This is a genomic window from Pseudomonas sp. 20-5 (genome assembly GCF_056782835.1).
Genome location: NZ_CM165584.1, coordinates 4,832,937 through 4,945,319, shown reverse-complemented (window position 1 = coordinate 4,945,319; position 112,383 = coordinate 4,832,937). Strand labels below are relative to the sequence as shown.

Genomic DNA, 112,383 nt, shown 5'->3' with positions numbered 1-112,383 from the left:
CGTGATTCTTTCCCTCTGGGTCGATGGCAATTTCAAGGCCTGGAAGCGTAGGCGCATGGAGGCACGGCGGGTAGCGAACGGGGAACAGACCGGCTACCAGAACCGCTTCGTATTACCAGCCGAAACGGTCGAGCGCGAGTTCCGCGACGCCGGCTTCGTCGTCCAGAAGCATCTCGATTTCATCCCGCTGTATCACATGTGGCGGGTCTATATCTTGCGAAAGGAATAACGATGGCTCCCGATCTGGCATCCCTGCAACGTATCTCCGGCGACTCCGCCATCGACCAGTGGTTGCAGGTACCCGGCAGCTGGGTCGAGGAGCCCAACGAGCGCCGTGGCGGGGCCAGCGGCGTGCAGCGGGTGTACACCGGCGATGGACGGCTGCTCTATCGCAAGCAGCAGACCGGCCACGTCTACCGCGACTGGCAGCGCCCTTTCGGCTATCCCACCGCCATGCGCGAGCGCGATGCGCTACGGGCCTTCGAGTCGCTCGGTATACGCGTGCCGCGCCTGGTCTATTCCGGCTGCCGCAAGGTCGACGGGCAATGGCAGGCGTTGCTGGTGACCGAAGCCCTGGAGGGTTTCTCCAGCCTCGACGAGTGCTATGCGCGCGGTGACCAGGACCGCTGGGGCGAAGCGAAGCACCAAAGAATTCTGCAACAAATCGGCGCTACCATTGCCCGGATGAATCTCGCCCACTGGCAGCACGGTTGTCTCTATCCGAAGCACATCTTCGTCCGCGTCGAGGGTGAGGCCATCGAAGTAGCGCTGATCGACCTGGAGAAGAGCCGCCGCCGCCTTACGGTGAACAAGGCGTCCCAGCACGACCTGAAGCAGTTGAAGCGCCGTTCGTCGTGGACTGGCGCGCAGTGGCAAGCCTTCATCTATGGTTACCAGACGGCGTTTGGCAGCGCCATCAAAGGGTTGCAGACATGAAATTAGAAATCACTCGAGGTTTGTTGCTGGTCGGCGCTCTCGCCGTGGCTACAGCCGCGGCTGCCGCCTGGCACGAACCCGCGCCGAACGTGGTGCAGATGAGCGGCGGTCATGAGTACTGCCCGACGCCTTCGGCGCTCAAGGCCGAGCGGCCGACGCGCCAGGAGGTCCAGCCGAACAAGGACATCCTGCTGCTGATGTTCGGTCTTTCCCAGGGGGGAGCCAGCCTGTCGCGCTGAGTCTCCTTGTCGAAAAAGCCCCGCCTTGGCGGGGCTTTTTCATGGGCGATGAGATCGTCGGAGGCATGGGCCGAATAAGGACCAGGCCTCATGCGCCACCTTGCCGCAGCGCGCCAGGCTTGCCCTAGGCGACCTGGAACACGTGCTTGAGGTAGTGGATGAAGTCAGGGTCCCGGCATTGCGCCTTGCCGGGCGTATCGGAGATCTTCGCCACCGGATGGCCGTTGCAGGCGCTCATCTTCACCACGATGTTCATCGGCTCGACGCCCGGCAGGTCGCAGGTGAAATGCGTGCCTATGCCGAAGCTGACGTTGATCCGGCCCTGCAGCGCGCGATAGATCTTCAGGGCCCGCGGCAGGTCGAGGCCGTCGGAGAACACCAGGGTCTTGGTCAGCGGGTCGATGCCCAGCTTGAGGTAGTGGGCGATGGTCTTTTCCGCCCACAGCAATGGGTCGCCCGAGTCGTGGCGGAGGCCGTCGAAGAGCTTGGCGAAATAGAGGTCGAAGTCGCGCAGGAAGGCATCGGTGGTGATGCAGTCGGTCAGCGCGATGCCGAGCAGCCCACGGTATTCGCGGACCCAGCAGTCCAACGCGGCACTCTGGCTGTCGATCAGGCGCGGACCGAGCTGCTGGTGGGCCATCAGCCATTCGTGGGCCATGGTGCCGAGGGGCTTGAGGTCGAGCTTGCGTGCCAGGTGGACGTTGCTGGTGCCGACGAAGCAGCCCGGAAAGTCCTCCTTCAGACCGCTCACCACCGCCTCGTGGACCCGATAGGAGAAGCGGCGGCGGGTACCGAAGTCGGCCATCTTGAAGCCGGCCAGTTCCTCGGCGCTGGCCTCCCGGCGCAGCCAATCGAACTTTTCCTGCAGGCGTTCGCGCGCCTGCTCGACGGTGGCGGCCGGGTAGCGGGCGCGGTTGCGCACCTCGCTGATCATCGCCAGCAGCGGCACTTCGAAGAGGATCACGTGCAGCCAGGGACCTTTCAGGCGCAGGAAGAATTCGTCGTTCTCGATGCCGGTCTGCACGTAGCGCGGGTTGAAGCGGAACAACCCGAGGAAGCGGATGAAGTCCGGCGCCAGGAAGGGAATCCGTTCGAGGAAGGCCAGTTGCTCGTCGCTGATCGCCAGGCCCGCCAGGTATTCCAGCTGTTCGCGGATGGCCGGCAGGTACAGGCGCAGGTCTTCCTGGTTGCGGCAGCGGAACTCCCACTCCACCTCGGCGTTGGGATAGTTGTGCAGCACCGCCTGCATCATGGTCAGCTTGTAGAAGTCGGTATCCAGCAGGTTCTGCACGATACGTTCGGAAAAAGCGCTCTCGGCCATGCTCGTCTCACCACTGCGTTTCAGCGGGCAGTCTACTGGAGGCGGCTGCCGGCGGACATAGGATCGCGCCCGGAGGGCTGTGGGATGGGGCGACAGCGCCGGCGGACAGCGCTGTTGTCGCTGTCCGCCGTTTCCGATCAGTGTGCGTTTGCCGCTTGCGTCACGCCTGGCGGGGCATCCGGCCTGGCCACCAGGGTGTAGATGCACGGCAGGACGAACAGGGTGAAGAGGGTGCCCACCGACATGCCGGTCGCGATCACGATGCCGATGTCGAAGCGACTGACCGCCCCGGCGCCGGTGGCGAGGATCAGCGGGATCACCCCGAGCACCATCGCCGCGGTGGTCATCAGTACTGGCCGCAGGCGGATCGCGGCGGCCTGCTCGATGGCCTCGCGACGCCCCAGCCCCTGTTCGTGGCGCAACTGGTTGGCGAACTCGACGATCAGGATGCCGTGTTTGCTGATCAGGCCGATCAGTGTCACCAGGCCGACCTGGGTATAGATGTTCAGGCTCGACACGCCGAGGAACAGCGGTATCAGCGCACCGCAGATCGACAGCGGCACGGTGACCATGATCACCAGCGGATCGCGGAAGCTTTCGAACTGTGCGGCGAGGACCAGGAAGATGATCGCCAGGGCCAGTCCGAAGGTGACCAGCAATGCGCTGCCTTCCTGCACGTATTGCCGGGAAGCGCCGGCGTAGTCGACGGCGAAGCCACGCGGGGCTTCCTCGCGGGCGATCTGCTGAACCGTCTCGATGGCCTCGCCCATGCTGACGATGGGGAAGCCGGAGATGATCGCCGAGTTGAGCTGCTGGAACTGGTTCAGTTGCCGTGGCCGTGCCCGTTCGTGGGTCTCGATCAGGGTCGAGAGGGCGACCAGTTGGCCGTTGCGGCTCTTCACGTAGTAGCTGCCGAGCCAGCCGGGATTGTCGCGATAGGGGCGTTCGACCTGGGCGATGACCTTGTAGCTGCGCCCGTCGATGGTGAAGCGGTTGATCTCGCCCTCGCCGAGCAGGCTGGCCAGCGCCACCCCCAGGTCCTGCATGGAGACGCCCATCTGCGCGGCCTTCTCGCGGTCGATGTCGACCACCAGCTCGGGTTTGTCGAACGCCAGGTCGAGATCGAGGAAGGCGAACTTGCCGGACTCGCTGGCGCGCTGCTTCACCCGTTGCGCCACTTGCAGCAGCGACTCGTAGTCGTTGGCGGTGTTGAGCACGAACTGGAATGGCAGACCCTCGCCGGTGCCCGGTAGCGACGGCAGGTTGAAGGCGAAGATTTGCACGCCGGGAATCTCGTTGAGCTTCGCCTGCACCGCATGGAGCAATTCCATCTGGCTCTTTTCGCGTTCGTCCCAGGGCTTGAGCAGCATGCCGCCGATGCCGGCCTGGACGCCGTTGTAGCCGTTGATCTGGAACGCCGAGTAATACTCCGGGAAGCTGCGGAAGATACCTTCGAACTCGGCGGTGTAGCGATTCAGGTAGTCGAGGTTGGCGGTCTGCGGCGAGTTGGTCATGAGGAACACGATGCCCTGGTCCTCTTCCGGCGCCAGCTCCTTCTTGGTGAACATCAGCAGTACCGGGATCAGCGCCAGTACCAGCACGGCGAACACCAGGACCACCGGACGGGTGTCCAGGGTGCCGTGGAGGGCGCGCTGGTAGCGTTGCTTCAGGCCCTCGAAGATCAGGTCGAGGCGATGCGCCAGGCCCGAGGGATTCTCCTCGTGGCGCAACAGGCGCGAGCACATCATCGGCGACAGGGTCAGGGCGACGATCCCGGAAATGATCACCGCGCCGGCCAGGGTGAAGGCGAACTCCTTGAACAGGGCGCCGGTGAGGCCGGTGAGGAAGCCGATCGGCGCGTAGACCGCGGCGAGGGTGATGGTCATGCTGACCACCGGTACGGCGATCTCCCGCGCGCCCTCCAGGGCAGCCTCGAAGGGCGGCTTGCCCTCCTCGATGTGGCGGTGGATGTTTTCCACCACCACGATCGCGTCGTCCACCACCAGGCCGATGGCCAGGACCATCGCCAGCAGGGTCAGCAGGTTGATCGAGTAGCCCATGGCCTGCATGAAGAACAATACGCCGATCATCGACAGCGGAATGGTCACCACCGGGATCAGTACCGAACGGAACGCGCCGAGGAACAGGAACACCACCACGATGACGATCAGCACCGCCTCGCCGAGGGTCTTCACCACTTCATCGATGGAGGCCTGAATGAAGCGCGTGGCGTCGTAGGCGATGGACACCTTGAGGTTGGGCGGCAATTGCTCTTCCAGTTCGGGCATCTTCGCCCGCACTTCCTTGATCACGTCCAGCGGGTTGGCGCTGGGCGTGCCCTTGATGCCGATGTAGACCGAGGGAATCCCATTGAACGAACTGATCGCGTCGTAGCTGGCGGCGCCCAGTTCGACCCGTGCGACATCACCCATCAGCACCCGGCGGTCGCCGTCGGTCTTCACCGGGATGGCGGCGAAGGCCTGGGGCGACTTGAGGTCGGTGGAAGCATTGACGCTGGTGACCACCAACTGGCCCTTCACCTCGCCGGCGGCGGCGAGGAAGTTGTACTGCTGCACCGCCTGGTTGATCTCGCCGGCGGTGACGCCGAACGCGGCCATCTTCACCGGGTCCAGCCACAGGCGCATGGCGAACACCTGGTTGCCGAGGATCTCCGCCTCGGCGATACCGGGCAGGGTCGCCAGCTTGGGCTGGATCACCCGCGACAGGTAGTCGGTGATCTGCGGGTTGTTCATCTGCTCGCTGTAGAAGCTGATGTACATCAGCGCCGAGGCGTCCGCGGCCTCCTTCTGCAGCACCGGGTCCTCGGCGTCCGGCGGCAGCTGGCTCTTCACTTCGTTGGACTTGGCCAGCAGCTCGGTGACCAGGCGATCGGTATTGGCGCCGATCCGCGCGTAGATGGAGATGGTCGAATAGTTCTGCCGGCTCACCGAGGTCATGTAGTCGATGCCTTCGGCGCTGGCCAGGCTCTGCTGCAGCGGCTGGGTGATGTAGCCCTGGATGGTTTCCGCGTTGGCGCCGGCGTAGAGCGTGGTCACCGTGATCAGCGCGTTCTCCATTTGCGGATACTCGCGGATCACCAGCTTGCTGAAGGCCTGCATGCCGAGCAGGACGATCAGCAGGCTGACCACGCTCGCCAGGACCGGACGACGGATGAACGGATCGGTAAAAGCCATGTTTCAGTCCCTTGGCAAGCCTTCCGCCACGGAGTGGGAAGGCGCGCGACTCAGTGCTCTTGCTGGAGGTCCCGCTCGGCGACGATGGCCACCGCGGCGCCGTTGTCGAGCTTCAGTTGCCCGGAAGTCACTACCTGCTCGCCGCCCTCCAGGCCTTCGAGCACCACCGCCAGGCCTTCGCGGCGTTCGCCGATCCTGACGAAGCGGCGCTCGACGACCCGTTGCGGCTGGCCCTTGTCATCCTTCGACACCTGGCCCTGCTCGTCCTTCTTCTGCCCGACGACGTAGATCGAGTCGCCGTAGAGGGTGAAGGTGATCGCCGTCTCCGGCACCACGACGCGTTGTTCCTCGCCAGGCAACATCACCTCGAGGTTGGCGAACATGCCCGGCAGCAGCTTGCCGTCCGGGTTCTCCAGGGCAGCGCGGACCTGCAGGTTGCGGGTCTCGTTGTCGACCTTGGGGTTGATGGCGGCGATCTCGGCGTCGAACACCTGGCCGGGGTAGGCGGCGACCCGGACCTTCACCAGCTGGCCGCGGCTGAGCAGGGGGAAGTCCTGCTCGGGCAGGTGGAAATCCAGGAGCAGGGTGGAAAGGTCCTGCAAGGTGGCGATCGGCGTCCCGGGCGAGACGTAGTCGCCGACGTCCACCTGGCGGATGCCGATGGTCCCGGCGAAGGGCGCGAGCACGCGCTTCTTCGCCAGCGCCGCCTTCAGCTCGGCGACGGTGGCGCTGGTCTTGGCCCACTGCGCGGCGAGACGATCGAATTCGCTTTTCGAGATGGCCTTGCTGCCGATCAGTTCGCGGCCGCGCTGGTACTCGGCCCTGGCCAGGCCGAGATCGGCCTCGGCAGTGCGCAGGGTGGCTTCCTCGACGTCGCTTTCCAACTGGATCAGCGGTTGGTCCAGCTTCACCTGGTCGCCGGAAAGGAACAGTACGTCGCGTACCGTGCCGGAGACTTCGGCGGTGAGGGTCACGCCCTGGAATGCCTTGAGGCTGCCGATGGCTGGCAGGCGGCTCTGCCAGGGACGCTTTTCGGCCAGGCTGGCGGTCACGCTGATCGGCGGTTTCGGTGCGCTGAAAAGGGCGATCTGCTGACGGATGGAGTAGACCTTGTAGCCGGCGAGAATCGCCACCACTGCGATCACCGCGGCGAGCATGATCAACATGCGGCGGAGCAACATAATCCTGGTCCCTGGTATGCCGAGAGCGCCCCGTTTCGGGGCGAATCCGACACATTACGTGCAGCTTTCAGGGCTTGTCAAAGCACAGGATTGGCGAAAGATTTCAAGCGTGTTGCAGGTCGCTTCCGACTTTCGCGGACCGGTATGGCGAGAGGTTGATGCCGCGCTCTCAGGCCAGGTGCAGGTGGTTGTCCCAGAGGCCGGAAGGCAGCTCCAGCGGTTGCGCGGCGATGCGCTCGCCCTGGCAGTCGTAGAAGCGGCAACGGCCCTGTCCGGACGTGACGACGAAGCCGTTCTTCACCGCGCCCACGCCGGCGCAGTCCGGCAACGGCGCGTCGAGGCGTACGGCACCGCTGTCCAGGTCCCAGATGAAGAAACGGTTGCCGCGCGGGGCGGTCAGGGCCACCAGGCGCAGGTCGTCGTGGATCGCCACGCTGGCGGTGTACTGGGCCATCGCCAGGCGCTGCTCCTCGGCCACCGGGAAGGCTTCGAAGGGACGGCCGGGGCGCTTGATCGCCAGCAGGTCGGCATGTTCGTGGGCATCGCCCATGAACTGCTGGCCGGCGACGATGGTGCCGTCGCGACCGATCGCCAGGTGGCGGACGCTGTTCATCTGCTGCGCCAGGGTTTCCTTGGACAGCAGGTTGCCGTCGCGGCGCATCAGCACCAGGCTGGGCTCCATGGCGTCGAGGTTCATCTCGACCCGGCTTTCCGCCTCGGTGCGAATGCCGCCATTGGCCACTACCAGGGTCTCGCCGTCGGGCATCCAGGAAACCTGGTGCGGCCCGAGGCCGTGGGTGGATATCTCGCCGCTGTGCTGCAGTCGCTCGCCGTCGAAACGGTAGACGCCGAGCACGCCGCGACCGGGATCGGTAGTGTCGTTCTCGGTGGCGTAGAGCCACTCGCCGCTCTGGTGGAACACGCCGTGGCCGTAGAAGTGGCGGTCTTTCTGCGAGACCAGGGTCTGCAGCAGGCAACCGTCGTTCAGGTCGATCAGGTAGCTTTCGGTGCCTGGCCGGCGGGCGACGAACAGCGCCAGCGGCAGGCTCGGGTGCTGGACGATGTCGTGGCAGCGCTGGGCCACGCGGGTGGCGAACTGGCACTTGCCGTCCAGGCGGTAGCCCACCGCGTAATGCTGGCCATCGGCGTCGTCGCGCGCCGACAGCACCAGCGGTTGGCTACCCTGGCGGCTGAAGCTCCAGCCGCCGAAGGACAAGGCGCCGAGCAGCAGGCTGCCCAGGCCGATCACATGACGTCGCAGCATGGTGCCGACCTCAGTCGCCATCGTTGGCGTTGAAGCCCAGTTGCACGCCGAGGGCGCGGGCCAGGTCGCCTTCGTGCAGGCGGTGGACCACGTTCAGGCTGTCATAGAGGGCGTTGAGCTGGTTGCGCCCGTCTTCGCTGGCGAGCAGTTCGGAGAGCGGTTTCTGTTCCAGCGCCGCCAGCTTCGCGTGGCTTTCGGCGTAGGCGGCGTCGATCTTGCCGGCCAGGGCCTTCTGTTCGGCCGGCAGCAGGGTCTTCAGGCCCTTGCCGTCGATACCTTCCCAGAGCGCCTGGGCGCCGCTCAGGCTGGCGTCCAGGCTGGCCAGCGAGGCGTTGCTGCGCCAGGCCTCGGCCTGGTAGGGCTGGGGAATGCCCTTGCTCTGCCGGCCCAGCGGAGTACCGAGTTTCTTCTTCAGCATGTCCAGGGCGGTGACCTGGACCCGCAGCAGCTCGGCGATCGCCTCGTGGGCGTCGGCGTAGCGGTCGTTGGGGAACTTGCTCATCTGGGTGAGCATGCCGCCGTCGTTCTTCCAGCGCGCCAGGATGTCCTGGGCCAGTTGCTGCTGGTGGGTGCCGATGGCTTCCAGCAACGGGCAATAGCGGGCCTTGGTGGCGGCGTCGGCGAGGTCGATCTTGCTGTCGAAGAGGATGTATTCGTAGGCGGAGAGCCCCTGCACCACCACGCTGGCCTTGGCCAGGGCCGCGGCGTCGACCTGCGGGTTGTTCTTCAGCAACTGTTCGACCTGGCGCCCGACCAGGTCCTTCTTGTCCGGCCAGAACTGCACCTGCCAGGCGCGGTTGCCCTCGGCCAGCGGGCCGATCAGCAGCGGTTGCAGCTCGGCCCAGGCCTTCTGCGCGGCGTGGAACGCGTCGCGGGCCTTGGCCAGGTCTTCCTTGCCCTGGCAGTAGGCCAGGGCGCTGCTGGCCAGGGCCTGGTCGGCCTCCACCCAGCGGCTGTAGGTCGGCAGGATCACCTGTTGCGCCAGGGCGGCACTGGTGACGGCCTGCGGGTCTTGCGGCGAACAGGCGCCGAGGGCGATGGCGAGGCTGGTCAAGAGCAGTCGTGGGCGGAACATGTGGGCTCCTCAGAGTGAATTCAGGAAGGCCAGCAGGGCGCTGCGCTGGTCGGCGTCGAAGCCGAGCACGTGCCGCTTGGCCGCTTCGGCTTCGCCGCCGTGCCAGAGGATCGCCTCCAGCAGATTGCGGGCGCGCCCGTCGTGGAGGAACTGGGTGTGACCGTTGACCGTTTCGGTCAGGCCGATGCCCCATAGCGGCGGGGTTCGCCAGTCCCGCCCGCTGGCGAGAAATTCCGGGCGATTGTCCGCCAAGCCGTCGCCCATGTCATGCAGCAACAGGTCGGAATAGGGACGAATCCGTTGGTTGGCCAGCTCCGGCTCGCTGGCGTCGGAACCGGTAGTGAAGGCGGGAACGTGGCAGGCCACGCAGTTGGCCTGGGCGAACAGGCGCTTGCCGGCCAGCACCTGCGGGTCGTCCACCTTGCGCCGCGCCGGGACCGCCAGGTTGCGGCTGTAGAACAGCACCTGGGCGAAGATGTTGTCGCTGACTTCCGGCTCGCCGCCGTCGGGCGCCCGGCGGCACTCGACCTGGGCGGCGCTGCAGTCGTCGTGGGGCAGCAGGCTGCTGGTCAGGCCCATGTCGTTGGCGAAGGCGTGCGCGTTCTGCTGCGGGATATCCGGCTGGCCGGCCTTCCAGCCGAAGCGGCCGAGCGCGGTGCGCTGCCGCGCGGCATCCCAGACCTGGTTGGCGCGCCCGCGGATACCGTCGCCGTTGCGGTCGTCCGGATCGGCATTGGCCAGGATCGCCTCATCGGGAATCGCCTCGAGCAGGCCGAGCCCGATCATCGGCGGGGCGACGCGGGCGGAAAACATCGTCTGCGGATGCATCGGCCCATAGCCGAGCTGGCTGATCCGCAGGATCGGCTTGCGCAGTTCGACCTCGGTGCCGTCCTCGAACCTCACCTTCAGCGGCTCGTAGTCCATCCGCACCTTGCCTTCCGGGGCGACGCCGGGAATGCCGACGTCCTGCAACTGGCCGCCGTAGGTCGGCTCGGGAATCACCCCCTGGTGCAACAGGGTCTTGCCGTCCGCAGGGCCGGCCGGGATCGACAGGCGTACCAGCATCGACACCGCGCTGACCGCGTCCGCTCCCGGCGGGTGGCCGCGGCCGTCCTTCACATGGCAGTTCTGGCAGGCGTTGGTATTGAACAGCGGTCCCAGACCGTCGCGCGCGGTGGTGGAGGAAGGGGCGATGACCCAGGGGTTGCGGAAGAAACTGTTGCCCACGCTGAAGTCCAGGCGCCGGCTCGGGGCGAGGTTGGCGGAGGGCAGGGAGAAGGCGTTGCGGTCGCTTTGCAGCACCGTGGTCGCGCCCCCGGACAGGTGTTCACCGGGCTCGGCGCGCAGCGGTTCGTCGTCGGCGCCGCATCCGCCCAGAAGGAGCGCCGTCAGGAGACAGGCGAGCGGCATGGAAGGTGACGGCAACGACATCGGCGAACATCCCGGACTGCGTAGAAACAGCCCGCAAGCTTACCAGTTGGAGCTAATCAAAATAAGAGGGATTTGCGTTTGTAAAGGCCCGCGAAGTCCGCTTTCGAGGCCCTGAAACGCAGCGTGCGGCCATGGGCCGCACGCTGTTGGCGCAGGAAGGAATCAGAACTCGTGGTCGGCGTTGTCCGGCTTCAGGTCCTGGATACCCAGCTTGCCCGCGGCCTGCTCGATGGCGCCGGTCTGCTTGACCAGGGCGGCGATGGCGTCGCGGATCTTCTGCTGGCCGTCCTTGTTGTCCGGAGCGATCATCTGGTCGAAGTGCACGCCATCCTTCTCGGCGCTGTCGACGATGGCCTGCAGCTTGGCCTCGGTGTCGGCCAGGTCGGCCTTCAGGGTGTCGTTGGCGGCGGCGTCGGCCTTGGCGACCAGGTCGGCCAGGCTCGGGCCCTTGACCACGCTGCCGTCGATGCGCTTGTACTCGCCGAGGTAGATGTTGCGGATGCTCTTGCCGTTGAAGAACAGGGTGTGGTGGGTGTCGTCGCTGAAGCAGTCGTGCTCGTCTTCGGTGGAGTTGGCCTCCAGCGCGACCTTCATGCGCTCGCCGGCCAGTTCGCCGAGGGACAGGCTGCCCATGCCGAAGAACATCTTGCGCAGGCCGGTATCCACCGGTTCGGCCTCCAGCTTGGCGCGGTAGTTGTCGGCGACGCCGGCTTTCCACTGTCCGGCCATGTATTCGAGGTCGCTGACCAGCAGGTCGGTGACGGCCTTCAGGTAGGCGGCGCGACGGTCGCAATGGCCGCCGGTGCAGTCCTTGCCTTGGGCATAGTCGGTGGCCGGACGATTGCCGGCGCCGGGACCGGTGCCGTTCAGGTCCTGGCCCCAGAGGAGGAACTCGATGGCGTGGTAGCCGGTGGCGACGTTGGCTTCGGAACCGCCCAGCTCGTTCAGGCTGGCCAGTTTCTCGCCGGTGATTTCCTTGACGTCGATCTTGTCTTCGCCGACCTGGATCTCGGTGTTGGCGACGATGTTGGCGGTGGCGCCGGGGTTGCCCAGGGCGTGCTGGTAGTCCTTGGCGACATAGTCGATCAGGCCTTCGTCCAGCGGCCAGGCGTTAACCTGTCCTTCCCAGTCGTCGATGATCGCGTTGCCGAAGCGGAAGGCTTCGCTCTGGGAGTAGGGGGTACGAGCGGCGAACCAGGCTTCCTTGGCGGCTTTCAGGGTCTCCGCGTCAGGCTTGGCGAGGAACGCGTCGATGGCTTTCTGCAGGTCCTTGGCGGTGCTCAGGGCATCGGCGAAGGTGGCTTCGGCGAGGTCCGCGTAGTTCTTGATCACCGCCTTGGCGGCGGCCTCGTCGACCTTGGCGGCCGGGGCGGCGGCGGGCGCGGCGGGCTGCGTGCTGGCCGCCGGTGTTGCGGGCGCTTCGGCTTTCTTGTCGTCGCCGCAGCCGGCGAGGGAGATGGCGAGGGCCAGCAGACTGGCGGTGGCCAGGGGCATACGAGTCATGGCGGATTCCTTTGCTTTATTGGTGGCGTGCCGAAGCGGCGTGCGCTTGTCGGAAACACCCGCGAGGGCGTTAAAAAACCGCCACATAATGCGAAAGATTTGCATTTTTGAAAAGGGCGCAGCGTGATCGCCGTCGTGCCTGGACATGTCGGGCGCAGCTAGAATGCCAGTATCTTCGTCCGGAGCTCCGTCCATGAGTCTGACCGCTATCGCTTTCTGGGTTGTCCTGCTGCTGCTCGCCGGCTACGCGGTGGTGCTCTACAACGGCCTGGTACGGCTGAAGCACGCCGTGGGCAAGGCCTGGGCCAACATCGACGTGCTCCTCAAGCAGCGCCATGACGAGTTGCCGAAGCTGGTCGAGGCCTGCAAGCAATACATGCAGCACGAGCGCGCCACCCTGGAGCGGGTCATCGCCGCCCGCAACGCCGTCGCCAGCGCCCGCGAGCGCGCCGACGTGAATGCCCTGGGCAAGGCCGAGAGCGGCCTGCGCGCCGGCCTGGGGCAGCTCTTCGCGCTGGCCGAGAACTACCCGCAGCTCAAGGCCAACGAAAGTTTCCAGTTCCTTTCCCAGCGCATCAGCGGCCTGGAGAACGGGATCGCCGATCGCCGCGAGCTGTACAACGAGGCGGTGAACCTGAACAACGTGCGCATCGAGCAATTTCCCGACCTGCTGATCGCTCGTGTCGCTGGCTTCAAGGCCGCCGAGCTGTTGCAGTTCAGCGAGGCGGAGAAGGCCGACGTCGATCTCAAGGCCCTGTTCGGCTGAGATGGACTTCGACCTGCGCTGGCTGTTCATCGCCGCCAGCCTGGGGCTCTGCGCCTGGGCCGGCTGGCAGTTCGTGCACCGCCTTGCCCGGGCGCGCCTGCTCGGCGACGTACCGACCTCGCGGATCCGTTCGGCGGCGCAGGGTTTCGTCGAACTCTACGGGGTGCTCGAGGAGGGCCCGGAAGGCCCGCTGCAGGCTCCCTTGACCGGCAAGCCGTGCCTGTGGTGGCGCTACCGCATCGAAGTCGAGGAAAAGCGCAGTGGCCGCGAGAAGGCCTGGCGCACCGTCGACAAAGGTGCCAGCGAGTCGCCATTCGGCTTGCGCGATGCCACCGATGCCTGCCTGGTCGACCCACGCGGCGCCGAGGTGCGACCCTTGACCCTGCAGCGCTGGGAGGCTTTTCGCGAAGCACCGATCGATACCCTGCGACTGCTGGAGAGCTTCGGCACCCTGGTCGGCGGAGAGCGGCTCTACCGCTACACCGAGGAGCGCCTGCATGCCGGCGAGCCGCTCTATGCGCTGGGCGAATTCCGCAGCAGCGGTGGCGGTCGCCAGGGACTCGATGCCGAACGGGCGCAGGGTGCGGTGATCCGTGAATGGAAGGGCGATTTCCACGGCCTGCTGGCGCGCTTCGACAGCGACGGCAACGGCGAGCTGGACGAGCGCGAATGGAACCGGGTGCGCCTGGCGGCACGGCTGGAGGCCGAGGATCGGCATCGGGCAAGCAGCGCCGCGCCGACCCGCCACCGGCTCGGCAAGCCGGGGGAGGCGCATCCCTTCATTCTCTCCAGCCAGGGCGAGGACGATCTCGCCGTGCAACTGCGCCGCCAGGCGGCGGGGGCCGCGTTGCTCTGCCTGGGCAGCGCGCTATTGGCGGGCTGGCTGTTCAGCCGCCTGTTCTGATCAGGGCCGTTCGCTGCTGGTGGCCTGGCTCAGGCGTCGCGCCTGCTTGAGGTACTGGGTCAGTTCCCTGGCCGGCAGCGGCTTGCTGTACAGGTAGCCCTGACCTTCGTTGCAACCTTCGGCGATGATGTACGCCTCCTGCTCGGCGGTTTCCACGCCCTCGGCGATCACCTGCATGCCCAGGCTCTTGCCGAGCTGGATGATGGCGCGAACGATGGTCGCGTCGTCCTCGTCCTGCAGCAGGTCCTGGACGAAACTCTTGTCGATCTTGATCTTGTCCAGCGGCAGGCTCTTCAGGTAGCTCAGCGAGGAATAGCCGGTGCCGAAATCGTCGATGGCGATCAGCGCGCCGGCGCGGCGCAGGCTGAGGAGGTGCTGGGCGGCAGTGGAGATGTCCTCCATCAGGCCGGTCTCGGTGACTTCCAGCTCCAGGCTGCGCGCCGGCAGGCGGTAGACCTGCAGCAGGTTGCTGACCACCCGTGGCAGGGCGTTGTGGTGGAGCTGCACGGTGGAAAGATTGACCGCCATGCGCAGGTCGTCGAAGCCCTGGTCGTGCCATTCGCGCAACTGCCGGCAGGCCTGGTCGAGCACCCACTCGCCGATGCTGAAGATGCTGCCGTTCTGTTCCGCCAGCGGGATGAACAGGTCCGGCGGGACGAAGCCGTGCAACGGATGTTGCCAGCGCAGCAGCGCCTCGACGCCGACCACGCGGTGGTCGCGGTAGTCCACCTGCGGCTGGTAGACGAGGTGCAGCTCGTGGCGCTGCAGGGCGTCGCGCAGGTCCTTTTCCAGTTCCCGGCGGCGACGCATCTCGCTGTCCACGCTGGCGATGTAGAACTGGTAGCGGTTGCGCGAGCGGGTCTTGGCCAGGGTCATGGTCTGCTCGGCCTTCTGCAGCAGTTTCTCCGTGGTCTCGCCGTCCTCGGGGAACAGGGTGATACCGATGGTGGCGCGCAGGCGCACCTCGTGCTGGTCGATCTCGAACGGCGCTTCCAGGCCGTCGAGGATGCTCTGCGCCAGTTCGGCCGCCTCGTAGGGTTGCTCGATGTCGGCCTGGACCAGGGCGAACTGGTCGCCGCCCAGGCGCGCCAGCGAACCGAGCCGCGCGCTGTGCCCGCGCAGGCGGTCGGCGAGGGCGATCAGCAACTGGTCGCCGAGCTGGTAGGTGTACTGCTCGTTGATCCCCTTGAAATCGTCGAGGCCCAGGCACAGCACTGCCACCCGGCGCTGCTGGCGGCCGGCGCCGTCGAGGATCTGGTCGAGTTGCTGCTGCAGCAACTGGCGGTTCGGCAGGCCGGTGAGGAAGTCGTACTGGGAAATGCGCAGCAGGTTGTCCTCGGCCTCGCGGCGCAGGTGGCTGTTGCTTTCGATCGAGGCGAGCAACTGGTTGGCGGTGGTCACCCAGAGCCCCAGCTCGTTGCGTTCGTGCCCCTTGAGCAGCGGCAACTGGTGCTGGCTGGGGCGGTCGGGATTGATGCTGACCAGGTGTTCGATGATCTTCGACAGCGGCTTGGTCAGCATCCAGTGGTAGACCAGGAACAGCACCAGGCCCATGGCCAGGGCGCGGAGAATGCCGGAGATGAAGATGATTTCCGAAGTGGTGACGAAGTTCTCGCCGTAGGGCGCGGTGTCCAGGGTGATCTTCAGGTCGCCGTAGTATTCGCTATAGGGCGGGCGGCCGATCAGTCGAATGCTGAAGGTGCGTTCCTGGCCGAGGATCGGGTCGGTCAGCCAGCGCGTCGGCAGGTCCAGCAGCGGCCTGGATTTCTCCGCCAGCATCGGCTCGCCGGGATGGCCGATGCTCGCCTGGCGCACCGCCTCGTGCTGGAACAGGCCTTCGAGGACCTGCATCGCCATTTCCCGGTCGAGGCTGTAGACCGCCTGGGTGGAAGGGTCGCGGACCATCGCGAGGATGCGTTGGGCGTCGCTGCTCACCGCCTGCTTGGCCTTGTAGGCGTCGAAGACGATCTGCGCGCAACTGAGCACTACGCCAACGGCTAGCGCCGCCAGTAGCACGACACGCAGCAGCTTGAGCGAGAGGCTGTGTCGGGAGTCCAGTTTCAAGGGGCCTTCCTTGTTCGTCGCCAGGGCGAAAGACAAGCCGGTAGGAAGAGCTTGTTTACCTCAAGAGGCTATCACGAGCGAAGGTCTACCAGTTCCTGAGGGTAGACGATGGCTCCTGGACCGCAGATTAAAACGAAAAAGCCCGGCGAATGCCGGGCTTTTTCGTGGTTCTGATCAGACTCAGGCAGCGAAATTCTTCGCTACGAAGTCCCAGTTGACCAGGTTCCAGAACGCCTCGACGTACTTCGGACGCAGGTTGCGGTAGTCGATGTAGTAGGCGTGTTCCCAGACGTCGCAGGTCAGCAGCGGGGTGTCGCCGCTGGTCAGCGGGTTGCCGGCACCGATGGTGCTGGCCAGGGCCAGGGAGCCGTCGGCCTTCTTCACCAGCCAGCCCCAGCCGGAACCGAAGGTGCCGACGGAAGTCTTGGTGAACTCTTCCTTGAACTTGTCGAAGGAGCCGAAGGCGGCGTTGATGGCGTCGGCCAGGGCGCCGGTGGGCTGGCCACCGCCGTTCGGGCTCAGGCAGTTCCAGTAGAAGGTGTGGTTCCACACCTGGGCGGCGTTGTTGAAGATGCCGCCGGAGGAGCTCTTGACGATCTCTTCGAGGCTCTTGCCTTCGAACTCGGTACCCGGGATCAGGTTGTTCAGGTTCACCACGTAGGTGTTGTGGTGCTTGTCGTGGTGGTATTCCAGGGTTTCTGCGGAAATGTGCGGCTCAAGGGCGTTCTTTTCGTAAGGCAGCGGCGGCAATTCGAAAGCCATGGTGTCTCTCCTATTCTTCCTCAGGTCAGGACTGGCGCGGCTAGCGCGCGACCGGTTCACGGGGCCGGTCCGATGCCTGTCCGGGAGCCCGTCCTGGATCCCCGGGGGGACGTTCGGCGGAGCGCTCCGGAAAGGGCGCCGGGTGCGACTCGGAGCCTAGGCTCCCAGTGCCGCGAACTCCGGATCATAGCACCCGTGTCGGGGCATATCCACGCAGCAACTGTAGGGGCAAAGGCCGGCGGCGGCGCGCTGCGACGGGCTTCTGCAAGCTCGCCGGCGAACACCGCCACATTCTCTCTGGACTGCCTGGCGGCGCGAGGGTTCGCTCGGGAAGACAGAAACCGCGTTATCCCCGGAACAGCAGTTGCGCGGCCATGCCCAGCATCATGGCCGCCACCATCAGGTCGAGCAGGCGCCAGGTGGCCGGGCGCGCCAGCCAGGGGGCCAGCCATGCCGCGCCGAGGGCGAGGGCGAAGAACCACATCAGCGAGGCGCTGGCCGCGCCGAGGGCATAGGCGCCCGGCGCGGCCTGCTGGGCGCCGAGCGAACCGATAAGAAGTACGGTATCGAGATAGACGTGGGGGTTGAGCAGGGTGACCGCCAGTGCCGCCAGAAGCACCGCCTTGCGCGAGCGTGGCCCGGTTTCCGCGGCGTTGCCGAGGGCGTCCGGGCGCAACGCGCGAAGCAGCGCCTTGAGCCCGTACCAGGTCAGGAAGGCGATCCCGCCCCAGCGGGCGATGGCCAGCAGCGTCGGGTTTTCCAGCAGCAGCTTGGCCAGGCCGAACACGCCGAGGCTGACCAGCACCGCGTCGCAGAACACGCAGAGCGCGGCTACCGAGAGGTGATGCTCGCGGCGCAGGCTCTGCGCGAGGACGAAGGCATTCTGCGCGCCGATGGCGATGATCAGGCCGGCAGCCACCAGGATGCCGTTGAGATAGCTCTGCCACATGTCAGTGTGCCTCCGCCGCCAGCCGCTGGAGCACGGCGAGGGCGCGCCGGCCCTCGTCGCGGGCGACGAACAGGTGGTCGTGGAAATAGCCGGCCATCACGTTGCAACTGATCCCGGCTTCGGCCAGCGCCGTGGCGAAGGCGGCGGTCAGGCCCACCGCCGCCAACGAGGAGTGCACCGTCAGGGTGATCCAGGCCGCCACGTATTCGTAGGGCAGGCCCAGGCGTTCGGCCTGCCGGCGTTCGAGCACCAGGGTCAGGCCCTCGCGCTCGCGGAAGCTGGCGAGCGGCTCGGCGCCGTTCGGCAGCGCGCCAGCGGCGCAGGTACAGAACACATAGTCGCCGGGATTGAGTTCGGGAGTGAGCGTGCGCAGCAGGGTGCGCAGCGAGGTTTCGCCAGCCATGGTCGGTCCGCGTCGGGTGGATCGGAAAAGTGCTGGCGAGTGTGGCCGCGGGCGGTTTATAAGGAAAACGAATCCTGCTGATCTCTCATTAGGAAAACTGATTTTGTTCGACTACAAGTTGCTCGCCGCGCTGGCCGCAGTGGTGGAGCAGGGCGGTTTCGAGCGCGCCGCACAGGCGCTGGGGCTGTCGCAGTCGGCGGTATCGCAGCGGATCAAGCTGCTCGAGGCGCGGGTCGGCCAGCCGGTCCTGGTGCGCGAGACGCCGCCGCATCCCACCGATCTCGGGCGCCGCCTGCTCAACCATGTGCAGCAGGTGCGGCTGCTGGAGGGCGACCTGCAGCGCTGGGTGCCGAACCTGGATGAAGGCGGTGCCCCGGAGCGCCTGCGCATCGCTCTCAACGCCGATAGCCTGGCGACCTGGTGGGCCGCCGCGGTGGGCGATTTCTGCGCCGAGCGGCGGGTGCTGCTGGACCTTGTGGTGGAGGACCAGGAGGTCGGGCTCAAGCGCATGCGCGCGGGCGAAGTGGCGGGCTGCGTGTGCGGTAGCGCGCGGCCGGTGGCCGGCGCGCGTTCGCTGCTGCTCGGAGCCATGCGTTATCGCGGCCTGGCCAGCCCGGATTTCATTGCCCGGCACTTTCCCCGCGGGGTCGAGGCGGCCGCCCTGGCCGGCGTGCCGGCGATCGTGTTCGGCCCGGACGACCTGCTGCAACACCGCTTTCTCAAGGACCTCGGCGTCGAGGGCGGTTTCATCCACCACCTCTGCCCGTCCTCGGAAGGTTTCGTCCGCCTCACCGCCGGCGGTCTCGGCTGGGGCCTGGTGCCGGAGCGCCAGGTGCAAGGCGAGCTGGCGCGCGGCGAACTGGTCGAGCTGCTGCCCGGCCAGGTCATCGACGTACCGTTGTACTGGCACTACTGGCGCAACGGCGGCGAACTGCTCGCGTCGCTCACCGAGCACCTGCTCGCCCGCGCCGGCGACGGCTTGGTGCGGGTGTCAGGCTGATCAGCCGATGACGGTGATTCGTCCGGAGCCGGGCAACGATTCGACGCAGCGCGCGCCGAGCAACCGCGATGGCGTGAAGTAGCCGCCGGGACCCTGGTAGTCCAGCAGGTGGCGCACTGCCAGGAGCACGCCGTGCAGGGTCAGGTCGTACACGTTGGCCGTCTCCAGGCGCGCCGTGCGGCGTTCGCCGCGGGCGTTGCGCGCCTCGCCCCAGACCCAGGTGCGCAGGCGCTCGCGGGCCGCCTGGTCGGGGCCGGCGATGCGTTTGTCGACCTGCCCCTTGAGCCAGTCCTGGACCCGTTGCCGACCGAGCAGCGGACGCAGCGGGTCGATCAGGCGCATGCCCAGGGCCAGCAGCGGCGGCGCCGGCAGGTAGACCTCGATGTCCGGGATGCCGGTGCTGTAGTAGGCGGTGGCCACGTCGCCCCAGGGAATCGTCACGGCGTGCCGCAGGCCGCGGCCGAAATCGATGTCGCGGCGCTTGTAGCCCAGCGGCACGTCGCGCAGGCGGCCATTCTCGCGGATCTTGCCGCCGAACTTGAGGCCTTCGACGCTGGTCTTCGCGGTTCCCGTCGAAAGCCCGCTGCCGGTGTCGAAGCCCAGCGCCAGCCGTTGCGCGTCCGGCAGCGCCTCCTTCAGGCAGGCAGCCAGGCAATCGGTGGGGATCACATCGAAGCCGACGCCCGGGCAGACCACGATGCCGGCCTCGCGGGCCTCGGCGTCGCCGGCGTGGGCCTGCTCGAACACCGCGATCTCTCCAGTGATATCCACGTAGTGGGTGCCGGCGGCGCGGCAGGCGGCGATCATCGGCGTGCTGGTGGCAGAGAACGGACCGGCGCAATGGGCCACCACCTTCACCTGGTCCAGGGCTTCGCGGCAGGCCTGCGGATCCCCCAGGTCGAAGACCCGGCACTCCAGCCCGAGCTGGCTGCCGAGCGCGTGCAGGGCGGCCGGGTTGCGTCCGCCGAGGAGCGGCGTCAGGCCCTCGCGCTGCGCCTGTTCAGCGACCAGCCGGCCGGTGTAGCCGTTGGCGCCGTAGATCATCCAGTGACTGGCCATGGTGCGTCTCCCAGCGTGCAGGTGGCTTTCAGGTTAGACCTTGTAGCGCGCAGCGCCGCTTCTGTCGCCCAACGCAAGTCGTGCCGGCGGCCCGCAAGGTCGTTGTTCTGGCATGCTGTGCCAGTGGTGGCGCGGCTCCGGGTTGCTAGAGTCGCGGCACAAGAAGAACAACGGGAGAAACGCAATGCGGATTCTGGTAACGGGGGCGACGGGCTTCATCGGCGGGCGTTTCGCTCGCTTCGCCCTGGAGCAGGGCCTGTCGGTACGGGTCAGCGGTCGTCGTGCGGACGCGGTGGAACATCTGGTGGCGCGGGGCGCCGAGTTCGTTCCCGGCGACCTCGCCGACCCGGCGCTGGTCCTGCGCCTCTGCGAGGATGTCGAGGCGGTGGTGCATTGTGCCGGCGCGGTCGGAGTCTGGGGACCGCGCGAACGCTTCCTGGCGGCCAACGTCGGGCTTGCCGAGAGCGTCGTCGAGGCCTGCATGCGGCAAAAGGTGCGGCGCCTGGTGCATCTGTCGTCGCCGTCGATCTATTTCGACGGGCGCGACCACCTGGACCTGAACGAAGAGTACGTACCCCGGCGTTTTTCCGACCATTACGGGGCGACCAAGTACCAGGCCGAGCAACTGGTGCTCAGCGCCCGCGACCTGGGCCTGGAAGTGTTGGCGCTGCGTCCGCGCTTCGTGGTCGGCGCCGGCGACACCAGCATCTTCCCGCGAATGATCCAGGCCCACCGCAAGGGACGCCTGCGGATCCTCGGCAACGGCCTGAACCGGGTCGACTTCACCAGCGTGCACAATCTCAACGACGCGCTGTTCAGTTGCCTGCTGGCCGGCGAGCCGGCGCTGGGCAAGGTCTACAACATCAGCAACGGGCAGCCGGTACCGTTCTGGGATGCGGTCAACTACGTGATGCGCCAGCTCGACCTGCCGCCGGTCGGCGGTCACCTGCCGTATGCCGTCGGCTATGGCCTGGCGGCGCTCAACGAAGGCGTCTGCCGGATCCTGCCGGGGCGCCCGGAGCCGGTGCTGTTCCGCCTGGGCATGGCGGTGATGGCGAAGAACTTCACCCTGGACATCAACCGCGCCCGCGAATACCTCGACTACGACCCGCGGGTCAGCCTGTGGACCGCGCTTGACGAGTTCTGCGCCTGGTGGCGCGCCCAGGGACTCTGATTAGCCGCGCAACGGGCCGGCGTATTGTCGGCTCGGCGCCTGCGCGGGCAACAGGGAAGGTTCCGCCGGCGGCAGCGCGACCCCGCTGAGCCTGCCGAGGCGCTGTCCCAGCTCCCGCGTCGTCGCATCGCCGGAGCGGGCGCAGGCCGCCTGCATCGCGGCGATCGCATCGCGTTGCTGGAAGTGGATATCCAGCGCCTGTTCCTCGCGTAGGCGTCGGCGCACGGCGCGCATGCAATCCAGCAAGGATTTGTTCAACTCCATGCATCCTCCGGCTCTCGAATCTGCCCGGCAATGCCCAGGCAAGCGACGTGCCATGCGGGCCGCGGACCAGCGCCGGCGTGCGGGGCGGGGAACCGCTGGCGGCCTGCGGCGGTCTGTGCCGGACAACGTTCGCTCCGTCTTGGGGCGCACGGCTTCGCGGTGGAGCGCCCCGGTCCGGCAATTTGCTTCGAGCAGACGCTGAAGGGGCGGGGCCGAACCGATATAATGCGCCATTCGGCCCTTTCTCCAGGCCTCCGGCAGGATGCCGTTCCCCTTCACAGGTTTTCACCATGCGTAACGATGCTTTCGACGAACTCGACGATGTGCCCAGCCTGACCACCGATGCTGCCGACCGTGATGAATTCGGCCACCACCCGCGGCACGTCTACGAACCGGAGCAGCGCCGGGTCGTCGACACCAAGGAGCGCCGTCCGGCCTCTACCGGCCCGCTCTGGGCTCTGCTCGGGGCGATGCTGATCGCCCTCGCCGGGGTGGGTTGGTGGAGCCACCAGCAAATCAGCCTGATGGAACAGCAGTTGGTGGCGACCCAGGAAAGCTTCGTAAGGATCAGCGAGGAAGCCGCCGGGCGCCTCGACGACATTCGCGGCAAGGTGGTCGCCAGCGAGTCCAGCGTCACCAGCGAACGCGAGGCTCTGCGCCTGCAGGTCAAGCAACTGCAGGAGAAACTCGGCAGCCAGGAACGCCAGCAGGCCGATGTGAGCAACCAGTTCGGCGGCCAGGGCAAACGCCTCGACCAACTGGCCAGCGATCTCAAGGCCCAGCAGGAAAGCGCGGCGCAACTGGTCGCGCAACTGGACGGCAAGCTGCAGACACTGGCCGCCGAACAGGAGAAGCTGAAAGCCCTGCAGGTCGAACTGGGCAAGACCAACGAGCAACTCAAGGCCCTCGGCGGCGATGTCGCGGCGCTGAAGAAGCAGGGCAACCCGAGCCAGACGATCAAGGGTATCCAGGATGACCTGCTGGTATTGCGCAGCCAGCTCGACAACCGCCCGGCCCAGGGCGGCAATACCGCCGAGTTCGACGCCTTCCGCACCCAGGTGATGCGCAACATCAACACCCTCCAGGCCCAGGTGCAGAACCTGCAGCAGCAGCTCAATACCCGCTGACCCCTTGCGCCGCCAGCCGCCCGTCGCACCGGGCGCTGGCGGCGACAGTTCGCCGCGCCCGGCGAAAATCCCCGCTTCCATTGCTCTGGATCAGCGAATCCGCTGCTCCTCCACTCCGATACTGCGTCCTTAAGCGAGCCTTAAGTGAGAGTCGTTTAGATTCTCGGTCACCGGCCAGGGAGGCCATTGGTCCCTTCCTCTGCCTGGAATCCGCCATGAGCGCATTGCAACCGTCCCGTTCCTACCGCATCACCGGTTATTCCCCCGCCATCAGCAACGGCTATCGCCAACGCCTGTTCTCCATGGGGCTTCTGCCCGGCGCGGCGCTGCGCGTGGTGCGCATCGCCCCGCTGGGCGACCCGATCCAGGTCGAGACCCGCCAGACCAGCCTGGCGCTGCGGCGCAAGGACCTCGCCCTGCTGACCCTCGTCCCGCTCGACTGACCCCGCCCGGAATCCCCATGACCGCATTGACCCTCGGCCTGATCGGCAATCCCAACTCCGGCAAGACCACCCTGTTCAACCAGCTCACCGGCTCGCGCCAGCGGGTCGGCAACTGGGCCGGCGTCACCGTGGAGCGCAAGGAGGGTGCGTTCCATACCGTCCGTCACGCGGTACGCCTGGTCGACCTGCCCGGCACCTATTCGTTGACCAGCGTTTCCGCCCAGGCCTCGCTGGACGAGCAGATCGCCTGCCGCTACATCGCCAGCGGCGAAGTGGACGTGCTGGTCAACGTGGTGGATGCGGCGAACCTGGAGCGCAACCTGTACCTCACGGTGCAGCTGCGGGAGATGGGCATCCCCTGCATCGTCGCGCTGAACATGCTCGACATCGCCCGTAGCCAGCGCATCCGCATCGATATCGACGGTCTGGCGCGGCGTCTCGGTTGCCCGGTGGTGCCGCTGGTATCCACCCGCGCCGATGGCATCGACGAACTGAAGGCGGCCATCGACTCCCTACAGCTCCCGCAGGCGGCGCTGGCGGTGGATTACCCGCCGGCCATCCAGGCGCAGGTCGGCTACCTCCTGGAAACGCGCGCTCCGGCGGCCTCGGCCATCGAGCCGCGCTGGCTGGCGTTACAGGCGCTGGAAGGCGACATCTTCAACGGCCCGGCGCTGGGCTTGCCGCCCGCCACCCTGGAACAGGCGCGCCAGGGCTGCGGTGAGGAGCCCGAGCTGGCGATCGTCGATGCGCGCTACCGGCTGATCGGCGAGATCTGCGCGGCGGTCTGCGACCACCAGCAGGCTCAGCCGCACCGGCTGACCCAATGGCTCGACCGGGTCGTCCTGAATCGCTGGCTGGGTCTGCCGATCTTCCTGCTGGTGATGTACCTGATGTTCTTCTTCGCCATCAACATCGGCGGGGCGCTACAGCCGATCTTCGACAAGGGCTCGTCGGCGATCTTCATCGACGGCATCCAGTGGCTGGGTATCCGCTTCGGCCTGCCCGATTGGCTCACGGTGTTCCTCGCCCAGGGCATCGGTGGCGGGGTCAACACGGTGTTGCCGCTGGTGCCGCAGATCGGCTTGATGTACCTGTTCCTCTCGCTGCTCGAGGATTCCGGCTACATGGCCCGCGCGGCCTTCGTCATGGACCGCCTGATGCAGGCGCTGGGCCTGCCGGGCAAGTCGTTCGTGCCGCTGATCGTCGGTTTCGGCTGCAACGTACCGTCGATCATGGGCGCGCGGACCCTGGACGCGCAGCGCGAGCGGCTGATTACCATCATGATGGCGCCGTTCATGTCCTGCGGCGCGCGCCTGGCGATCTTCGCCGTATTCGCTGGGGCCTTCTTCGGCCAGGGCGGCGCGCTGGTGATCTTCTCCCTTTACCTGCTCGGCATCGTCGTGGCGATCCTCACCGGGCTGTTGCTCAAGCACACTTTGATGCGCGGCGAGGCCTCGCCGTTCGTCATGGAACTGCCGCTGTACCATGTGCCACACCTTAAGAGCCTGCTGCTGCAGACCTGGTCGCGCCTGCGCGGCTTCGTGGTGCGGGCCGGCAAGGTGATCATCCTGGTCAGCCTGGTGATCGGCGGCCTGAACAGCATCACCCTCGACGGCAAGCCGGTGCAGGGCGACATCGGCCATTCCGCCCTGGCCAGCGTCAGCCAGCGTCTCACTCCGCTGCTGGCGCCGCTCGGGGTGCAGCCGGACAACTGGCAGGCCACCGTCGGCCTGGTCACCGGGGCGATGGCCAAGGAAGTGGTGGTCGGCACCCTGAACACCCTCTACACCGCCGAGCAGATCCAGGGCGAGGCCTTCGACTACGAAGGCTACGACCTGCCCGGGCAACTGCGCGACGCCCTGGTCGAGACCTGGGACGGCCTGGTCGATACCTTCAGCCTCAGCGTGCTGGCCAACCCGGTGGAGGCGAGCATGGCCGACGGCGACATGGAGACCGGCTCGATGGGCACCATGGCGAGCAAGTTCGGCAGCCCCATCGCGGCCTACAGCTATCTGGTCTTCGTCCTGCTCTACGTGCCCTGCGTGACCGCCATGGGCGCGATCGCCCGGGAAAGCAGCAAGGGCTGGATGGCTTTCTCGGTGCTCTGGGGGCTGAACGTCGCCTACTCGCTGGCGACCCTCTGCTACCAGGTCGCCACCTTCGCCGCGCACCCCGAGCGTAGCGTCCTGACCATCGCCGTGGTGCTGCTCTTCAACCTGATCCTGATGACCTGCCTGCGTCTGTTCGGCCGTGAGCAGGTACTGCAACTGCCAGGCCGAATGGCCGATGCCCCGAGCGGGCAGGGAGGATGTCACTGATGGCGACACTCATGCAGATCCGCGCCGCCCTGGAAGACGGCCAGGCGCGTGGGCTGAAACAGCTCAGCCGCCAGGTGGACGCGCCGCCGGCGCTGGTGGAGGCGATCCTGGAGCGGCTGATCGCGCTCGGCAAGGTCGAGCGGGTGGCTGCGCAAAGCTCGGGCGGTTGCGGCGGCGGTTGCAAGGGCTGCGCCCAGCGCGATCCGTGCGCGGAGCCGGAGCCGTATTTCCGCCTGCGCTAGACGGGCAAAGCACAGAGCCCGCCACGGCAAGCGTGGCGGGCTCTTCCTGGCTGGCGCGATCAGGCCAGGGTCGGATAGTCCAGGTAGCCTTCGGTACCGCCGGTATAGAAGGTTTCCGGGCGCGGCGGGTTCAGTTCGGCGCCCTGGCGCAGGCGTTCGACCAGGTCCGGGTTGGCGATGAAGGGGACGCCGAAGGCCACCGCATCGGCGTCGCCCTTGGCCAGGATGGCGTTGGCGCTGTCGAGGGTGAACTTTTCGTTGGCGATGTAGGGTCCGCCGAAGGCTTTCTTCAGGGCTACGCCGATGCTGTCGTCGGCCTGCGCTTCGCGGGCGCAGATGAAGGCGATGCCGCGCTTGCCCAGCTCACGGGCGACATGGCTGAAGGTTTCCAGGCGGTTGGAATCGCCCATGTCGTGGGAGTCGGCACGCGGCGCCAGGTGTACGCCGACGCGCTGGGCGCCCCATACGGAGATCGCCGCGTCGGTGACTTCCAGCAGCAGGCGCGCGCGGTTCTCGATGGAGCCGCCGTAGCGGTCGGTGCGCTTGTTGGTGCTGTCCTGGAGGAACTGGTCGAGCAGGTAGCCGTTGGCGCCGTGGATCTCCACGCCGTCGAAGCCGGCGGCCTTGGCCCGCTCGGCGCCCTGGCGGTAGGCCTCGACGATGTCGGCGATCTCCTCGGTGTCCAGCGCGCGCGGGGTGACGTAGGGACGCTTCGGGCGCACCAGGCTGACGTGCCCCTCGGCGGCGATGGCGCTCGGCGCCACCGGCAGCTCGCCATTCAGGTAGAGCGGATCGGAAATCCGCCCGACGTGCCAGAGTTGCAGGAAGATGCGCCCGCCGGCGGCGTGCACCGCCTTGGTCACGTTGCTCCAGCCACGGACCTGGTCATCGGACCAGATGCCGGGGGTGTCGGGATAGCCTACGCCCATCGGCGTGACCGCGGTGGCCTCGCTGAGGATCAGGCCGGCATCGGCGCGCTGGGCGTAGTACTCGGCCATCAGGGCGTTGGGCACGCGGCCTTCATCGGCGCGGCAGCGGGTCAGCGGCGCCATGACGATACGGTTGGGCAGCTCGAGGTCGCCGAGCACGATGGGATCGAACAGAGTAGCCATGGAACATCCTCCACTAGGGAATAGACGGACAGGGGATCAATCGAGGACCGGCTGCGCCTGGGCGCGGCCGTTTCCGGAAAAGGCGATCAGGGTGGCCAGCAGCGCCAGCGCGGCCAGCGCGGCGGCGGCCAGCGGCACGCGGGTCAGGCCCAGGCCGTGGTCGATGACGCTGCCGCCGACCCAGGCGCCGAGCGCGTTGCCGACGTTGAAGGCGCCGATGTTCAGGGTCGCCACCAGGTTCGGCGCGGCATGCCCGACGCGGACCACGTTGACCTGCAGCGCGGGCACCGCGGCGAAGGCGGCGGCGGCCCAGAAGAACAGGGTGATCTCCGCCGGCAGCAGGGCCTGGCTGGTCCAGCTGAACAGCGCCGAGACCAGCGCCATGGCGGCGAACACCGCGGCCATGGTGGTGCCCAGGCGCCAGTCGGCGAGGCGGCCGCCGATCACGTTGCCGACGGTCAGGCCGACGCCGATCAGCAGCAGGGTCCAGGTCACGCCGCGCGGGCTGACCCCGGTGACTTCGCCGAGCAGCGGCGCGACGTAGGTGAACAGGGCGAACATCGAGGCGGCGAACAGCACGGTGGTGCCCAGGGCCAGCCACAGCGACGGGTTCTTCAGCGCGGACATTTCCTGGCGCAGGTCGACCTTCTCTTCCTCGCGGTCGTTTGGCAGCACCCTGGCCAGGCCGACGAAGGCGACCACGCCGATCAGGGTCACCACCCAGAAGGTCGCGCGCCAGCCGGCTTCCTGGCCGAGCGCGGTACCCAGCGGCACGCCGAGCACGTTGGCCAGGGTCAGGCCGGTGAACATCAGGGCCACGGCGGAAGCGCGGCGGTTCGGCGCCACCAGGCTGGCGGCGACCACCGAGCCGATGCCGAAGAAGGCGCCATGGCAGAGCGCGGTGACGATCCGCGCCAGCATCAGCAGGCCGTAGTTGGCGGCCACCGCGCAGAGCAGGTTGCCGACGATGAAGATGCCCATCAGCGCGAGCAGGGCTTTCTTGCGCTCCAGGCGGGCGGTGGCCATGGCCATCAGCGGGGCGCCGAAGGCCACGGCGAAGGCGTAGCCGCTGATCAGCCAGCCGGCGCTGGGAATGGATACCCGCAGGTCGCCGGCGACCTGCGGCAGCAGGCCCATGATGACGAATTCGGTGGTACCGATGGCAAAGGCGGATAAAGCGAGGACGAGAAGAGACGCCGGCATCGGTCGAGCTCCTGGACTGCGAGGTGGTGGGGTGGAAGCGAGTGCTGCTTACAGCTCGTCGCCGAGTTGGTCGAGGAAGGCCTGGATGGTCTCCTCGTTGCGCTTGAAGAAATTCCACTGGCCGACCCGGCGGCTGGTCACCAGACCGGCGCGTTGCAGGGTGGCGAGGTGTACCGACACGGTGGACTGGGAGAGACCGGTACGCTGGTCGAACTTGCCGGCGCAGACGCCGATCTCGAACGGGTGGTCCTGCTCGACGAAGTACTTCTCCGGTTCCTTCAGCCAGCGCAGCATGTCGCGTCGCACCGGGTGGGAGAGAGCCTTGATGATTTCGTCGATGTCCAGTGGCATGGCGGTGGTCCGTTGGCCGTCCATATCGGGTTGGGACGAACTATATATCGGTGTGGGACGATATGGGGATCGATTGCGACGATAGTCGCTATCGACAGGGCTGATGACGATGATCGAAACGACCGTTCCGTCCCTGGGGTAAGCTAGCCCGCATGAACTACCTCGCGCATCTCCACCTCGGCGGCCCGCAACCGGCCCAACTGCTCGGCAGCCTGTACGGCGACTTCGTCAAGGGCCGCCTGCAGGGACAATGGCCGGACGAGATCGAGCGGGCCATCCAGTTGCACCGGCGCATCGACGCCTTCACCGACAGCCACCCACTGGTGCATGCGGCCAAGCGGCGCTTCCCGCTGGAGCGCCGGCGTTTCGCCGGCGTCCTGCTGGACGTGTTCTTCGACCACTGCCTGGCGCGCGACTGGAACGACTACGCCGACGAACCGCTGCCGCAGTTCGTCGAGCGGGTCTACGGCACCCTGCGCACCGCCTCGCCGCTGCCGGAGCGCCTGGCGCGCATCGCGCCGCGGATGGCGGCCCAGGACTGGTTGGGCAGCTACCGCGAGTTCGCGGTCTTGCGCGAAGTGCTGGGCGGTATGTCGCGGAGGCTGTCGCGACCGCACCTGCTGGACGGCTCCTGGGAAGAACTGGCCCAGCGCTACGATGACCTGAGCGCGGATTTCCGCGCCTTCTACCCGCAACTCCAGGCTTTCGCCCTGAGCCAGCGCTGAGCCTGGCGCAGCGGCCATTGGCCCGGCCGGCGGAATCACCTATCAATTGTTTCAGTCCGAAGCATCCGCTTGATGCACATCAACCGGCAGCGGTCGCGTCGATCGTTCAATGGGGCCGACGTTCAACGCTCTGCCAATGGAGGTGGAAGATGAAACGAATCCTGGTGGCGACCGACCTGTCCTCGCGTTCCGAGCTGGCGGTCATGCGCGCCGCGGCGCTGGCCAAGGCGAGGAATGCCGAACTGACCGTGCTGAACGTGCTCGACGACGACCAGCCGCCGGTGCTGATCGCGCCGCAACGGCTGGCCATCGCCAACCTGCTGGAAGTGAACGGACAGGCCCTGAAGGAGCGCCTCGGCGTCGAGTCCAAGGCGATCGTGCGGGTCGGCGATCCGGTGGTGGTGATCAACGCGGTGGCCGAGGAGATCGGCGCCGACCTGCTGGTGATGGGCGCGCACCGGCACACGCCGCTGCGCGATCTGTTCATCGGCACCACCCTGGAGCGGGTGGTACGCAATGCGAAGATCCCGGTGCTGCGCGCGGCCGGTGCGCCGGAAGAGGAGTACCGCCGGGTGCTGCTGGCGCTGGACTTCTCGCCGACCTCGACGCGCGCGGTGCAGATGGCCGGCCAGCTCGGCTTCCTCGACGCCGCCAGCCTCACCGCGCTGCATGCCTTCGAGCCGTTCGCCAAAGGCATGATGCGTTATTCGGGGATCAAGGAAGACCGCGTCGAGCATTACGTCGACCAGGAGGAACTCAAGGCCAACGTCGAGCTGCGCGACTACGTCGCCGGCCTGGGGCTGGGCCGCGAGGACATCCAGTTGCGCGTCGGCGAAGGCTTGCCGATCAACGTGATCATGACCGAGGTACGCCGCCAGGCGCCGCAGTTGACGGTGCTCGGCACCCAGGGCCTGACCGGCTTCCGCCGCGCGCTGATCGGCAGCGTGGCCGAGGCGGCCCTCGGCGACCTGCCGTGCGACGTGCTGGCGGTGCCGCCCAAGCGCGACTAGGCGGCGCGCCGGGTTTGCGTAGGGGCGGCAGTGCCGAACAGCGCCAGGCGCACCGCCTGCTGGGCCTGGCGGGCCAGTTCGGCGCGGTCCAGGCCCTGGCTGGGGATCGGTTCCAGCAGCTGGATATGCACGCTGCCGCGCTCGCCGCGCAGCAGGCGGCCGAGGTGGCTGAGCAGGTCGTCGTCGCCGATGAACGGCGCCAGCGCATCGGGCACGCCGTCGCGGCGGTAGCTGATGGCCACCGGCTGCACCGCCACGCCGGCTTCCAGGGCGCTGGCCATCAGGCGACCGTGGAAGGTGCGCAGGCTTTCGCCGTTGGTGGTGGTGCCTTCCGGGAAGATCAGCAGGTTGCGTCCGCGGTGCAGCTGTTCGGCCAAGCGCTGGTTGATCAGCCGGCTGTCGCCCGAGCCGCGGCGGATGAACAGGGTGCCGGCCTTTTCCGCCAGCCAGCCGGCCAGCGGCCAGGCACGCACCTCGGCCTTGGACAGGAAGGTCAGCGGCGCCAGGGCGCCGAGCAGCGGGATATCGGTCCAGGACACATGGTTGGCTACCCACAGCATGGGTTGCCGGGGCGCTTCGCCGCTGACCCTGACCTCGAAGGGCAGGGCCGCGCAGAGGCGCGCCAGCCACCAGCGGGTCAGGCGCTGGCGCAACGGCGTGACGTCGGCGCCGGGCAGCCGCTCGCGCAGGCTGACCCAAGCGGCCAGGCCCAGTCCGAGCGCGACCAGCCCGAGCAGGCGGGCGCTGCGCAGCAGCAGGCGCAGCCGCGCCATCAGACCGCTGCCTTGAAGTGGCGGGCGTAGCGCGGGCAGAGTTCGTCTCGCTTGAGCAGGATGAACACGTCGGCGACCTGGAAATCCGGGTCCCAGCAGGGCTCGCCGCAGATCTTGGCGCCCAGGCGCATGTAGGCCTTGAGCAGCGGCGGCAGCTCGGCGGTGAGGTTTTCCGGGACGTCCAGCGGCGGCAGCGGGTTCTTCGGCTCGGCCTGCAGGTAGTCGGTGCACAGGTAGCGTTCGCGCAGCCGCTGCATCACCGCCTTGGCCTGCATACCGCCGTCGCGCATGGGAATGCTGGCGCAGCCCATCAGGTAGCGGTAGCCGCCCTCGTTGAGGACCTCGGCGAGTTCGCCCCAGAGTACCGCGATGGTGGCGCCGTTGCGGTATTCGGGAGCGACGCAGGTGCGGCCGATCTCCAGGACCGGGCCGTGCAGGGCGTCGAGGCCGGAGAGGTGGAACTCCTCTTCGCTGTAGAAGCGCCCGAGGCGTTCGGCGGCGCGATGGTCGAGCAGCCGGGTGGTGGCCACCAGGGCGCCGCTGTCGAGGTCGCGGACGCCGATGTGCGCGCAGTGACGGTCGTAGTCGTCGCGGTCGAGGCCGTCTTCGGCGCCTTCGAGCTTGGCGTCGAACTCGGCGCTGAATACGCGGTAGCGCAGGGCCTGGGCCTCGCGCAGGGCGCGGGCGCCGTTCAGGCGCTCGGCCTTCAGGCGGCGTCCGGCGACGGGTTCGCGGGTAATGGCGGTCTGGGTCATGCCTGGGCCTCCTTGGGCCGGCGCCGCGGGTTGCGGCCGCTCGGCTTTGTTGTGCAAGCTCAGGCTAGGAAGGCGCGGTGTCACCCCTGTGACAGGGGCGTGATGCTTGTATGACATTGTCGCCGGATGTAACGCGCCGTTGTTCAACGCTGGCACCCTCGGCAGGATGCCGGTTCCGACACATTCCACACTGGAGTCCGCCATGTCCTGGCAACGCTTGCTCGGCCCGCTCGACCGCCTGCCCACCGAAGGCTCCCTGGAAGACTGGCACGCCGCCGCCCTGGCGCGCGCCGACGGTCTTGGCACCCTGGAGCGGGCGGTGCTCGGCGGACGATTGGCCGCGAGTCCGGGCCTGGCCTTCCTCGCCGGCTACCAGGCGGCCCTGCGCGCGCTCTGGCCGGCGGCGCCGGAAGGTCTCGGCGCGCTGTGCGTGACCGAGAAGCGCAGCGTGCGCCCGGCGGACCTGCAGACCCGCCTGGAGGGGCTGGTCCTGCATGGACAAAAGGATTTCGTCACCGCTGGCGACAGCGCCTCCTGGTGGCTGGTGGCCGCCCGCGACGAGGCGCCGGGGCAGCCGCCGCGACTGTCGATGACGGTGGTCCTGGCCGGCGCCCCGGGGGCGCGCCTGGAGGCGTTGCCGGCGCTGCCGCTGATGCCGGATGTGCCGCATTCCCGCCTGTTGCTCGACGGTGCCCATTGCGAGCGCCTGCCCGGCGATGGTTGGGACGACTACGTCAGGCCGTTCCGCCTGCTGGAGGATGTCCATGTGCTGGCGGCGCTGGTCGGCTGGCTCTATGGGGTCGGCCATGAATGCGGCTGGCCCTCGCCGCTGCTGCTGCGCCTGGCCGGCATCCTCGGCGGCTGCGCCGAGGTCGCGCGGCATCCGGTCGCCTGCGTCGGCACCCAGGCGGTACTGGCTGGGCTGTTCGAACAGTTCTCGGCGCTGGAGGGGCAATTGGATGCCGCCTTCGCCGCCAACGCCTCGACCTGGGAGGCATTGTGGCAACGCGATCGCGGCTTGCTGGCGATTGCCAACGGGGCCCGCAAAGTTCGCCTGGAGAAGGCCTTGACCCGCCTCGGGCTTGACCCAGGTCAGTGAGGCGCCGCGCCGCAGGCGCTTACCCTGCGCAGCATCCGGCGAGGAATGCTCCTCGGCGCCTGCACAGAGTAGATTTCACCGACCATGCGACGCGAACCGATCGTGCTGTTCGACAACGGCAGCCACCAGTGCCTGTGTTTCGATGACCTCGTCAGCGGCGAAGGGGTCCAGTCCAACCAGTTCCTGATCGTCGACAACGGCCAGTACCTGCTGCTCGATCCCGGCGGCGACCTGACCTACACGCCGCTCTCGCTGGAGTTGTCGAAACGCTTTCCGCTGCAGGAGCTGGACTACATCTTCGCTTCGCACCAGGACCCGGACATCATCGCCGCCCTCGACAAGTGGCTGCTGCACACCCGCGCCCGGGTGATCTGCTCCAAGCTGTGGGCGCGCTTCCTGCCGCACCTGACGGCCAACTACCTGGCGGTCAGCCATGGCATCAACACCTACGACCGGGTCATGCCGTTGCCCGACCGCGGCCAGGCGATCGCTCTCGGCGACTGCTCGTTGAAGGCGATCCCCGCGCATTTCCTGCATTCGGTGGGCAACTTCCAGCTCTACGACCCGGTGAGCAAGATCCTTTTCTCGGGCGATATGGGCGCCTCGCTGGTGGACGACGCGGCGCCGGTCAGCGATTTCGCCGCGCATATCCAGTACATGGACGGATTCCATCGCCGCTACATGGCGGCGAACAAGATCTGCCGCCTGTGGGCGCGGATGGTCCGGGACATGGATGTGGAGATGATCGTGCCGCAACACGGGCGGCCCTTCGTCGGCAAGGAAATGATCAGCGCCTTCCTCTACTGGATCGAGAACCTCGAGTGCGGCATCGACCTGCTCGGCCCGGACGACTACCGCATGCCAGGCTGAGTCCGCGCTTCCTGGCGTCATCGAGGCCATGCTAGGGTTGCCCCTCGACCGTCGAGAGGGCCCGCCGATGCCCGCTTTGCCGTTGTCCCGCCGCGCCCTCGCCGCGCTGGCCCTGGTATTCGCCCTCCCTGCCCTGGCCGAAGACTGGCCCGACACCGACTGGCCCCGTGCCCAACAGCCCGCGGGGCCGGCGCTGGAGGCATTCGAGCGCTATGCCTTCGGTCGTCGCGACGATGTTCGTCGTAAAGGCATCCGCACCGACGCGGTAGTGGTGATCCGCGACGGTCGTCTGGTCTATGAGCGCTACGCCGGCCCGAGCCGTGCAGAGACCCCGCACCTTACCTGGTCGGTGAGCAAGAGCCTGCTCGCCACGCTGCTTGGCGTCGCCGAGGGCGAAGGGCGCTTCCAGCTCGACGACCCGGTGGCGCGCTACTACCCGCCGTTCGCCCGTCATCCCGAGGTGACGTTGCGCCACCTGCTGAACTGGTCTTCCGGGCTGGACTGGCAGGAGGACTACGAGTTCGCGCCATTGAAATCCTCCGTGGTGGCGATGCTCTACACCCGTGGGCGTGACGACATGGCCGGCTTCGTCGCCGAAACCCCGCAGGCCCGGCCGCCGGGCCGGCGTTTCCGCTACTCCAGCGGCGACAGCAACGTGCTGGCGGCGGCCCTCCACGGCATGCTCGGCGCGGACTATGCCGAGTACCCCTGGCGCGCGCTGTTCGAGCCGCTGGGCATCCGTTCGGCGGTATGGGAGCGAGACGCCGCCGGCACGTTCGTCGGCTCGTCGTACGTCTACATGAGCGCCCGCGACCTGGCGCGCGTCGGCCTGCTGATGCAGCGCCACGGGCGCTGGCGCGAGCGGCAACTGCTGCCGCTGGCATGGGTCGAGTTCAACCTGACGCCCTTCGCCCGCTACCGGCCGAGCGCGGAAGAGGAGGGCGAGGCGGTGCCGGGCGGCCAGTGGTGGTTGAACCGTGCGGTGAAAGGCGCGCCGGCGCCCTGGCCGGACGTCGCCGAGACCGCCTTCGCCGCGCTCGGCCACTGGGGCCAGGCGCTCTACGTGCTGCCCGAGGAGAAGCTGGTGATCGTGCGCTACGCCGACGACCGCGACGGGCGTTTCCGCCACAACGAATTCCTGCGCCTGGCACAGGCGGCGTTCGCCGGGGAGGCGCGGCCATGATCCGTCGCCATCCCTTGCTCTTCCTGTTCGTCCTGGGGCTGCTCGCTGCCCTCGCGTGGGCCTGGCAGAACCGCATCCACCTGGCGGCCTTTCCCGCCATCATCGGCGCCTACACGGCCAAGGAGTACTGCTCCTGCCGCTACGTGATGGGGAACTCCGCGGACTATTGCCGGGCCTATACCCAACAGTACGTGCCGATCAGCGGCTTCTTCGACGACGAAGCCCGCCGCCGGGTGACCGCCCGCGGCCTCGGCAGTACGCAGACGGCCGCCTGGCTGGGCCCGCGCGAGGGATGCCGGCTCATGCCCGAGGCGGACAGGCTGCCGGACTGACCGGCGGCGCATGTCGGGGCGCGGGGCGAGGGACGGCGCCGGCCCGAAGCCGGAGGTGGAATGCCTGTTGTATTGTGTGTCCTGTTATTGCTCCTCAGCCCTCTGCTGTCGGCGGCGGAATGGCAACTGGAGCCGGATTACTCGCGGATCAGCTTCGTTTCCGTGAAACGCGCGAAGATGGCCGAGGTGCAGCGCTTCGATCGTCTCAGCGGCCAGATCGACAAGCAGGGCGTCGCGCGCATCGTGGTGCCGCTGGGCACCCTGGACAGCGGCCTGGCCCTGCGCGACGAGCGAATGAAGGACAACTTCTTTGAAACCTCGCGCTTCCCCGAGGCCACCGTGGAGAGCCGCCTGGACATGGCCGGCTTCGACGACCTGCGGGTCGGCCAGTCGCGGGTCGAGAAGCTCGACTTCACCCTCGACCTGCACGGCCAGCAGCGCCGCCTGAAGGCCGACGTGCTGGTCACCCGCCAGGGCGAAGGGCTGGTCCAGGTGGCGACCCTGGAGCCGGTGCTGCTGAAGCTGCTCGACTTCGACCTGGAAGAGAAGCTCAAGCCCTTGAAGGAGATGGCCAATATTCCCTCGATCACTCCCGAGGTACCGGTGTTCGCCGTGCTGAACTTCCGCGAAGTGCCGCCGGAACAGTTCTGACGTACCGGCGGAGGGCGGCGCGGGCCTTGGGTTCCACCCAGTGGAACCGCCTTCCGTTGTCCTTCGCCGCGTGCCGCGCTTAGCTGTGACCACGCCCGGCCGGCCTTGCGTCCGGGCCTCCCGCCAACAAGACCGGAGCGCAATCCGGCCAGAGGAGAGACGGCATGGCTCGACATCGACACATCGTGGCCTGGCTCGAGGAGGTCGCCGACGACCTGCGTAGCCTGCGCCAGGACATCCACGCCCATCCCGAACTGGGCTTCGAGGAGCGACGCACCGCCGCGCTGGTCGCCGAATGCCTGCGCGGCTGGGGCTACGAAGTGCACGAAGGGATCGGCCGCACCGGCGTGGTCGGCGTCCTCCGCCAGGGCGACGGTACGCGGCGGCTCGGCCTGCGGGCGGACATGGATGCGCTGCCGATCGTCGAGGCCACGGGGCTCGGCTACAGCAGCTGCCACGGCGGGCGCATGCACGCCTGCGGCCACGACGGACACACCGCGATGCTGCTCGGCGCGGCACGCTACCTGGCGGCGACGCGGCGTTTCGACGGCACCCTGGTACTGATCTTCCAGCCCGCCGAGGAAGGCCAGGGCGGCGCCGAGGCGATGCTCGCCGACGGGCTGCTGGAGCGCTTTCCCTGCGATGCGCTGTTCGGCATGCACAACATGCCGGGACTGGAGGCCGGGCACCTGGGCTTCCGCGCGGGACCGATGATGGCTTCCCAGGACCTGCTGAGCGTCACCCTGGAGGGCGTCGGTGGACACGGTTCGATGCCGCACCTGAGCGTCGATCCGTTGCTCGCCGCGTCGAGCGCGGTGATGGCCCTGCAGAGCGTGGTGGCGCGCAACGTCGATCCGCAGAAGGCCGCGGTGGTCACGGTCGGCGCATTGCAGGCCGGCGAGGCGGCCAACGTCATACCCCAGCGCGCCGTGCTGCGCCTGAGCCTGCGGGCGCTCGACGGCCAGGTGCGCGAGCAGGTGCTGCAGCGGGTTCGCCAGATCATCGAGTTGCAGGCCGCCAGCTATGGGTGCCAGGCCAGCATCGAGCACTACCCGGCCTATCCGGTGCTGGTCAACAGCGTCGAGGAAACCGAGTTCGCCCGCCAGGTCGGGGTCGAGCTGGCCGGCGCGGAGCAGGTCGACGGCGACACGCCGAAGCTGATGGGCAGCGAGGACTTCGCCTGGATGCTACAGCGCTGCCCCGGCAGCTACCTGTTCATCGGCAACGGCAGAGGACGGCCGATGGTGCACAACCCGGCCTATGACTTCAACGACGACATCCTGGTCCGGGGCGCGGCCTATTGGGGCGCGCTCGCCGAGACCTGGCTGGCCGCCCCCGCGGCGTCCGGCCTTCGACTGACTGCCGCCAATAACGGCGCGGCCTGAGCCGCGCCGGCATTCCCCCGGTTACCAGGAGATTCCCATGCACGCTTGCCCGAGCGGTACCTCGCGTACCCGCCAGGTGGCGGCTGCCGTGATCGGCAACGCCCTGGAGTGGTACGACTTCATCGTCTACGGCTTCCTTTCCAGCCTGATCGCCAGGCTGTTCTTCCCTTCCGGCGACGAGTACACCTCGCTGTTGATGGCCCTGGCCACCTTCGGTGTCGGTTTCTTCATGCGTCCGGTCGGTGGGGTCCTGCTCGGCCTGTATGCCGACCGCAGGGGACGCAAGGCGGCGATGCAACTGATCATCCTGCTGATGACGCTGTCCATCGCGATGATCGCCTTCGCCCCGACCTACGCGGCGATCGGCGTCGGCGCACCGTTGCTGATCGTGATCGCGCGAATGCTGCAGGGTTTCGCCACCGGCGGCGAGTACGCCAGCGCCACGGCTTTCCTGGTGGAAAGCGCGCCGCCGCACCGGCGCGGTCTCTACGGTTCCTGGCAATTGTTCGGCCAGTGCCTGGCGGTGTTCGCCGGTGCGGGGATGGGCGCGCTGGTCACCCATTGCCTGGACGCCGAGGCCCTGGAGAGCTGGGGCTGGCGGGTGCCGTTCCTGTTCGGTCTGCTGATCGGTCCGGTGGGATTGTGGATCCGCCGCTACATGGGCGAGACCGAGGCCTTCCTCGAAGCCATCCGGGAGCCCGGCGAGCGCCAGGGGCTGCTCGGCGTGCTGCGCGAATACCGGCGCAGCGTGCTGGTGAGCATGGGCCTGACGGTGATCGGCACGGTGTCCTTCTACGTGGTGCTGGTGAATATGCCGACCTTCGCCCACAAGCAGTTGGGCCTGCCGCTGGACGAGGTGTTCATGGTGCAGATGGCTGCGGTGGCGCTGATGACCCTGGTGATCCCGTTGGCTGGGGGACTCTCCGACCGGGTCGGGCGGCGCCCGGTGCTGCTGGTCGCGACCCTGGCCTTCATGCTCATGGTCTATCCGCTGTTCGCCTGGGTCGCCGCGGCGCCGAGCCTGGGGCGCCTGCTGCTGATGCAACTGTTGCTGTGCACGGCGATCGGCGGCTTCTTCGGCCCGGCGCCGACCGCGGTGGCCGAGCAGTTTCCGGTGCGGGTGCGTTCCACCGGCCTGGCGGTGGCGTATAACCTGGCGGTGATGCTGTTCGGCGGTTTCGCTCCGTTCATCGTCACCTGGCTCACCGAGGTCGGCGGCTCGCCAGTGGCGCCGGCGTTCTACGTGCTCGGCGCGGCCTTCCTCGGGCTGCTCGCCACCCTCTATCTGCGGGAGGGCGCGACGCCCGCCCCGCGCCCCCGTGAACCGGCCCTGGGCAAGCCGGCAAGGAGTCTGTGAATGAGCGCCACCCGCCATCGAAGCGACGGCCACGAGGAAATCGTCGCGCTTGACGCGCTGCCGCTGTCCGCGGCGATCCGCCGACGCGAACTGTCCTGCCGCGAGGTCATGCAGGCCTACCTGGCGCAGATCGAACGGTTCAACCCGCGGGTCAACGCCATCGTCTCGCTGCAGGCGGAAAGCCGCCTGCTCGCCCAGGCCGACGAGCGCGACCGGCAACTGGCGCGCGGCGAATGGTTGGGCTGGATGCACGGCATGCCGCAGGCGATCAAGGACCTCGCCGCCACTTCCGGCATTCCTACCACCCTGGGTTCGCCGCTGTTCGCCGGGCAGGTGCCGGAGCACGACGCAATCGTCGTCGAGCGGGTGAAGAGCAGCGGTGCGATCGTCATCGGCAAGACCAACGTACCGGAGTTCGGGCTCGGCTCGCAGACCTACAACCCGCTGTTCGGCACCACCCGCAATGCCTACGATCCGGCGCGGATCGCCGGCGGCAGCAGCGGTGGGGCGGCGGTGGCGCTGGCGCTGCGCATGCTGCCGGTGGCCGACGGCAGCGACATGATGGGTTCGCTGCGCAACCCCGCCGCCTACAACAACGTCTACGGCTTCCGCCCGTCCCAGGGACGGGTGCCGCACGGCCCGCAAGCGGAACTGTTCGTCCAGCAACTGGCCACCGAAGGCCCGATGGGGCGCAGCGTGGCCGACCTGGCCCGGCTGCTGGCCACCCAGGCCGGCTACGATCCGCGCTGTCCGCTGTCGTTGCGCGACGATCCGCGCAGGTTCGCCGACGACCTCGGGCGCGACTTCCGCGGAGCCCGGCTCGGCTGGCTCGGCGACTACGCCGGCTACCTGCCGATGGAGGAGGGCGTGCTGGAGCTTTGCGAAGCCGCGCTGGGCGATTTCGCCGAGCTGGGCTGCGACGTCGAGGCGTGCCTGCCGGACTATCCCCTGGAGCGCCTGTGGCGCACCTGGCTGGTCCATCGCCAGTGGCTGGTGCAGGGCTCGCTTGGCGAGCTTTACGCCGATCCCGCACGGCGCGTCCGGCTCAAGCCGGAGGCGCAGTGGGAAGTGGAGTCCGGGCTCGGCCTCGGCGCCACCGAGGTCTATCGCGCCTCGCTGGATCGCAGCGACTGGTATCGGGCGCTGGCGCGTCTGTTCGAACGTTACGATTTCCTCTTGCTGCCCAGCGCCCAGGTGTTTCCTTTCGATGCAGAAACGGCGTGGCCGCGGCAGGTCGCCGGGCGGCCGATGGACACCTATCACCGCTGGATGGAGGTGGTGATCGGCCCGACCCTGGCCGGTTTGCCGGCGATCAGCGTACCGATCGGCTTCGGCGCGGCGGGCCTGCCGATGGGATTGCAGATCATCGGCCCGGCGCAGGCCGACCTGGCGGTGCTGCAACTGGCCCATGCCCACGAGGGCCTGACCCGTTGGGTCAGCCGCCGTCCGCCGGCGATGCTCGAGGCTCCAGGGGGCATCGACTAGGCCGCGGAGCAATGCTGGCGTATTCGCAGATTCTTCCTACATGACCTGGGCCTGCATCTTGCTTTGCCATAACGGTCTGTCGACGGTGGAGGTGTCGTCATGCCGGAAAGAGAAGAGGCGGGAACCGTGCGTTCGGTGGAGCGGGCGCTGGCGATCCTCGATCTGCTGGGCCAGCACCAGGCGCTGGGGCTCGAGGAACTGCATTACCTGACCGAACTGCCCAAGGCCACGGTGTCGCGGCTGCTGCATACCCTGCTGGAGCAGGGCTGGCTGTACCGCGGCTTGACCGACCGGCGCTACCGGCTGCGTTCCACCCGCCTCTACGGTGACGCCGCCGAGCGCTTCCGCTGCCAGGTGGTGGAGCGTTCCGCGCCGCTGCTGGTGGAGTTGAGCGAGCGAACCGGGCTGGTCGCCGATTTGTCGATTCTCGACGGCGACCGCCTGCTGGTGGCGGAAAGCTCGGTGCCCGGCGTCCTGCGCAAGCGCTACCCGGCCAACCGGCTGGTGGTCGGCCAGCACGCCAGCCTGTTCCATTCGGCCATGGGCAAGGCCTGCCTGGGCGAACTGGCAGACAGCGAGGTGCGCCGCCTGGCGCGCCAGCACCAGGTAGACGAGGACCTCTGGTTGCGCACCCGCGAGCAGGCCCACGGCCAGGGCTACGGCGAGCGTACCGAGGGACACTGGGAGTATCCGGTGCGCCTGCCGTTCCTGATCCGCGCGGTGGCCTTGCCGGTACGCGCCCAGGGTCGCCTGCTCGGCAGCGTGGCGCTGCACTGGCCGCGCGACCAGGATTGCGTCGAACGGGTGCGCCGCCGGCACCTGGGAACCCTGGCCGATACCGTCAGTCAGTTGCAGCACGCGCTCGACTGACGCGGGAGTTTGCCTGCTCCCAGGCGGCCGGTTTAAGGTGGCGCCGGACGCAAAGGGAGCCCGCATGCACAAGTTGATCTGCCTCGGCCTGGCCCTCCTGGCCTTGCCGGTCCAGGCCGCCTGGTACCTGGACTACGAGTCGTCGCGACTCAGTTTCATCTCCACCAAGAACGCTACCCTTTCGGAAGTCGGCCGCTTCCTGGTCATGCATGGCAAGGTCGACGACAAGGGGCAGGCGCGCCTGCGCGTCGAGCTGGACTCGGTGAGCACCGACATCCCGCTGCGCGACGAACGCATCCGCGAGCATCTGTTCGAGACCAAGCGCTTCGCCGAGGCGGAGATCACCGCCCAGCTCGACCTGGCGCCGATCGTCGAGCTGGCCGACGGCGTGCAACTGGAAATGCGCCAGCCGGTGACCGTCAGCCTGCACGGCAAGCGCAAGAGCTACGCCAGCGACCTGTTGGTGACCCGCCTGGACGAGCATCGCTTCCAGGTGGTGACCCTGTCGCCGCTGGTGCTGGACGCCGCCGACTTCGACCTCGCCCCCGGCATCGAGACCCTGCGCAAGCTGGCCGGCGCCGGCAGCATCGGGCTCTCGGTGCCGGTCGGCGCCGTGCTGATCTTCACTTCGCGGTGAGCGGCCCGGTCTTTCCCTGGCGCAGCGACAACCGCTTCGCCCTGCTCAATGACGGCGTGCGGTTCTTCCCGCGCATGCTGCTGGCCATCGAGGCGGCGCAGCGGAGCATCGAGCTGGAGCTGTACCTGGTGGAAGACGGGCATTGCGCCGAACTGTTTCTCGTCGCCCTGCTGGATGCCCGCCGCCGGGGCGTCGCCGTGCGCTGCCTGTTCGACGGCTTCGGCTGCCTCGGCCTGGGCAGCGCCTGGATCCAGCGCCTGCGCGAGGCCGGCGGCGAACTGCGGCTGTACAACCCGCTGCGCTGGAAGCTGACTGGCGGCAATCTCTACCGCGACCATCGCAAGCTGCTGCTGGTGGACGGGCGCCTCGGTTATGTCGGCGGCGCCGGGATCACCGACGAATTCTGGGAACCGGTCAGCGACGTCAGCGCCTGGCGCGAGGTGATGGTCGAGATGGACGGCCCGGTGGTGGCGGACTGGGCGGCGCTGTTCGAGCGGCAATGGCTGGCCTGTCTCGAAGAGAAAGCCTGGAAGCCCCGCGAGGGCATGACCCTTACCCGCCTTCCGCCGCAGCCGGGGGCGGCCCGTGGGTTGGGCCGGGTGGCCTACGCCGACGCCCGCCAGCACCGCGACATCCTGCAATCGCTGGTCCGCGCGCTGAACGGCTCGCGCCGACGGATCTGGCTGGCGACGCCGTACTTCCTGCCGACCTGGAAGGTTCGCCGGGCCCTGCGCAAGGCCGCCCAGCGCGGCGTGGAGGTGCGCCTGCTGCTGGCCGGGCGGCTCACCGACCACGCCCCGGTGCGCTATGCCGGGCAGCGCTACTACCCGCGCCTGCTGCGCGCCGGCGTGCGCATCCACGAATACCAGCCGCGCTTCCTGCACCTGAAGATGGTCATGGTCGACGATTGGGTGAGCGTCGGCTCCTGCAACTTCGATCATTGGAATCTACGCTTCAACCTCGACGCCAATCTCGAGGCCCTCGACCCGGACTTCACCAATGAGGCGGCGGCGAGCCTGCTGGCGGACTTCGCCGACAGCCGCGAGGTGACCCTGGCGATGTGGCGCGCGCGACCCCTGTGGATGCGCCTGCACCAGCGCCTGTGGGGTTGGCTGGACCGGGTAGTGGTGAATTTCCTCGACCGCCGGCGCTAGGGAGCGGCCGTTCGTAGCCGCTGGCCGGCCCGGTGAAACTTGCCGGGGAGCTTGCGGGTCTACCCCGGACCGCCCATTACAATGACAAAGGAGAGATGCGTGGCAACGCCCGACTCCAAGGAACGTTTCATCGGACTGGAATGGTTGCGCTTCCTGCTCGGCCTGTACGTGGTGGTGTACCACACCCTGCATACCTATCCGAAAGAGCAGAAGTTTCCCGGTCTCGACGAACTGACCAGCCTGGGGTTCTTCGCCACCAGTACCTTCTTCGTGCTTTCCGGCTTCCTCCTGGCCCATGTCTACGCACGCAGCGGCCGGTTGCGCGAAAGCGCCCGCAGCTTCTGGACCAAGCGACTGTCCAATCTCTATCCGCTGCACCTGTTCTCCCTGCTGCTGTCGATCCTGGTGTTGCTGGCCCTCAGCCACCTGGGAATCGGTCCCGAGCTGGACAAGGCCACCCCGCGCTTCGTCATCTACGACACCAACGAAGTGCTCGGCCGCACCCACCCGGAACTCTTCCTGCACTGGATGAGCAACACCGAACTGTTCGTCAACAGCATCCTGCAGATCCTCCTGCTGCAGGCCTGGAATCCCTATTACCTGACCTTCAACGCGCCGTTGTGGTCGCTGTCGACGCTGATGTTCTTCTACCTGGCGTTTCCCTTCGTCGCCCCGCGGCTGATGCGCAGCCGGCACAAGTGGAAGGTGCTGGCGCTGGTCTGGCTGGTCTACCTGATCCCGCCGGCGCTGGTAGTGGCCAGCGAGAGCTACGGGATCCCCTGGACCGGCCTGCTGCACCGCAATCCGTTGCTGCGCCTGCCGGAATTCCTTGGCGGCATCCTGGCCTACGGGTTGTTCCGCGGCTACCGCGACCGTGGCATGGTGCCGGGACGCGGCCTGCTGGCCGCGCTGGTGGCGCTGGTGGTGGCGGCCTTCCTGGTGGCCGACTACCTGTTCACCCAGGGCGCCAAACATTGGTACTTCCTGCTGCACAACGGCCTGCTGCTACCGGCCCAGTTGCTGCTGGTGTGCCTTTGCGCGCTGCCCGCCGACCCGAAGAGCGCTTTCGTCCGCCACTGGTCGCCGCGCCTGGGGGCCGCCTCGCTGTCGCTGTTCGCCCTGCATGTGCCGATGTTCACCCTGTTCTCCCGTAGCGAGCGCCTTATCGCCGTGCCGGGGCGTTGTCTCGACGACTGGCGCGCCTGCACCGAGGCGGCGGCCGCGCTGCCATCGTCGCTGCTCTGCTACCCGCTGTTCCTGGTCCTGCTGGTGGCGTTCTGCGTGCTGTTCCAGGAGCGCGGCGTGGTGCCGGTGCGCAAGTGGCTGGTGCGCCGGCTGATGCCGGCGCCGGCGCTGGCCAAGGTGCCGCGCCCGGCCTGAGGCCGTTCTCCCGGAGAACCGGACTTTCGACGGGTGGCAGGCCCGGCCCGGCTGGTTATGCTGCGCGGATAACCATAAGAAGAGGGATGGAGCATGCTGCGCAGCCTGTCGCTGGCCCTGTCGATCGTCGCGAGCCTGGTCGGCTGCAGCACGCCCGGCGCGTTCTTCGGTGCGGTGGACGGACCGGCCTTCGTCGCCCATCCGAGCGCCGATGCCAGCCACGCCACCGTCTACCTCTACCGTCCGCGGAGCCAGTGGGCGGACGAGGAACTCGAGGCGCCGGGGATCTTCCTCAACAACGAACTGATCGGCAGCCTGCCGAGCAACGGCTACCTGGCGTTCGAGTTCGAGACCGGCAGCTACAAGCTGGAAATGCGCCGGCCGCTGGCGGGCAGCTTCTGGACCCTGTTCGCCGACGGTCCGATGGATTTCACCCGCATCGCCAGCTTCATGCTCGAGGCCAGGGCCGGCTCGGTCTACTACCTGCGCTACGACGAACTCAACCCGCCACCGAAGAGCGAGCACCCGGCGGGTGAGGGCGATGGCCCGCTGCAATTGGTGGCGGCCGATCTCGGCGCTGCGGAAATCGGCGCTACCCACCAGGTCCAGGAGCCCATGCAGTTCGCCGCCAGCGGCTACCGGAAACGCGTGCAGCGCTCGTTCTGGGAAGGCGTCGGGCGGGCCCTGGACAAGATCGGCATCTGAACCCGGCACGCGTGTAGTAACCGTCTATTACCCGCGTCCCCCTGCGGATTGGCTACCTTAGGTGCATCCCCGGTATGACCGGGCCCTGCCCGAAGGAGTGCGCGTGATGGCTGCGAAGAAGATCCTGATGCTGGTCGGCGACTATGCTGAAGACTACGAAACCATGGTCCCGTTCCAGGCCCTGCAGATGGTGGGCCACCAGGTGCATGCGGTGTGTCCGGACAAGCGGGCCGGGCAAAGCGTGCGCACCGCCATCCACGATTTCGAAGGCGACCAGACCTACAGCGAGAAGCCGGGCCACAACTTCACCCTCAATGCCGACTTTGCCCAGGCCCGCGCCGAGGATTACGATGCCCTGCTGATCCCCGGCGGCCGCGCGCCCGAATACCTGCGCCTGAACGAGCAGGTGCTGGCTCTGGTGCGTGACTTCGATGCCGCGCGCAAGCCGATCGCCGCGGTCTGCCATGGCGCTCAGCTGCTGGCCGCCGCCGGCGTTCTGCAAGGGCGGGCGTGCAGCGCCTATCCGGCCTGCGCCCCGGAGGTGCGGCTGGCCGGCGGCGAGTACGTCGACCTTCCGCCGGACCAGGCCCACGTCGACGGCCACCTGGTCACCGCGCCGGCCTGGCCGGCGCATCCGGCGTGGCTGGCGCGCTTCCTCGAGGCGCTCGGCACCCGCATCAGCCACTGAGACCCAGGAGACCCCCGCGCATGTGCGAACTCTATGTGAAAGCCGATCCGATCCTCTATGAATCGCGCTCGCGTTCCTTGCGCATCCGCGGGGTGGTGACCACCCTGCGCCTGGAGAACCAGTTCTGGGACATCCTCCGGGAAATCGCCGAAGGCGAGGGCCTGAGCACCAACCAGTTGATCACCAATCTCTACGAGGAAGTGATGGACTATCGCGGCGAGGTGCTCAACTTCGCCTCCTTCCTGCGTGTCAGTTGCACCCGCTACCTGGCGCAGCGGCGCGAGAAAGTCGCCGAGCTGAGCCTGGTCGGCCAGCGCGCCCAGGCCTGAGGCGAGGGAAGACGCGACCGGGGTGAAACGTTTAGGCTGGTCGCACTTCCTCCCCCGATCCGGCGTCGCCTCGTGAAATACTCCCTGCCCACCACGGCCACCGCGCCGTTCTGTCCCTCGGCGGTCAGCCACAGCGTGGCGGTGCCGGCCGACGCCTCGCCGCTGCGCAAGCTGGCGCTGTTCATCGGCCCCGGCCTGCTGGTCTCGGTCGGCTACATGGACCCCGGCAACTGGGCCACCGCCATCGAGGCGGGCTCGCGCTTCGGCTACGCGCTGCTGTTCGTAGTGGTGCTGGCGAGCTTTTCCGGGATGCTCCTGCAAAGCCTCTGTTCGCGCCTGGGCATCGCCACCGGCCGCGACCTCGCGCAGCTCTCCCGGGAGCGCTACCGCCCTGGCGTGGCGCGTGGCCAATGGTTGCTGGCGGAACTGTCGATCGTCGCTACCGACCTTGCCGAGGTGCTCGGCGCGGCGCTGGCCTTCCACCTGCTGCTGGGCGTCTCGATTACCACCGGGGTGGTCCTCACCGCCTTCGATACCCTGATCGTGCTGGCCCTGCAGGGCGCCAACTTCCGCCGCCTGGAGGCCATAGTGCTGGGGCTGATCGCGACCATCGGCGCGTGTTTCTTCGTCGAACTGGTGCTGATCGGCCCCTACTGGCCGGATGTCGCCGCCGGCTTGCGGCCGTCCTGGGACACCCTGAGCAGCCAGGAGCCGCTGTACCTGGCGATCGGCATCCTCGGCGCGACGGTGATGCCGCACAACCTCTACCTGCATTCGTCCGTGGTGCAGACCCGGGTCAGCGGCGACGACGCGGCGAGCAAACGCTCGGCGATCCGCTTTTCCCGGCTCGACACCATCGGCTCGCTGTCCCTGGCGCTGCTGGTCAATGCGGCGATCCTGATCCTCGCCGCCGCGGCTTTCCACGGCAGCGGCCATACCGAGGTGGTGGAGATCCAGGACGCCTACCACCTGCTCGACCCGTTGGTGGGCGGCGCCCTGGCCAGCTTCCTGTTCGGCTTCGCCCTGCTGGCGGCGGGGCAAAGCTCGACCTTCACCGGCACCATTGCCGGGCAGGTGGTGATGGAGGGTTTCCTCCGGGCGAAGATTCCCTGCTGGCAGCGGCGCCTGATCACCCGCGGCCTGGCCCTGGTGCCGGCCTTGATCGGCGTGCTCTGGCTGGGCGAAGCCGCGGTAGGCAAGCTGCTGGTGCTCAGCCAGGTGGTGCTCAGCCTGCAATTGCCGTTCGCCCTGTGGCCGCTGATTCGCTTCAGCAGCGACCGGGGCCTCATGGGGGAGTTCGTCAACCCGCGCTGGGTCAGCGCGCTGGCCTGGTCGTTGTTCGGCCTGATCTCGGCGGCGAACCTGACCTTGCTGTATTTCTGGTTCGGCTGAACCAAGGCGCCTGCGGCGCTGCCAGCCCAGGCTCCGGCCAGTGGCCGTACGAAAAAGCCCGGCGCGGGGCCGGGCTTTTTCAGGGACGGAGCAGGCTTACTTGACCTCGACCGCCAGGCTTTCGGCGATCTTCTTCTGCCAGACCGCTGGGCCGGTGATGTGCACCGACTCGCCGTTGGTGTCAACCGCGACGGTGACCGGCATGTCCTTTACCTCGAACTCGTAGATCGCTTCCATGCCCAGTTCGGCGAAGGCCAGCACCTTGGACTTCTTGATCGCCTGGGCGACCAGATAGGCGGCGCCGCCGACGGCCATCAGGTATACCGCCTTGTTGTCCTTGATCGCCTCGATGGCGATGGGACCGCGCTCGGACTTGCCGATCATGCCCAGCAGGCCGGTCTGTTCGAGGATCTGGCGGGTGAACTTGTCCATCCGGGTGGCGGTGGTGGGACCGGCCGGGCCGACCACCTCGTCGCCGACCGGATCGACCGGGCCGACGTAATAGATGAAGCGGCCTTTCAGGTCCACCGGCAGCGTTTCGCCCTTGTTCAGCATGTCGACCATGCGCTTGTGCGCGGCGTCGCGGCCGGTGAGCATCTTGCCGTTGAGCAGCAGGGTCTCGCCCGGTTTCCAGCTTTGCACCTCTTCCGGGGTGATCTTGTCCAGGTCGACGCGGCGCGCGGACGGGCCGGCTTCCCAGACGATCTCCGGGTAGGCGTCGAGCGACGGCGCTTCCAGTTCGGCGGGGCCGGAGCCGTCGAGCACGAAGTGGGCGTGGCGGGTCGCGGCGCAGTTGGGGATCATGCACACCGGCAGCGAGGCGGCGTGGGTCGGGTAGTCCATGATCTTGACGTCGAGCACGGTGGTCAGGCCGCCCAGGCCCTGGGCACCGATGCCCAGCTGGTTGACCTTCTCGAACAGCTCCAGGCGCAGTTCCTCGATGCGGTTCTGAGGGCCGCGGGCCTTCAGTTCGTGGATGTCGATCGGGTCCATGAGGACCTCCTTCGCCATCACCGCTGCTTTCTCCGCGGTACCGCCGATGCCGATGCCGAGCATGCCCGGCGGGCACCAGCCGGCGCCCATGGTCGGTACGGTCTTCAGCACCCAGTCGACGATCGAGTCGGACGGGTTGAGCATGGCCATCTTCGACTTGTTCTCCGAGCCGCCGCCCTTGGCCGCGACATCGACCTCGACCTTGTCGCCGGGAACGATGGAGTAGTGGATCACCGCCGGCGTGTTGTCCTTGGTGTTCTTCCGCGCGCCGGCCGGGTCGGCCAGGATCGAGGCGCGCAGGACGTTCTCCGGCAGGTTGTAGGCGCGGCGCACGCCTTCGTTGATCATATCGTCGACGCTCATGGTAGCGCCGTCCCAGCGCACGTCCATGCCGACCCGGACGAACACGGTGACGATCCCGGTGTCCTGGCAGATCGGGCGGTGGCCGGTGGCGCACATGCGCGAGTTGATCAGGATCTGCGCCATGGAGTCGCGGGCAGCCGGCGATTCTTCGCGCAGGTAGGCCTCATGCATGGCCTGGATGAAATCGACCGGGTGGTAGTAGGAGATGAACTGCAGGGCATCGGCGACGCTCTGGATCAGGTCGTCTTGCTTGATCACGGCCATGGAGCACGGTCCTCTTCAGGCGGGTAATTCGGATGCGGGGCAGGGTCACGGAGCCGGCCGCAGCCGAGGAGCGCGCCGGTCAGGCACCGGCGCAAAAAAGGCGCGACAGTATAGCCGTTCCGGCGAGACGGGCGCACGCGCCGACGATCAGACCTTGGTCGGCCAGCCGGCTGGTCGGCCGATAAATCCGCGGTCCGCTAGCTGGCAGTTCGTTCGACTAGGCAACCCGCAGGGGGCAGGGTACATTGCGGCCAGGTGCCATTACGGGACGGAGCCCATGCGCACAGACAAGCCTCCTCTGAAACAGCGTGCGCTGCAAAAGCTCTTGCTCCGCCGGTTCGGCATGGCCGCAGGCACCTACCTGCTCGGCCTGGTCCTGCTCTGGCTGGCGCTACTCAGCGGCTTCTACCGCGCAGCGCCGACCACCGCGGCGGCCAGCACCACCCTGGTGGTGGCTTGCCAACTGGCCTTCCTCTGGCTGTTCGCCAGCGGACGCAACCTGCGTTACGCCGATCCCAGCCTGACCGAGCCGCAGGTGCTGGTGGCGATCGCCTGGCTGACCTATTTCCTCTACCACGTCGACAGCCTGCGCGGCACCTTCATGGTGTTCTACGTGCTGGCCCTGCTGTTCGGCGTGTTCCAACTGCCGCCGCGGGTCTTCGCCCGCTGTGCGGCGCTGGCGTTCATCGCTTTTTCCGGCATCTACCTGGTAGAGGCCTTGCAGCAGCGTCTCGAGCTACCGGGCCGGGCTGCATTGCAGGTGCTCGTGATGTTCATCGTAATGGTCTGGCTGAGCCTGTTCGCCAGCTACATACAGGCGATGCGGCAACGCATGCGCCAGCGCCGCTATGCCTTGCAGGCGCACCAGGACACGCTGCGCGGCATGATGCGCCAACTGGAAGACCTGGTGGCCACCGACGAACTCACCGGTCTGTTCAACCGCCGGCATTTCATGCGCATGGCCAGCCGGGCGCTGGAAGACCTGCTGCCGAACCGGCAGCACGGCCTGGCGCTGATCGACCTCGATCACTTCAAGCGGATCAACGACCGCCACGGCCACGCCGCCGGCGATCGGGTCCTGCAGACCTTCGCCGCGGTGGCGCGTTCCTGTCTGCGCGATGGCGACGTCCTGGCCCGTTACGGCGGCGAGGAGTTCGTCCTGCTGCTGCCCCATGCCGACGCGGAACAGCTGGAAAGCTGTTGCGAGCGCCTGCGCCTGGCGTTCCAACAGGCGGAACCGGTCGGGGTCACGGTGGATACCCTGAGCCTTTCGGTGGGCATGACCCTGCTGTATGCCGACGACGATCTCGACGAGGCCTTGCAGCGGGCCGACCAGGCGCTCTACCGTGCCAAGCGCGGCGGACGAAACCGCTGCGACGCCACCTGGGAGGTCACCAGTGCCTGACATACGGGTCGGCGAGCGACGCCTTGCCGTCGCCGCCGGCAGCAACCTGCTGGATGCGCTGCTCGCCGGTGGCATCGCCGTGCCCCATAGCTGCCGCGCCGGCAGTTGCCACGCCTGCCTGGTGCATTGCCTGCAGGGCGAGGTGGAAGACACCCTCCCGGAGGCGCTCGATCCGGTACGGCGCGAAGCGGGCTGGCGGCTGGCCTGTCAGTGCCGGGTGCTCGGCGACCTCGTGTTGCAGCCTTTCGATCCTGAGCGCGACGGGCTGCCGGCCAGGGTCGTCGCCTGCCACTGGCTGGGCGATGTGCTGCGCCTGCGCCTGGAGCCGGAGCGGCCCTTGCGCTATCGCGCCGGGCAGCACCTGCTGCTGTGGAGCGACGATGGCGTGGCGCGTCCCTATTCGCTGGCCAGCCTGCCTCACGAGGACCCATGGCTGGAGTTCCACATCGACTGTAGCGCTCCCGGCGCGTTCTGCGACCGCGCCCGGCGCCTGGCGCCTGGCGCGCTCCTGCGTCTGGGCGAGTTGCGCGGCGGGGCGTTGCGCTACGAGCCGGACTGGCAGGAGCGACCGCTGTTGCTGATGGCCGCCGGTACCGGGCTGGCGCCGCTCTGGGGGATACTTCGCGAGGCCTTGCGCGCGGAACACCAGGCGCCGATCCAGTTGCTGCACCTGGCGCGCGACCACTACCTGGCGAGCGAGTTGGCGGAGTTGGCCGGGCGTCATCCGCAAGTGCGCGTCAACCTGGTGTCGGCGGCGCAGTTGCCCTCTGCCTTGGCCGATCTCCGCCTTGTTCCGCGGCGCAGCATGGCCTTACTCTGCGGCCAACCCGCCAGCGTCGAACGCTTCGCCCGGCATCTCTACCTGGCCGGCGTACCGCGTAGCCAGACCCTGGCGGACCTGTTCCTGCCCCACGCCTGACGCGGCGCGGTGGCGGTGCCTTGCAGCCATTGCCGCGGCCCTGCGCCGCATCCCTGGAGTGACGATGAGCGAGCTGATTCGGGTCGAACGCGAAGCGGGGCTGCTGACCCTGCGCCTGGACCGCCAGGACAAGAAGAACGCGCTGACCCGCGCGATGTACAGCCGGATGGCCGAGGCGCTGCTGGAGGCGCAGGCCGATACGGCTGTGCGGGTAGTGCTGATCACTGGCGGCGATGCCTGCTTCACCAGCGGCAACGACATCCTCGACTTCCTCGAGCAACCGCCATCCCTGCGCGACAGCCCGGTCGGCCGCTTCATGAGCGCTCTGCTGGAATTCCCCAAGCCGGTGATCGCCGCGGTGAACGGACCGGCGGTGGGTATCGGCACCACCCTGCTGCTGCATTGCGACCTGGTCTTCGTCGGTCGCAATGCGCGATTGAAGATGCCGTTCGTCAACCTCGGCCTGACACCGGAGTTCGGCTCAAGCCTGATCCTGCCGCGCATGCTCGGTCATGCCAGGGCTGCGGAATTGCTGATGCTCGGCCAGGACTTCAGCGGCGAGCAGGCGGCGGCCTGGGGCCTGGCCAATGCGGCGCTGGAGGATGGCGCCACGGTGCTGGAGCACGCCCGCGATGCGGCCCGGCGCTTCCTGCACCTGGCGCCCTCGGCGGTAGTGGAGAGCAAGCGCCTGATGAAAGCGCCGTTTATCGAGGAGCTTCGCCGGGTGATCGCCGAGGAAGGCGATATCTTCAGTACCCGACTGCGCTCGCCCGAGGCGATCGAGGCGCTCAGCGCCTTCATGCACCGGCGCCAGCCGGATTTCTCCAGGTTCGCCTGAGCACACCGCTGTTGGGCCAGCGGAGCGACGATCCGTAGGGCGGATAACGCCCCAGGCGTTATTCGCCGCGATGCGGCTGAAACGGCGGATAACCGCGTAGCGGTTATTCGCCCTACCCCACGTTGGGCCAGCGGGGCTCCGGTCCGTAGGGCGGATAACGCCATAGGCGTTATTCGCCGTGAGGCGTCTGAAATGGCGGATAACCGCGTGGCGGTTATTCGCCCTACACCACGTTGAGTTAGCGGAGCGCCGGTCCGTAGGGCGGATAACGCCGCGGGCGTTATCCGCCGCGACGTGCGCTTATACCAGCAGGTCGCCGACGTGCAGCACCTTCATGGTGTTGGTGCCGCCCTGGGCGGTGTAGCTGTCGCCCTTGGTCAGGATAACCCAGTCGCCCTTGGTCACCACGCCGCGCTTGAGCAACTCGTCGACCGCGGCCTGGCTGACCTTCTCCGCCGGCAGCGCCGCCGGGTCGAAGGGGATGGTTTCCACGCCGCGGAACATCGCCACGCGAGCCTGAGTCTCGCGGTGCGGGGAGTAGGCGTAAATCGGTACCGACGAGCGGATGCGCGACATGATCAGCGGGGTGAAGCCGCTTTCGGTCAGGCAGATGATCGCCTTGATCCCCGGGAAGTGGTTGGCCGTGTACATCGACGCCAGGGCGATGCTCTCGTCGCAGCGGTCGAAAGTCTGGCCGAGGCGGTGGCTGGATTTCTGGCTGGTCGGGTGCTTCTCGGCGCCCTGGCAGACGCGGGCCATGGCTTTCACCGCTTCCACCGGGTACTCGCCGGCGGCGCTTTCCGCCGAGAGCATCACCGCGTCGGTGTAGTCGAGCACGGCGTTGGCCACGTCGGAGACTTCCGCGCGGGTCGGCATCGGGCTGTGGATCATCGACTCCATCATCTGGGTCGCGGTGATCACCACTTTATTGTTGCGGCGGGCGTGCAGGATGATCTTCTTCTGGATGCCGACCAGCTCGGCATCGCCGATTTCCACGCCGAGGTCGCCACGGGCCACCATTACCGCGTCGCTGGCACGAATCAGGCCGTCGAGTGCGTCGTCGTCGGCGACCGCCTCGGCGCGCTCGATCTTGGCTACCAGCCAGGCCTTGCCTCCGGCCTCGGTGAGCAGGCGGCGGGCGTATTCCATGTCCTTGGCGTCGCGCGGGAAGGAAACGGCCACGTAGTCCAGGTCCATGTCCGCGGCCAGCTTGATGTCGGCCTTGTCCTTGTCGGTCAGCGCCGGCGCGGTGAGACCGCCGCCGCGGCGGTTGATGCCCTTGTGGTCGGACAGCGGGCCGCCGATCAGCACCCGGCAGCGCAGTTCGTCGGCGGCGACTTCCTCGACCACCATCACCACCCGGCCGTCGTCCAGCAGCAGTTCATCGCCGACCCCGCAGTCCTTCACCAGGTCCGGGTAGTCGATGCCGACCACTTCCTGGGTACCGGCGTCGCGGGCGTGGCTGGTGGAGAAGCGGAACTTGTCGCCGACCTGCAATTCGATGCGCTTGTTGGCGAACTTGGCGATGCGGATCTTCGGTCCTTGCAGGTCGCCGAGCAGGGCGACGAAGCGGCCGTGCTTGGCCGCCAGTTCGCGCACCAGCCTGGCGCGGGCGCGGTGTTCATCGGGGGTGCCGTGGGAGAAGTTGAGGCGGGCGACGTCGATCCCGGCCAGGATCAGTTGCTCCAGCACTTCCGGGGAATTGCTGGCTGGGCCGAGGGTGGCGACGATTTTGGTGCGGCGAACGGACATGCAAAGGACTCCTTGGATAACGCTGGCGTGCAGGCTACCACCGGCGAGGCTCGGCGGCGACTGCGGAGTCATACTATCTGCATCAGATGTCATTTGTCGGTTTGAGCACCAGCAGGTCGCATTCCACCTCCTCCAGGACGCGTTCGGCGGTCTGCCCGATCAGCGCGTTGTCCAGGTGCCCCCGGGCGACCGCGCCCATCAGCAGCAGGTCGATGTCGTTGGCCCGGACGAAGTCGGGGATCGCCTGCTCGGCATAGCCGGCCAGCAGGTGGCGGCGCTCCGCGGCGATCTCCGGGTAGGCTGCCAGCAGGTCGTCGAAGGCCTGGCGGTGACGTTCCTCATGTTGCAGCACGAAACGCTCGTAGCCGGCGAGCATTTCCGCGTCGAACAGCAGGCTGCGCGGCATCGCCGCGTGGGTATGCAGGTAGTCGGCGCGCAGCCCCAGGCTGGCTTCGAGCTGGCGGGCGGCGGCGATCAGCCGGTGATCGAGGGCGGCCGGCTTGTCGCTGGCATGCAGCGGGTCGAGCGCCGCGCACAGGCGCTGGCCGCGCCAGGCGTCGTGATGGACCAGCCAGAGCGGCTGCGGGCAGTGGCGGATCAATTGCCAGTCGCTGTTGCCCAGTAGCAGGCGGCGCAGCAGGTTGTGCTTGCGGGTGCTCTTGAGGACCAGGTCGGGCCGGGTTTCGCCGACCCGTTGTAGGACCATCCGGTCCAGCGGCTTGCCCCACTGGGCCTCGACCTGAGTGCGGATGCCGGCCTGCTGCAGCGGCATGGAAAGCTGCTCCAGCCAGGTGACCCGTTCGTCCAGGTAAAGGTCGCGGGCACGCTGCAGCGAGTGACTGTCGAAGAACAGCCCGCCGTCCAGCGCCGGGTTGAAGTCGCACAGCAGCAACTCGACGCTGGCACCGCTGCGTTCGGCGATCCACTGGGCACGGGTAAGGGCCGGCTGTTCGTCGCTGCTCGGGTCGACGACCACCAGCAGGTTATGCAGGTTCATGGCAACGCTCCTGGCATTGGGCGGGAATGCCATTGCAGACCAGGCGCCGCGACGGGCGCTTGATCTGGGTCAGTCCGGCGGGGATCAGCGAGGTTGCACGTTGAGCGCCTGGTCGAGGTGCCGGCCGGCCTTGTTCGACAATTCGCCTTCAGGATAGTCGAGCAACTGGCGGCGCAGGTATTCGATGGCCTTGTCGCGGTTCGGGTGCGGGTTGTCCGGCGCCAGGTACATCAGGCCGAGCTGGTAGAGGGCCTTTTCCTTTATACCGGCAGGAATCGCCGGATCGTTGACCGCCAGCAGGTAGAGCTCGGCGGCTTCGTCGACGCGATCCTTGAGCACCGCGCGGCGCGACAGCAGGGTCATGTCCGGGTCGAGGCTGGTCTTGTAGAGGTCGAGGTTCTGCTGTGGCTTCCAGGTGGCGAGCAATTCGCGGGCGCTCTTCTGCACCGGCTCCCTGGCTCGCTGGCGCATCGCCAGCAGGCGCGCCTGGGCATGCTCGGCGGCGTGGGTGCCGGGGAACTCGCGGACCACGCGCTGGAAGTAGTCGGTGGCCTTGGCGTCGTCGCGCTGGTCGTTGTAGCGGCTCATGTAGATCAGGCCGATCTGGTACAGCGAGATACCGCGCACCTCGGCGCTGTAGCGGCTATTGTCGTAGCCGGTGAGGTAGAGCTTCTCCGCCTCGGCGCTCCTGTTGTCGCGGATCGCCATGGCGCTGTAGGTCAGCAGGTCGCCTTCCTCCTCGATGGCGGCGGTCATGCGGTTGCTCTTCATCTGCTTGTATTCGGCGACTTCGCCAGTGGTCACCTGGGCGACGAACAGCGGCGTGGTCGGCGAACAGGCGGCCAGCAGCGACAACAATGGGAGCAGGACGAGACGGCGGGCGAAGCGCATGGCATCTCCTTGGCGCCAGGGCGAGAGCCACCCCAGTCTAGTCAGGCCCTTCAGTCACGCCAATACGCGCCGATACAGTTCCCAACGGAGGATATGCCTATGCGAAGCTTGATCGTTGCCTGCCTGGCGCTGAGTGCCACCGGTTGTAACAGCTGGTCGCTGAACAGCGACCTGAACGGGGCCTACCGCGCCTACGACAAAGGCGATTGCGCACAGGTGATGCTCGACCTGTCGCGGGCCGAACGGCGGATTCGCGCGCGGCCCTACCTGCAGCCGGAAATCTCGCTGCTGCGCGGCCAGTGCCTGGAACGCCAGAGCCTGTTCGTTGACGCGGCGCAGACCTACCACTTCATCATCGCCCGTTACCCCACCAGCGAATATGCCTACCGTGCCAAGGCGCGGCTGGAGACGTTGCGCCAGTTGGGCCGGCTGAGCGAGACGCCGGCCTCGGCCAGCGCCGTGCCGACCCGCCTGTAGGCGGCCGGGAGGGATTGGACGGGCGTTCAGGCTGACCGTCGGTCGCATGGGACACCGGTCTATCCGGTAAGCTTCGCCCTGGATTTCACGGAGGAGGTTCGCATGCGTGCCCTGTGGTTCTGTGTCGCCCTGATGCCCGTGCTGGCGCAGGCGGACATCTATCGCTGGACCGATGCCCAGGGCAAGGTACACTTCTCCGCCACGCCACCGGCCGGCGCGCAACGCGTCGAAGTCAGGCCGCAGGTGGTGGAACGTGACGCCGCGACCCGCCAGCGCGAGCAGCGCACCCAGGAGTATTTCGATGCTCGTCGCGAGGAACGCACCGCCGCCGCCGAACGTGCCGGCCAGCGCCAGGCTGCGCTGGCCGAGGAATGCGGGCGCTTGCGGCAACAGTTGTCCCAGCTCGAACGCGGCGGCCGCTTCTATCGGCAGGACGCCGGCGGCGGGCCGGTTTATCTGAGCGATGCCGAGCTGGACGCCATTCGTCGCGAACTGGCCTCGCGGGAGTCCGAACGCTGCCGCTGAGCTTGTTCCCCGAGCGCCGGCATCGTCATACTGGACTGCAAATCATAGCGAAATGCCATTATGGGTCTTCAACGACATATCCAGCGCCATCAGTTGCCCAGCTACCTGAAGGTGTTCAATCGCATCACCGATAAGCCGATGGGCTACATCGGCAACGTCTCCGAGGACGGCCTGCTGCTGATCAGCCAATTGCCGATGCTGGTCGGCGCGCGTTTCGAACTGCGCCTGAAGGTTCCGGGACTGGGCGGTCGCCCGCAATGCATCGATTTTTCCGCCGACTGCCGGTGGACCTGCGAGGACGTCACGCCCGGTCATTTCGATTCCGGCTTCCACCTGCTGGCGCCGCCCGCCGAATTCCTCGAACTGGTGGAGGCGCTGCGCCGTTACTTCAGCTTCCCCCGCCAGCCGCAGTCGGTCTGATCCGTCAAAGCACGCCGGCGCGCTTCCAGCCCAGGTAGCGGCTGATCAGCTCCGGCCCGAGTTCGCTGGGACGAGCATCGAGCACTGGCACGCCGTGGGCCGCGAGCTTCTCGTGGAGGCCGTTGCGCGCATTCAGGTAGTCGATGGTGCCGGTGTAGGCGAGCGCCTGCTCGTAGCGGGCGACCGGCTCGTGGCGCAGGGTGTCGAGCACTTCCTCGCGCAGGCTGGCGACCAGCACCCGGTGCTGGCGGCCCAGGCGTTTCACCGCGCCGAGCAGTTCTTCGTCGTCCTCGTCGCGCAGGTTGGTTACCAGGATCACCAGGGCCCGCCGCCGCTGGCGGGACAGCACCGCCTGCACGGCTTCCGGGAAATCGGCGGGACGCTGGCTGGTCTGCAGGTCGTAGACGGTGTTGAGCAGCGCGCCGAGCTGGGCGCTGCCCTTGCCCGGCGGGAGATGCCGGCGGTCGTCGCCGGCGAAGGTCATGGCGCCCACCGCGTCGCCCTGGCGCAGGGCCACGTAGGCCAGCAGCAGGCTGGCGTTGAGGGCATGGTCGAAGTGCGACAGGTCGCCGTCCTGGCTGCGCATGCGGCGGCCGCAGTCGAGCAGGAAGAGGATCTGCTGGTCGCGTTCGTCCTGGTATTCGCGGGCGATCGGCGTGCGTTTGCGAGCGGTGGCCTTCCAGTCGATCTGGCGCAGGGTGTCGCCGTCGCGGAATTCGCGCAACTGGTGGAACTCCAGGCCGAGGCCGCGGCGCTGGCCGCCGCGTACGCCGATCTGGTTGAGCCAGTGGTCGACCGCCATCAGTTCGGCGCCGTAGAGGTGGGCGAAGTCCGGGTAGACGCGGGTCTCGCCGCGTGCTTCCAGGTAGCGGCGCTGCCGCCACAGGCGCAGCGGGCTGGGCAGTTCCAGCTCGCAGCGGGGAAACACGAAGTGACCGCGGTTGAGCGGCCGCACCCGGTAGCCGACCTCGGTGCTTTCGCCCGGGCGCAGTTCGACCTCCTGCGGCAGGTACTCGAAATCCATGCCGGCCGGCAGGTGATCGAACAGGGTCAGGCGAACCGGACGCCGATAGGTGTGCTGCAGATGCAGACGCACTTCGCTCCAGCGCCCCAGCGGCAGGTTGCCGCTGAGCTGGCGGCTCAGCTTCGGCACCGCCTGGCGGCGCGCCCACAGGGCGTCCAGCAGGCCGAGCAGGAGCAGCGCGGCGAGCGCCGCCCACCAGAATGTATGCAGTTGCGCAGGCAATCGCTGGCCGAGCGCCGACAGGCTGCCCAGGCCGATGGCCAGCAGCAGGAGCGCGGCGAACAGCGCCAGCAGGGCGCGCGATGGCTTCATACGCGGGGGGCCGGTACCTGGTCGAGCAACTGTTGCAGGACCTGGTCCACCGACAGCCCCTCGATGTCCAGCTCCGGAGACAGCCGGACCCGATGGCGCAGGACCGCCAGGGCACAGCCCTTGATGTCGTCCGGCACCACGAACTCGCCGCCGCGCAGCAGCGCCCGCGCCCGGCCGCAACGGACCAGGGCGATCGACGCGCGAGGTCCGGCGCCGAGGGCCAGGCCCGGCCAGTTGCGGGTGGTGCGGGCCAGGCGCACGGCATAGTCGAGGACCTGGTCGTCGATCGGCAGGTCGCTGGCGATCCGCTGCAGGGCGAGAACGTCCTTGTCCTTCAGCAGCGGCCGCAGGTTGGCCACGTCGAGCATGTCGCTGCGCGCGGAGCGGGTCACCTGGCGCACCAGGGTCTGTTCCTCGGCTTCGGCCGGGTAATCGATGCGCAGCTTGAGCATGAAGCGGTCGAGTTCGGCTTCCGGCAGCGGATAGGTGCCTTCCTGCTCGATCGGGTTCTGCGTCGCCAGCACCATGAACGGCTGCGGCACCGGCAGGGCGCGTCCTTCCAGGGTGACCTGGCGCTCCTGCATCACTTCCAGGAGGGCGGCCTGGGTCTTGGCCGGCGCGCGGTTGATCTCGTCCGCCAGCAGCAGGTGGGTGAACACCGGCCCCTTGCGCAGCTTGAACTGCTCGCTGGCGAGGTCGTATACGGCGTGGCCGGTGACGTCGCTGGGCATCAGGTCGGGGGTGAACTGGATGCGCGCGAAGCCGCCGTCGAAGCAGCGCGCCAGGGCGCGTACCAGCAGGGTCTTGCCGAGCCCCGGCACGCCTTCCACCAGCACGTGACCGCCGGCGAGCAACGCGGTGAGCACGTCGTCGATCACTGCGCCCTGGCCGATCAGGGCTTTCTGCAGTTCGGTGCGCAGGGCCTGGGCCAGCTGGCTGGCGCGCTGGCGCTGGAGCGCCGGGTTGGGCGCGGTGCTCGGTTGTTCGGGCGTCTGTTCGCTCATAGGGCATTCCTGAGGCTTTGCAGGTGGGCGACCTGGCGGGTGAAGTCGGCAGCGGAAAGGCGCTGCGCCGGATATGGGCGCATGGCCTGGCTGATGGCGCTGGGTGGCAGGCGGGTCATGCGCCCGAGGATCTGCCATTGCTCGGCGACGCCGAGCTGTTCGAAACCGGGGTGGCGACGCCGCGCCCTGCGCAGGATGTCGCGTTGCAGACCGTGCAGCAAGGCGACGTGGCCGCGCTGGCGGAGGAGGAAGTCGGCGCCGGCGCGCAGGTGTTCCTCCAGTTGCCGGCGCGAACGGCTGGCCACCGGCTGCAAGGGACCCTGGCGCAGCCCTGTGCGCCACAGGCCGGCGAGCAACAGCAGCAGCGCTGCCGCCAGGGCCTCGGGGAAGTGGCGGGCGAGCAGGGTGGCGAGGCTGTCGCGTTCGGCGCGGTAGAGCAGGGTCACCTGGTTGTCCTGGGTCAGGTACCAGAGCAGCCAGGCGTTGTCGTACTGCTCGATGTTGCGGTTCTGCCAGATCCAGGCGTCGGTGAGCACCGTGACCAGGCCCTTGCCGTGCTGCATCTGCAACAGGTGGGTGGCGTCGCCGCTGTTGGCCCAGGCGTAGGCGTGGTTCTGCGGATCGTAGAGGTGGTAGTCGGGATCGAAGCCGATGTAGGCCGGCGAGCGCTCGTTTTCCAGGTACAGGCGGGTCAGTGCGGAATAGTCCGGCACGCTGTCGGCGGGCTCTTCTTCCTCGCCGGCGGTGTCCTCCGGCGGCGCTTCGGTCGCGTGGTCGTCGACGCTACCTTCGTCGGCGTCGGCGGTTTCCTCGCTGGCCCGGTCCTGGCTGTCGTCGAAGTCCTCGGTCAGGTACTGGCGGATATCCAGGCTGTCGAGCAGCAGGTCGCCGCTCTTCTTCTCGTCCTCGTCCCACAGGCGTTCGGCGATCAGCACCAGGTGCCCGCCCTGCTCGCTCCATTGCAGCAGGCGGCGAGCCTGGCCGGGAGTCATGCCGGAGCGGCTGCCGAGCAGGAGCAGGGTATGCCCGGAGGGCGGCAGCTCCTTGAGGTCCTCAAGGCCGTCGGCGCGGCTCACCGTGACCCCCTGCTTGCGCAGGAACAGTTCGGCGGCCAGGTAGGGATTGCGCCGGGCCTCCGGCGATGGGCCGAGGTCAATCGTCTCCGTATAGGGTTGCAGGCGGCTGGCCAGGAAGATCGCCAGCAGCCCGGCCAGCAGCAGGAGCACGGCCAGCAGCAGGAAGCGCGCGCGCCGGCTCATCATGGCTTGGCTCCCGCGGCGAAAAGGCTGCGCCAGCCGTCGCAGAGGCGCTGGCGAGCGTCGTCGGCCGGCAGCCGGTGGCCGTAGGCGAGCGCCTGCCATTGGGCGGTCAGCAGTTGGCTGTAGTGCAGCAGCGGCCGTTGTTGCTCCAGTCCTTCGACCAGACGCAGGACCTCGCCCTCGGTATGGGAGCCCTTTAACGGCAGGCGGTAGTCATGCAGCAGTCGGCTGAGCAGCCCGCGGTAGAGCAGGCCGAGGGCTTCCCGTGGTTTCTCGTTCCAGAGCCGTTCGGCGTTGCCGGCGATGTCGTCGGGCAGGCTTTCCGGACTGAGATCGAGGCCGAACATCACCGTCGGCGCTTCGCGGCGGGCCCGTTGCGGCAAGCCCAGGTTGCCGACGAACAGGCGCAGCCATTCACGGTAGCGCCAGACCAGCAGGAACACCGCGCTGAACAGCAGCGCCCAGAGCAGCACTTCGATGACCTGCGCCGCGTGACGGAACGGCACCCAGTTGGCCAGGGCCTCGAAGAATGCCTTGAGCCGCTCTTCGTCCTCCTTGCGGCTGTCCTTTTTCTCGGTCTTGTCGCCGAAGCGCCAGCCCGTAACGGTCTCGCTGTTCTTGAACGGCGCGCCGTCGACGATCGCCCGGATCTGCTTGCCGGCCTGTTCGCTGTTGAGTTTCTGCCGCAGCAGGCGGGCCTGCTCGGGCGGCAGCTCGGCTTCGCCGGCGCTGGTGGCGGCCGCCGGCTCGGCATAGGCGGAAGGGGCGGGCAGCCAGGCCAGCGAAGCGGTCAGGCCGAGCAGCAGGACATAGGCGCTGCCGACCAGACGCTGGCGCAGGCGGCGGAACACCAGCTCGATGTCCCAGGCCTCCAGTTCGGTGCGCCGGTTCAGGTAGAGGGTGAAGCCGCAGGCCACGTAGATCGGCTCCCAGACTACCAGCACCAGGACGTAGAGCAGGTTCGACAGGTGCTCCAGCCAGAGCCACTCGCCGGCTTCCGGGTCGAGCAGGCTCTGCCAGTTCCAGTCGATCTCGTTCTGCGCCGGGATCAGCAGGTAGAGAAGCATGGCGAAGCCGGCCCAGAGCGCCATTTCCAGGTGCACGCCGACCACGGTCAGCCAGGTCGCGCCGCCGGCGTTGCGCTGGGACAATACGATCAGGCGCTGGCTGCGGGGCTCCCCGGCGAGTCCTTCCAGTTGCAGGACCGGCAGGTCGAAGCTGCGCGTCGGACTGAAGCGGCGCCACAGCAGGCTGGCCGGCAACTGCTTCCTCAGCAGGGCGGGATAGGCGCGCAGGGCCTGCCTCAGGGTTGGCGTATCGCCGAACAGGGCGTGCGAGAGAATATACAGCGGCAGTCGTTCGAAGGCCGGCTTGAGCCACCAGAAGATCAGGATCGCCAGGGTCGGATGCTGCCACAGCAGGAGGCTGAGCACGGCGAACAGCGGCAGGGTCAGCAACGCCCAGCTGCCCATCAGCAGGCGCGCATGGCGATGCGCCAGGAGGATGCCGAGGTCGAGCGCTTCCCAGGCGCTGCGCGGGCGGATCGCCACGCTGGCGTCAGTCAGGCGCATGGCGGCTCCGTCCGGCGAACAGGAAGTAGCTGCCGACCAGCAGCCAGAGGACCGCGCCGACCGCGTACTTCACCCGCGGCTCGAAATGACTGATGGAAGACCAATAGGCCTCGGTGAAGGCCGCCAGCAGCAACAGCACGATCACCCCGGCGATCAGTTGCACGCTGCGCCGGGCGGCCAGCCGCAGGGCTTCGCCGCGGATCAGGCGACCTGGCGCGAGCAGCGCCCAGCCGAGCTTGAGGCCGGCGGCGCCGGCGAAGGTGATGGCGGTCAGTTCGAACGCGCCGTGGCCGATGACGAACGGCCAGAAGGTCTGCACGTAGCCGATCTGCGTCAGGTGGCCGGCCACCGAACCGATCATCAGGCCATTGAACAGCAGGAAGAACAGGCTGCCGAGTCCCAGCAGCACGCCGCTGGCGAAGGTCTGAAAGGCGATGCCGATGTTGTTCATGATGTAGAAGCCGAACATTTCCCAGTCGTCGCTGGTGTCGCGTGCCCCCAACGGACCCAGGCGGGTGGTTTCCGGGGCGTACATAGACTCCATCTCGCTGACCTTGTCCGGGCTGACCACGCTGTAGATCAGGTCGGGAAAGTGATAGACCAGCAGCCCCATGAGCAGGGCGCTGCCGTAGAACAGCAGGCTGGCCACGGCGATGCTGCGCCACTCCTCGCGGACCAGGCGCGGCAGGCCGGCGAGCAGGAAGCCGAGGATGCGGCTGCCGAGGTGGCTGCGGTGCCGGTAGAACTGCTGGTGGCCGCGCATCGCCAGTTGCTGCAACTGGTCGATCAGGTGACTGCTGTAGCCGCGCTCCTGGGCCAGCGCCAGTTGCTGGCAGAGGCGCCGGTAATCGGCGGCGAAGTCGTCGCTGGAGCCTTCCAGCTTCTTGCCTTTCTCGAGGAAGACGAGGCGTTTGTCGAAGCGTTGCCAGGCGGCCTGGTGGCGCTGTTCGAAGAGGCTCTGTTTCATGCGCTCTCCTGACGCAGGCCGAGAAAGCCGCGGGCGATGCCGTTGATCTCGGCCTGGGCGCGTACCGGCTCGACGCCCAGCGGTTCGGCGAGAATGCCCGCCAGTTCCTCGCGGCGTGCCGAGGAAAGCGCCGCGCCGCGTTCGGCGAAACCGAGGAAGGCGCGCTGTTCTTCCAGGCTCATGGGGAAGGGCGGCAGTTGCGGCTCGACGTCAGGCAGGCTGGGCCGGCTCAGTTCGGGTTCGCGGTAGACCACCAGGGTGCCGGCGGCGATGTCGCCCAGGCGCTTGAAGGCCGGATGGTTCAGGCAACAGAGCAGACCGAGGGCGTAGCCGAAGGGCAGGATGTCGGCGAAGCGCAGCAGGTTGCGCAGCAGCGACGCGGCCCAGCCCACCGGAGTGCCGTCGTCGTGGACGACGCGCAGTCCCATCATCTGCTTGCCGGGCGAGCGGCCCTGGTTGAGCACCTCGAAGAGGACCATGTACCACCAGGTCATGATGAAGGTCAGCAGCAGGCCGAGGCCGGCGCCGAGCTTGCCGAGGAACGCCAGGCCGAGCATCAGCACCAGCATGATCAGGCCGCGGATGCAGAGGTCGATGGTATAGGCCAGGGCCCGGGGGACGACGCCGGCGGGACGCAGGAGCAGGTCGATGCCTTCCGGCGTTTCCACGTGGTAGTGGGTGTCGAGGACCTCGGCGCCTGGCCGGGAGGCGGGCGCGACGAGGCGAGCGGCTGCGTTCGGTGGCATCGGGGGGCCGTGTCGGGGAAAGTCAGATGCTAGCCAGCGTGGCGTCATCAGGCAACCGGGCCGCCGCGACGGCCCGGTCTGCACCTCAGTTGCCCAGCGGGCGAACGCCGAAGATGGTGCGGTAGAGAATACCCATGGAGACGACGAACAGCGGGCCGGTCCAGATCAGGCCGATGAACAGCGGGATCATGCTCACCAGCATCAGCAGGCTCAGCACCAGCAGCAGGCCGAACACCTTGAACCAGTGGCGGCTGATGGCCTTGCGCGAGGTTTCCAGGGCCTGCCAGGGCGTCAGGCCGCGCTCGGCCACCAGCGGCAGGGCGAGCATGTAGGCGACGCTCAGGTAGAGACCGGGGATGATCAGCAGGAAGAAGCCGACGTAGACCATCAGCATCATCAGCAGGCCGGTGAGCAGCAGCGGTACCAGCATGCCGAAGTAGTTGAACATTTCGTTGAAGGTCGCCGGCTGGTCGGCGGCGCGGCGGATGCCGATCATGGTCAGGCCGGTGAAGAACGGGTAGCCCACCGCCGTGGCGACCAGGCTGGCGATCATCTGGCCGACCGCGAAGGCGATGGGATCGGCCTCGCTCATCAGGCCGATACCGCCGAAGAGCAGGGTGAGGATGAAGGTGATGGTCTGGATCACCACGCTGTAGACCACGAAGGCGCCGATCAGGATGCCTTTGACGCCCTTGATCTTGGCCCAGGCTTCGCTGATCACGTCGCCGATGCGGAAGTCGTAGTCGCCGATGACCGGCGGCACCGCCTGGGTCGGTTGCAGGGCGCTGGCGGGGGTGGCGTAGGGATTGCTGGTGTCGTTCATGGTGCTGTCCTTGTCAGTGAAACGGGCATCCGTGCGAGCGGAATGCTAGCGAGGGCGGAGGGGACAACGCAAGGTTCGGATGGCAGATATGCGCACTGACGCGCCCTGGCGGGCCGTGCCTACGGCGCTTTCCGTGAGTTCGTTGGAAAACCTGGAAATCCCCGAAGTGGGTCGCGAGCTTCGCGGCAGTCACTGGTAGACTGCCCGGTGCCGCCAGAAAGGGAATGACCGTGAACGCGAGTATTTTTTGGTACGACTACGAAACCACCGGCATCGACCCCCGCCGCGACCGGCCGTTGCAGATCGCCGGGATCCGCACGGACGAGGCGCTGAACGAGATCGGCGAGCCGATGAACCTGTATTGCCGTCCCAGCGACGATATCCTGCCCCACCCTATGGCTTGCCTGATCACCGGCATCACTCCCCAGCGGCTGGCCGAGCGGGGGCTGTCCGAGGCCGACTTCATGACCCGGGTACACGCCCAACTGGCGCAGCCGGCGACCTGCGTGGCCGGCTACAACTCCCTGCGCTTCGACGACGAAGTGACGCGCTACAGCCTGTACCGCAACTTCTTCGATCCCTACGCCCGCGAGTGGCAAGGCGGCAATAGCCGCTGGGACCTGATCGACATGGTCCGTACCGCCTATGCCCTGCGCCCGGAGGGCATCCAGTGGCCGCAGCTGGACGGCCGGCTGTCGCTGAAGCTGGAAATGCTCACCGCGGCGAACGGCCTGGAGCATGGGCAGGCCCACGACGCGCTTTCCGATGTCCGCGCCACCATTGCCCTGGCCCGCCTGATCCGTCAGCGCCAGCCGCGCCTGTACGATTACCTCTACCAGTTGCGCAGCAAGCACAAGGTGCTCGACCAGGTGCGCCTGTTGCAGCCGCTGGTGCATGTCTCCGGACGCTTTTCCGCGGAGCGCCATTTCCTCTCGGTGGTCCTGCCGCTGGCCTGGCACCCGCGCAACCGCAATGCTCTGATCGTCTGCGACCTCTGCGCCGATCCCGCGCCGCTGCTGGAGTTGTCGGCCGAAGACTTGCGCAGGCGCCTGTATACCCGTCGCGACGAACTGGCCGAGGGCGAGTTGCCGGTGCCGCTGAAGCAGATCCAGGTCAACCGTTGCCCGGTGGTGGCGCCGCTGTCGGTATTGCGCGCCGAGGATCGCCAGCGAACCGGCATCGAACTCGAGGAGTGCCAGCGAAAAGCCGAGCTGTTGCGCCAGCATCAAACCGTCTGGGCGGACAAACTGACAGCGCTATATGGCGAAGAAAGTTTCTCCGCCAGCGACGACCCCGAGCAACAGTTGTATGACGGATTTATTGGCGATCGGGATCGACGCCTTTGTGAACAGCTGCGCCTTGCCGAACCGGAGCAATTGGCCAAAGAACAATGGCCCTTCGACGATGCCCGTTTGCAGGAGTTGTTCTTCCGCTATCGTGCGCGAAATTTCCCGGAAACTTTAAATGCAGCCGAGCGCCAACAATGGGAAAGCTTCTGCCGCAATCGTTTGTCCCATGAAGAATACGGCGCACCGAATACTTTGCCGGCCTTCGAGGCGGCGCTGGAGGCTTGTCGGCAAGAGCAGGGCGGCACATTGCCGGCGGTACTTGCGGCCTGGCGCGATTACGCCGCGGAACTGCGTCAACGCTATTCGCTGGAGACTTGAGGGCGCAGGCAGAGGAGCCGATACAATCCGGCGGAAATGAAAAACGCCAGCACTGGGCTGGCGTTCTTCGTGGAACTGACTGGTTTAGCCGAGCAGGGTGGCCCAGCTCTCGACGGCCTCGGGGCCCCACTTGGCTTTCCACTCTTTCAAAGTCTTGTGGTTGCCGCCCTTGGTCTCGATGACTTCGCCGGTGTGCGGGTTCTTGTACTGCTTGACCTTGCGCGCGCGCTTGCCGGCAGGTGCCTTGGCGGTGCGGGTGCTCTTGCCGATCTTGGCGTCCGGATCGAGCAGGGAAATCACGTCACGCAGGGACTTCTGGTAAGTGCCCATCAGCGTGCGCAGCTTCTCTTCGAATTCCAGTTCTTTTTTCAGTTTGTCGTCTTGTTCCAGGGACTTCAGGCGCTCCTGAAGTTCCTTGATGGCTTCTTCCGTGGCGCGATATTCGTTGATCAGGGACATGTCAGGTACCTTGTCTGTGCTGAGTGGCGGTGGCGGGCATGTAAGTAGATTCAATAATAGTCAGGGCGAAACTGTAAGTAAACCGCGATGAAAACTTTTCTCGATGAAATTCAAAGTAATTAATTCCGCATCGGGATTGCCCTGTTGTGCGGGTTTATTCTCTCGCGCAACAGCCTGTCGAAAGACCTTCGCCGAGGCTGAACTTTTCCCGCCATGCCGCTAGAATGGCGGCCTTTCGCGATGTTTCTGGAGTATACCCATGCGCACTTTTCGGCTGGTGATCGCCTGTCCCGACGGGGTCGGGATCGTTGCCAAGGTGAGTAACTTCCTGGCCACCTACAATGGCTGGATCACCGAAGCCAGCCATCATTCCGACAACGATAACGGCTGGTTCTTCATGCGCCACGAGATCCGTGCCGACTCTCTGCCGTTCGACCTGGATGGCTTTCGCCAGGCTTTCGCCCCGATCGCCCGCGAATTCTCCATGGAATGGCGGATCACCGATTCCGAGGTGAAGAAGCGCGTGGTGCTGATGGCCAGCAAGGAGTCCCATTGCCTGGCCGATCTGCTGCACCGCTGGCACAGCGGCGAACTGGACTGCGAGATTCCCTGCGTGATCGCCAACCACGACGACCTGCGCAGCATGGTCGAGTGGCACGGCATCCCGTATTTCCACGTTCCCGTCGATCCGCAGGACAAGCAGCCGGCCTTCGATGAAGTTTCCCGGCTGATCGACGAACATGGCGCCGACTGCATCGTCCTGGCTCGCTACATGCAGATCCTGCCGCCGGACCTGTGCCGCAAGTACGCCCACCAGGTGATCAACATCCACCACAGCTTCCTGCCGTCCTTCATCGGCGCCAAGCCGTATCACCAGGCGTCGAAGCGCGGGGTCAAGCTGATCGGCGCGACCAGCCATTACGTGACCGAGGAACTGGATGCCGGTCCGATCATCGAGCAGGACGTGGTGCGGGTCACTCACCGCGACAACGTCGAAGACATGGTGCGGCTGGGCAAGGATGTGGAAAAACTGGTGCTCGCGCGCGGACTGCGCTATCACCTGGAAGACCGCGTACTGGTACACGGCAACAAGACGGTGGTGTTCGACTGAGTCGGCTTCCCTGGAATGCCGGCCAGGGCCGGCACCCGGAGGAACGAACATGAGCGATCCCAGGTCGGCGGGCACCGCCAGCCCGCCACCGACCCTCGGCGAGGGTTGCACAAGCCGTTACGACATCGACGCCCTCGGCGACGAGGACGGAACCGAGTTTCCCGGCGCGGCCGAACTCTGGCGGCGTATCCAGGAGAGCACCAGCGAGACGGGCGAGGCTGACGCCGAGGATACGCTCAGGAAGAAGCCTCGCGACTGCTGATCAGCTTCTTCAGCAGCGGGCGTCCGGCGAGCACGGCGAACACCGGGCCGCCGGCGACGAGGTAGAAATAGAAGGTCACCGCTCGCCAGATGACGATGGCCGCCGCCGCCGTCGACTTGCCGATCATGGGGGCCAGCAGGGCCGCCGAGGTCAGCTCGGTGCCGCCGGCGCCGCCGGGGATCAGCGATAGCTGTCCGGCGCTGAGCGAGACCATCTGGATCAGGAAGGTCCAGGCCCACTGGATATCCACTCCCAGGCCGCGCAGGGTCAGATCGAGCACGCTGAAGCGCAGCAGCCAGTGCGTACTGCTGAGAAGGAAGACCGCCAGCAGGCGTCGTTTCGGCAGGCGCAGGCTGTCGTGCAGGGCAATGCGGAAATGCAGGATCTTGCGGCCCCAGTGCAGGCGCTTGCGCGATGACACGCCGAGCCGCGCCAGAACCCGCCCGTTGAAGCGGATCACCTGGTGCAGGTAGCGGATCAGCATTACCGCGCCGACGAACAGGCCGACCAGGAATACCGCGCTGAAGATCAGGCTCGATTCCATGTTCGGGCTCAGCGAATGGCTGAGGGCATAGATCAGGATCGCGCCGAGGGCGCAGAGGAAGAACGTCAGGTCGGCCAACTGGTCGACCGCGAACACCGCGCTGGTCTGTGCCGGGCGCAGGCCGCGCCGGGCCAGCAGCGCCATCAGGGTCAACGGCCCGCCGCTGCCGCCCGGAGTGGCGCAGAAAGCGAATTCGCTGGCCATGATGATGCCGACGCTCTGCAATTGCCCGAGCTTGCCGGCGCGCCCGGCGAGCAGCAGGCGCAGGCGCAGGCCGTTGATGAACCAGCAGACCACGATCATGCCGAACATCAGCAGCAGACTGTCCAGCGGGAAGGCGCGCAAGCGCGGGAACATGTCGCTGCCGCCGAGCACCAGCGGAATCAGCGAGGCACCGATCAAACCGAACAGCAGTAACCAGCCTCGACTCATGCCGCGCGGTCCAGGGCGAGGTGGCGCTCCAGCCAGTCGATCTTGGTCAACGGCTGGCGCCCCTCGGATAGCAGGGTGCGCAGGGTACGCAGCCAGTATTCGCGGGAAAAGCGATGGCGCATGTCGACCGGATGGAGTCCGAGACGGATCACCGGCGCTGCGCGCCAGGCCCGGCGGCGCTGCTCGCTGAGCGCCCAGGAGAGGCCGCGACGCCAGGCACTGCGCGCGCTCCAGACCAGGCCGGGGGCCTCGATCGGTTGCAGGTGGGGAAGCAGATACAGGTTGGACGGGTCGCTGGTGTAGCGCAGCCCGCTCTCGCCGAGCGCCTGGCGGGTGCCGGCGCTCATCAGCCAGGCCGGCGCGACGAAACCGTGCAGCGGCCATCCGCGGCGGCGGAACAGCTCGATGCCGGCGGCCAGGCGGGTCTTGGCCTCGGCGTGGTCGAGGGCATAGAACTCTCCCTCCCAGGTGTAGATGCGACGCATGAAGTATTGCCCTGGAGTACGCGGTGGTGGGGCGTCATCGTAGTGATAGAAGCCGTGGAGAGCCAGTTCGTCACCCCGGGTTACCCGCCGCGAGAGTAGTTTGCAGAACTTTTCGTCGGCTTCCAGCGGGTTGCGATGGTGGAAGTCGGGCACTACCAGCCAGGTCATGGGGACCTCACCGAGCGCGTCCACGGCCTCGACGAAGGGCCGGTAGTCCGGCCAGGTTTCCGGGGCCACGTCGTGCAACACCAGCAGCAGGCTGCGTTCAGCCATAGCGCGGGAACCTCGCCTCGCTGTCGCCGAGTACCGCGTGGTAGTGCAGGAGCAGACCGGCGACCACCGCGTCCCAGGCATGCTGGCGCTCGACGTGACGGCGGGCGCGCTGGCCGCGCAGCTCGACGTCGTGGCTGAACAGTTCGCGCACCGCGCAGGCCATGGCGTCGCCGTTGTTCGGTGCGCAGAGCACGCCGCAACGCTCCGGGACTATTTCCGCCAGTGCCCCGGCGCGCACCGCCACCACCGGAATGCCGCTGGCCATCGCTTCGAGTGCGACCAGGCCGAAGGTCTCCTGGTCACCGGCGTGCAGCAGCGCGTCGCTGCTCGCCAGCAGGCGGGCGACTTCGCGGCTGTCGCAGAAATGGTCGACCACGCTGGTGTTGCGCGGAACCCGGGTCGGCATGTTGGAACCCACCAGCAACAGGTGATAGCCGTCGCCGAGGCGCTGGATGGCGTCGAGCAGTACCGGCAGGTTCTTTTCCCGCGAACCGCGCCCGGCGAACACCAGCAGGCGGGTTTCCTCGTCCAGGCCGAGTTCCTGGCGCAGCCCCGGATCGCGGTTGCTCGGATGGAAGGTGACCAGGTCGACGCCCAGCGGTTGTACATGCACGTCGGCGACGCCCAGGCGCATCAGCTTTTCCGCCATTACCCGACTGGGGGCCAGGACCCGGTCGAAGTGGCCGTACAGCTTGCTGACGTAGTTGTCCGCGTTGGTGCCGAGCCAGGCGCCCATGCGATTGCTCACCAGCAGCGGCAGGTCGGAGTGGTAGAAGCCGATCACCGGCACGTCCAGCCGACGTCGCGCGTCGAGCGCCGCCCAGGCGGTGAGGTAGGGGTCGCCGACCTCGATCAGGTCCGGTTGCAGATTGCGCAGCACCTTGCGCCAGGGGCCGCGACGGAGAGGGAAGCGGTAGCCATTGCCGAATGGCAGCGGCGGCGCCGGCACCTCGTGGATGCCGTTCGCCTGGCGGTAGCTGGCGCCGGGAACCAGCACGCTGTGGCGAATGCCGGGATAGTGCCAGAGATGGCGATGCTTGGCTTCGAGATAGGTGCGTACCCCCCCGCTGGCAGGCGCGTAGAACATGGTCATATCGGCGATGTGCACGATGGGCCTTCCTCCGTTGAGCTTGTTCCTTCTGCCACTCAGTGGACCACCGGCACCGGCAGTCGTTCGAACGGTGTGCGGGAGCCGTGGGTAGCTTCAAGTCTAGGAAAGAAAGCGCGAGCCGGCGCGCTTGCGGCAGCCAGCGCGGGAATAGGTCGCAGAGGGAGCGGGCGGAGAGGAAGGCATGCCTCGGGAGGCATCCTGGCAGGATAAGGGTGAACAACGCCGTTGGCGTTGTTCACCCTACGAATGGCCGGGGGCAGGGCGGATAGCCGCGGCGCGATTATCCGCCGGTTCGGCTACGGCTCGGGCAGTGCTCAGATCTTGAAGCTGTCCACCAGCTGGCGCAGGCGCCCGGCCTGGGTTTCCAGCTCGCCGCAGGCGCGCAGGGTGGCCTGGAGGTTCTCCACGCCTTCCTGGTTGAGGGTGTTGATCTCGGTGATGTCCATGTTCAGCGAATCGACCACCGCGGTCTGCTCCTCGGTGGCGGTGGCCACCGACTGGTTCATCCCGTCGATCTCGGCGATCCGTCCGGTGACGCTGCTCAGGCGTTCGCCGGCACGGTTGGCGATCTCCACGCTCTCCAGGCTGTAACGCTGGCTTTCGGTCATGGTGGCCACCGCCTCGCGGGCGCCGACTTGCAGCTCTTCGATCATCTTCTGGATCTGCTGGGCCGACTCCTGGGCACGGTGGGCCAGGTTGCGCACCTCGTCGGCGACCACCGCGAAGCCGCGTCCGGCCTCGCCGGCGCGCGCGGCTTCGATGGCGGCGTTGAGGGCGAGCAGGTTGGTCTGCTCGGAGATGCCCTTGATCACTTCGAGGATCTGGCCGATGTTCACCGTGCGGCTGTTGAGGGCCTCGATGTTGGCACAGGAGGCGCTGATCTTCTCGGAAAGCTCGTTCATCGCGCGGATGGTCTGCTCGACCACCTGCTTGCCGTCTTCGGCCTGGTGGTTGGCGTCGGAGGCGTGGTGCGAGGCATCGGCGGCGTTGCGGGCGATTTCCTGGGCGGCGGCGCCGAGTTCGTTGATCGCCGCGGCGACGCTGTTGGTGCGGTTGGACTGCTCGTCGGAGTTGGCCATCGAGGAGTTCGAGGCGTTCACCACCAGTTGCGCCACGTCGTGCAGTTGGCGAGCGGTGCCGGCGACCTCGCGGATCGATTCGTGGATACGCTCGACGAAGCGGTTGAAGGAAATGGCCAGGGCCCCGAACTCATCGTTGCTGGTGACCTTCAGGCGCTTGGTCAGGTCGCCTTCGCCCTGGGCGATGTCCTGCATGGCGCGGCCCATGTCGGTGAGCGGCTGCATCAGTACGCGGATCAGCATGCCGAGGAGGAGGACGATGGCGACCACCGCGATCAGCGCGGCGACGATCGCCGAGGTACGCAGCTTGGTGAGCATGGCATAGGCCTTGTCCTTGTCCACCGAGATGCCGATGTACCAGTCCAGGCCGGACAGGCCCTTGACCGGAGAGAAACTGAGGATCCGGGTGTTGCCGTGCAGCTCGGCCTCGCTGAAGCCGCTGCCGATCTTCGGCGTGTTGCGTGGGTAGACGTCGCTGAGGCTCTTCATGACCTGGTCCTTGTCCGGATGGACGAGGATCTTGCCGTCGCCGCTGACCAGGAAGGCGTAGCCCATGCCGCCGAAGTCCAGCGAGTTGATGATCTTCACCACCGTCTGCAGGCTGAGGTCGCCGCCGACCACGCCGAATGGCTGGCCGCCCTGGCGCGCCGGGCTGGCGATGGTCAGTACCAGCTCGTGGATGGCCGGCTCCATGTAGGGTTCGGTGAGGGTGGTCTGGCCGGCGCTGGTGGCGGCGTTGTACCAGGGGCGGCGGCGCGGGTCGTAGTCGGCCGGCAGGTCGCTGGTGGGGCGCGCGGTGTAGGTGCCGTCGGTCTGCCCCAGGTAGGTGAAGAGGAAGGTCGAGCCCAGCAGCGGCTGTTCCAGCAGGGCCTGGGTGGTCTCCGGGCTGTGGTCGCGGGCCAGGGTCTGGGCCAGGTTCTCGATCAGCAGGATACGCCCGCTCAGCCAGTTCTGCACGTTGCTGGCGGTGATCTCGCCCATTTCGTGCAGGTAGTCCTCCAGGTCCTCGCGGATCGAGGTGCGCTGCAGGGAGTCGTTGTAGAGGGTGAAGAGGGAGAAGGTCGCGATCACCACCAGCGCGGCGGCGAGCAGGATCTTGTGGCTGAACTTGAGACTTTTGATCATGGTTTCTTGCATCCGGGAGGCGCGGGCGCGCTGTCGTGAACAGCCCCAGTTGGATCGCAACTGCAAGGCTTGCCGTGTCTGTCGGCGGCAAGTCCGGAAGCTTTAGCGCAACGGATGAATGGTTTCACCGAATGCGACCTGGAGAACGAAAAAAAGCGCCCGTGGGCGCTTTTCGTCGGCAGGGCGGATAACCGCATCGCGGTTGTCCGCCGGTTCGGCGACGAGACCGGCCGGTCTCAGATCTTGAAGCTGTCCACCAGTTGGCGCAGGCGCCCGGCCTGGGTTTCCAGCTCGCCACAGGCGCGCAGGGTGGCCTGGAGGTTCTCCACGCCTTCCTGATTGAGGGTGTTGATCTCGGTGATGTCCATGTTCAGCGAGTCGACCACCGCGGTCTGCTCCTCGGTGGCGGTGGCCACCGACTGGTTCATCCCGTCGATCTCGCCGATCCGCCGGGTCACGCTGCTCAGGCTTTCGCCGGCACGGTTGGCGATCTCCACGCTCTCCAGGCTGTAGCGCTGGCTCTCGGTCATGGTGGCCACCGCCTCGCGGGCGCCGACTTGCAGCTCTTCGATCATCTTCTGGATCTGCTGGGCCGACTCCTGGGCGCGATGGGCCAGGTTGCGCACCTCGTCGGCGACCACTGCGAAGCCGCGTCCGGCCTCGCCGGCGCGCGCGGCTTCGATGGCGGCGTTGAGGGCGAGCAGGTTGGTCTGCTCGGAGATGCCCTTGATCACTTCGAGGATCTGGCCGATGTTCACCGTGCGGCTGTTGAGGGCCTCGATGTTGGCGCAGGAGGCGCTGATCTTCTCGGAAAGCTCGTTCATCGCGCGGATGGTCTGCTCGACCACCTGTTTGCCGTCCTCGGCCTGGTGGTTGGCGTCGGACGCATGGTGCGAGGCATCGGCGGCGTTGCGGGCGATTTCCTGGGCGGCGGCGCCGAGTTCGTTGATCGCCGCGGCGACGCTGTTGGTGCGGTTGGACTGCTCGTCGGAGTTGGCCATCGAAGAGTTCGAGGCGTTCACCACCAGTTGCGAGACGTCGTGCAGTTTGTGCGCGGTCCCGGCGACTTCCCGGATCGAGCGATGGATACGCTCGACGAACTGGTTGAAGGCATCGCCGAGCACTCCGAATTCATCGCGGCTGGTCACGGCGAGGCGCTTGGTCAGGTCGCCCTCGCCCTGGGCGATGTCCTGCATGGCACGGCCCATCAGGTGCAGCGGCTGCATCAGCAGGCGGATCAGCAGGCCGAGCAGGACCAGGATGGCGACGATGGAGATCAGCGCGGCGGCGATGGCCGAGACGCGGAACTTGCTGAGCATGGCGTAGGCCTTGTCCTTGTCGATGGACAGCGCCAGGTACCAGGTCACCGAAGGCAGGCCCTTGATAGGGGTAAAGGCGAGGATGCGGGTATGCCCGTGCAATTCGGCCTCGCTGAAACCGGTGGCGATCTTCGGCGTGTTCTGCGGGTAGACCTCGCTCAGGGTCTTCATCACCTGCTCTTTGTCCGGGTGCACCAGGATCTTGCCGTCGCCGCTGACCAGGAAGGCGTAGCCCATGCCGCTGAAGTCCAGCGAATTGATGATCTGCACCAGGGTCTTCAGGCTGAGGTCGCCGCCTACCACGCCGAGGGTGTTGCCAGCGGCCTTCACCGGTGTCGCCGCGGTGATGATCAATTCCTGGGTGGCGGCGTCGACGTAGGGTTCGGTCAGGGTCAGGCCGCCGGCCGCCACGGCGTCCTTGTACCAGGGCCGGCTGCGCGGATCGTAGCCGGCCGGCATCGGGCTGTCCGGACGCATGGTGAAGACGCCGTCCTGCTGGCCGAGGTAGGTGAAGCTGAAGGTCGAGGTCAGGGCCGGCTGTTCGAGCAGGGCGCTGACGGTTTCCGGGCTGTGGTCGCGGGCCAGGGTCTGGGCGGTCTGCTCGACCAGCAGCAGACGGCCGCCGAGCCAGTTCTGAATGTTGCTGGAAGTCACGTCACCCATTTCCCGCAGGTAGCTTTCGAGGTCCTCGCGGATCGCGTTGCGCTGCAGGTAATCGTTGTAGAGGGTGAACAGTGCGAAGGCGGCGAACACCACGAGGGAGGCCGCGAGGAGGATCTTGTGGCTGAACTTCAGACTTTTGATCATGTTGTATTGCGTCCAGGAGTATGTAGCGCCAGTCTTTGACCAGACCCCTGCGACCGTTCCGCGGGCGCAGGGGCTTTCCGTACGCCTTGCAGCGTCGGGCGGGTCGCGCGGGTGGGTAGTCCGTCGACCCAGGCACGGCCTTGTGCCACGAAGCCACGGTTCCCTGGGTGGCTCCGAAGAATGCGTGATACGGATACGATGGCGATTTTTCCTGTCTCAGCAAGGCCCGAAGGTCTTCGCTGAAGCTGGACGGCCAGATCGGGTCGATGCGCTGGCCCGACGCCCTTCGCGGGAACCCGCGCATATTGGTACGCGGGTTCCGCTGGAAGCCCCGTTGCACAAGGGCTTTCCCTTACTGTCGGCACAGCGTGCCGGAGCTTTAGTCCCGAGGATGAATGGATGTCGCAAGCGAATGAGTTGTTGATCGGCGCTGGCCCCGATGGCCAGCCGGTAGGACAGGCCTGGCGCCTGGCCAACCGTCATGGATTGATCGCCGGCGCCACCGGTACCGGCAAGACGGTGACCTTGCAGCACCTCGCCGAATCCTTCAGCGATGCCGGTGTCGCGGTGTTCGCCGCCGACATCAAGGGCGACCTGTGCGGCATCGCCGCGCCGGGCAACCCGCAGGGCAAGGTCGCCGAACGTATCGCCAGCATGCCGTGGCTGAACTACCAGCCGAAGGCCTACCCGACCACGCTCTGGGACATCGCCGGGAAGACCGGCCACCCGTTGCGCACCACCATCAGCGAGATGGGCCCGCTGCTGCTGGCCAACCTCCTGGAGTTGACCGATAGCCAGCAGGCCGCGCTGTTCGCCGCCTTCCAGGTGGCCGACCGGGAAGGCCTGCTGCTGCTCGACCTGAAGGACCTGAAGGCGCTGCTCAACCATCTGAAGGACAATCCGGAAATCCTTGGCGAGGACCGGGCGCTGTTCACTGGCGCTTCCGGGCAGGCGCTGCTGCGCCGCCTGGCCACTCTGGAGCAGCAGGGCGCCGAGGCCTTCTTCGGCGAGCCTGCCCTGCAACTGGAAGACATCCTCCGCCCCGAGCCGGACGGGCGCGGGCGCATCCACCTGCTCGACGCCAGCCGCCTGGTGCACGAGGCGCCGAAGGTCTACGCGACTTTCCTGCTCTGGCTGTTGGCCGAGCTGTTCGAGCAACTGCCGGAGCGCGGCGATGCCGACAAGCCGGTGCTGGCACTGTTCTTCGACGAGGCCCACCTGCTGTTCAACGGCACGCCGAAAGCCTTGCGCGACCGCCTGGAACAGGTGGTCCGGCTGATCCGCTCGAAAGGCGTCGGGGTGTACTTCGTCACCCAGTCGCCGGGCGACCTGCCGGACGATGTCCTGGCCCAGCTCGGCCTGCGTATCCAGCATGGCCTGCGCGCCTTCACCGCCAAGGAGCAGAAATCGCTGCGCGCGGTGGCCGACGGTTTCCGCCCGAACCCGGCGTTCGACACCCTGGGGGTGCTGACCGAACTGGGTATCGGCGAGGCGTTGGTCGGCACCCTGGAGGAAAAGGGCACGCCGGCCATGGTCCAGCGCGTCGCGGTGGCGCCGCCCTATTCGCGGATCGGCCCGCTGAGCGACAGCGAGCGCGCTGAACTGGTCCAGCGGTCGCCGTTGAAGGGTCGCTACGACCAGCCGATCGATCGCGAGTCGGCCTACGAGGTGCTGGCGAACAAGGCGGGCGCCAAGCCCGAGGTCCAGGGCCAGGCGACTGCTCAGCAGGAAAGCTCGTCCGGCGTCGGCGGCATGGCCGGGCAGATTCTCGGCAGCCTGCTGTCCAATTCGACGGTGAAGAGCGCCATGCGCCAGGCGGCCAACCAGTTGAGCCGGGAGCTGGTGCGTGGCCTGCTCGGCTCGTTGATGGGCGGGAAGAAGCGGCGCTGAGCGCCAGGCCATGAAAAAGGCGCCCGCGGGCGCCTTTTTCATGGGGGCTGGATGATCGCCGGCTAACCGCTTCGCGGTTAGCCGGCCTGTGGGACGGACGGGCTCAGATCTTGAAGCTGTCCACCAGGTGCCGCAGGCGCCCGGCCTGGGTTTCCAGCTCGCCGCAGGCGCGCAGGGTGGCCTGGAGGTTCTCCACGCCTTCCTGGTTGAGGGTGTTGATCTCGGTGATGTCCATGTTCAGCGAGTCGACCACCGCGGTCTGTTCCTCGGTGGCAGTGGCCACCGACTGGTTCATGCTGTCGATCTCGCCGATCCGGCTGGTCACGCTACCCAGGCGTTCGCCGGCACGGTTGGCGATCTCCACGCTCTCCAGGCTGTAACGCTGGCTTTCGGTCATGGTGGCCACCGCCTCGCGGGCGCCGACTTGCAGCTCTTCGATCATCTTCTGGATCTGCTGGGCCGACTCCTGGGCACGGTGGGCCAGGTTGCGCACCTCGTCGGCGACCACCGCGAAGCCGCGTCCGGCCTCGCCGGCGCGCGCGGCTTCGATGGCGGCGTTGAGGGCGAGCAGGTTGGTCTGCTCGGAGATGCCCTTGATCACTTCGAGGATCTGGCCGATGTTCACCGTGCGGCTGTTGAGGGCCTCGATGTTGGCACAGGAGGCGCTGATCTTCTCGGAAAGCTCGTTCATCGCGCGGATGGTCTGCTCGACCACCTGCTTGCCGTCTTCGGCCTGGTGGTTGGCGTCGGAGGCGTGGTGCGAGGCATCGGCGGCGTTGCGGGCGATTTCCTGGGCGGCAGCGCCGAGTTCGTTGATCGCTGCTGCGACGCTGTTGGTGCGGTTGGACTGCTCGTCGGAGTTGGCCATCGAGGAGTTCGAGGCGTTCACCACCAGTTGCGCCACATCGTGCAGTTGGCGAGCGGTGCCGGCGACCTCGCGGATCGATTCGTGGATACGCTCGACGAAGCGGTTGAAGGCATTGGCCAACGTACCGAATTCATCGTTGCTGGTGACCTTCAGGCGCTTGGTCAGGTCGCCTTCGCCCTGGGCGATGTCCTGCATGGCGCGGCCCATGTCGGTGAGCGGTTGCATCAGTACGCGGATCAGCATGCCGAGGAGAAGCATGATGCCGACCACCGCGATTAGCGTGGCGACGATCGCCGAAGTGCGGAATTCGCTGAGCATCGAATAGGCGGTGTCGCGGTCGAGGACCAGGGCGACGTACCAGGTCACGCCGGGCAGTCCCTTCACCGGGGTGAAGGAAACGAACTGGCTGCGACCGTCGAGTTCCACCTCGTGGACCCCGGGGACGATGTTCGGTGCGCCTTTGGGATAGGCTTCGGCGAGGGTCTTCAGGACCAGCCCGGAGTCGGGGTGGAGGAGGATCTTGCCGGCGTCGCTGACCAGGAAGGCGTAGCCGGCACCGTCGAACTTCAGGGAATTGAGGATCGCGGTCAGGGTCTCCAGCTTCATGTCGCCGGCGGCGACGCCCAGCAGTTGACCGGCGTGCCGCACCGGCAGCGACATGGCGAGGATCTGCTCGCCGGTGCCGGCATCGACGAAAGGTTCGGTGACGATCAGCCGGTCGGCCGCCAGCGCGTCCTTGTACCAGGCGCGGGTACGTGGGTCGTAACCTTCCGGCATGGCGTCGTAGGGGCGCATGGTGAAGGTGCCGCTGGCCGCCTCGCCAAGATAGACCGACGCGAAATTGCGGCTGAAGACGGGCTGTTCCAGTTGCCTTGCGATATTCGCCTCGTCGGGCTGGTCGAGCAGCGCCAGTTGCGAGGCCAGGCCTTCCACCAGGTGCATGCGGCCTTCCAGCCAGCTCTGGATGTTGCTGGCGGTCAGGGTGCCGATTTCCCCGAGGTAGTTTTCCGTGTCCGTGCGCACGGCCTCGCGCTGTCGGTAATCGTTGTAGAGGATGAAGCAGCTGAAGGCGAAAACTACCACCAGCGCGGCGGCGAGAAGGATTTTCTTGGCAAACGACAGCGAGCGAAGCATGAGCGATGCGTCCTGGCAAAAGCCTCAAGAAGGGCGGGGAGCCCAGGCCACCAGGTAGGGAGCTTGCGGGGGAAAGCCATGATCCAGCGCCTGAACGGCAGGCTTTGTAGCACAGTGCCATTACAAAGGCAAAATAGTGGCGCCATGAAAATGGCGCCACTATGGGAAGCGACCGGGAAAGCGCTCGCGTCAGTTCGCTGTCGGAGCCAGCCCGCCGACTTTTTCGCCGACTCCGTCGAAGAAGGCTTTCAGCCCGCCGACGATACCACTGTCCGTGGGACTCAATACGGCAATCAGAGCCACCGCGATCAAACCTGCGATAACCGCGTATTCGATGGCATTTGCCCCTTCTTCGTCCGCCAGGAATGCGCGAAGTTTGCAATACACGAGCAGAGTCAGGTTCTTCATTCTTGTTTGCTCCTCGAACGCGGCAATCACCGAGACAGAGCCCTGCCTCCACGCTGAGGCTAGGCCGATGATGGCGTTTTGCAACAACTAAATGGCATTAGTAGGAGTGGATTAGTCGCAAGGTTATATGGCGAGTTACAAGGCTTGGACTACATCTAATGACAAATTGATATTGATTATCCCAAGTCTAGATTCAGGCCTATCGCCGCATGGTCGAAGTTATGAACTTTGGTTCTTGAATAACGACTGTCTCCAGTCGATAACCCAATGTACCTGCCATGGAAAGCCAGTCCCGGAGTATGGCCATGACACGGACAGCAAGACGCCACTTTTTCTTTTTCGTTCATCGGCGATCGCCGGTGATTTTCCGTTCATCGACCTGTCCGGACGCATAGCAGGGGTCTGCCCATGAATAGCAAGGTGCTGATGGCCCTGGCCGGCCTGCTGCTGCTCGGTGCGGTGTTGCTCGGATACCTCGGCGTATCCATCGGCCGCGCGCCATCGAACGCGCACGCTCCATCCGTGGCGCCGGCTTCGGCGACGGTGGACGCTTCGCTGGAAAAGCTCGAACGCAAGCCGGTGCTGGTGGCCAGTCGCGATCTCCCGGCGCTGGCGGTGATCGGCAAGGACGACCTGAGCGTCGAGCTGTTGCGGACCGCACCGGTCGGTAGCTACGACAGGCCCGAGGCGTTGCTCGGCAAGCGGGTCTGGGTCGCGGTGCCGGCCGGCAGCATTCTTTCCGCCGCGACCCTCGAACCCGGCGGTCCGCTGGCCCGGACCATCCGTCCGGACGAGCGGGCGATGGCGATTGCTGTGGACGAAGTGGTCGGCGGCGGCGGCTTCGTCCTGCCCGGCGACTATGTCGACGTGATGCTCTTCGTGCGTGACGAGCGGGACGGCGAATCGACCCCGCTGGCGCAACTGGTGTTGCCCGGCGTCCGGGTACTGACCTACGGCGAGCGGATCGCCGTGGGCAGCGATGGACAGGACCGCTCGAACCAGGAAAAGGACCCGCGTCCGCCGCGTACCGCGGTGCTGGCGGTACCGGAGGACGGCGTGGCGCGGCTGATGCTGGCGAGCCAGGCCGGTTCGCTGCGCCTGGCCATCCGCAGCAAGGACGAAGAACTCTACCGCAGGGAGCAGGAAGGCGCGCTGCTGCAAGCGTCGCTGGGCGCGCCGAGCGCGGCGCTGAGTCTCGACCAACTGCTGGAGCGCCGCAAACCGACGGCGCCGAGCGTGCGCAGCGCGGCTCCGCGCGTGCCGGTGGCCAACGGGGTCACGGTCTACCGTGGCAGCGCCATGACCCATGAAGTGCCTTGAGGGGAGCCGGCATATGCATCGGAGCACCGGGATAGGCGTGTCGCGCTGGCTGGGAGGGCTGCTGGGGGTGGCGTTGGCGCTGCCGGCACTGGCTTTGCCGCAGGGCTGCATCGAGTTGCTGGCGCAGGCGCCGCGGGTCGACGTCGTCCAGGGACAACAGCGTGACCTGCGCCTGGCGGTGCCGATCGAACGGCTGGCCATCGGCGATCCGAAGATCGCCGACGTACAGTTGCTGGATCGTCGCGGCTTCCTGGTCACCGGCAAGGAACAGGGCTCCACCAGCCTGCTGATCTGGACCGGCTGCAGTCCCGAGCCGTTGCGCAGCCTGGTGGAGGTCGAGGGACGCGGTAGCGTCGATACCCGCGGTGCTCCAGCGTTCACCGCCGGCGCCGCGGAGGAGCTACCGAACCAGGTGCAGACCGATATCCGCTTCGTCGAGGTCAGCCGCAGCAAGCTGAAGCAGGCCAGCACCTCGTTCGTCCGGCGCGGCGGCAACCTCTGGGTGCTCGGTGCGCCAGGCAGCCTCGGCGACATCAAGGTCAATGCCGACGGCAGCGGCCTGGGCGGCACCTTCGGCACCGGCAGCTCGGGATTCAACCTGATCTTCGGCGGCGGCAAGTGGTTGAGCTTCATGAATGCCCTGGAGGGCAGCGGCTTCGCCTATACCCTGGCGCGCCCGAGCCTGGTGGCGATGAGCGGGCAGAGCGCGTCGTTCCTCGCCGGCGGCGAGTTTCCGATCCCGGTGCCGAACGGCACCAACGACAACGTCACCATCGAATACAAGGAGTTCGGCATCCGCCTGACCCTCACCCCGACGGTGATGAACAACCGCCGCATCGCTCTCAAGGTGGCGCCGGAGGTCAGCGAACTGGACTACAGCGCCGGCATACAGAGCGGCGGGGTGGCGGTGCCGGCACTGCGCGTCCGGCGCACCGACACCAGCGTGATGCTGGCCGATGGCGAGAGTTTCGTGATCAGCGGGCTGACCAGCAGCAACTCGGTGAGCAACGTCGACAAGTTTCCCTGGCTGGGCGACATCCCGATCCTCGGTGCGTTCTTCCGCTCGACCAAGCTGGACAAGGACGACCGCGAGCTGCTGATGATCGTCACCCCGCACCTGGTCCAGCCGCTGGCCGCCGACGCACAGTTGCCGGACCTGCCCGGAGAGGGCCTGCGGCACTACGATCCGGGGTTCTCGCGCCTGTACTTCCTCGAGCGCGGCGAGTACGACGGCCAGCAGAACGACACCGGTCTGTCGGATTAGGAGGCGCGCATGAACCAGAACTTCGTGGCGCTGACCCAGCATCCCGGCGAACTCGACTGGTTGCAGAACAGCCTGGCGTCCGCCGGCCAGGTGGTTCCGGCAGGCAGCGCCAGCCTGGAGGAGCTGCTGGCGCTGCTCGACGTCACCGCCGCCGGGGTGCTGTTCATCAGCCTCGGCAAAAGCAACCTGGTGTCCCAGGGCGCGCTGGTCGAGGGATTGGTATCGGCGCGGCCGATGCTCTCGGTGGTGGCCATCGGCGACGGCCTGGACAACCAGTTGGTGCTGGCGGCGATGCGCGCCGGCGCGCGCGACTTCATCACCTACGGCGCCCGCGCCAGCGAGCTGACCGGGCTGATCCGGCGCCTCGGCGGACGCCTGCCCAGCGTGCCGGTGAGCGCGGCGCGCCAGGGCGAGCTGCTGACCCTGGTCAGCGCCCGACCGGACGCCGACGGCGCCTTCGTCGCCTTGCACCTGGCCAAGGCGTTGCAGGAGCAGACGCCGAACCAGGTCCTGCTGCTGGACGTCGGCCAGCCCACCGGCGAGGCGCTGGCGATCCTCGGCCTGGACTCGGCCTTCACCTTCAGCGATGCCTTGCGCAACCTGCGGCGCCTCGACCAGACCCTGATCGACAGCGCCTTCACCCGCCTCGACAGCGGCCTGCGGATACTCAGCCTGACCGACGAGCCCGGCGTGCTGGAGCGAGTCACCACCGCCGAACTCTATCTGTTGCTGGGCAACCTGCGCGGGGCGTTCAGCCATGTGGTGGTCAACCTCACCGGGCTGCCCGAGGGCGAGCTGAGCAACCAGTTGCTGGTGCAGGCCAACCGCGTGCTGTGGATGGTCGACCAGAGCGTGCCGTCCTGCAAGAAGGGCCTGGAGCGCCTGCGCCGCCTGCGCGAGCGCAACCTGCCGTTGCCCTCCATCGAGTTGCTGATCGAGCGCTACCTGCCCAATGTGGCGCCGGACCAGCAGGCCCTGAGCCGGATGTTCGACCTCGATCTGTTCGGTGTCCTGCCGTTGTCCCCGGAATCGCGCCTGCGCGCGAAGAACCTCGGCAAGAGCCTGTTCGAGGTGGCGCCGCGCGACCCATTGGCGGCCAAGCTGCGGCAACTGGCGGACAGCCTGTGCGTGACACGCGGCGAGCGCCGTTCGCTGCTGTCCTGGCTCGGCCGGGCCAAGGCGGCGCTGCTATGAGCACGGGATTCGGCGCGCGTCCTGACGGCGGTGCCTTCCACTCCCGCCAGGAGCAGGACATCCAGGCGCTGAAGCTGCGCCTGCACCGCTACATCATCGACGAGATCGACGAAGACGGCATGAACCTGCTGGAGGGCGCGCGCTCCGCCGTGGTCCAGTACGTCTCGGAAAAGGTCTGCGAATACGGCTCGCGCCATCAACTGGCGATCTCCCGCTACGAACTGGACCGCCTGGCCGAAGAGGTGGTCGACGAACTCACCGGCTTCGGCCCGCTGGAGATCCTCCTGCGCGATCCCGGCGTCTCGGAAATCCTCGTCAACGGGCCGGGCCGGGTGTTCGTCGAGCGGGAAGGGCGGCTCTACCAGAGCGACCTGCGCTTCATCGACGACCACCATGTGCTGCGGGTGATCCAGCGTATCCTCGCGCCCCTCGGCCGACGCCTGGACGAGTCCAGCCCGATGGTCGACGCGCGCCTGCCGGACGGCAGCCGGGTCAACGCGATCATTCCCCCGGTGGCGCTGGACGGGCCGTGCATCTCGATCCGCAAGTTCAGCCAGGAGCTGCTGCGCAGTGCCGACCTGCTGGCCTACCAGAGCGTCGACGAAGCCTTGCTCGAGTTCCTCCGCCAGGCGGTCTCGCGCCGCTGCAACATCCTCATCAGCGGCGGCACCGGCACCGGCAAGACCACCTTGCTCAACGTCATCAGCGGCTTCATCGACGAACGCGAGCGGATCGTCACCATCGAGGACACCGCCGAGCTGCAACTCGGCCACGACCACGTGGTGCGCCTGGAGACCCGTCCGCCGAACGCCGAGGGCTACGGCGAGGTGACCGCCCGCGACCTGATCCGCAACGCCCTGCGGATGCGCCCGGACCGGATCATCCTCGGCGAGATCCGCGGCGTCGAGGTACTCGACGTGCTGCAGGCGATGAACACCGGCCACGACGGCTCGATGAGCACGGTGCACGCCAACTCGGCGATGGATTCGCTGCTGCGCATGGAGATGCTGGTCGGCCTGACCGGCAACAGGCTGCCGGAGCAGACCTTGCGCCTGATGATCTGCGCCGCGCTGGACGTGGTGGTGCAGATCACCCGCCTGGCCAGCGGTCGGCGTTGCATCAGCGAAGTGCTGGAGGTGCTGGAGGTGCGCGACGGCGTGTACGTCACCAATACCCTGTTCAGTCTCGACCGGCGCGGTAGCGGGCAGTTCGTCCGCCAGGCCGCGCCGGTCGGGCAGAAATTCCGCCAGGCGCTGCTGTGAACGGCGCGCAACTGCTGGTGCTGTTCAGCGGCGTGCTGGCTTTCGCCGCGCTGGCCCTGGCGTTCATGGGCTGGCGCGCCGGGCGCAACGAACTGGTGGTTGAACGGCTGCTGGGACGCCAGGAGGCGGTCGCGGTGCGGCCGCGCAGCAGTCACTGGCTGGCTCGCCAGATGCGTCGCGCCGGTATCCAGCGCCCGCGCCCGTGGTTGTTCGGGGCGGCAGTGCTCGCGCTGCTGCTGGTCTGGAGCGGATTGGGCCTGTTCGGCACCATCGGCGCGCTAGGCGGCCTGCTACTGGCGGCGCTGTCCTGCCGCGTCGCCCTGGGCATGCTCTACCAGCGCCGCCTGAAGCGAATGATCCGGCAGATGCCGCGTTTCCTCGACCAGGTAGTGCGCAGCCTGCACGCCGGGCGCACGCTGGGCGACGCGCTGATGCAGGCAGTGGAGAATGCCGAGGAGCCGCTGCGCGACATCTTCACCCTGGCGCGCAACCACGTGCTTCTCGGCATCCACCTGCCGGAGGCGTTGCAGGAAGTCGCCGAACTCTACGAGGTTGAGGAGCTGCGCATCCTCGCCCTGGGCGTCTCGGTCAACCACCGTTATGGCGGCAATACCAGCGACCTGCTGGACAGCATCGTCAAGCTCATCCACGAGCGCGAGAAGCTCAGCCGGCAGTTGCACGCGATGACCGGCGAGACACGGATCAGCGCCTATGTCCTGGCCGGCGTGCCGAGCGCCCTGGGCGGCTACATCCTGGCGAGCAACCCGGGCTATCTGCTGAACATGTGGGCCGACGGCACCGGGCGTTTCCTGCTCCTGGCCTCGCTCGGGCTGCAACTGCTCGGCTGCTATGCGCTGTGGCGCATGCTCAAGAGCGTCTAGGAGGTGGCCATGCAGGCACAGTGGCTGATTTTCGCGGCGCTCCTGATGGCGGTCGGCGGTGCCTTGTTGCTGTTGCTCCAGGCGCGCAACGGCAGCCGCGAGCAGCGCCTGATCGAGAGGCGCCTGGGAGCGCTGGCCAACCCTGGCGGCTCGACCAGGTGGCTGGCCGGCATGACCGAGCGGATGGACGACAGCTTCTGGGTGCGGCGCCTGCAACTGATGGACAGCGAGGCCCGCCAGTTGCTGCAACAGGCCGGCTGGCACGAGAGTCGCTACCGGACCCTGTACCTGATCTCGGTGTTCCTCACGCCGCTGCTGTTCGTTCTCCTGGTCTTGCTGGTCAAGCTGCTGCGCGCCGAGAGCGAGGCGTCCTACGCGGTGCCGCTGCTGTTCGCCGCCGGCATCGGTTTCCTCCTGCCCAAGCAGGTGCTCAAGCACTTCGCCAAGGCGCGCCGGGCGCTGATCGCCGACGAGATGATCCTGTTCGTGCAACTGATCCGCATCCTCTTCGACGCCGGCCTGACCGTGGAGCAGACGCTGCGCGTGGTCTGCCTGGAAGGCCGCGGGATCACCCCGCAACTGGCCCGCGAGCTGGACCTGGCGCTGACCCGTGCCGACAACGGCATCGACCTGGCGGAAGAGCTGGAGGCGCTTGCCCGGCGCCTGCAGGTGGACCCGCTGAACGACTGCTGCGGCGTGCTACGGCAGATGTTGCGCCAGGGCGGCAGTGCGCGCAGCACCCTGCTGACGCTCAAGCAACTGTTCGAAGACCGGCGCCTGACCACCTTGCAGGAACGCATCGGCAAGCTGTCGGCGAAGATGAGCCTGGTGATGATGGTGCTGCTGTTCCCGGCGCTGCTGATCGTCCTCGCCGGTCCGGGCGTCATCGCGATCACCAAGGCCTTGGGAGGACTGGGATGAAAGCACTGATCGGCATCGGCCTGTGCGCCGCCCTGCTCGGCGGTTGCGCCGCGCTGCCGGGGCGGGACGGCCCACGGGAGTGTTCGCAGCAGCTCGGCCAGGAGCAGGAACTGCAGATGAACATGGTCCGCGACATGATCCGCGAGGGCCGCCTGCATGCGGCCCTGGCCAACCTGGAAAGCATGCCGCCGGGGTTGCTCGACGTGCGCGAGGAAAGGGCGCTGATCCTGCGCCGGATCGGCGACCCGCGGGCCAGGGCCGAGTACCAGGCCCTGCTGGAAACCTGCAAGGCAGCCGAGGCGCACCACGGCCTCGGCCTGCTCGCCCTGCGCAATGGCGACAGCGCCCGGGCGGTCCTCGAGCTGCGCGAGGCGGCGCGCCTGCGGCCGACCGAGAGCCGCTTCCGCAACGACCTGGGGGTCGCCCTGCTCAAGCGCGGCGACCGTGTCGGCGCGCGCTTCGAATTCATCACTGCGCTGGAGTTGCAGCAGGGTGGCAAGCTGCCGGCGACCAACCTGCTCGGCCTGCTGTACCTGCAAGGCGACCGGGAAGATGCGCAGCGCCTGATCGAGCGTTTGCAGCTGGATGCCCGGGACATCCGCGCGGCCGAGGCGCGGGCGCGCAGCTGGGGTGCCGTACCGACACCCGGCGCGGCGCCGGCAAGCGACGACCCGCTGGCGGAACTGCCGGCGGAGGCGAATATGCATACCGCGATGGCCAACGAGGCGCCCTGAGCCGGCGCCGGAGAGGTGAACCATGCACGAGCGAATCCTGTTCGGCGTCTTGCTGCTCCTGTCCGGCACGGCCTGGGCCGCGGACACGCCGGCGGTCCGTCCTGCCGCGCCAGCGACGGCCGAACCGCAGACCGCCACCCGCGCCTGGCTGGCCATCCAGGCGACCGGCCGGGCCGCCAGCCCGGTTCGGCAAAGCGCGACCGCCGCCGAGCGCCAGCGTGCCTACCAGCGCTACCTGAAAAGCTATGAGCACGAGATTCCCGAGTACCTGCTGGAAGATCGCGGCTTCGGCGAGAGCAAGAACTGACGGTTCCTGGCGGAGGGGCAGGGCATGAACGGATGGCCTGCAAGACAGCGCGGGGCGATCGGCATCCTGGCGGCGACCACCCTGCTGCTGGCCTTGATCTGCCTGTTGCTGGTGGTGGATACCGGGCGGCTCTACCTGGAGCAGCGCAACCTGCAGCGAGTGGCGGACGTGGCGGCGCTGGAGAGTGCCTCCCAGGGAGCCTTGTGCGGCGACCAGAGTTCTGCCCAGGCGACGTCTTTCGCCAAGGCCAGCGCGATGCTCAACGGGTTCGATGCGGACGCCGCCGGCTCCAGCCTGTCGGCGGAGGTCGGCGGCGTGCTGAGTGCCGGCGGCCTGCGCAGTTTCATAGCCAGCGCGTCGAACGCGGCTGCCGCCAACGAGGCGGTGCATGTCGAGGTGACCAAGAGCGTTCCCGGCAGCCTGGTCGCCAACCTCGGGGGACTGTTCGGCGGCGGCAATGCCAACGTCGATCTCCGCGCAGAGGCCGTGGCGCGACGCCTGCCGAACGCCACGATTTCCGCAGGCACGGGGCTGGCGAGCGTGAACAGTGGCCAATCGGCGTTGCTCAACCCCATCCTGAGCGGATTGCTGGGCACCCACATCGATCTCTCGGCGGCGGCCTACAACGGTATCGCCGACGCGAAGCTCAGTGTGCTGGACATTCTCGGCGCGGATGGAATGGGCTTGATCGGGGTCGATACCAGCCTGGGGACCATCGAACAGTTGTTGAATACCAACGTCGGCTTGCAGCAGGTACTCGCCGCCAGCGTGAACGTCCTGGCGAAGAACGGCGTAGCCTCGGTCGAGGTCCTGAGAGCGCAATTGGTGGGGGTAAAGTCGGCCACGTTGAAACTGGGAGACTTGCTGGGGCTGAGCGCCGGCGAGGTGAACAGCATGTCGCAGCTGGATACGGCGATCAATGCGCTGGATCTCATCATGGCGGTTGCCCAGGTCGCCAACAAGAATTCCGCGGTCGCCGTGAACCTGGGTATCCCTGGATTGGCCAATGCACGGCTCACGGTCGTAGAGCCGAAGAGGATCGTCTCCGGGCCGCCAGGGCAGGATGAGAGCGGTGCCTGGCGCACGGAGGTGCGCCAGTCCCAGGTACGACTTACGGCGGACATCGATTCCGGGTTCCTGTCCATTCTCGCCACCACGAAACTGCAACTGGCCATCGAAGGCGCGTCGGGAGCCGTCTGGCTGAAAAGCATGGCCTGTACCCGCCCGGATACCGCGTTGGACTTCGGCTGGAGAAGCAGCGGAGCGACGATAAAGATCGGCAGTCCGGCCAACATCGATCAGGTCGGCTCGATTCTGGTGCTTGGCGGCTTGGTGCGATTGGATCTCAAGCTCGATACCTCGATCGCCGGCAGCTCGGGCGATACGCGATTCAACGTGAAAGCCGACGGTTCCGATCTCGTCCAGAGCCGCAGGTTGCCGGAAAGCGGCTTTCTCGCCAGTACCCTGAAAACCAGCATCAACGTCAATCCCGTGGTGCTCGGACTGTGCTTGCCTTTGCTGTGCGGCTCGACGGCGCTCACCGACCTCATCGTGAATTCCGTGGTGGCACCTCTGGTCGATGGGCTGCTGACGCCGATCCTGAATCTGGTCCTGCCCTTGCTGGGGGTACAACTTGGATACATCGACGCGGAGATTCTGAAGGTCGATGTCGGCAGGGCGGAACTGCTGATCTAGCAGGTCCGCCGGGCCATCGCGCCTGTCAGTGCACCACCGCTCCGCTGCCCTGCTGCATCGCCGCAGGCGACAGGGCCAGCGCCAGCTGTGTGCGGTTGTGCATATGCATCAGGCGCAGCACCTGGGAGACGTACAGCTTCACCGTGTTCTCGGTGATGCCCAGCTCGTAGGCTATCTGGTAGTTGGTCAGGCCCTTGCTCACCAGCCGCGCCACCGCCTGCTGGCGGGGCGACAGCTTGCCGAACAGCGGATTGCTCGGGGACACCTGGCTTTCCGCGACCGGCGCCGGCGGCGCGGACGGCTGGCTGTCTTCGCTCCTGAGGGCGCTCGGCTGGCTGTTGCCGTGTACCTCGTACTTGATCTTGTGGATGTCGCGGTAGATCGAGTTCAGCGATTCGGCGAGGTATTCCAGGCGCTGGTTGACGTGGCTCAGGCTCAACTGGCTGCGGACGCGCTCGTGCAGGCGGCTCTCCAGGCGTTCGAGGCCATGCAGCAGTTCCTGCGGCGCCACCGGTTTCTGGTAGTAGTCGGCGGCGCCGACCCGCATGGCCTCGATCACTTCCTGGCGGCCATCGTGACCGGTGAGGATGATCGATTCGAAGAACCTGCCGTTGCCGGCGACTTCCTTGAGGCTCTCGATCAGGCGGATACCGTTGTCCTGGCCCAGGTAGAGGTCGCAGATGACCAGGCCGATGTTCGGGTCGGCCTGGAAGCTGGCGATCGCCGACTCCCGGTGGGTGCTGGTTACGCAACGGTAGCCACTGTTTTCCAGCAGTTCGCGGAGTTCCGAGGTCACCTGGGGTTCATCATCGATGATCAAGACGCTGAAATGCCGCGAGGCCGGTTTGTCCATGGTCATACGCTCCATTTGCTTATTTTGTTTTTTAACAGGGGACGTGCATTGGAATGCAGCCATACCGAATGGTATTAGCCATAAGCATATAGTCGCTAAGTGAGGTTTTCCGCAAGTTTGCTCAGATAATTTTATTGATAATCAGATGTGCCAAAAGGCCGGCGCCCATGGCGAATATAAAAGGGAATGACTTGTTTTTTGACGGTGCCCTTCGAAGGCGAACTTCTTCATTCATTGCGGACTTTTCTACCGAACGTTTGAATAATCTGACGAGGATGAATAGCGCGATGCAGAGCAGGCAGCCGAAGGCCAGGCTATAGAGCACCGTAAGTGGGTCGCTGGCCAGCCCCAGCGCGGCCAGGTACTTGACGTCGGCGGCGCCGAGCCTGCCGAGAAGGTAGCCGGGAAGGCTGAGGCAGACGCCTATAAAAAGTGCGGTCATTGCCATATTAACCGTAGCGCCGGTCAGGCTTGACTCTTTCACATATAAATAAACAAAGGAAATAAGAAAACCGCCCAGGATAAGCCAGTTGGAGACGCGCAAACGTTTGATGTCCTGATATCCGCAAACGCTTGCCCACAAGGCCAGTGCTAATTGCTCCATCCTGTTCTTCAGCCTTTTTTCGACATCTGGATTAATACCTTTTCAGTAACGTTGGCGGAGCGAATGAAGACTAGTATTAAGGATGCGGATCGGGGATGTCAGCTCATGCTCGGAAAAGCTTTCCGGCGACGCCAGCACGGCGCCGTCGCCATCGAATTCACAGCGATCTTCCTGCTGTTTTTCGCGCTGGTCTACGGCCTGATCAGCTACAGCATTCCTTTGCTCATGCTGCAGTCGTTCAACGATGCCGCTGCCGTGGGGGCCCGTGCGGCGATCGCTGTCGATCCCTCCGATGCGGGCTACGAGAGCCTCGCCGAAGCCCGTGCCAGGGACGAGTTGCTCGCACGCCTGGACTGGATGCCGGCGGCCTGGCGAGCGAACCTCCAGCCTTGTGCCGGTAATGGCCAGTACGCCGACTACGTCAGCGCCACGTCGCGGATCGAGGTCTGCGTGCAGTACCCGTACGGCGATCCGGGCAAGGCGATCATCCCCGTGCTGAGCTTCCCCGGCATCGGCGCGATTCCCAACCTGCCGCAGACGCTGAAGGCGAGTGCCAACCTGTTGCTGTGAGGTGGTCGCATGTTCGAATTTTCCCGCTCGTCGTCCGCCGAGGCCGAGAGGCCGGAACCCTTTTCGCAGGAAGGCCCCGCCCTCTGGAGCGCTTCGCTGAGGAGTTGGGACCTGTGCTTCGAGATGGACGAACAGGACCGCGTGATCCGGGTCGGCGGGCGGCAGGCGTATCGTCTGCAGTGCGCCCATGGGCTTGGCGAACAGCCGCGGCCTTTCGCCGAGTATCTGGAGCGGCGCGCCCCCGGTGCGCCGACGCTGGCCGGCCTGCGCCGGGGCGAGCGTCTCGACCTGACGCTGCGCAGCGATGCCGCCGCGCCATTGACCTGTCGTTTCCAGCCGATGCAGCCGCTCGACGGCCTGGGACGCTCGCTGCTGCTGGGCATGGACATCTCCGACCTCAACTGGCAGTCCGACAGCCAGCAGCACCAGTTGCAGAGCCTGAGCCTGGGCAAGCTGATCCTTTCGCGTCTGCGCCATGTCTCCCACGGGCACCTGGCGGAGGCGGTCCAGGAGATTCTCGAATCGCTCTCCGGCGCGTTCCAGATGCAGGCTATCGCCCTGCTGCTGGGCGACGGCAAGGGTTTCTGCACGGTCTTCGCCAGTCATGTGCGGCCTGGCAGCGACAGTTTGCTGCGACCGACCCTGCAACTCGCCGACGACGACCTGCGCGAAGGGGCGGGCGCGCGCTTGCTACGCCGTGGCGAAGGCGCCTCGACGCTGCTCCGGCAGATCGGCGAGGACGCGCTCTACCTGGTGCCGGCGGCGATGCGCGGTGGCCGCCTGGGGGCGTTGCTGGTCCGGCCGATGTCGCTGGAGCAGCTCGCCCAGGGGCCCGCGCCGCAGGACTGGCAATACCTCGCGGAACTGCTGGCGAACCAGGTGGCGGACCGCTGCGAACTCCACGAGCAGCACGACAGTTCGCGCAAGCTGGGGCTGTTGCAGGAGATGATCGGCGGCGGCTGGTGGCGTTACTGGGCGGAGCAGGAACTCTTCGAACTGGCGCCGGCCTTGCACGATAGCCTGGGGTTGACCGGCGAGTATCGTCGGGTGCCGCTGGAACACCTGCAGGGCCTGCTGCAACCGGCGGACGCCGACGAGCTCGGCCTGCGCCTGCGTGCCAGCCTGCGCAGCGGCCAGGCGCTGGCCCAGGACCTTTGCCTGCGTCAGCCGGATAGCCGCGGCGAGCGCCGCTGGCTGCGCATCGAGGGCCGGCCGCTGGGACGCGGCAGTGCCCTGGGGCTGTCCGGCGTGCTGCTCGACATCAGCGAAGGCCGGCGCCAGGAGGAACGGGCACAGGCGGCCCACGCGCGGTTGCGCAGCCTGATCGACAGTGCGCCGGTGGTGATCTATGTCCAGCGGGTCGAGCAGGGGCACCTGGTGCCGGAGTTCTACAGCGAAAGCGCGAGCAACCTGCTCGGCCTCGACCTGCAGGGACAGAGTTGGCAGGCGCTCGCCGAGCGGGTGCATCCGGATGATCTGGAGGCCTTTTTCGCCCGCGGCCGCGAGCTGCTTCGCGAGGGCCGGGTGAAGACCCGCTATCGCCTCGCCGATGGCCAGGGCAACTGGCACTGGCTCTACGACGAAGCCAAGCTGCTGCGCGATGCCCAGGGCCTGCCCAGCGAGGCGGTGGGCCTGTGGCTGGACGTGACCGAGCAGCACCTGGCGGCACAGCGTATCGCCGAGAGCGAGGAACGCTACCGGGTCCTGGTGGAGGATTCGCCGGCGCTGATCTGTCGCTATACCGCCGACCTGGTGCTGACCTACGTGAACCGGACCTTCGCCGATAGCCTCGCGACCAGCCCGGAGCGCCTGGTCGGTCGCCGGCTCGACGAGTGGCTGGCGGCGGAAGACGCCAGCGCCTTGCGCGCGCGTCTGCTGGGTTCGCCGCGGGAGGGCGCCAGCGAGGTGCCGGAACTGCGCTTCAACCTGCCGGGGCAACGTTTTCTCTGGCTGGTGTGGGCCGAGCGACCGTTGTTCGACGCCCGGGGCGAATTGTGCGAGGTACAGGCGGTGGGACGCGACAACACGCCGGTGCGTCGGGCCCAGCAGCAACTGGCGCAAGGCGCCAAGATGGCCAGCCTGGGGGAGATGGTCAGCGGCCTCGCCCACGAGGTGAAGCAGCCGCTGCACGTGCTGCGCATGACCCTGTTCAACATGCGCCAGCGGATGAACAGCGTCGGCCTCGACGGCGACTACCTGGGCGAGAAACTGGAGCGCATGGATGCCCAGGTCCTGCGCGTCGACCGCCTGGTCAGCCACCTCGGCGTGTTCAGCCGCAAGTCGGCGCTGGAGGCGCTGCCGTTCGACCCCTATGCCGCCTTCGAAGGCGCCCTGGGCCTGCTCGGCGAGGGGCTGCGTCAGCACGCCATCGAGGTGGAGTGCCCGGCGCCGACGCAGCGGATGGTGGTACGAGGGCAGGCGGACCAGTTGGAACAGGTGATCATCAACCTGCTCGCCAACGCCCGCGATGCCCTGCTTGGCAATCCCGGCCTGGCCAGCCGGCGTGTTCGCCTGGAGCAGGTGGCTTGCCGCGAACCGGGCTGGGTCGAATTGCACGTGCACGACAACGGCGGTGGGATCGAACCGCTCCTGCTGGAGCGGATATTCGAACCCTTCTTCACCACCAAGGCGGAGGGCAAGGGTACCGGCCTGGGTCTCTCGGTCAGCCACGATCTGGTGCGCAACATGGGCGGTAGCCTGACGGCGGCCAACCAGGGGGAGGGTGCGTTGTTCGTGGTTCGCTTGCCGCTGGCGGCGCCCGCCGAGGCGGGCGGATGACGTCGGTGGGAGCGCGGCAAAAAAACGCCTGCGGACAAGCAGGCGTTTTTTCAACCGGCGAGGCGGCTCAGATGAATTGCGAGGCCAGCCAGAACAGGCCGGCGGACAGCGCCATCGAAGTCGGCAGGGTGAGTACCCAGGCCATCAGGATGTTGCGCACGGTGCCGCCGTGCAGGCCGCTCTTGTTCGCCACCATGGTCCCGGCCACGCCGGAGGACAGCACGTGGGTGGTGGACACCGGCAGGCTGTAGATGTTGGCCATGCCGATGGCGGCGGCGGCGGTGATCTGCGCGCTCATGCCCTGGGCGTAGGTCATGCCCTGCTTGCCGATCTTCTCGCCGACGGTGAGCACTACGCGCTTCCAGCCGACCATGGTGCCGATGCCGAGAGCCAGGGCCACCGCGATGATGACCCAGAACGGCGCGTATTCGGTGGTCGCGGTCAGGTCCTTGCGTAGCTTCTCGAGGTCGGCCTTCTCCCGCGCCGGCAGGTCGGACAGCTTGCCGACCTTCTTCGCGGTGTCGTCCAGGCACAGCAGGTAGCGACGCACCTGCACGCGCTCGTCGGCGTCCAGGTCGTTGTAGCTGGGCACGCCGCGCAGGTCGCGGAGCAGCGCGTTGATGGTCGGCTCGGTCTGTTTCGGATCGCAGCGGTAGAACTGCGGCATCTCGCTGCCATTGCTCTTGCCCAGGGCCAGCATGTCGCCGAGGGTATCGGTGTGGCGCTGGTAGAACTGACTGAGGTGCAGGGCGGCGTCGCGGGTGCGCTCGATCTGGTAGGTGGTGCTGTTCAGGTCGAGGACGAACTTGGCCGGGACGATGCCGATCAGTACCAGCATGATCAGGCCGATACCCTTCTGGCCGTCGTTGGAGCCATGGACGAAGCTTACCGCCATGGCGGAAAGCACCAGCACCAGGCGGTTCCAGAACGGCGGGTGCTTCTTCTCGTCGAGTTCGCGACGGGTTTCCGGGGTCTTGTGCATCTTCGACAGCGGACGCCACCACTTCAGTCCGAGCAGGACCAACGCGGCGACCATGAAGCCGGCCAGCGGCGAGAAGATCAGCGACAGGCCGATGTCGATCGCCTTCTGCCAGTTGATCCCTTCGGCCAGCGGCACGTCGGTGATCAGCGCATTGGCCAGGCCGACGCCGAGGATCGAGCCGATCAGGGTGTGCGAGCTGGAGGCCGGGATGCCGAAGTACCAGGTGCCGAGGTTCCAGGCGATGGCGGCGGCGAGCAGGGAGAAGACCATCGCCAGGCCATGGCCGGTGTTCACGTTGATCAGCAGCTCCACCGGCAGCAGGTGAACGATGGCGTAGGCCACGCCGACACCGCCGAGCAGCACGCCGAGGAAGTTGAACACACCGGAGAGCATCACCGCCCGGTAGGGGGACATCGCTTTGGTGTAGATGACGGTGGCCACCGCGTTGGCAGTGTCGTGGAAGCCGTTGATGAACTCGAAGGTGAGGACGAAGGCCAGGGCCAGCACCAGGCTGATACCCACCCAGGCATCGAGCCCGCTGAAAAGATCGAACATGTGAGAAACCGGTCAGAGACGGGGCGGCGATTATGCCAGATGCGTTTTTATCCGTCTGGAACTCCGGAAGGTTGCCATTGTCGCGGGCAACGCCCCGTCGCATCGGGCTTTGCGGGAAAAACGAAACAGATTGAAACGCTTCGTTATCCGTCGCTCTCCTGTCGGTTGGAGGTAAATGGAATGGGGTCCGCTGCTTCCTGCCCGGCCTTGAGACGCTCTTCTTCGATCTTCTGCAGTTCTCTGTCGAACGCCTGCTCCTGAACGGTTGGGCGTTTGCGCCAGGGCTTGCGGTCGGGTTCCGGCTGGGCGGCATAAAGCGTCACTTCGCCGCCGTACACGTCCTTGTAACGCTGTTCCTCGCGCGCCAGCGCGGCACGCAATTCGTCTTTCGTCACGGGTGGTCCTGAGTCCAAAAAGAGCGGGCCCGATAGCGACCAGGCTGGGCGGAAGCGGGGTCCGGCCAGCGCCGGTTGGGAGTCTAGTCGACCGCTACCGGCTGTAAATGGGCGCGGAATTATAACGTGGGCTCCGGGCTTGTCATACGGTGTCGGCCGACGGACGGCAGGACGGAAGTTCTTCGAGCGTCCCCTGGAAATGCGGCGAAGCCCCCATGGATCAAGGCCTGGCCGACGCGTCCGGGGTGTTCTCCGCCTTTCGTCGCGGCCTGCGCTAGTCGAATGCCAGCCATTGGCCATACCACTAAGGAACGATGGCGGCGCTTCCGGGGGCGGGCTACAAACCGGACTACAAGTCAAATAAAGAAGCCCCGCCGTCGCCCGTCCGACCCCAGGGTCATGACGCAACGCCCCGGAGGCCGGAGATTTACTCATGCAGCCCGCTCGTTCCCGCATCCTCTTCGTCTGCCTGTTGCAGAGCCTGGCCCTGGTTCTCCTGCTGGTCGGCGCCCGGCATGGCTGGCTGCCGCTGTACCTGGCCCTGCCGCTCGGCGTGGCGCTGCTCTGGTTGCCCTGGCTGCTTCCCGGCAACCGCACGGCGGTGGCGACCGTCGGCGAGCCCGACATCGCCCGGCTGGCTCGCGACCTGTCCCATAACACCAGCCAGAACGCCTTGTCGGCCGCCGGCGTGGCGTTCTCGGTGAAGCGCCTGGCGGAGAAGCTGCAATCCCAGCTCGACGCCGCCGAACAGATCGTCGGCAGCGCCGAAGTGATGATCCACACCGAGCGCGCCACCTCCAATCTGGCGCGCCAGGCCATGGACGCCGCCACCCGGGCGCGCGCCGGCAGCGACGAAGGCCAGGTGCTGCTGGCCTCGACCATCGAGCGCATGCATCGGCTCAGCGAGCGGATGGGCGCCAGCCGCGAGGCGATCGAGGCGCTGAACCAGCGCAGCGAGGACATCCAGCGGGTCACCCTGGTGATCCAGGGCATCGCCAGCCAGACCAACCTGCTGGCCCTCAACGCGGCCATCGAGGCGGCCCGCGCCGGCGAGCATGGGCGCGGCTTCGCGGTGGTTGCCGAAGAGGTGCGCGGCCTGGCCGGACGTACCGCCGAGGCCACCGAGGAAGTCGGCCAGATGGTCGCCGAGATCCAGCGCCAGACCAGCGAGGTGGTCGAGCAGATCCGCCAGCTTTCCGAAGAGTTGGGGGAAGGGGTCGGCCAGGTCGAGCTGACCGGTCGGCAACTGGAAGGCATTGCCGAACTGGCGGCCGGGGTGGAAAGCCAGATTACCGAGATCGCCCAGGGCGCCGAGATCAACCGCAGCCAACTCGCCAGCCTGTTCGCCGCGGTCGAGCAGGTGCGCGGCGACCTCAGCGCCAGCGAGGAACAGACCCTGCGCCTCGGCGAAGCTGCCAGCCAGTTGGAGAACCAGGCCGAGGTGATCAGCGAGCGCCTCGCCGAGGTCAGCCTGGACGCCTACCACCAGTCGGTCTACGACCTCGCCCGGGAGGGCGCGGCGGCTATCGCCGCTCGCTTCGAGGAGGACGTGCGCAGCGGGCGCATCGACCTCGACGACCTGTTCGACCGCAGCTACCAGCCGTTGCCCAATACCCAGCCGACCAAGTACCGGACCCGCTTCGACAGCTACACCGACCAGGTCCTGCCGGGCATCCAGGAGCAGTTGCTGGAGCGCAACCGCAACTTGGTATTCGCCATCGCCTGTACCCCCGAAGGCTACGTGCCCACCCACAATCGCGCCTTCGCCCATCCGCCCAGCGGCGACCCGCAGACGGACGCGTTGCGCAGCCGCAGCAAGCGCCTGTTCAACGACCGCACCGGGATTCGCTGCGGCAGCCACCAGCAGCCGCTGTTGCTACAGACCTACACCCGTGACACCGGCGAGCTGATGCACGATCTTTCGGTGCCGATCTTCATCCACAGCAAGCACTGGGGCGGCCTGCGCCTCGGCTACCGGCCGGAGGGCGCGGAGCCGGGCAAGGCGGCCGCGCCGGCGGCGCAGGGGCTGAGCCTGACCTTGAACGGCTAGCCGGCTGTGGCGATCAGGCCGCCGGCCACGGCGCAGGCGAGCACCACTTGCCAGGGCGGCGTCTTCCAGGCGAGCAGGGCCAGCAGGGCGAAGAGCAGCAGGGCGAAGTCGGCCGGGCGCAGGATGCCTTCGGTCCAGAGCGGCTGGTACAGCGCCGCCAGCAGCAGGCCGACCACCGCCGCGTTGACCCCGGCCAGCGTTGCCCGTACCCGGCGTTCGTGGCGCAGGCGTTCCCAGAATGGCAAGGCACCGGCGACCAGCAGGAACGATGGCAGGAAGATCGCCAGCAGGCACAGCAGCGCGCCGCTCCAGCCGTTCGGCGCCGGGCCCGAGGCTGCGCCGAGGAACGCGGCGAAGGTGAAGAGCGGGCCCGGTACCGCCTGGGCGGCCGCGTAGCCGGCGAGGAAGGTATCGCCGTCGACCCAGCCCTTGGGTACCACTTCCGCCTGCAGCAGCGGCAGCACCACATGGCCACCGCCGAATACCAGCGAGCCAGCCCGGTAGAACGCGTCGAGCAGGCGCAGCCAGTGTTCCGGCCAGAGGCGCGCGGCCAGCGGCAGGCAGACCAGCAGCACGGCGAACAAGGTGAGGAACAGCAGCGCGCCGCGGTAGCCGATGGCGATCGGCAGCCGCTCGTGGCCTTCCACTGCTTCCGTTTTCAACAGGGCGAGGCCGGCCAGGCCGGCACCGGCGATCACCGCGACCTGGGTCCAGGCAGTGGGCCAGGCCAGCACGCTCGCGCAGGACAGCGCCATCAGCGTCAGGCGCGGGCGATCCGGGCACAGGCTGCGACCCATGCCCCAGACCGCCTGGGCCACCACCGCCACCGCGGCGATCTTCAGGCCATGCAGCACGCCCTCGGGCAACAGCGCGCCCCAGCGTCCCAGGCCGAGAGCGAAGAGCACCAGCAGCAACGCCGAGGGCAGGGTGAAACCGAGCCAGGCGGCGAGGGCGCCGGGATAGCCGGCGCGGGCCAGGCCGAGGGCCATGCCGACCTGGCTGCTGGCGGGGCCGGGAAGGAACTGGCAGAGGGCGACCAGGTCGGCGTAGCTGCTTTCGCTCAGCCAGCCGCGGCGGCGGACGAACTCGTCGCGGAAATAGCCGAGGTGGGCGATGGGCCCGCCGAAGGCGCTGCAGCCCAGCTTGAGGAAGGCGAGGAACACCGCGAGGGCGGTGTCGGGATGGCGGCTGGCGGTTGGCATGCGAACTCCGGATGGTGGCTGCTGCGAGCATAGCCGCAACGCATGCACGGCGGGTTACAGCATCGGCATGTCCTGGGTGCGGCTGGCCAGGCGGTATTGTTCCGGTGTGGTGCCGGCCAGCCGGCGGAACATCGAGATGAACGCCGAGGGGCTGCTGTAGCCGAGGTCGAAGGCGATCTGCTGGATCCCCCTGCCGGCTTCCAGCGCCTCGATGGCCGCGAGGAAGCGCAGGCGTTGGCGCCATTCGCCGAAGGTCATGCCCAGTTCGCGCTGGCAGTGCCGGGCCAGGGTTCGCTCGGTGCTGTGCACCTGCTGCGCCCATTGCGCCAGCGAGCGGTTGTCGCCCGGCTCGGCCTGCAGTGCGTCGAGCACCTCGCGCAGCGCCGGGGTACGGCCGTAGGGCAGGTAGTCGTCGTGGGGCTGGGCGCATTCCAGCTGGTCCATGACGACCCGGGCCAGGCGCAGGTCCTGCGCCGAGGTCGGCAGGTTGACCCCGCGCTCGGCGAAGTCCGAGAGGATCGCCTTGAGGATCGCGCTGATCGCCAGGGTGCAAGGTGTCGCCGGCAGGCGTCGTGACAGTTCGGCGGAGAGGTACAGCGAGCGGTAGACGATGGCCTGGCTGTTGTAGCAGCTGTGCACCCGCTCCGGTGGTATCCATACCGCGTATTGCGGAGGTGAGAGGAAGCGCTGGCCGTCGATCTCCAGCTGCATCACGCCATGGGCTGCATAGTTGAGCTGGCCCCAGGCGTGGGTGTGCGGCGGCGAATGGGTGTCGGCGCCGAACTCGTCATAGCGGAAATAGACGTCGAAAGACTGCCCCTGGAGATCGGGAAGGCGCAGCAAGGTGGTGGTCGACATGTCCGAACCTACGGGTGGTTTGTCTGGAATTCATTATACGTCTGTATTCGGACTGGCTCAGAATGGCCGCGTATTCCTTTTTCATAGTGCGGAACCTCCCATGCAATACCTGTTTCCCCTGCTGGCCGTGTTCATCTGGGCCGGCAACACCGTCGTCAACAAGCTCGCCGTGGGGATCATCCAGCCCGCCGAGATCGGTTTCTTCCGCTGGCTGCTGGTCGGCCTGGCGCTGACGCCCTTCATGCTCGGCCCGGTGCTGCGCAACCGCCGCTACATCCTCGCCAACCTCGGCAAGTTCGTGGTCCTCGGCCTGCTCGGCATGGCCGTCTACCAGAGCCTGGCCTACTACGCGGCAGCGCTGACCAGCGCCACCAACATGGGCATCATCCTGTCGCTGATGCCCCTGATGTCGCTGGGCCTGGCCAGCAGCATCCTGGCCCACCGGCTGAACGCCGGGGCGCTGCTCGGCGCGCTGGTGTCGCTGGCCGGCGTGGTGCTGGTGATCTCCCAGGGCCATCTCGGCGCTTTGCTGGAGCATGGAGTGAATCTCGGCGACGCGATGATGATCGTCGCCACCCTGGCCTATGCGGTGTACAGCGTGCTGCTGAAAAAATGGAGCCTGAAGCTGCCGGCCATGCAACTGCTCTACCTGCAGGTGCTGGTGGCGATCCTCGCCCTGCTGCCGCTGTACCTGCTGTCGCCGCGCACCGGCCTGAACGCCGCCAACCTGCCGCTGGTGCTGTACGCCGCGCTGTTCGCCTCGATCGTCGCCGCGCTGGCCTGGATGCACGGTGTCGCCCGTCTCGGGCCGAGCCGGATGGCGCTGTTCTTCAACCTGCTGCCGATCATCACCGCCTGCATCGCCACCCTGGTGCTCGGCGAGCGCCTGACCGTCCATCACCTGGTCGGCGGCGCGCTGACCCTGGCCGGGGTCCTGCTGGCCGAGTTCTGGCAGCGCCGCCCGGCCCGTCTGCGCTCGGCAACCTGCTGATTTCCCGGCAACTTCCTCGCGATTACGGCGCACGGAGGCGCCGCCACTGGCTATCATAGGCAGCGCTCCCCGCGTGGGAGCCGAGCCGTGCCAGCCTGGAAGAGGAAGAATCGTGGTCGAAGTGTTTTCCGTGCAGGATGGGCTGGACGCCGAGCGCGCCCTGCTCGACGAGGTGTGTGGCGGTGCCCGCGAGCATGGCCTGTTGCTCTGGCAGCCGTGCGATCGGGCGCTGGTCATGCCGCGCCGGATGGAGCGCCTGGAAGGATTCGCGCCGGCCAGCGCAGCGGTCGCCGAACGCGGCTGGCCGGTGCTGCTGCGCGATACCGGCGGCGAGCCGGTGCCGCAATCGCCGGGCGTGCTGAACATCGCCCTGTCCTATGCGCTGGGGCCCGGCGACAACGAGCAGACCCGTATCGAAACCGCCTACCTGCGGCTGTGCCAGCCGATCTGCGACTGGCTCCGCGAGCGCGGCCTGGACGCCGGCGTGGGCGCCGTGGCCGGTTCCTTCTGCGACGGCCGCTACAATGTCACCCTGGATGGGCGCAAGCTCGCCGGGACCGCGCAACGCTGGCGGCGCAACGGCGCCGGCCGGCCGGTGGTGCTGGCGCACGCGGCGCTGCTGGTCGGCGCCGAGCGCGAGGAGATGGTCGAGGTGGTCAACACCTTCACCCGCCGTTGCGCCAGTGCCCCGGATTGCCAGGCGGACAGCCATCTCGGCCTGAGCGAGCGCTGGAGCGATTTCCGCATGGCCGACAGCCTCGAACTGGAACGACGCTTCGTCGCCGCCCGATCCTGACCTCTTTCGCCAGAGCCTTGCGCCAGGAATAGCCGTACCGATGCCAGAACCCTTGGGAACCACCGCCCTCACGCCCGGATTCATGATCGTCCACGGCAATCGCCTGGACGACCTGCGCGACCTCGCCGTTTCCTGGATGCGCCGCTATCCGCTGGCGCCGCTGGAAAGCGAGCGGGTCCTGGTGCACAGCAACGGCATCGCCCAATGGTTGAAGCTGGCATTGGCCGAAGATCCCCGCGAGGACGGCGGCGGCGGTGGCGGCATCGCCGCGGCGCTGGAGGTGCAGTTGCCGGCGCAGTTCCTCTGGCAGGCCTATCGCGCGGTGCTGGGCCGCGAAAGCATTCCCGAGGTTTCCGAACTGGACAAGGCGCCGCTGACCTGGCGCCTGATGCGTCTGCTTCCCGGATTGCTGGAGCGTCCCGAGTTCCGCACCCTGCAACGTTTCCTCGCCGACGATGCCGACCTGCGCAAGCGTCATCAACTGGCCGAGCGCCTGGCCGACCTGTTCGACCAGTACCAGGTCTATCGCGGCGACTGGCTCGACGACTGGAGCCAGGGCCGCGACCAGTTGCGCACGGCGAACGGGCAGGCGCGCCCGCTCGGTGCCGACGAGCGCTGGCAGGCCGAATTGTGGCGCGCGCTGCTCGCCGACGTCGGTGCCGATAGCCTGGCCCGCAGCCGCTCCGGCGTGCACCGGCGCTTCATCGAGGCGCTGCGCTCCGCCAGCGCGGCGCCGCGCGCGTTGCCGCGACGAGTGGTGGTGTTCGGGATTTCCTCGATGCCGGCGCAGACCCTCGAGGCGCTGGCCGCCCTGGCCAGGTTCAGCCAGGTGCTGCTCTGCGTGCACAACCCCTGTCGCCACCACTGGGCCGACATCGTCGCCGACAAGGACCTGTTGCGCCACGAGTACCGCCGCCAGCAGCGCCGCGCCGGCGTCCCCGCCGACCTCGACGAGGACCGCCAGCACCAGCATGCCCAGCCGTTGCTGGCGGCCTGGGGCAAGCAGGGCCGCGACTACATCAACCTGCTCGACAGCTACGACGACCCGGACAGCTATCGGAACCTGTTCGGCGAGGTCAACGGCGGGCGCATCGACCTGTTCAGCGAGGAGGCCCCGCACGGGCTGCTCGGCCAGTTGCAGGACGATATCCTCGAACTGCGCCCGTTGGCGGAAACCCGCGAGCACTGGCCGCCGGTGGCGCCGCGGAGCGACGCCTCGATCCGCTTCCATGTGGCCCACAGCGCGCAGCGCGAAGTGGAGATCCTCCACGACCAGTTGCTCGCCCGCTTCAACGCCGATCCGAGCCTGAAGCCGCGCGACGTGATCGTCATGGTCCCCGACATCAACGCCTATGCACCGCACATCGAGGCGGTGTTCGGCCAGGTGCCGCGCGACGACCAGCGCTTCATTCCCTATACCCTGGCCGACCAGGGACAGCGCGGTCGCGAGCCGCTGCTGATCGCCCTGGAGCACCTGCTGAAACTGCCCGACAGCCGTTTCGCCGTGAGCGAGATCCTCGACCTGCTGGACGTCCCGGCATTGCGCCGGCGTTTCGGCGTCGACGAGGCCGACCTGGCGACCCTGCACCGCTGGATCGAAGGCGCCGGCGTGCGCTGGGGGCTGGATGCCGCGCAGCGCGAGCGTCTCGGCCTGCCAGCGGGACTGGAGGGCAACAGTTGGCGCTTCGGTCTGCGGCGCATGCTGCTCGGCTACGCGGTCGGCGAAGGCGCGGCCCTGCAAGGCATCCAGCCCTACGATGAGGTCGGTGGCCTGGACGCCGCCCTGGCAGGCCCGCTGGCTGTGCTGCTGGAGCGCCTCGAGGTGGCCTACGCCGAGCTGGCCGAACCGGCCACCCCGGCGCAGTGGGGCGAGCGCCTGCAAGCCCTGCTCACGGTGTTCTTCGAGGCCCACGACGAGCGCGACGAACTGCTCCTCACCCAGCTCCTGCAACTGCTCGAGCGCTGGCAGGAACACTGCGCCTGTGCGGCCTTCGCCGAGCCGCTGCCGATCAGCGTGATACGCGAGGCCTGGCTCGGCGGCCTGGACCAGGGCGGCCTGAACCAGCGCTTCCTGGCTGGCGCGGTGAGTTTCTGCACGTTGATGCCGATGCGCGCGATCCCGTTCCGGCTGGTCTGCCTGCTTGGCATGAACGATGGCGACTACCCCCGCCAGCAGTCGCCGCTGGATTTCGACCTGATGCGCAACGACTACCGCCCCGGCGACCGCTCGCGGCGCGAGGACGACCGCTACCTGCTGCTCGAGGCGCTGCTCTCGGCGCGCGAGCAGCTCTACGTGAGCTGGGTGGGGCGGAGTATCCGCGACAATGGCGAGCGGCCGCCCTCGGTGCTGATCGGCCAGTTGCGCGATCACCTGGCGGCCGGCTGGCGCCTGGACCCGGACGGCGACGGCGAGGCGCTGCTGCGTGCCCTGACCCAGGAGCATCCGCTGCAGCCGTTCAGCCGTCGGTATTTTCACGATGCGCCGGAGCAGGGCGTCGATGGCCTGTTCACCTACGCCCGCGAGTGGCGCGAGGTCCATAGCGAGGACGACATCGCCGTTCCCGACGCCGAAGCGTCCCTGCCGCCGCTTGAACTGGAGGGCGCACTGGGGCTGCGAGCGCTGGCGGAGTTCCTCGCCAACCCGGTGAATGCGTTCTTCCAGCAGCGGCTCAAGGTGCGTTTCGACGACGAGCAATTGACCGGCAACGACGAAGAACCTTTCGAACTGGACGCGCTGGACAACTGGAAGCTGCAATTCGAGCTGACCGAACGCATGAAGCGCTGGGTCGAGCGGGACTGGGATGCCGAGGGCCTGCCGGCGCAGTTGCAGGCCCAGGTCGAGCGACTGCGGCGACAGGGTCGCCTGCCGCTGGCGGCGTTCGGCGAGTTCTCCGCGCGCCATTTGCTGCAACCGCTGCCCGACCTGCTCTGGCGCTACCGCCAGGAAATCGAGCGCTGGCCGGAGGCGGTCGAGCAGCAGCAGGAGTTGCGCCATCGCCATCCGTCCGGGCTGGAGCTGGAGGACTGGCTCGGCGGCTTGCGTCGCGACGCTTCCGGGCGCCTGGCGCGCCTGCAGTTGCTCAGCGGCAAGCTCCATGAAGGGCGCGGCTTCAAGTGGCACAGCCTGGTGCGCCACTGGTTGCAGCACCTCGCCCTCCAACGTCTAGGCCAGCCGGTGAGCAGCGTGCTGGTGAGCCAGACCGGCACCCTGGAGATTCCGCCGTTGCCGAGCGAGCGTGCCGGCGAGTACCTCGACCAGTTGATCGATGCCTGGCGCCAGGGCATGCGCCAGCCGTTGCCGCTGGCCTGCCGGACCGCTTTCGCCTGGCTCGCCAGTGGTGGCGCCGCAGAGCCCGAGAAAGCCATGCGCGAGGCGCGCAAGCGCTACGAGGGAGGGTTCGGCATGGGGGGCGAGGTGGACGCCTCGCCGGCGCTGGCTCGGGTCTATCCGGACTTCGACAGGCTGCTCGCCAGCGGTGAGTTCGCGCACTGGGCCGAGCAGCTCTACGCGCCGCTGCTGGCTGCCCTGGGACGTGGCGCGGAGGAGCAGGCATGAGCCAGCAGCAGATGCCCGTGGCCCTCGATCCGCTGGACTTCCCGTTGCACGGCAGCCGCCTGATCGAGGCCAGCGCCGGTACCGGCAAGACGTTCACCATCGCCCTGCTATACGTACGCCTGGTCCTCGACCATGGCGGCGAGAACGCTTTCGGCCGGCCGCTGAGCCCGCCGGAAATCCTCGTGGTGACCTTCACCGATGCGGCGACCCAGGAACTCCGCGAGCGTATCCGCAGCCGCCTGGGCGAAGCGGCGCGTTGTTTCGCCGAGCCGCAGGAGCGCCACGACGGCCTGCTGGTCGCGTTGCGCCAGCAGTATCCCGCCGAGCGCTGGCCGGGCTGCGCGCGCCTGCTGCGCCTGGCCGCGGAGTGGATGGACGAGGCCGCGGTATCGACCATCCACAGTTGGTGCTACCGGATGCTGCGCGAGCACGCCTTCGACAGCGGCAGCCTGTTCACCCAGAACCTGGAAACCGACCAGAGCGAATTGCTCGCCGAAGTGGTACGGGACTACTGGCGGCGTAACTTCTACGGCCTGACGGCTCCGGCGGCGCAAGCCGTGGCCAGTTGCTACAGCGGGCCGGAGACGCTGGGCAAGGCCTTGCAGCCGCTGCTGGCGCGGCAGGACGCCGACTTCCGCTACGCCGACCAGGCGCTGAGTGCGCCCGAGTCACTGGCAGCCTTGCTGGAGCAGGGCGGCGACTGGTATCGCCAGCTCGACCAACTGGACGCGCAGGCCCGCGCCGCCTGGCGCGCAGCGCGCGTCGAACTGGAAGCGCTGCTGCGCGACCTGCGTCCCTACCTGAACGGCAACAGCTATCGCGGCAAGGACAGCGACGAGACCTTCGACGCCTGGCTGCAAGCGTTGGCGGACTGGAGCGAGGGCGGCGAGCAGCCGGCCAACCTCGGCAAGTTCGGCCAGACCCGGATCAAGCTCACCGCCAAGCGCGTGGCGCCCGAGCATGCCGCGCTAAGGGCCATCGACGCCTGGGCCGCGCATCAGGAAGAGCGTCCCGATCTCGCTCCCCACCTGTTGTTGCACGCGTTGGGCGAAGTCGGGCACGAACTGGAGATCGAGAAGCAGCGGCGTGCCGAGATCGGCTTCGACGACCTGCTCAGCCGCCTCGACCGCGCCTTGCAGGGGCCTGGTGGCGAGCGCCTGGCGCAATTGATCCGCGAGCAGTTCCCGGTGGCGCTGATCGACGAGTTCCAGGATACCGACCCGGTGCAGTACCGGATCTTCGAGCGCATCTACCGGATCGCCGCCGATCCCGACGAGCCCCAGGCGCGGGAAACCGGCCTGTTCATGATCGGCGACCCCAAGCAGGCGATCTACGCCTTCCGCGGTGCCGACATCCATACCTACCTGCGCGCCCGCGAGGCCACTCGCGGGCGGCATTACACCCTTGGCAAGAACTTCCGCTCGACCGCCGCCATGGTGGCGGCCGCCAACCGCTGCTTCGCCTTCGCCGAAGAGCATCCGCGCGGCGCCTTCCGTTTCGCCCGCGAGGGGCTGGAAAACCCGGTGCCGTTCCATGCGGTGGACGCCCAGGGGCGCGCCGAACGTTTGTTGATCGACGGTGCCGAGGCGCCAGCGATGACGTTCTGGAACCTTGATGTCGAAGCCGGCGTGCTCGGCTCCGCGGCGTATCGCCAGGAAATGGCCGAGCGCAGCGCCAGCGCCATCCGCCGCTGGCTGAGCCTGGCCGACCTGGGCCGCGCCGGCTTCGCCGACGAGCAGGGCGGCTGGCGGGCGTTGCGCCCGGCGGATATTGCCATCCTCGTCCGCGGTCGCGCCGAGGCCGAGGCGATCCGCAGCGCGTTGGCGGCGCGACGACTGGCCAGCGTCTACCTGTCCGACCGCGACTCGGTGTTCGACAGCCAGGAAGCCGCCGACCTGCTGCATTGGCTGCGTGCCTGCGCCGACCCCGGCGCCGATGCGCTGCTGCGGGTCGCCCTGGCTACCCGCAGCCTGCACCTGGACTGGGCGACCCTGGAACGATTGAACCAGGACGAACTGTTCTGGGAACGGATGGTCCTGCGCTTCCGCGACTATCGCCGGTCCTGGCAGGCCCAGGGCGTATTGCCGATGCTGCGGCGCCTGCTCGCCGACTTCGAACTGCCGGCGCGCCTGCTGCGGCATGCCGATGGCGAGCGCAGCCTGACCAACCTGCTGCACCTGGCCGAGTGGCTGCAGCGCGCGGCGGTGGAACTGGACGGTGAGCACGCGCTGATCCGCCATCTGGCCGAGCAGGTGCAGAGTCCGGGGAGCGAAGAGATCCTCCGCCTGGAAAGCGACGCCGACCTGATCAAGGTGGTGACCATCCACAAGTCCAAGGGGCTGGAATACCCCTTGGTGCTGCTGCCCTTCATCTGCAGCTGGAGGGAGCTGGACGGCAACAGCGGCGCGCCGGCGAGTTTCCACGAGGATGGCGCTGCAGGGCGGGTCATCGAGCTGGCGCGGCGCAAGGAGCAGGCTGCGCGGGCCTACGAGCAGGCCAACGACGAGCGCCTCGGCGAAGACATGCGCCTGCTCTACGTGGCCCTGACCCGCGCCCGCCATTCGGTGTGGCTGGGCATCGCGCCGCTGGTGGCGAGCAACAGCAAGTCGCCGGAGTTGCACAAGGGGGCCCTGGGCTACCTGCTTGCCGGCGGCGCGACCATCGGCAGCGATGGCCTCGGACAATGCCTCGCCGCGTTGCGCGGCGAGTGCCGGGAGATTGTCGTCGAGCCGGCCCCCGAGGCGGACGCCGAACGCTATGTCGCAGGGCGCGGCCAGGGCCTTGGGCAGGCCCGCGAAACCCGCCGCAGCAGCCGCGAGAAGTGGTGGGTCGCCAGCTATTCCGGCCTGCAATTGCAGGCCTCCGCCGGGCTGGACGATGACGAGGTGTTGGAGAGCGACGAATCGCAGGAGCCGATCAGCGCCGAGGAAGCCACCTTCCACGAAGAAGGCCGTTCCGCCGAACAGCCGCCGGTCGCGCACACCAGCGAGATGCGCGACGACCTGCATCGCTTCCCGCGCGGACCGGCTCCCGGCACCTTCCTCCACGGGCTGCTCGAATGGGCCGGCCGCGAAGGCTTCGATGTGGCGCGCGCCGATGCCCAGCGGCGCCGCGAACTGGTCGCGCGACGCTGCGATCTGCGTGGCTGGAAGGACTGGGCCGAACCGCTCGACCTGTGGCTGGAACAGTATCTCGCCGAACCGCTGCGCTGGCCCGGTGGCGAAACCAGCCTGGCCGGGCTCGTCGCCTACCAGGTGGAAATGGAGTTCTGGTTCGCCACCCACCAGGTCCAGGCCGAGGCGATCGACGCCCTGGTCCGGCGCCATACCCTCGGCGGCGCGGCGCGTCCGGCGCTGGCGCCGACCCTGCTGAACGGCATGTTCAAGGGCTTCGTCGACCTGGTCTTCGAGCACCAGGGGCGTTTCTACGTGGCCGACTACAAGTCCAACTGGCTGGGCGCCGACGATGGCGCCTACAGCCCGGAAGCGATGACCGCCGCGGTGCTGGAGAACCGTTATGACCTGCAGTACGTGTTGTACCTGCTGGCCCTGCACCGGCAGTTGAAGGCGCGCCTGCCCGACTACGACTACGACCGCCACATGGGCGGCGCCGTGTACCTGTTCCTCCGCGGCGCCCGCGCGGCGACCCAGGGCCTGCACTTCGAGCGCCCGCTGCGGGAACTGATCGAACGCCTGGACGCGCTGTTCAGCGGCCAGCCGGGAGCCGAGCGATGAATCCGACCCTCAAGCAACTGGCCGGCGAAGGCCGCGATGGCCGCGACGACCAGGTAGCGCAACCGCTGGCGGTACGCCACGACCTGCTGCGCCAGCTCGACCTGTGGGTGGCGCGCGGCTGGCTACGGGCGCTGGACCGGGCGTTCGTCGCCTTCCTCGTCGAGTTGCAGCCGCAGGCCGATCCCCGGGTGCTGCTGGCGGCGGCGCTGACCAGCCACCAACTGGGCCACGGGCACGTCTGCCTGGACCTGGAGGCGACCCTCGGTGCGCCTGACGCGGCACTGTCGCTGCCGCCGGAAGGCGACGAAGGCCGCGATGTGCTGCTGCCGTCGCAACTGCTGCGCGGCGTGCGCCTCGACGCCTGGCGCGAGGCCCTGGCGGCGTCATCGCTGGTGGAGGTGGTCGACGAGCGCCCAGGCGATCCCGAGCCGAGCGAGGCGGCGACCTCGCCGCTGGTGCTTTGCGCTCAGCGTCTCTACCTGCGTCGTTACTGGCGGCACGAGCTGGAGATCGCCCTGGCCCTGCGCGAGCGCCTGGGTCGGCAGGCGCCCCTGGCCGCAGACCTGGCGCCGCGCCTGGCCGCGCTGTTCGCGCAGGCGCCGACGGAAGACGGCCAGCGCGTCACCGACTGGCAGAAGCTGGCCTGTGCCCTGGCGGCCCGCGGCTATTTCAGCCTGATCACCGGCGGTCCCGGTACCGGCAAGACCACCACCGTGGTGCGCCTGCTCGGTCTGCTCCAGGCACCGGCGGTAGCCGCCGGCCAGCCGCTGCGCATCCGCCTCGCGGCACCCACCGGCAAGGCCGCGGCGCGTCTCTCCGAGTCCATCGGCCAGCAGGTCCGGGCCCTGCCGCTGGCGGAAGACGTGTTGCAGGCGATCCCCGCCGAGGTCACTACCCTGCACCGTCTGCTCGGCAGCCGTCCGGATACCCGGCACTTCCGCCACCACCGGGACAACCCTTTGGCGCTGGACGTGCTGGTGGTGGATGAGGCCTCGATGATCGACCTGGAAATGATGGCCAGCCTGCTCGATGCGCTACCGCCGCAGGCGCGCCTGATCCTGCTCGGCGACAAGGACCAGTTGGCCTCGGTAGAGGCCGGCGCGGTGCTCGGCGATCTCTGCCGGGATGCCGAGGAGGGCTGGTACAGCGCCGAGACCCGCGCCTGGTTGCAGCGGGTCAGCGGCGAAACCTGGCAGGGCTTGCGCGAAGGTTCGGCGCAGGCGCATCCGCTGGCGCAACAGACCGTCATGCTGCGGCATTCCCGGCGCTTCGGCGCGAGCAGCGGGATCGGGCGCCTGGCGCGGTTGGTCAACCGGCAACAGGCCGGCGACGCGCGCGCGCTGCTGGACAGTCCGCCCGCCGACCTCTTCGACCTGCGCCTGCGCGGGGAGCGCGATGCAGCCTTCGCCCGGCTGTTCGTCGACGGTCATCCGCAGGCGCCGGGCACGCCGTACGGCTACCGGCACTACCTGCAACGCCTGGCCGAGGGCCGCCCGGCCGCCGGACTGGCGCTGGAGGATGGCGCCTGGGAGCGCTGGGCGCAGTCGGTACTGACGGCTTTCGACGCCTTCCGCCTGCTCTGCGCGCTGCGCCGCGGCCCATGGGGCGTGGAAGGACTGAACCAGCGGGTAGCGGCAGAACTGCTGCGCCTTGGCCTGATCGAGGCCGATCACGGCTGGTACGAGGGGCGGCCGGTACTGGTGACGCGCAACGACTACAGCCTGGGGCTGATGAACGGCGATATCGGTATCGCCCTGCGCCTGCCCGAGCGCAACGACGACGGCAGCCTGCGCTTCGCGCTGCGCGTGGCCTTCCCGCGCAACGACGGTAGCGGCGGCGTGCGCTTCGTCCTGCCGAGCCGCCTGGTCGAGGTGGACACCGTGTTCGCCATGACCGTGCACAAGTCGCAGGGTTCGGAGTTCGCCCATACCGCGCTGGTCCTGCCGGACGCGCTGAACCCGGTGCTGACCAAGGAGCTGGTGTACACCGGTATCACCCGCGCCTGCGACTGGTTCAGCCTGGTGGAAAGCCTGCCCGGGGTGTTCGAGGAAGCAGTGCGGCGCAAGGTGCGCCGGCTCAGCGGGCTGATGCTGCATCTGCGGCCGGAAAGGGAAGAGCAGCCGCCGCATGCTCCGGGTGAACAGACCGAGCTGCCGTTCTGACGTACCGCCTGGGCGGTCGGCTCAGCCGACCACCTTCAGGCTGCTCATGCCGTTGCCCTCGCGCTGGACCCGCACCTGGACCGGGATCCGTTCGTGCATTTCCTGGACGTGGGAAATCACCGCCACCTTGCGCCCCTGGGCCTGCAGGTTGTCCAGGGCATCCATCGCCAGTTGCAGGGATTCCGGGTCGAGGCTGCCGAAGCCTTCGTCGATGAACAGCGACTCGATGCGCAGCTTGCTCGATGCCATAGAGGCCAGGCCGAGCGCCAGGGCCAGGGAAATCAGGAAGGTCTCGCCGCCGGAGAGCGAATACACCGAGCGCAGTTCGTCGCCCATCTCGGTGTCCACCACCAGCAGGCCCAGTTCGCTGCCGCCGCGCTGCAGGCGGTAGCGCCGCGCCAACTGGCGCAACTGCACGTTGCTGTGCTGCACCAGCAGGTCGAGGTTGTAGCCCTGGGCGATGCGGCGGAACTTGTCGCCGCTGGACGAACCGATCAGTTCGTTCAGGCGGCCCCATCTGCGGAACTCGGCGCGGGCTCGCTCCAGTTCGGCAAGCAGCGCCTGGCTCTGCTCGCGGCGCTGGTTGTCGGCCTGCAACTGGCTGTAGGTATCCAGGTAGGCCTGTTCGCTGGCGGCCAGGCGTTCGCGCTGTTGCCGCAGGTTGTCTTCCAGCGCCTCGCGGTCGGTTTCCGGCCGCTGCCGGCGATGCTGGAGCAGTTGCGCCTGGCGCTCTGCTTCCAGTGTCTGCTGGCGGGTGATCTCCTCTTGCAGTCGCTGCAATTGCTCCCGCCATTGCGTCGCCTGTTCCTCGGAAAGGCCGAGCAGGGCGTCGAGGCGGCTGTCGTCGAGGTTGTCCTGGCGTTCGCGCCAGGCCTGCCAGTCGGCCTGAAGGCGCTGGAACTCATCCTGTTGGCGCTGCCGTTGCTGCTGCAGGTGTTCCAGGGCTTCGGCGAGTCGCAGTTGTTCCTCGCGCAGCGAATCCAGGGGCGCCTGGAGCGTCTCGACGGCGCTCTGCGCCGCTTGCGCGGCGTGCTCCAGCGATAGCTGCCAGTCCTGGGCGCAGGCGTGCTGGCCCAGGTGAGCGCCGAGGCGTCCGTTCAGTTCGGCGAGTTCCGCCTGGGCCCTTTCCT

Annotated in this window: 100 protein-coding genes (2 of these 100 running past the window's edge); 56 read left to right on the top strand and 44 right to left on the bottom strand. The window is 67.4% G+C overall.

Annotated features, from left to right (window positions below; translation table 11 throughout):
- The 3 genes in view from AC1RB9_RS22795 to AC1RB9_RS22785 are tightly spaced (at most 2 nt apart) and all read left to right on the top strand, a layout consistent with a single transcriptional unit that may run on beyond the window.
- A protein-coding gene (locus AC1RB9_RS22795) for a class I SAM-dependent methyltransferase (RefSeq protein WP_003094031.1) crosses the window boundary here: on the top strand, positions 1-229 show its 3' portion. The gene continues 455 nt to the left of window position 1, outside the view; only the last 229 of its 684 coding nucleotides appear in the window; its start codon lies beyond the left edge, outside the window; its stop codon occupies positions 227-229.
- A 2-nt stretch (positions 230-231) separates the two neighbouring features.
- Positions 232-936 (top strand): lipopolysaccharide kinase InaA family protein, encoded by a 705-nt coding sequence (locus AC1RB9_RS22790; protein WP_003094029.1) that lies wholly within the window; start codon positions 232-234, stop codon positions 934-936.
- Entirely contained in the window at positions 933-1,175 is a 243-nt protein-coding gene (locus AC1RB9_RS22785) for a hypothetical protein (protein WP_003102660.1), read from the top strand. Before AC1RB9_RS22790 ends, AC1RB9_RS22785 begins: the two co-directional genes overlap by 4 nt.
- Before the next feature lie 124 nt (positions 1,176-1,299).
- Here the strand turns inward: AC1RB9_RS22785 and pncB are convergent, their stop codons facing one another.
- The 7 genes from pncB to AC1RB9_RS22750 all read right to left on the bottom strand — a co-directional run bounded on the left by pncB (position 1,300) and on the right by AC1RB9_RS22750 (position 12,144).
- Positions 1,300-2,496 (bottom strand): nicotinate phosphoribosyltransferase, encoded by a 1,197-nt coding sequence (pncB, locus tag AC1RB9_RS22780; protein WP_003102657.1) that lies wholly within the window; start codon positions 2,494-2,496, stop codon positions 1,300-1,302.
- Between the two features lie 137 nt (positions 2,497-2,633).
- Entirely contained in the window at positions 2,634-5,690 is a 3,057-nt protein-coding gene (gene mexW / locus AC1RB9_RS22775) for a multidrug efflux RND transporter permease subunit MexW (RefSeq protein WP_003112762.1), read from the bottom strand.
- 50 nt (positions 5,691-5,740) lie between these two features.
- A complete protein-coding gene (mexV, locus tag AC1RB9_RS22770; RefSeq protein ID WP_003102651.1) occupies positions 5,741-6,871 on the bottom strand; it encodes a multidrug efflux RND transporter periplasmic adaptor subunit MexV in 1,131 nt (376 codons plus the stop codon).
- Positions 6,872-7,040: 169 nt separating this feature from the next.
- On the bottom strand, positions 7,041-8,135 hold the full coding sequence (locus AC1RB9_RS22765; protein ID WP_003455475.1) for a DUF1513 domain-containing protein: 1,095 nt from the start codon (positions 8,133-8,135) through the stop codon (positions 7,041-7,043).
- 10 nt (positions 8,136-8,145) lie between these two features.
- Positions 8,146-9,210, bottom strand: a complete 1,065-nt coding sequence (locus AC1RB9_RS22760) for an imelysin family protein (RefSeq protein WP_003116197.1) — start codon at positions 9,208-9,210, stop codon at positions 8,146-8,148.
- Positions 9,211-9,219: 9 nt separating this feature from the next.
- Positions 9,220-10,641, bottom strand: coding sequence for a di-heme oxidoreductase family protein (locus AC1RB9_RS22755; RefSeq protein WP_003141253.1), 1,422 nt, complete (start codon positions 10,639-10,641; stop codon positions 9,220-9,222).
- 162 nt (positions 10,642-10,803) lie between these two features.
- Positions 10,804-12,144 (bottom strand): imelysin family protein, encoded by a 1,341-nt coding sequence (locus AC1RB9_RS22750; protein ID WP_003112765.1) that lies wholly within the window; start codon positions 12,142-12,144, stop codon positions 10,804-10,806.
- Positions 12,145-12,337: 193 nt separating this feature from the next.
- Here AC1RB9_RS22750 and AC1RB9_RS22745 point away from each other — a divergent pair, with 193 nt between their 5' ends.
- Both AC1RB9_RS22745 and AC1RB9_RS22740 read left to right on the top strand, forming a co-directional pair.
- On the top strand, positions 12,338-12,910 hold the full coding sequence (locus tag AC1RB9_RS22745) for a LemA family protein (protein ID WP_003094011.1): 573 nt from the start codon (positions 12,338-12,340) through the stop codon (positions 12,908-12,910).
- 1 nt (position 12,911) lies between these two features.
- Positions 12,912-13,814, top strand: a complete 903-nt coding sequence (locus AC1RB9_RS22740) for a GIDE domain-containing protein (RefSeq protein ID WP_003116195.1) — start codon at positions 12,912-12,914, stop codon at positions 13,812-13,814.
- Here the strand turns inward: AC1RB9_RS22740 and bifA are convergent, their stop codons facing one another.
- From bifA to AC1RB9_RS22720, 4 genes are all read right to left on the bottom strand, one after another.
- The gene (gene bifA, locus AC1RB9_RS22735) at positions 13,815-15,878 is read right to left on the bottom strand and encodes a cyclic-di-GMP phosphodiesterase BifA (protein WP_003094007.1); all 2,064 of its coding nucleotides are present in this window, start codon (positions 15,876-15,878) and stop codon (positions 13,815-13,817) included.
- A gap of 180 nt (positions 15,879-16,058) precedes the next feature.
- Positions 16,059-16,640, bottom strand: a complete 582-nt coding sequence (gene sodB / locus AC1RB9_RS22730; protein ID WP_003094005.1) for a superoxide dismutase [Fe] — start codon at positions 16,638-16,640, stop codon at positions 16,059-16,061.
- A gap of 346 nt (positions 16,641-16,986) precedes the next feature.
- Complete coding sequence (locus AC1RB9_RS22725) at positions 16,987-17,589, bottom strand: LysE/ArgO family amino acid transporter (protein WP_003094003.1); 603 nt, start codon at positions 17,587-17,589, stop codon at positions 16,987-16,989.
- A 1-nt stretch (position 17,590) separates the two neighbouring features.
- Positions 17,591-17,992: an ACT domain-containing protein gene (locus AC1RB9_RS22720; protein WP_003103830.1), complete on the bottom strand. Its 402-nt coding sequence runs from the start codon at positions 17,990-17,992 to the stop codon at positions 17,591-17,593.
- 97 nt (positions 17,993-18,089) lie between these two features.
- Here AC1RB9_RS22720 and AC1RB9_RS22715 point away from each other — a divergent pair, with 97 nt between their 5' ends.
- Complete coding sequence (locus AC1RB9_RS22715; RefSeq protein WP_003120877.1) at positions 18,090-18,992, top strand: LysR family transcriptional regulator ArgP; 903 nt, start codon at positions 18,090-18,092, stop codon at positions 18,990-18,992.
- On the opposite strand, the gene AC1RB9_RS22710 is transcribed toward AC1RB9_RS22715, so the two are convergent.
- Positions 18,993-20,051, bottom strand: coding sequence for a saccharopine dehydrogenase family protein (locus tag AC1RB9_RS22710; RefSeq protein ID WP_003093996.1), 1,059 nt, complete (start codon positions 20,049-20,051; stop codon positions 18,993-18,995).
- A gap of 184 nt (positions 20,052-20,235) precedes the next feature.
- Here AC1RB9_RS22710 and AC1RB9_RS22705 point away from each other — a divergent pair, with 184 nt between their 5' ends.
- Positions 20,236-21,225: an NAD-dependent epimerase/dehydratase family protein gene (locus AC1RB9_RS22705; protein ID WP_003103823.1), complete on the top strand. Its 990-nt coding sequence runs from the start codon at positions 20,236-20,238 to the stop codon at positions 21,223-21,225.
- Here AC1RB9_RS22705 and AC1RB9_RS22700 read toward each other — a convergent pair whose 3' ends face one another.
- Positions 21,226-21,489 (bottom strand): hypothetical protein, encoded by a 264-nt coding sequence (locus tag AC1RB9_RS22700; protein ID WP_003103821.1) that lies wholly within the window; start codon positions 21,487-21,489, stop codon positions 21,226-21,228.
- A gap of 290 nt (positions 21,490-21,779) precedes the next feature.
- On the opposite strand from AC1RB9_RS22700, the gene AC1RB9_RS22695 reads away from it, so the two are divergent.
- The 4 genes from AC1RB9_RS22695 (at position 21,780) to AC1RB9_RS22680 (ending at position 25,619) form a co-directional block, all read left to right on the top strand.
- Positions 21,780-22,616 (top strand): ATPase, encoded by an 837-nt coding sequence (locus tag AC1RB9_RS22695; protein WP_003093989.1) that lies wholly within the window; start codon positions 21,780-21,782, stop codon positions 22,614-22,616.
- 215 nt (positions 22,617-22,831) lie between these two features.
- The gene (feoA, locus tag AC1RB9_RS22690; RefSeq protein ID WP_003103819.1) at positions 22,832-23,059 is read left to right on the top strand and encodes a ferrous iron transporter A; all 228 of its coding nucleotides are present in this window, start codon (positions 22,832-22,834) and stop codon (positions 23,057-23,059) included.
- Between the two features lie 17 nt (positions 23,060-23,076).
- Positions 23,077-25,377: a Fe(2+) transporter permease subunit FeoB gene (feoB, locus tag AC1RB9_RS22685; protein WP_003162928.1), complete on the top strand. Its 2,301-nt coding sequence runs from the start codon at positions 23,077-23,079 to the stop codon at positions 25,375-25,377.
- On the top strand, positions 25,377-25,619 hold the full coding sequence (locus AC1RB9_RS22680; RefSeq protein WP_003093982.1) for a FeoC-like transcriptional regulator: 243 nt from the start codon (positions 25,377-25,379) through the stop codon (positions 25,617-25,619). The genes feoB and AC1RB9_RS22680 overlap by 1 nt, the downstream gene beginning before the upstream one ends.
- Before the next feature lie 59 nt (positions 25,620-25,678).
- On the opposite strand, the gene AC1RB9_RS22675 is transcribed toward AC1RB9_RS22680, so the two are convergent.
- From AC1RB9_RS22675 to pyeR, 3 genes are read right to left on the bottom strand one after another with little or no spacing between them, the layout of a single operon-like run.
- Positions 25,679-26,731: an alkene reductase gene (locus tag AC1RB9_RS22675; RefSeq protein WP_003093980.1), complete on the bottom strand. Its 1,053-nt coding sequence runs from the start codon at positions 26,729-26,731 to the stop codon at positions 25,679-25,681.
- A 36-nt stretch (positions 26,732-26,767) separates the two neighbouring features.
- On the bottom strand, positions 26,768-27,934 hold the full coding sequence (locus tag AC1RB9_RS22670) for an MFS transporter (protein ID WP_003103801.1): 1,167 nt from the start codon (positions 27,932-27,934) through the stop codon (positions 26,768-26,770).
- 48 nt (positions 27,935-27,982) lie between these two features.
- Positions 27,983-28,285 (bottom strand): ArsR family transcriptional repressor PyeR, encoded by a 303-nt coding sequence (pyeR, locus tag AC1RB9_RS22665; protein WP_003093978.1) that lies wholly within the window; start codon positions 28,283-28,285, stop codon positions 27,983-27,985.
- Between the two features lie 152 nt (positions 28,286-28,437).
- Between pyeR and AC1RB9_RS22660 the strand changes: the two genes are divergently transcribed.
- Positions 28,438-29,010: an acyl carrier protein phosphodiesterase gene (locus AC1RB9_RS22660; RefSeq protein WP_003093976.1), complete on the top strand. Its 573-nt coding sequence runs from the start codon at positions 28,438-28,440 to the stop codon at positions 29,008-29,010.
- A gap of 149 nt (positions 29,011-29,159) precedes the next feature.
- On the top strand, positions 29,160-30,020 hold the full coding sequence (locus AC1RB9_RS22655; RefSeq protein WP_003093974.1) for a universal stress protein: 861 nt from the start codon (positions 29,160-29,162) through the stop codon (positions 30,018-30,020).
- Here the strand turns inward: AC1RB9_RS22655 and olsA are convergent.
- The gene (gene olsA, locus AC1RB9_RS22650) at positions 30,017-30,793 is read right to left on the bottom strand and encodes a lyso-ornithine lipid O-acyltransferase (RefSeq protein WP_003455468.1); all 777 of its coding nucleotides are present in this window, start codon (positions 30,791-30,793) and stop codon (positions 30,017-30,019) included. The genes AC1RB9_RS22655 and olsA overlap by 4 nt on opposite strands.
- Positions 30,793-31,548 (bottom strand): L-ornithine N(alpha)-acyltransferase, encoded by a 756-nt coding sequence (gene olsB / locus AC1RB9_RS22645; protein WP_003093970.1) that lies wholly within the window; start codon positions 31,546-31,548, stop codon positions 30,793-30,795. The genes olsA and olsB overlap by 1 nt, the downstream gene beginning before the upstream one ends.
- 202 nt (positions 31,549-31,750) lie before the next feature.
- Here olsB and AC1RB9_RS22640 point away from each other — a divergent pair, with 202 nt between their 5' ends.
- The 16 genes from AC1RB9_RS22640 (at position 31,751) to AC1RB9_RS22565 (ending at position 47,065) form a co-directional block, all read left to right on the top strand.
- Positions 31,751-32,647, top strand: a complete 897-nt coding sequence (locus AC1RB9_RS22640; RefSeq protein ID WP_003093969.1) for an acyl-CoA dehydrogenase middle domain-containing protein — start codon at positions 31,751-31,753, stop codon at positions 32,645-32,647.
- An 84-nt stretch (positions 32,648-32,731) separates the two neighbouring features.
- Complete coding sequence (locus AC1RB9_RS22635; protein WP_003093967.1) at positions 32,732-33,517, top strand: oxygen-binding di-iron domain-containing protein; 786 nt, start codon at positions 32,732-32,734, stop codon at positions 33,515-33,517.
- A 67-nt stretch (positions 33,518-33,584) separates the two neighbouring features.
- On the top strand, positions 33,585-34,700 hold the full coding sequence (locus AC1RB9_RS22630; protein ID WP_003101127.1) for a serine hydrolase domain-containing protein: 1,116 nt from the start codon (positions 33,585-33,587) through the stop codon (positions 34,698-34,700).
- Entirely contained in the window at positions 34,697-35,032 is a 336-nt protein-coding gene (locus AC1RB9_RS22625) for a hypothetical protein (RefSeq protein ID WP_003093963.1), read from the top strand. The genes AC1RB9_RS22630 and AC1RB9_RS22625 overlap by 4 nt, the downstream gene beginning before the upstream one ends.
- 60 nt (positions 35,033-35,092) lie before the next feature.
- Positions 35,093-35,683, top strand: coding sequence for a YceI family protein (locus AC1RB9_RS22620; RefSeq protein ID WP_003120867.1), 591 nt, complete (start codon positions 35,093-35,095; stop codon positions 35,681-35,683).
- Between the two features lie 164 nt (positions 35,684-35,847).
- Positions 35,848-37,068, top strand: coding sequence for a M20 aminoacylase family protein (locus AC1RB9_RS22615; RefSeq protein ID WP_003101134.1), 1,221 nt, complete (start codon positions 35,848-35,850; stop codon positions 37,066-37,068).
- A gap of 37 nt (positions 37,069-37,105) precedes the next feature.
- Positions 37,106-38,425, top strand: a complete 1,320-nt coding sequence (locus tag AC1RB9_RS22610; RefSeq protein WP_003110047.1) for a citrate-proton symporter — start codon at positions 37,106-37,108, stop codon at positions 38,423-38,425.
- A complete protein-coding gene (locus AC1RB9_RS22605; RefSeq protein ID WP_003123277.1) occupies positions 38,426-39,910 on the top strand; it encodes an amidase in 1,485 nt (494 codons plus the stop codon).
- A 99-nt stretch (positions 39,911-40,009) separates the two neighbouring features.
- On the top strand, positions 40,010-40,780 hold the full coding sequence (locus AC1RB9_RS22600) for an IclR family transcriptional regulator (RefSeq protein ID WP_003093951.1): 771 nt from the start codon (positions 40,010-40,012) through the stop codon (positions 40,778-40,780).
- Between the two features lie 64 nt (positions 40,781-40,844).
- Positions 40,845-41,417: a YceI family protein gene (locus AC1RB9_RS22595; RefSeq protein ID WP_003093949.1), complete on the top strand. Its 573-nt coding sequence runs from the start codon at positions 40,845-40,847 to the stop codon at positions 41,415-41,417.
- 74 nt (positions 41,418-41,491) lie between these two features.
- Positions 41,492-42,571 (top strand): phospholipase D-like domain-containing protein, encoded by a 1,080-nt coding sequence (locus AC1RB9_RS22590; RefSeq protein ID WP_003120863.1) that lies wholly within the window; start codon positions 41,492-41,494, stop codon positions 42,569-42,571.
- Between the two features lie 99 nt (positions 42,572-42,670).
- On the top strand, positions 42,671-43,951 hold the full coding sequence (locus tag AC1RB9_RS22585) for an acyltransferase family protein (RefSeq protein WP_003455454.1): 1,281 nt from the start codon (positions 42,671-42,673) through the stop codon (positions 43,949-43,951).
- 93 nt (positions 43,952-44,044) lie between these two features.
- Positions 44,045-44,656 (top strand): DUF2846 domain-containing protein, encoded by a 612-nt coding sequence (locus AC1RB9_RS22580; protein ID WP_003101143.1) that lies wholly within the window; start codon positions 44,045-44,047, stop codon positions 44,654-44,656.
- A gap of 103 nt (positions 44,657-44,759) precedes the next feature.
- Positions 44,760-45,344, top strand: coding sequence for a DJ-1/PfpI family protein (locus AC1RB9_RS22575; protein WP_003120861.1), 585 nt, complete (start codon positions 44,760-44,762; stop codon positions 45,342-45,344).
- Between the two features lie 20 nt (positions 45,345-45,364).
- On the top strand, positions 45,365-45,673 hold the full coding sequence (locus AC1RB9_RS22570; protein ID WP_003101146.1) for a ribbon-helix-helix domain-containing protein: 309 nt from the start codon (positions 45,365-45,367) through the stop codon (positions 45,671-45,673).
- Between the two features lie 84 nt (positions 45,674-45,757).
- Positions 45,758-47,065, top strand: coding sequence for an Nramp family divalent metal transporter (locus AC1RB9_RS22565; RefSeq protein ID WP_073653404.1), 1,308 nt, complete (start codon positions 45,758-45,760; stop codon positions 47,063-47,065).
- 96 nt (positions 47,066-47,161) lie between these two features.
- Here AC1RB9_RS22565 and AC1RB9_RS22560 read toward each other — a convergent pair whose 3' ends face one another.
- Positions 47,162-48,685, bottom strand: coding sequence for a fumarate hydratase (locus AC1RB9_RS22560; protein ID WP_003093938.1), 1,524 nt, complete (start codon positions 48,683-48,685; stop codon positions 47,162-47,164).
- Positions 48,686-48,962: 277 nt separating this feature from the next.
- Between AC1RB9_RS22560 and AC1RB9_RS22555 the strand changes: the two genes are divergently transcribed.
- The 3 genes from AC1RB9_RS22555 (at position 48,963) to AC1RB9_RS22545 (ending at position 51,847) form a co-directional block, all read left to right on the top strand.
- Positions 48,963-50,090 carry a GGDEF domain-containing protein gene (locus AC1RB9_RS22555; protein ID WP_003101151.1) on the top strand — a complete coding sequence of 376 codons (1,128 nt, stop codon included), beginning with the start codon at positions 48,963-48,965 and terminating at the stop codon, positions 50,088-50,090.
- Positions 50,083-51,009, top strand: a complete 927-nt coding sequence (locus AC1RB9_RS22550) for an iron-sulfur-binding ferredoxin reductase (RefSeq protein ID WP_003455448.1) — start codon at positions 50,083-50,085, stop codon at positions 51,007-51,009. Before AC1RB9_RS22555 ends, AC1RB9_RS22550 begins: the two co-directional genes overlap by 8 nt.
- A gap of 64 nt (positions 51,010-51,073) precedes the next feature.
- A complete protein-coding gene (locus AC1RB9_RS22545) occupies positions 51,074-51,847 on the top strand; it encodes an enoyl-CoA hydratase (protein ID WP_003101155.1) in 774 nt (257 codons plus the stop codon).
- Between the two features lie 300 nt (positions 51,848-52,147).
- Here the strand turns inward: AC1RB9_RS22545 and pyk are convergent, their stop codons facing one another.
- The 3 genes from pyk to AC1RB9_RS22530 all read right to left on the bottom strand — a co-directional run bounded on the left by pyk (position 52,148) and on the right by AC1RB9_RS22530 (position 55,487).
- Complete coding sequence (pyk, locus tag AC1RB9_RS22540) at positions 52,148-53,599, bottom strand: pyruvate kinase (protein ID WP_003093930.1); 1,452 nt, start codon at positions 53,597-53,599, stop codon at positions 52,148-52,150.
- Between the two features lie 82 nt (positions 53,600-53,681).
- Positions 53,682-54,596 (bottom strand): universal stress protein, encoded by a 915-nt coding sequence (locus AC1RB9_RS22535; RefSeq protein WP_003093926.1) that lies wholly within the window; start codon positions 54,594-54,596, stop codon positions 53,682-53,684.
- An 84-nt stretch (positions 54,597-54,680) separates the two neighbouring features.
- Entirely contained in the window at positions 54,681-55,487 is an 807-nt protein-coding gene (locus tag AC1RB9_RS22530; RefSeq protein ID WP_003455444.1) for a tol-pal system YbgF family protein, read from the bottom strand.
- A 93-nt stretch (positions 55,488-55,580) separates the two neighbouring features.
- Between AC1RB9_RS22530 and AC1RB9_RS22525 the strand changes: the two genes are divergently transcribed.
- The 3 genes from AC1RB9_RS22525 (at position 55,581) to AC1RB9_RS22515 (ending at position 56,909) form a co-directional block, all read left to right on the top strand.
- Complete coding sequence (locus tag AC1RB9_RS22525; protein ID WP_003120855.1) at positions 55,581-55,964, top strand: tetratricopeptide repeat protein; 384 nt, start codon at positions 55,581-55,583, stop codon at positions 55,962-55,964.
- Positions 55,965-56,066: 102 nt separating this feature from the next.
- Positions 56,067-56,489 carry a DUF4124 domain-containing protein gene (locus AC1RB9_RS22520; RefSeq protein WP_003093901.1) on the top strand — a complete coding sequence of 141 codons (423 nt, stop codon included), beginning with the start codon at positions 56,067-56,069 and terminating at the stop codon, positions 56,487-56,489.
- Between the two features lie 60 nt (positions 56,490-56,549).
- Positions 56,550-56,909, top strand: coding sequence for a PilZ domain-containing protein (locus AC1RB9_RS22515; RefSeq protein WP_003093898.1), 360 nt, complete (start codon positions 56,550-56,552; stop codon positions 56,907-56,909).
- Between the two features lie 4 nt (positions 56,910-56,913).
- Here AC1RB9_RS22515 and AC1RB9_RS22510 read toward each other — a convergent pair whose 3' ends face one another.
- From AC1RB9_RS22510 to AC1RB9_RS22480, 7 genes are read right to left on the bottom strand one after another with little or no spacing between them, the layout of a single operon-like run.
- A complete protein-coding gene (locus AC1RB9_RS22510) occupies positions 56,914-58,245 on the bottom strand; it encodes a DUF58 domain-containing protein (protein WP_003455441.1) in 1,332 nt (443 codons plus the stop codon).
- Complete coding sequence (locus AC1RB9_RS22505; RefSeq protein ID WP_003112780.1) at positions 58,242-59,249, bottom strand: AAA family ATPase; 1,008 nt, start codon at positions 59,247-59,249, stop codon at positions 58,242-58,244. Before AC1RB9_RS22505 ends, AC1RB9_RS22510 begins: the two co-directional genes overlap by 4 nt.
- Positions 59,246-60,511, bottom strand: coding sequence for a DUF4350 domain-containing protein (locus tag AC1RB9_RS22500; RefSeq protein WP_003455438.1), 1,266 nt, complete (start codon positions 60,509-60,511; stop codon positions 59,246-59,248). The genes AC1RB9_RS22505 and AC1RB9_RS22500 overlap by 4 nt, the downstream gene beginning before the upstream one ends.
- Positions 60,508-62,079 carry a DUF4129 domain-containing protein gene (locus tag AC1RB9_RS22495; protein ID WP_003120854.1) on the bottom strand — a complete coding sequence of 524 codons (1,572 nt, stop codon included), beginning with the start codon at positions 62,077-62,079 and terminating at the stop codon, positions 60,508-60,510. Before AC1RB9_RS22495 ends, AC1RB9_RS22500 begins: the two co-directional genes overlap by 4 nt.
- Positions 62,066-63,046 (bottom strand): stage II sporulation protein M, encoded by a 981-nt coding sequence (locus tag AC1RB9_RS22490; protein ID WP_003455436.1) that lies wholly within the window; start codon positions 63,044-63,046, stop codon positions 62,066-62,068. Before AC1RB9_RS22490 ends, AC1RB9_RS22495 begins: the two co-directional genes overlap by 14 nt.
- Complete coding sequence (locus tag AC1RB9_RS22485) at positions 63,043-63,840, bottom strand: RDD family protein (RefSeq protein WP_003123273.1); 798 nt, start codon at positions 63,838-63,840, stop codon at positions 63,043-63,045. The genes AC1RB9_RS22490 and AC1RB9_RS22485 overlap by 4 nt, the downstream gene beginning before the upstream one ends.
- Positions 63,841-63,877: 37 nt before the next feature.
- Positions 63,878-64,615, bottom strand: coding sequence for a hypothetical protein (locus AC1RB9_RS22480; RefSeq protein WP_003101171.1), 738 nt, complete (start codon positions 64,613-64,615; stop codon positions 63,878-63,880).
- 224 nt (positions 64,616-64,839) lie between these two features.
- Between AC1RB9_RS22480 and sbcB the strand changes: the two genes are divergently transcribed.
- Complete coding sequence (gene sbcB / locus AC1RB9_RS22475) at positions 64,840-66,282, top strand: exodeoxyribonuclease I (protein WP_016852097.1); 1,443 nt, start codon at positions 64,840-64,842, stop codon at positions 66,280-66,282.
- A gap of 84 nt (positions 66,283-66,366) precedes the next feature.
- Here sbcB and mvaT read toward each other — a convergent pair whose 3' ends face one another.
- Positions 66,367-66,741: a histone-like nucleoid-structuring protein MvaT gene (gene mvaT / locus AC1RB9_RS22470; RefSeq protein ID WP_003093888.1), complete on the bottom strand. Its 375-nt coding sequence runs from the start codon at positions 66,739-66,741 to the stop codon at positions 66,367-66,369.
- A 259-nt stretch (positions 66,742-67,000) separates the two neighbouring features.
- On the opposite strand from mvaT, the gene purU reads away from it, so the two are divergent.
- Positions 67,001-67,852 (top strand): formyltetrahydrofolate deformylase, encoded by an 852-nt coding sequence (purU, locus tag AC1RB9_RS22465; RefSeq protein ID WP_003101174.1) that lies wholly within the window; start codon positions 67,001-67,003, stop codon positions 67,850-67,852.
- Between the two features lie 49 nt (positions 67,853-67,901).
- Positions 67,902-68,114 carry a hypothetical protein gene (locus AC1RB9_RS22460; RefSeq protein WP_003455428.1) on the top strand — a complete coding sequence of 71 codons (213 nt, stop codon included), beginning with the start codon at positions 67,902-67,904 and terminating at the stop codon, positions 68,112-68,114.
- Here the strand turns inward: AC1RB9_RS22460 and gpgF are convergent.
- The 5 genes from gpgF to pctA all read right to left on the bottom strand — a co-directional run bounded on the left by gpgF (position 68,089) and on the right by pctA (position 75,289).
- Positions 68,089-69,090: a glucosaminyl phosphatidylglycerol flippase gene (gene gpgF, locus AC1RB9_RS22455; RefSeq protein ID WP_003120851.1), complete on the bottom strand. Its 1,002-nt coding sequence runs from the start codon at positions 69,088-69,090 to the stop codon at positions 68,089-68,091. The two genes, AC1RB9_RS22460 and gpgF, sit on opposite strands and share 26 nt — an antisense overlap.
- Positions 69,087-69,848 (bottom strand): N-acetylglucosaminyl phosphatidylglycerol deacetylase, encoded by a 762-nt coding sequence (gene gpgD, locus AC1RB9_RS22450; protein WP_003101179.1) that lies wholly within the window; start codon positions 69,846-69,848, stop codon positions 69,087-69,089. The genes gpgF and gpgD overlap by 4 nt, the downstream gene beginning before the upstream one ends.
- On the bottom strand, positions 69,841-70,956 hold the full coding sequence (gpgS, locus tag AC1RB9_RS22445) for an N-acetylglucosaminyl phosphatidylglycerol synthase (RefSeq protein WP_003101181.1): 1,116 nt from the start codon (positions 70,954-70,956) through the stop codon (positions 69,841-69,843). The genes gpgD and gpgS overlap by 8 nt, the downstream gene beginning before the upstream one ends.
- A gap of 317 nt (positions 70,957-71,273) precedes the next feature.
- Positions 71,274-73,163: a methyl-accepting chemotaxis protein PctB gene (gene pctB / locus AC1RB9_RS22440; RefSeq protein WP_042929611.1), complete on the bottom strand. Its 1,890-nt coding sequence runs from the start codon at positions 73,161-73,163 to the stop codon at positions 71,274-71,276.
- 236 nt (positions 73,164-73,399) lie between these two features.
- On the bottom strand, positions 73,400-75,289 hold the full coding sequence (gene pctA, locus AC1RB9_RS22435) for a methyl-accepting chemotaxis protein PctA (RefSeq protein ID WP_003148125.1): 1,890 nt from the start codon (positions 75,287-75,289) through the stop codon (positions 73,400-73,402).
- A gap of 399 nt (positions 75,290-75,688) precedes the next feature.
- Between pctA and AC1RB9_RS22430 the strand changes: the two genes are divergently transcribed.
- Entirely contained in the window at positions 75,689-77,179 is a 1,491-nt protein-coding gene (locus tag AC1RB9_RS22430; RefSeq protein ID WP_003114975.1) for a helicase HerA-like C-terminal domain-containing protein, read from the top strand.
- 103 nt (positions 77,180-77,282) lie between these two features.
- Here the strand turns inward: AC1RB9_RS22430 and pctC are convergent, their stop codons facing one another.
- Together pctC and flp are read right to left on the bottom strand one after the other, a co-directional pair.
- Positions 77,283-79,181, bottom strand: a complete 1,899-nt coding sequence (gene pctC / locus AC1RB9_RS22425; RefSeq protein WP_003163018.1) for a methyl-accepting chemotaxis protein PctC — start codon at positions 79,179-79,181, stop codon at positions 77,283-77,285.
- A 189-nt stretch (positions 79,182-79,370) separates the two neighbouring features.
- Complete coding sequence (gene flp / locus AC1RB9_RS22420) at positions 79,371-79,589, bottom strand: type 4b pilus Flp major pilin (protein WP_003107380.1); 219 nt, start codon at positions 79,587-79,589, stop codon at positions 79,371-79,373.
- Positions 79,590-79,997: 408 nt separating this feature from the next.
- On the opposite strand from flp, the gene rcpC reads away from it, so the two are divergent.
- The 9 genes from rcpC to tadG are packed head-to-tail and all read left to right on the top strand — an operon-like array spanning position 79,998 to position 89,167.
- The gene (gene rcpC / locus AC1RB9_RS22415; RefSeq protein ID WP_003107382.1) at positions 79,998-80,909 is read left to right on the top strand and encodes a type 4b pilus Flp biogenesis protein RcpC; all 912 of its coding nucleotides are present in this window, start codon (positions 79,998-80,000) and stop codon (positions 80,907-80,909) included.
- 13 nt (positions 80,910-80,922) lie between these two features.
- Entirely contained in the window at positions 80,923-82,173 is a 1,251-nt protein-coding gene (gene rcpA, locus AC1RB9_RS22410) for a type 4b pilus Flp secretin RcpA (RefSeq protein WP_003110119.1), read from the top strand.
- Positions 82,174-82,182: 9 nt separating this feature from the next.
- Entirely contained in the window at positions 82,183-83,367 is a 1,185-nt protein-coding gene (gene tadZ / locus AC1RB9_RS22405; RefSeq protein WP_003093855.1) for a type 4b pilus Flp biogenesis protein TadZ, read from the top strand.
- Positions 83,364-84,629 carry a type 4b pilus Flp biogenesis ATPase TadA gene (gene tadA, locus AC1RB9_RS22400; RefSeq protein WP_003103953.1) on the top strand — a complete coding sequence of 422 codons (1,266 nt, stop codon included), beginning with the start codon at positions 83,364-83,366 and terminating at the stop codon, positions 84,627-84,629. Before tadZ ends, tadA begins: the two co-directional genes overlap by 4 nt.
- Positions 84,626-85,510, top strand: coding sequence for a type 4b pilus Flp biogenesis protein TadB (gene tadB / locus AC1RB9_RS22395; protein WP_003114981.1), 885 nt, complete (start codon positions 84,626-84,628; stop codon positions 85,508-85,510). The genes tadA and tadB overlap by 4 nt, the downstream gene beginning before the upstream one ends.
- A 9-nt stretch (positions 85,511-85,519) precedes the next feature.
- Positions 85,520-86,431: a type 4b pilus Flp biogenesis protein TadC gene (gene tadC / locus AC1RB9_RS22390; RefSeq protein WP_003103955.1), complete on the top strand. Its 912-nt coding sequence runs from the start codon at positions 85,520-85,522 to the stop codon at positions 86,429-86,431.
- The gene (gene tadD / locus AC1RB9_RS22385) at positions 86,428-87,165 is read left to right on the top strand and encodes a type 4b pilus Flp biogenesis protein TadD (RefSeq protein ID WP_003455267.1); all 738 of its coding nucleotides are present in this window, start codon (positions 86,428-86,430) and stop codon (positions 87,163-87,165) included. Before tadC ends, tadD begins: the two co-directional genes overlap by 4 nt.
- Positions 87,166-87,187: 22 nt before the next feature.
- Entirely contained in the window at positions 87,188-87,472 is a 285-nt protein-coding gene (locus AC1RB9_RS22380) for a DUF3613 domain-containing protein (RefSeq protein ID WP_003455265.1), read from the top strand.
- Between the two features lie 24 nt (positions 87,473-87,496).
- Positions 87,497-89,167: a type 4b pilus Flp biogenesis protein TadG gene (gene tadG, locus AC1RB9_RS22375; RefSeq protein ID WP_003455263.1), complete on the top strand. Its 1,671-nt coding sequence runs from the start codon at positions 87,497-87,499 to the stop codon at positions 89,165-89,167.
- Positions 89,168-89,192: 25 nt separating this feature from the next.
- On the opposite strand, the gene pprB is transcribed toward tadG, so the two are convergent.
- Together pprB and fppA are read right to left on the bottom strand one after the other, a co-directional pair.
- Positions 89,193-90,020, bottom strand: coding sequence for a two-component response regulator PprB (gene pprB / locus AC1RB9_RS22370; RefSeq protein WP_003114985.1), 828 nt, complete (start codon positions 90,018-90,020; stop codon positions 89,193-89,195).
- A 121-nt stretch (positions 90,021-90,141) separates the two neighbouring features.
- Positions 90,142-90,624 (bottom strand): type 4b pilus Flp prepilin peptidase, encoded by a 483-nt coding sequence (gene fppA / locus AC1RB9_RS22365; RefSeq protein WP_003455261.1) that lies wholly within the window; start codon positions 90,622-90,624, stop codon positions 90,142-90,144.
- A 63-nt stretch (positions 90,625-90,687) separates the two neighbouring features.
- Between fppA and AC1RB9_RS22360 the strand changes: the two genes are divergently transcribed.
- The gene (locus AC1RB9_RS22360; RefSeq protein WP_016562302.1) at positions 90,688-91,194 is read left to right on the top strand and encodes a TadE/TadG family type IV pilus assembly protein; all 507 of its coding nucleotides are present in this window, start codon (positions 90,688-90,690) and stop codon (positions 91,192-91,194) included.
- 9 nt (positions 91,195-91,203) lie between these two features.
- Positions 91,204-93,972: a two-component system sensor histidine kinase PprA gene (gene pprA / locus AC1RB9_RS22355; RefSeq protein WP_003123260.1), complete on the top strand. Its 2,769-nt coding sequence runs from the start codon at positions 91,204-91,206 to the stop codon at positions 93,970-93,972.
- 67 nt (positions 93,973-94,039) lie between these two features.
- Here the strand turns inward: pprA and AC1RB9_RS22350 are convergent, their stop codons facing one another.
- Together AC1RB9_RS22350 and AC1RB9_RS22345 are read right to left on the bottom strand one after the other, a co-directional pair.
- Entirely contained in the window at positions 94,040-95,509 is a 1,470-nt protein-coding gene (locus AC1RB9_RS22350; protein ID WP_003093821.1) for an inorganic phosphate transporter, read from the bottom strand.
- Positions 95,510-95,652: 143 nt separating this feature from the next.
- Positions 95,653-95,904: a hypothetical protein gene (locus AC1RB9_RS22345; RefSeq protein WP_010793827.1), complete on the bottom strand. Its 252-nt coding sequence runs from the start codon at positions 95,902-95,904 to the stop codon at positions 95,653-95,655.
- Between the two features lie 433 nt (positions 95,905-96,337).
- Between AC1RB9_RS22345 and AC1RB9_RS22340 the strand changes: the two genes are divergently transcribed.
- Entirely contained in the window at positions 96,338-97,954 is a 1,617-nt protein-coding gene (locus AC1RB9_RS22340; protein WP_003455247.1) for a methyl-accepting chemotaxis protein, read from the top strand.
- Here the strand turns inward: AC1RB9_RS22340 and chrA are convergent.
- Together chrA and AC1RB9_RS22330 are read right to left on the bottom strand one after the other, a co-directional pair.
- Complete coding sequence (chrA, locus tag AC1RB9_RS22335; protein WP_003455245.1) at positions 97,951-99,156, bottom strand: chromate efflux transporter; 1,206 nt, start codon at positions 99,154-99,156, stop codon at positions 97,951-97,953. The genes AC1RB9_RS22340 and chrA overlap by 4 nt on opposite strands.
- A gap of 54 nt (positions 99,157-99,210) precedes the next feature.
- Entirely contained in the window at positions 99,211-100,014 is an 804-nt protein-coding gene (locus AC1RB9_RS22330) for an AraC family transcriptional regulator (RefSeq protein WP_003123257.1), read from the bottom strand.
- Between the two features lie 100 nt (positions 100,015-100,114).
- Between AC1RB9_RS22330 and AC1RB9_RS22325 the strand changes: the two genes are divergently transcribed.
- From AC1RB9_RS22325 to recD, 5 genes are all read left to right on the top strand, one after another.
- Positions 100,115-101,005, top strand: a complete 891-nt coding sequence (locus AC1RB9_RS22325) for a DMT family transporter (protein WP_003093799.1) — start codon at positions 100,115-100,117, stop codon at positions 101,003-101,005.
- 112 nt (positions 101,006-101,117) lie between these two features.
- Positions 101,118-101,801: a lipoate--protein ligase family protein gene (locus AC1RB9_RS22320; protein ID WP_003110110.1), complete on the top strand. Its 684-nt coding sequence runs from the start codon at positions 101,118-101,120 to the stop codon at positions 101,799-101,801.
- 40 nt (positions 101,802-101,841) lie between these two features.
- Positions 101,842-105,357, top strand: a complete 3,516-nt coding sequence (gene recC, locus AC1RB9_RS22315) for an exodeoxyribonuclease V subunit gamma (protein WP_003455243.1) — start codon at positions 101,842-101,844, stop codon at positions 105,355-105,357.
- Positions 105,354-109,091, top strand: a complete 3,738-nt coding sequence (gene recB, locus AC1RB9_RS22310; RefSeq protein WP_003455240.1) for an exodeoxyribonuclease V subunit beta — start codon at positions 105,354-105,356, stop codon at positions 109,089-109,091. The genes recC and recB overlap by 4 nt, the downstream gene beginning before the upstream one ends.
- Positions 109,088-111,253 (top strand): exodeoxyribonuclease V subunit alpha, encoded by a 2,166-nt coding sequence (gene recD / locus AC1RB9_RS22305; protein ID WP_003455231.1) that lies wholly within the window; start codon positions 109,088-109,090, stop codon positions 111,251-111,253. Before recB ends, recD begins: the two co-directional genes overlap by 4 nt.
- A 21-nt stretch (positions 111,254-111,274) precedes the next feature.
- On the opposite strand, the gene AC1RB9_RS22300 is transcribed toward recD, so the two are convergent.
- A protein-coding gene (locus AC1RB9_RS22300; protein ID WP_003455228.1) for an AAA family ATPase crosses the window boundary here: on the bottom strand, positions 111,275-112,383 show its end. 2,527 nt of this gene lie beyond the right edge of the window; only the last 1,109 of its 3,636 coding nucleotides appear in the window; its start codon lies off the right edge, out of view; it ends in the stop codon at positions 111,275-111,277.

What these genes read in the sequence shown, in the direction of transcription:
- AC1RB9_RS22525 (WP_003120855.1), top strand. Translation starts at nt 55,581, where the DNA reads ATGCCTATGCGAAGCTTGATCGTTGCCTGCCTGGCGCTGAGTGCCACC.
- pncB (WP_003102657.1), bottom strand. Translation starts at nt 2,496, where the DNA reads ATGGCCGAGAGCGCTTTTTCCGAACGTATCGTGCAGAACCTGCTGGAT.
- AC1RB9_RS22670 (WP_003103801.1), bottom strand. Translation starts at nt 27,934, where the DNA reads ATGCCGGCGTCTCTTCTCGTCCTCGCTTTATCCGCCTTTGCCATCGGT.
- olsA (WP_003455468.1), bottom strand. Translation starts at nt 30,793, where the DNA reads ATGGCGCGGCTGCGCCTGCTGCTGCGCAGCGCCCGCCTGCTCGGGCTG.
- AC1RB9_RS22725 (WP_003094003.1), bottom strand. Translation starts at nt 17,589, where the DNA reads ATGTGGCAGAGCTATCTCAACGGCATCCTGGTGGCTGCCGGCCTGATC.
- AC1RB9_RS22545 (WP_003101155.1), top strand. Translation starts at nt 51,074, where the DNA reads ATGAGCGAGCTGATTCGGGTCGAACGCGAAGCGGGGCTGCTGACCCTG.
- AC1RB9_RS22765 (WP_003455475.1), bottom strand. Translation starts at nt 8,135, where the DNA reads ATGCTGCGACGTCATGTGATCGGCCTGGGCAGCCTGCTGCTCGGCGCC.
- AC1RB9_RS22570 (WP_003101146.1), top strand. Translation starts at nt 45,365, where the DNA reads ATGTGCGAACTCTATGTGAAAGCCGATCCGATCCTCTATGAATCGCGC.
- AC1RB9_RS22580 (WP_003101143.1), top strand. Translation starts at nt 44,045, where the DNA reads ATGCTGCGCAGCCTGTCGCTGGCCCTGTCGATCGTCGCGAGCCTGGTC.
- recD (WP_003455231.1), top strand. Translation starts at nt 109,088, where the DNA reads ATGAATCCGACCCTCAAGCAACTGGCCGGCGAAGGCCGCGATGGCCGC.
- AC1RB9_RS22520 (WP_003093901.1), top strand. Translation starts at nt 56,067, where the DNA reads ATGCGTGCCCTGTGGTTCTGTGTCGCCCTGATGCCCGTGCTGGCGCAG.
- AC1RB9_RS22480 (WP_003101171.1), bottom strand. Translation starts at nt 64,615, where the DNA reads ATGAACGACACCAGCAATCCCTACGCCACCCCCGCCAGCGCCCTGCAA.
- AC1RB9_RS22630 (WP_003101127.1), top strand. Translation starts at nt 33,585, where the DNA reads ATGCCCGCTTTGCCGTTGTCCCGCCGCGCCCTCGCCGCGCTGGCCCTG.
- tadG (WP_003455263.1), top strand. Translation starts at nt 87,497, where the DNA reads ATGAACGGATGGCCTGCAAGACAGCGCGGGGCGATCGGCATCCTGGCG.
- AC1RB9_RS22505 (WP_003112780.1), bottom strand. Translation starts at nt 59,249, where the DNA reads ATGAGCGAACAGACGCCCGAACAACCGAGCACCGCGCCCAACCCGGCG.
- rcpA (WP_003110119.1), top strand. Translation starts at nt 80,923, where the DNA reads ATGCATCGGAGCACCGGGATAGGCGTGTCGCGCTGGCTGGGAGGGCTG.
- AC1RB9_RS22705 (WP_003103823.1), top strand. Translation starts at nt 20,236, where the DNA reads ATGCGGATTCTGGTAACGGGGGCGACGGGCTTCATCGGCGGGCGTTTC.
- olsB (WP_003093970.1), bottom strand. Translation starts at nt 31,548, where the DNA reads ATGACCCAGACCGCCATTACCCGCGAACCCGTCGCCGGACGCCGCCTG.
- gpgD (WP_003101179.1), bottom strand. Translation starts at nt 69,848, where the DNA reads ATGGCTGAACGCAGCCTGCTGCTGGTGTTGCACGACGTGGCCCCGGAA.
- AC1RB9_RS22790 (WP_003094029.1), top strand. Translation starts at nt 232, where the DNA reads ATGGCTCCCGATCTGGCATCCCTGCAACGTATCTCCGGCGACTCCGCC.
- AC1RB9_RS22495 (WP_003120854.1), bottom strand. Translation starts at nt 62,079, where the DNA reads ATGCGCCTGACTGACGCCAGCGTGGCGATCCGCCCGCGCAGCGCCTGG.
- AC1RB9_RS22490 (WP_003455436.1), bottom strand. Translation starts at nt 63,046, where the DNA reads ATGAAACAGAGCCTCTTCGAACAGCGCCACCAGGCCGCCTGGCAACGC.
- fppA (WP_003455261.1), bottom strand. Translation starts at nt 90,624, where the DNA reads ATGGAGCAATTAGCACTGGCCTTGTGGGCAAGCGTTTGCGGATATCAG.
- AC1RB9_RS22660 (WP_003093976.1), top strand. Translation starts at nt 28,438, where the DNA reads ATGAACTACCTCGCGCATCTCCACCTCGGCGGCCCGCAACCGGCCCAA.
- chrA (WP_003455245.1), bottom strand. Translation starts at nt 99,156, where the DNA reads ATGCCAACCGCCAGCCGCCATCCCGACACCGCCCTCGCGGTGTTCCTC.
- AC1RB9_RS22325 (WP_003093799.1), top strand. Translation starts at nt 100,115, where the DNA reads ATGCAATACCTGTTTCCCCTGCTGGCCGTGTTCATCTGGGCCGGCAAC.
- AC1RB9_RS22530 (WP_003455444.1), bottom strand. Translation starts at nt 55,487, where the DNA reads ATGCGCTTCGCCCGCCGTCTCGTCCTGCTCCCATTGTTGTCGCTGCTG.
- AC1RB9_RS22330 (WP_003123257.1), bottom strand. Translation starts at nt 100,014, where the DNA reads ATGTCGACCACCACCTTGCTGCGCCTTCCCGATCTCCAGGGGCAGTCT.
- AC1RB9_RS22460 (WP_003455428.1), top strand. Translation starts at nt 67,902, where the DNA reads ATGAGCGATCCCAGGTCGGCGGGCACCGCCAGCCCGCCACCGACCCTC.
- AC1RB9_RS22500 (WP_003455438.1), bottom strand. Translation starts at nt 60,511, where the DNA reads ATGATGAGCCGGCGCGCGCGCTTCCTGCTGCTGGCCGTGCTCCTGCTG.
- AC1RB9_RS22615 (WP_003101134.1), top strand. Translation starts at nt 35,848, where the DNA reads ATGGCTCGACATCGACACATCGTGGCCTGGCTCGAGGAGGTCGCCGAC.
- AC1RB9_RS22745 (WP_003094011.1), top strand. Translation starts at nt 12,338, where the DNA reads ATGAGTCTGACCGCTATCGCTTTCTGGGTTGTCCTGCTGCTGCTCGCC.
- AC1RB9_RS22680 (WP_003093982.1), top strand. Translation starts at nt 25,377, where the DNA reads ATGGCGACACTCATGCAGATCCGCGCCGCCCTGGAAGACGGCCAGGCG.
- pyk (WP_003093930.1), bottom strand. Translation starts at nt 53,599, where the DNA reads ATGTCCGTTCGCCGCACCAAAATCGTCGCCACCCTCGGCCCAGCCAGC.
- AC1RB9_RS22785 (WP_003102660.1), top strand. Translation starts at nt 933, where the DNA reads ATGAAATTAGAAATCACTCGAGGTTTGTTGCTGGTCGGCGCTCTCGCC.
- mexW (WP_003112762.1), bottom strand. Translation starts at nt 5,690, where the DNA reads ATGGCTTTTACCGATCCGTTCATCCGTCGTCCGGTCCTGGCGAGCGTG.
- feoA (WP_003103819.1), top strand. Translation starts at nt 22,832, where the DNA reads ATGAGCGCATTGCAACCGTCCCGTTCCTACCGCATCACCGGTTATTCC.
- AC1RB9_RS22535 (WP_003093926.1), bottom strand. Translation starts at nt 54,596, where the DNA reads ATGAACCTGCATAACCTGCTGGTGGTCGTCGACCCGAGCAGCGACGAA.
- tadA (WP_003103953.1), top strand. Translation starts at nt 83,364, where the DNA reads ATGAGCACGGGATTCGGCGCGCGTCCTGACGGCGGTGCCTTCCACTCC.
- tadZ (WP_003093855.1), top strand. Translation starts at nt 82,183, where the DNA reads ATGAACCAGAACTTCGTGGCGCTGACCCAGCATCCCGGCGAACTCGAC.
- mvaT (WP_003093888.1), bottom strand. Translation starts at nt 66,741, where the DNA reads ATGTCCCTGATCAACGAATATCGCGCCACGGAAGAAGCCATCAAGGAA.
- AC1RB9_RS22430 (WP_003114975.1), top strand. Translation starts at nt 75,689, where the DNA reads ATGTCGCAAGCGAATGAGTTGTTGATCGGCGCTGGCCCCGATGGCCAG.
- purU (WP_003101174.1), top strand. Translation starts at nt 67,001, where the DNA reads ATGCGCACTTTTCGGCTGGTGATCGCCTGTCCCGACGGGGTCGGGATC.
- AC1RB9_RS22750 (WP_003112765.1), bottom strand. Translation starts at nt 12,144, where the DNA reads ATGACTCGTATGCCCCTGGCCACCGCCAGTCTGCTGGCCCTCGCCATC.
- AC1RB9_RS22620 (WP_003120867.1), top strand. Translation starts at nt 35,093, where the DNA reads ATGCCTGTTGTATTGTGTGTCCTGTTATTGCTCCTCAGCCCTCTGCTG.
- pprB (WP_003114985.1), bottom strand. Translation starts at nt 90,020, where the DNA reads ATGGACAAACCGGCCTCGCGGCATTTCAGCGTCTTGATCATCGATGAT.
- AC1RB9_RS22555 (WP_003101151.1), top strand. Translation starts at nt 48,963, where the DNA reads ATGCGCACAGACAAGCCTCCTCTGAAACAGCGTGCGCTGCAAAAGCTC.
- AC1RB9_RS22675 (WP_003093980.1), bottom strand. Translation starts at nt 26,731, where the DNA reads ATGGCTACTCTGTTCGATCCCATCGTGCTCGGCGACCTCGAGCTGCCC.
- AC1RB9_RS22695 (WP_003093989.1), top strand. Translation starts at nt 21,780, where the DNA reads ATGCGTAACGATGCTTTCGACGAACTCGACGATGTGCCCAGCCTGACC.
- pctA (WP_003148125.1), bottom strand. Translation starts at nt 75,289, where the DNA reads ATGATCAAAAGTCTGAAGTTCAGCCACAAGATCCTCCTCGCGGCCTCC.
- pctB (WP_042929611.1), bottom strand. Translation starts at nt 73,163, where the DNA reads ATGATCAAAAGTCTCAAGTTCAGCCACAAGATCCTGCTCGCCGCCGCG.
- recC (WP_003455243.1), top strand. Translation starts at nt 101,842, where the DNA reads ATGCCAGAACCCTTGGGAACCACCGCCCTCACGCCCGGATTCATGATC.
- AC1RB9_RS22625 (WP_003093963.1), top strand. Translation starts at nt 34,697, where the DNA reads ATGATCCGTCGCCATCCCTTGCTCTTCCTGTTCGTCCTGGGGCTGCTC.
- flp (WP_003107380.1), bottom strand. Translation starts at nt 79,589, where the DNA reads ATGAAGAACCTGACTCTGCTCGTGTATTGCAAACTTCGCGCATTCCTG.
- AC1RB9_RS22600 (WP_003093951.1), top strand. Translation starts at nt 40,010, where the DNA reads ATGCCGGAAAGAGAAGAGGCGGGAACCGTGCGTTCGGTGGAGCGGGCG.
- pctC (WP_003163018.1), bottom strand. Translation starts at nt 79,181, where the DNA reads ATGCTTCGCTCGCTGTCGTTTGCCAAGAAAATCCTTCTCGCCGCCGCG.
- pprA (WP_003123260.1), top strand. Translation starts at nt 91,204, where the DNA reads ATGTTCGAATTTTCCCGCTCGTCGTCCGCCGAGGCCGAGAGGCCGGAA.
- AC1RB9_RS22360 (WP_016562302.1), top strand. Translation starts at nt 90,688, where the DNA reads ATGAAGACTAGTATTAAGGATGCGGATCGGGGATGTCAGCTCATGCTC.
- AC1RB9_RS22760 (WP_003116197.1), bottom strand. Translation starts at nt 9,210, where the DNA reads ATGTTCCGCCCACGACTGCTCTTGACCAGCCTCGCCATCGCCCTCGGC.
- gpgF (WP_003120851.1), bottom strand. Translation starts at nt 69,090, where the DNA reads ATGAGTCGAGGCTGGTTACTGCTGTTCGGTTTGATCGGTGCCTCGCTG.
- AC1RB9_RS22590 (WP_003120863.1), top strand. Translation starts at nt 41,492, where the DNA reads ATGCTGCTGGCCATCGAGGCGGCGCAGCGGAGCATCGAGCTGGAGCTG.
- recB (WP_003455240.1), top strand. Translation starts at nt 105,354, where the DNA reads ATGAGCCAGCAGCAGATGCCCGTGGCCCTCGATCCGCTGGACTTCCCG.
- AC1RB9_RS22605 (WP_003123277.1), top strand. Translation starts at nt 38,426, where the DNA reads ATGAGCGCCACCCGCCATCGAAGCGACGGCCACGAGGAAATCGTCGCG.
- sbcB (WP_016852097.1), top strand. Translation starts at nt 64,840, where the DNA reads ATGACCGTGAACGCGAGTATTTTTTGGTACGACTACGAAACCACCGGC.
- AC1RB9_RS22720 (WP_003103830.1), bottom strand. Translation starts at nt 17,992, where the DNA reads ATGGCTGGCGAAACCTCGCTGCGCACCCTGCTGCGCACGCTCACTCCC.
- AC1RB9_RS22655 (WP_003093974.1), top strand. Translation starts at nt 29,160, where the DNA reads ATGAAACGAATCCTGGTGGCGACCGACCTGTCCTCGCGTTCCGAGCTG.
- AC1RB9_RS22610 (WP_003110047.1), top strand. Translation starts at nt 37,106, where the DNA reads ATGCACGCTTGCCCGAGCGGTACCTCGCGTACCCGCCAGGTGGCGGCT.
- AC1RB9_RS22560 (WP_003093938.1), bottom strand. Translation starts at nt 48,685, where the DNA reads ATGGCCGTGATCAAGCAAGACGACCTGATCCAGAGCGTCGCCGATGCC.
- sodB (WP_003094005.1), bottom strand. Translation starts at nt 16,640, where the DNA reads ATGGCTTTCGAATTGCCGCCGCTGCCTTACGAAAAGAACGCCCTTGAG.
- AC1RB9_RS22740 (WP_003116195.1), top strand. Translation starts at nt 12,912, where the DNA reads ATGGACTTCGACCTGCGCTGGCTGTTCATCGCCGCCAGCCTGGGGCTC.
- AC1RB9_RS22350 (WP_003093821.1), bottom strand. Translation starts at nt 95,509, where the DNA reads ATGTTCGATCTTTTCAGCGGGCTCGATGCCTGGGTGGGTATCAGCCTG.
- AC1RB9_RS22755 (WP_003141253.1), bottom strand. Translation starts at nt 10,641, where the DNA reads ATGTCGTTGCCGTCACCTTCCATGCCGCTCGCCTGTCTCCTGACGGCG.
- AC1RB9_RS22700 (WP_003103821.1), bottom strand. Translation starts at nt 21,489, where the DNA reads ATGGAGTTGAACAAATCCTTGCTGGATTGCATGCGCGCCGTGCGCCGA.
- rcpC (WP_003107382.1), top strand. Translation starts at nt 79,998, where the DNA reads ATGAATAGCAAGGTGCTGATGGCCCTGGCCGGCCTGCTGCTGCTCGGT.
- AC1RB9_RS22640 (WP_003093969.1), top strand. Translation starts at nt 31,751, where the DNA reads ATGTCCTGGCAACGCTTGCTCGGCCCGCTCGACCGCCTGCCCACCGAA.
- tadD (WP_003455267.1), top strand. Translation starts at nt 86,428, where the DNA reads ATGAAAGCACTGATCGGCATCGGCCTGTGCGCCGCCCTGCTCGGCGGT.
- AC1RB9_RS22340 (WP_003455247.1), top strand. Translation starts at nt 96,338, where the DNA reads ATGCAGCCCGCTCGTTCCCGCATCCTCTTCGTCTGCCTGTTGCAGAGC.
- AC1RB9_RS22710 (WP_003093996.1), bottom strand. Translation starts at nt 20,051, where the DNA reads ATGGCCAGTCACTGGATGATCTACGGCGCCAACGGCTACACCGGCCGG.
- AC1RB9_RS22635 (WP_003093967.1), top strand. Translation starts at nt 32,732, where the DNA reads ATGCGACGCGAACCGATCGTGCTGTTCGACAACGGCAGCCACCAGTGC.
- AC1RB9_RS22515 (WP_003093898.1), top strand. Translation starts at nt 56,550, where the DNA reads ATGGGTCTTCAACGACATATCCAGCGCCATCAGTTGCCCAGCTACCTG.
- AC1RB9_RS22510 (WP_003455441.1), bottom strand. Translation starts at nt 58,245, where the DNA reads ATGAAGCCATCGCGCGCCCTGCTGGCGCTGTTCGCCGCGCTCCTGCTG.
- feoB (WP_003162928.1), top strand. Translation starts at nt 23,077, where the DNA reads ATGACCGCATTGACCCTCGGCCTGATCGGCAATCCCAACTCCGGCAAG.
- AC1RB9_RS22380 (WP_003455265.1), top strand. Translation starts at nt 87,188, where the DNA reads ATGCACGAGCGAATCCTGTTCGGCGTCTTGCTGCTCCTGTCCGGCACG.
- tadC (WP_003103955.1), top strand. Translation starts at nt 85,520, where the DNA reads ATGCAGGCACAGTGGCTGATTTTCGCGGCGCTCCTGATGGCGGTCGGC.
- pyeR (WP_003093978.1), bottom strand. Translation starts at nt 28,285, where the DNA reads ATGCCACTGGACATCGACGAAATCATCAAGGCTCTCTCCCACCCGGTG.
- mexV (WP_003102651.1), bottom strand. Translation starts at nt 6,871, where the DNA reads ATGTTGCTCCGCCGCATGTTGATCATGCTCGCCGCGGTGATCGCAGTG.
- AC1RB9_RS22595 (WP_003093949.1), top strand. Translation starts at nt 40,845, where the DNA reads ATGCACAAGTTGATCTGCCTCGGCCTGGCCCTCCTGGCCTTGCCGGTC.
- AC1RB9_RS22485 (WP_003123273.1), bottom strand. Translation starts at nt 63,840, where the DNA reads ATGACGCCACGCTGGCTAGCATCTGACTTTCCCCGACACGGCCCCCCG.